Annotated in this window: 110 protein-coding genes, 3 tRNA genes and 2 pseudogenes (2 of these 115 running past the window's edge); 49 read left to right on the plus strand and 66 right to left on the minus strand. The window is 60.3% G+C overall.

The features are described from left to right. The 6 genes from pykF to ACORQT_RS11075 all read right to left on the minus strand — a co-directional run. On the minus strand, positions 1–48 hold the beginning of the coding sequence (gene pykF / locus ACORQT_RS11050) for a pyruvate kinase PykF (RefSeq protein WP_033642909.1). 1,365 nt of this gene lie to the left of the window's left edge; only the first 48 of its 1,413 coding nucleotides appear in the window; the start codon lies at positions 46–48; the stop codon falls past the left edge of the window. 393 nt (positions 49–441) lie between these two features. Then, complete coding sequence (locus ACORQT_RS11055) at positions 442–747, minus strand: cupin (RefSeq protein WP_033652725.1); 306 nt, start codon at positions 745–747, stop codon at positions 442–444. A gap of 121 nt (positions 748–868) precedes the next feature. Further along, positions 869–945 (minus strand) — tRNA-Val (locus ACORQT_RS11060). Between the two features lie 20 nt (positions 946–965). Continuing rightward, a tRNA-Val gene (locus ACORQT_RS11065) sits at positions 966–1,042 on the minus strand. A 20-nt stretch (positions 1,043–1,062) separates the two neighbouring features. Further along, positions 1,063–1,139, minus strand: a tRNA-Val gene (locus ACORQT_RS11070). Between the two features lie 181 nt (positions 1,140–1,320). Then, entirely contained in the window at positions 1,321–2,697 is a 1,377-nt protein-coding gene (locus ACORQT_RS11075; protein ID WP_033652604.1) for an MATE family efflux transporter, read from the minus strand. 239 nt (positions 2,698–2,936) lie between these two features. Between ACORQT_RS11075 and ACORQT_RS11080 the strand changes: the two genes are divergently transcribed. Together ACORQT_RS11080 and ACORQT_RS11085 are read left to right on the plus strand one after the other, a co-directional pair. Next, positions 2,937–3,587 carry a riboflavin synthase gene (locus tag ACORQT_RS11080; RefSeq protein WP_033642912.1) on the plus strand — a complete coding sequence of 217 codons (651 nt, stop codon included), beginning with the start codon at positions 2,937–2,939 and terminating at the stop codon, positions 3,585–3,587. A 54-nt stretch (positions 3,588–3,641) separates the two neighbouring features. After that, the gene (locus tag ACORQT_RS11085) at positions 3,642–3,935 is read left to right on the plus strand and encodes an I78 family peptidase inhibitor (RefSeq protein ID WP_033642913.1); all 294 of its coding nucleotides are present in this window, start codon (positions 3,642–3,644) and stop codon (positions 3,933–3,935) included. 72 nt (positions 3,936–4,007) lie between these two features. Here ACORQT_RS11085 and cfa read toward each other — a convergent pair whose 3' ends face one another. Together cfa and punC are read right to left on the minus strand one after the other, a co-directional pair. Continuing rightward, on the minus strand, positions 4,008–5,159 hold the full coding sequence (gene cfa, locus ACORQT_RS11090) for a cyclopropane fatty acyl phospholipid synthase (RefSeq protein ID WP_033642914.1): 1,152 nt from the start codon (positions 5,157–5,159) through the stop codon (positions 4,008–4,010). Between the two features lie 344 nt (positions 5,160–5,503). Next, a complete protein-coding gene (punC, locus tag ACORQT_RS11095) occupies positions 5,504–6,715 on the minus strand; it encodes a purine nucleoside transporter PunC (protein ID WP_042784368.1) in 1,212 nt (403 codons plus the stop codon). 123 nt (positions 6,716–6,838) lie between these two features. Here punC and punR point away from each other — a divergent pair, with 123 nt between their 5' ends. After that, positions 6,839–7,795 (plus strand): DNA-binding transcriptional activator PunR, encoded by a 957-nt coding sequence (punR, locus tag ACORQT_RS11100; RefSeq protein WP_042784369.1) that lies wholly within the window; start codon positions 6,839–6,841, stop codon positions 7,793–7,795. Here punR and purR read toward each other — a convergent pair. Next, complete coding sequence (gene purR / locus ACORQT_RS11105; RefSeq protein ID WP_004931336.1) at positions 7,783–8,808, minus strand: HTH-type transcriptional repressor PurR; 1,026 nt, start codon at positions 8,806–8,808, stop codon at positions 7,783–7,785. The two genes, punR and purR, sit on opposite strands and share 13 nt — an antisense overlap. 321 nt (positions 8,809–9,129) lie before the next feature. On the opposite strand from purR, the gene cydH reads away from it, so the two are divergent. Further along, a complete protein-coding gene (gene cydH / locus ACORQT_RS11110; protein WP_094143265.1) occupies positions 9,130–9,219 on the plus strand; it encodes a cytochrome bd-I oxidase subunit CydH in 90 nt (29 codons plus the stop codon). Positions 9,220–9,283: 64 nt separating this feature from the next. Here the strand turns inward: cydH and sodB are convergent, their stop codons facing one another. Next, on the minus strand, positions 9,284–9,862 hold the full coding sequence (sodB, locus tag ACORQT_RS11115; RefSeq protein WP_004931333.1) for a superoxide dismutase [Fe]: 579 nt from the start codon (positions 9,860–9,862) through the stop codon (positions 9,284–9,286). 200 nt (positions 9,863–10,062) lie between these two features. Beyond that, positions 10,063–10,881 carry a C40 family peptidase gene (locus ACORQT_RS11120; protein WP_042784370.1) on the minus strand — a complete coding sequence of 273 codons (819 nt, stop codon included), beginning with the start codon at positions 10,879–10,881 and terminating at the stop codon, positions 10,063–10,065. A gap of 416 nt (positions 10,882–11,297) precedes the next feature. Between ACORQT_RS11120 and ACORQT_RS11125 the strand changes: the two genes are divergently transcribed. Further along, positions 11,298–11,645: a Grx4 family monothiol glutaredoxin gene (locus ACORQT_RS11125; protein WP_004931329.1), complete on the plus strand. Its 348-nt coding sequence runs from the start codon at positions 11,298–11,300 to the stop codon at positions 11,643–11,645. A 68-nt stretch (positions 11,646–11,713) separates the two neighbouring features. On the opposite strand, the gene rnt is transcribed toward ACORQT_RS11125, so the two are convergent. The 6 genes from rnt to ACORQT_RS11155 form a co-directional block, all read right to left on the minus strand. Next, complete coding sequence (rnt, locus tag ACORQT_RS11130) at positions 11,714–12,397, minus strand: ribonuclease T (RefSeq protein WP_016927925.1); 684 nt, start codon at positions 12,395–12,397, stop codon at positions 11,714–11,716. Between the two features lie 77 nt (positions 12,398–12,474). Continuing rightward, complete coding sequence (gloA, locus tag ACORQT_RS11135) at positions 12,475–12,882, minus strand: lactoylglutathione lyase (protein WP_033652600.1); 408 nt, start codon at positions 12,880–12,882, stop codon at positions 12,475–12,477. Positions 12,883–13,215: 333 nt separating this feature from the next. Continuing rightward, complete coding sequence (locus ACORQT_RS11140) at positions 13,216–14,319, minus strand: alkene reductase (protein ID WP_033642920.1); 1,104 nt, start codon at positions 14,317–14,319, stop codon at positions 13,216–13,218. Between the two features lie 87 nt (positions 14,320–14,406). Then, positions 14,407–15,027 (minus strand): TetR/AcrR family transcriptional regulator, encoded by a 621-nt coding sequence (locus ACORQT_RS11145; protein WP_033642921.1) that lies wholly within the window; start codon positions 15,025–15,027, stop codon positions 14,407–14,409. A gap of 102 nt (positions 15,028–15,129) precedes the next feature. After that, positions 15,130–16,767, minus strand: a complete 1,638-nt coding sequence (gene eptA / locus ACORQT_RS11150) for a phosphoethanolamine transferase EptA (RefSeq protein WP_046898485.1) — start codon at positions 16,765–16,767, stop codon at positions 15,130–15,132. Positions 16,768–16,903: 136 nt separating this feature from the next. Continuing rightward, positions 16,904–17,545, minus strand: a complete 642-nt coding sequence (locus ACORQT_RS11155) for an NAD(P)-dependent oxidoreductase (RefSeq protein WP_046686966.1) — start codon at positions 17,543–17,545, stop codon at positions 16,904–16,906. A gap of 138 nt (positions 17,546–17,683) precedes the next feature. Between ACORQT_RS11155 and ACORQT_RS11160 the strand changes: the two genes are divergently transcribed. The 3 genes from ACORQT_RS11160 to ACORQT_RS11170 all read left to right on the plus strand — a co-directional run bounded on the left by ACORQT_RS11160 (position 17,684) and on the right by ACORQT_RS11170 (position 19,871). Next, positions 17,684–18,613: a LysR substrate-binding domain-containing protein gene (locus ACORQT_RS11160; protein WP_187048841.1), complete on the plus strand. Its 930-nt coding sequence runs from the start codon at positions 17,684–17,686 to the stop codon at positions 18,611–18,613. Between the two features lie 21 nt (positions 18,614–18,634). After that, the gene (locus ACORQT_RS11165; RefSeq protein WP_164057524.1) at positions 18,635–18,874 is read left to right on the plus strand and encodes a DUF1289 domain-containing protein; all 240 of its coding nucleotides are present in this window, start codon (positions 18,635–18,637) and stop codon (positions 18,872–18,874) included. A gap of 100 nt (positions 18,875–18,974) precedes the next feature. Beyond that, positions 18,975–19,871: an aldo/keto reductase gene (locus ACORQT_RS11170; protein WP_033652596.1), complete on the plus strand. Its 897-nt coding sequence runs from the start codon at positions 18,975–18,977 to the stop codon at positions 19,869–19,871. Between the two features lie 60 nt (positions 19,872–19,931). Here ACORQT_RS11170 and ACORQT_RS11175 read toward each other — a convergent pair whose 3' ends face one another. Beyond that, positions 19,932–21,776 (minus strand): polyurethane esterase, encoded by a 1,845-nt coding sequence (locus ACORQT_RS11175; RefSeq protein WP_033642926.1) that lies wholly within the window; start codon positions 21,774–21,776, stop codon positions 19,932–19,934. A gap of 241 nt (positions 21,777–22,017) precedes the next feature. On the opposite strand from ACORQT_RS11175, the gene sodC reads away from it, so the two are divergent. Beyond that, positions 22,018–22,539: a superoxide dismutase family protein gene (gene sodC / locus ACORQT_RS11180; RefSeq protein WP_089191678.1), complete on the plus strand. Its 522-nt coding sequence runs from the start codon at positions 22,018–22,020 to the stop codon at positions 22,537–22,539. Here sodC and ACORQT_RS11185 read toward each other — a convergent pair whose 3' ends face one another. The 3 genes from ACORQT_RS11185 to ACORQT_RS11195 are packed head-to-tail and all read right to left on the minus strand — an operon-like array spanning position 22,540 to position 25,677. Then, positions 22,540–24,570 (minus strand): FUSC family protein, encoded by a 2,031-nt coding sequence (locus ACORQT_RS11185; protein WP_033642928.1) that lies wholly within the window; start codon positions 24,568–24,570, stop codon positions 22,540–22,542. 3 nt (positions 24,571–24,573) lie between these two features. Beyond that, positions 24,574–25,437, minus strand: coding sequence for an efflux RND transporter periplasmic adaptor subunit (locus ACORQT_RS11190; RefSeq protein WP_015377735.1), 864 nt, complete (start codon positions 25,435–25,437; stop codon positions 24,574–24,576). 3 nt (positions 25,438–25,440) lie between these two features. After that, positions 25,441–25,677: a DUF1656 domain-containing protein gene (locus ACORQT_RS11195; RefSeq protein WP_025159708.1), complete on the minus strand. Its 237-nt coding sequence runs from the start codon at positions 25,675–25,677 to the stop codon at positions 25,441–25,443. A gap of 180 nt (positions 25,678–25,857) precedes the next feature. On the opposite strand from ACORQT_RS11195, the gene slyA reads away from it, so the two are divergent. Next, on the plus strand, positions 25,858–26,289 hold the full coding sequence (gene slyA / locus ACORQT_RS11200; RefSeq protein WP_004931301.1) for a transcriptional regulator SlyA: 432 nt from the start codon (positions 25,858–25,860) through the stop codon (positions 26,287–26,289). A gap of 92 nt (positions 26,290–26,381) precedes the next feature. On the opposite strand, the gene ACORQT_RS11205 is transcribed toward slyA, so the two are convergent. Then, positions 26,382–26,846, minus strand: a complete 465-nt coding sequence (locus ACORQT_RS11205; protein ID WP_025159710.1) for a glycine zipper 2TM domain-containing protein — start codon at positions 26,844–26,846, stop codon at positions 26,382–26,384. Between the two features lie 351 nt (positions 26,847–27,197). Between ACORQT_RS11205 and anmK the strand changes: the two genes are divergently transcribed. From anmK to tyrS, 4 genes are all read left to right on the plus strand, one after another. After that, on the plus strand, positions 27,198–28,319 hold the full coding sequence (gene anmK, locus ACORQT_RS11210) for an anhydro-N-acetylmuramic acid kinase (protein ID WP_444859405.1): 1,122 nt from the start codon (positions 27,198–27,200) through the stop codon (positions 28,317–28,319). A gap of 45 nt (positions 28,320–28,364) precedes the next feature. Beyond that, positions 28,365–28,667 carry an MliC family protein gene (locus tag ACORQT_RS11215; protein ID WP_004931294.1) on the plus strand — a complete coding sequence of 101 codons (303 nt, stop codon included), beginning with the start codon at positions 28,365–28,367 and terminating at the stop codon, positions 28,665–28,667. A gap of 88 nt (positions 28,668–28,755) precedes the next feature. After that, positions 28,756–29,409 (plus strand): pyridoxamine 5'-phosphate oxidase, encoded by a 654-nt coding sequence (gene pdxH / locus ACORQT_RS11220; protein WP_033642930.1) that lies wholly within the window; start codon positions 28,756–28,758, stop codon positions 29,407–29,409. Positions 29,410–29,548: 139 nt separating this feature from the next. After that, on the plus strand, positions 29,549–30,823 hold the full coding sequence (tyrS, locus tag ACORQT_RS11225; protein ID WP_033642931.1) for a tyrosine--tRNA ligase: 1,275 nt from the start codon (positions 29,549–29,551) through the stop codon (positions 30,821–30,823). 70 nt (positions 30,824–30,893) lie between these two features. On the opposite strand, the gene ACORQT_RS11230 is transcribed toward tyrS, so the two are convergent. Continuing rightward, positions 30,894–34,082, minus strand: a complete 3,189-nt coding sequence (locus ACORQT_RS11230) for a hypothetical protein (RefSeq protein ID WP_444859406.1) — start codon at positions 34,080–34,082, stop codon at positions 30,894–30,896. A gap of 298 nt (positions 34,083–34,380) precedes the next feature. On the opposite strand from ACORQT_RS11230, the gene pdxY reads away from it, so the two are divergent. Beyond that, a complete protein-coding gene (gene pdxY / locus ACORQT_RS11235; RefSeq protein ID WP_047575974.1) occupies positions 34,381–35,241 on the plus strand; it encodes a pyridoxal kinase PdxY in 861 nt (286 codons plus the stop codon). A gap of 39 nt (positions 35,242–35,280) precedes the next feature. Here the strand turns inward: pdxY and gstA are convergent, their stop codons facing one another. The 4 genes from gstA to ACORQT_RS11255 form a co-directional block, all read right to left on the minus strand. Next, positions 35,281–35,886, minus strand: a complete 606-nt coding sequence (gene gstA, locus ACORQT_RS11240) for a glutathione transferase GstA (protein WP_025302671.1) — start codon at positions 35,884–35,886, stop codon at positions 35,281–35,283. A 92-nt stretch (positions 35,887–35,978) separates the two neighbouring features. Beyond that, positions 35,979–36,863 carry a 4-hydroxy-tetrahydrodipicolinate synthase gene (gene dapA, locus ACORQT_RS11245; RefSeq protein ID WP_042784387.1) on the minus strand — a complete coding sequence of 295 codons (885 nt, stop codon included), beginning with the start codon at positions 36,861–36,863 and terminating at the stop codon, positions 35,979–35,981. Between the two features lie 362 nt (positions 36,864–37,225). Then, positions 37,226–37,489 carry a DUF3811 domain-containing protein gene (locus ACORQT_RS11250; protein ID WP_033642935.1) on the minus strand — a complete coding sequence of 88 codons (264 nt, stop codon included), beginning with the start codon at positions 37,487–37,489 and terminating at the stop codon, positions 37,226–37,228. 95 nt (positions 37,490–37,584) lie between these two features. Beyond that, a complete protein-coding gene (locus ACORQT_RS11255) occupies positions 37,585–38,280 on the minus strand; it encodes an HD domain-containing protein (protein ID WP_080376477.1) in 696 nt (231 codons plus the stop codon). A gap of 200 nt (positions 38,281–38,480) precedes the next feature. Between ACORQT_RS11255 and ACORQT_RS11260 the strand changes: the two genes are divergently transcribed. Further along, positions 38,481–38,873, plus strand: a complete 393-nt coding sequence (locus ACORQT_RS11260; RefSeq protein WP_033642937.1) for a nuclear transport factor 2 family protein — start codon at positions 38,481–38,483, stop codon at positions 38,871–38,873. On the opposite strand, the gene ACORQT_RS11265 is transcribed toward ACORQT_RS11260, so the two are convergent. After that, complete coding sequence (locus tag ACORQT_RS11265) at positions 38,870–39,139, minus strand: hypothetical protein (protein ID WP_033642938.1); 270 nt, start codon at positions 39,137–39,139, stop codon at positions 38,870–38,872. The genes ACORQT_RS11260 and ACORQT_RS11265 overlap by 4 nt on opposite strands. Before the next feature lie 276 nt (positions 39,140–39,415). On the opposite strand from ACORQT_RS11265, the gene ACORQT_RS11270 reads away from it, so the two are divergent. After that, complete coding sequence (locus ACORQT_RS11270) at positions 39,416–39,796, plus strand: nuclear transport factor 2 family protein (RefSeq protein ID WP_033642939.1); 381 nt, start codon at positions 39,416–39,418, stop codon at positions 39,794–39,796. Positions 39,797–39,803: 7 nt separating this feature from the next. On the opposite strand, the gene ACORQT_RS11275 is transcribed toward ACORQT_RS11270, so the two are convergent. Beyond that, complete coding sequence (locus ACORQT_RS11275; protein ID WP_033644265.1) at positions 39,804–40,184, minus strand: RidA family protein; 381 nt, start codon at positions 40,182–40,184, stop codon at positions 39,804–39,806. Between the two features lie 181 nt (positions 40,185–40,365). Between ACORQT_RS11275 and ACORQT_RS11280 the strand changes: the two genes are divergently transcribed. Next, a complete protein-coding gene (locus ACORQT_RS11280) occupies positions 40,366–41,220 on the plus strand; it encodes an aminoglycoside phosphotransferase family protein (RefSeq protein WP_033642940.1) in 855 nt (284 codons plus the stop codon). On the opposite strand, the gene ACORQT_RS11285 is transcribed toward ACORQT_RS11280, so the two are convergent. Then, positions 41,185–41,688 (minus strand): cupin domain-containing protein, encoded by a 504-nt coding sequence (locus ACORQT_RS11285; protein ID WP_164058012.1) that lies wholly within the window; start codon positions 41,686–41,688, stop codon positions 41,185–41,187. The genes ACORQT_RS11280 and ACORQT_RS11285 overlap by 36 nt on opposite strands. Before the next feature lie 100 nt (positions 41,689–41,788). Next, positions 41,789–42,976: a benzoate/H(+) symporter BenE family transporter gene (locus ACORQT_RS11290; RefSeq protein ID WP_164058011.1), complete on the minus strand. Its 1,188-nt coding sequence runs from the start codon at positions 42,974–42,976 to the stop codon at positions 41,789–41,791. Between the two features lie 115 nt (positions 42,977–43,091). On the opposite strand from ACORQT_RS11290, the gene ACORQT_RS11295 reads away from it, so the two are divergent. Beyond that, positions 43,092–43,655 carry a helix-turn-helix domain-containing protein gene (locus ACORQT_RS11295; protein ID WP_033642943.1) on the plus strand — a complete coding sequence of 188 codons (564 nt, stop codon included), beginning with the start codon at positions 43,092–43,094 and terminating at the stop codon, positions 43,653–43,655. A gap of 194 nt (positions 43,656–43,849) precedes the next feature. Beyond that, entirely contained in the window at positions 43,850–45,943 is a 2,094-nt protein-coding gene (locus ACORQT_RS11300) for a prolyl oligopeptidase family serine peptidase (RefSeq protein ID WP_123061655.1), read from the plus strand. A 75-nt stretch (positions 45,944–46,018) separates the two neighbouring features. Here the strand turns inward: ACORQT_RS11300 and dtpA are convergent, their stop codons facing one another. From dtpA to rsxD, 5 genes are all read right to left on the minus strand, one after another. Beyond that, on the minus strand, positions 46,019–47,533 hold the full coding sequence (gene dtpA, locus ACORQT_RS11305; protein ID WP_033642946.1) for a dipeptide/tripeptide permease DtpA: 1,515 nt from the start codon (positions 47,531–47,533) through the stop codon (positions 46,019–46,021). 604 nt (positions 47,534–48,137) lie between these two features. Further along, complete coding sequence (gene nth / locus ACORQT_RS11310) at positions 48,138–48,779, minus strand: endonuclease III (RefSeq protein WP_019455952.1); 642 nt, start codon at positions 48,777–48,779, stop codon at positions 48,138–48,140. Continuing rightward, the gene (locus ACORQT_RS11315) at positions 48,779–49,477 is read right to left on the minus strand and encodes an electron transport complex subunit E (protein ID WP_033642947.1); all 699 of its coding nucleotides are present in this window, start codon (positions 49,475–49,477) and stop codon (positions 48,779–48,781) included. Before ACORQT_RS11315 ends, nth begins: the two co-directional genes overlap by 1 nt. Continuing rightward, on the minus strand, positions 49,474–50,103 hold the full coding sequence (gene rsxG, locus ACORQT_RS11320) for an electron transport complex subunit RsxG (protein WP_089191686.1): 630 nt from the start codon (positions 50,101–50,103) through the stop codon (positions 49,474–49,476). The genes ACORQT_RS11315 and rsxG overlap by 4 nt, the downstream gene beginning before the upstream one ends. 9 nt (positions 50,104–50,112) lie before the next feature. Beyond that, the gene (rsxD, locus tag ACORQT_RS11325; RefSeq protein WP_033652582.1) at positions 50,113–51,198 is read right to left on the minus strand and encodes an electron transport complex subunit RsxD; all 1,086 of its coding nucleotides are present in this window, start codon (positions 51,196–51,198) and stop codon (positions 50,113–50,115) included. A 365-nt stretch (positions 51,199–51,563) separates the two neighbouring features. On the opposite strand from rsxD, the gene ACORQT_RS11330 reads away from it, so the two are divergent. Further along, positions 51,564–52,457, plus strand: coding sequence for a helix-turn-helix domain-containing protein (locus tag ACORQT_RS11330; RefSeq protein WP_033642950.1), 894 nt, complete (start codon positions 51,564–51,566; stop codon positions 52,455–52,457). A 33-nt stretch (positions 52,458–52,490) separates the two neighbouring features. On the opposite strand, the gene rsxC is transcribed toward ACORQT_RS11330, so the two are convergent. From rsxC to ACORQT_RS11350, 4 genes are all read right to left on the minus strand, one after another. Beyond that, positions 52,491–54,917 (minus strand): electron transport complex subunit RsxC, encoded by a 2,427-nt coding sequence (rsxC, locus tag ACORQT_RS11335; protein WP_197801295.1) that lies wholly within the window; start codon positions 54,915–54,917, stop codon positions 52,491–52,493. Next, positions 54,910–55,482, minus strand: coding sequence for an electron transport complex subunit RsxB (gene rsxB, locus ACORQT_RS11340; protein ID WP_004938428.1), 573 nt, complete (start codon positions 55,480–55,482; stop codon positions 54,910–54,912). The genes rsxC and rsxB overlap by 8 nt, the downstream gene beginning before the upstream one ends. Next, positions 55,482–56,063 (minus strand): electron transport complex subunit RsxA, encoded by a 582-nt coding sequence (rsxA, locus tag ACORQT_RS11345; protein ID WP_004938443.1) that lies wholly within the window; start codon positions 56,061–56,063, stop codon positions 55,482–55,484. Before rsxA ends, rsxB begins: the two co-directional genes overlap by 1 nt. A gap of 134 nt (positions 56,064–56,197) precedes the next feature. Beyond that, a complete protein-coding gene (locus tag ACORQT_RS11350) occupies positions 56,198–56,638 on the minus strand; it encodes a DUF2569 domain-containing protein (protein WP_004938446.1) in 441 nt (146 codons plus the stop codon). Between the two features lie 235 nt (positions 56,639–56,873). Between ACORQT_RS11350 and ACORQT_RS11355 the strand changes: the two genes are divergently transcribed. Both ACORQT_RS11355 and ACORQT_RS11360 read left to right on the plus strand, forming a co-directional pair. Then, positions 56,874–57,914: an oxidoreductase gene (locus ACORQT_RS11355; protein ID WP_042784403.1), complete on the plus strand. Its 1,041-nt coding sequence runs from the start codon at positions 56,874–56,876 to the stop codon at positions 57,912–57,914. A 73-nt stretch (positions 57,915–57,987) separates the two neighbouring features. Continuing rightward, complete coding sequence (locus ACORQT_RS11360) at positions 57,988–58,992, plus strand: bile acid:sodium symporter family protein (protein ID WP_033640474.1); 1,005 nt, start codon at positions 57,988–57,990, stop codon at positions 58,990–58,992. Positions 58,993–59,003: 11 nt separating this feature from the next. Here ACORQT_RS11360 and ACORQT_RS11365 read toward each other — a convergent pair whose 3' ends face one another. The 3 genes from ACORQT_RS11365 to ACORQT_RS11375 all read right to left on the minus strand — a co-directional run bounded on the left by ACORQT_RS11365 (position 59,004) and on the right by ACORQT_RS11375 (position 61,556). Next, on the minus strand, positions 59,004–59,549 hold the full coding sequence (locus ACORQT_RS11365; RefSeq protein ID WP_042784405.1) for an AAA family ATPase: 546 nt from the start codon (positions 59,547–59,549) through the stop codon (positions 59,004–59,006). A 117-nt stretch (positions 59,550–59,666) separates the two neighbouring features. Further along, positions 59,667–60,665, minus strand: coding sequence for an adenosine deaminase (add, locus tag ACORQT_RS11370; protein ID WP_016927887.1), 999 nt, complete (start codon positions 60,663–60,665; stop codon positions 59,667–59,669). Positions 60,666–60,800: 135 nt separating this feature from the next. After that, positions 60,801–61,556 carry a DeoR/GlpR family DNA-binding transcription regulator gene (locus tag ACORQT_RS11375; protein WP_089191689.1) on the minus strand — a complete coding sequence of 252 codons (756 nt, stop codon included), beginning with the start codon at positions 61,554–61,556 and terminating at the stop codon, positions 60,801–60,803. 97 nt (positions 61,557–61,653) lie between these two features. On the opposite strand from ACORQT_RS11375, the gene ACORQT_RS11380 reads away from it, so the two are divergent. Continuing rightward, a complete protein-coding gene (locus ACORQT_RS11380; RefSeq protein WP_089191690.1) occupies positions 61,654–62,250 on the plus strand; it encodes an NUDIX domain-containing protein in 597 nt (198 codons plus the stop codon). Continuing rightward, positions 62,247–62,615 carry a hypothetical protein gene (locus ACORQT_RS11385; protein ID WP_033640470.1) on the plus strand — a complete coding sequence of 123 codons (369 nt, stop codon included), beginning with the start codon at positions 62,247–62,249 and terminating at the stop codon, positions 62,613–62,615. Before ACORQT_RS11380 ends, ACORQT_RS11385 begins: the two co-directional genes overlap by 4 nt. A 32-nt stretch (positions 62,616–62,647) precedes the next feature. Here ACORQT_RS11385 and ACORQT_RS11390 read toward each other — a convergent pair whose 3' ends face one another. Next, positions 62,648–63,829 carry a MalY/PatB family protein gene (locus ACORQT_RS11390; RefSeq protein WP_089191691.1) on the minus strand — a complete coding sequence of 394 codons (1,182 nt, stop codon included), beginning with the start codon at positions 63,827–63,829 and terminating at the stop codon, positions 62,648–62,650. Then, on the minus strand, positions 63,822–65,441 hold the full coding sequence (gene malX / locus ACORQT_RS11395; RefSeq protein WP_089191692.1) for a maltose/glucose-specific PTS transporter subunit IIBC: 1,620 nt from the start codon (positions 65,439–65,441) through the stop codon (positions 63,822–63,824). Before malX ends, ACORQT_RS11390 begins: the two co-directional genes overlap by 8 nt. A gap of 223 nt (positions 65,442–65,664) precedes the next feature. Here malX and ACORQT_RS11400 point away from each other — a divergent pair, with 223 nt between their 5' ends. Beyond that, positions 65,665–66,696: a Mal regulon transcriptional regulator MalI gene (locus ACORQT_RS11400; protein ID WP_089191693.1), complete on the plus strand. Its 1,032-nt coding sequence runs from the start codon at positions 65,665–65,667 to the stop codon at positions 66,694–66,696. On the opposite strand, the pseudogene ACORQT_RS11405 reads toward ACORQT_RS11400, so the two are convergent. Then, positions 66,693–67,575 (minus strand): annotated as a pseudogene (locus tag ACORQT_RS11405) (LysR substrate-binding domain-containing protein). The gene ACORQT_RS11400 and the pseudogene ACORQT_RS11405 overlap by 4 nt on opposite strands. A gap of 206 nt (positions 67,576–67,781) precedes the next feature. Between ACORQT_RS11405 and ACORQT_RS11410 the strand changes: the two are divergent. Continuing rightward, positions 67,782–68,918 carry a class C beta-lactamase SRT-3 gene (locus tag ACORQT_RS11410; RefSeq protein WP_033642964.1) on the plus strand — a complete coding sequence of 379 codons (1,137 nt, stop codon included), beginning with the start codon at positions 67,782–67,784 and terminating at the stop codon, positions 68,916–68,918. Between the two features lie 29 nt (positions 68,919–68,947). Here ACORQT_RS11410 and ACORQT_RS11415 read toward each other — a convergent pair whose 3' ends face one another. After that, positions 68,948–69,853: a LysR family transcriptional regulator gene (locus tag ACORQT_RS11415; RefSeq protein WP_047026184.1), complete on the minus strand. Its 906-nt coding sequence runs from the start codon at positions 69,851–69,853 to the stop codon at positions 68,948–68,950. A 103-nt stretch (positions 69,854–69,956) separates the two neighbouring features. Between ACORQT_RS11415 and ACORQT_RS11420 the strand changes: the two genes are divergently transcribed. Continuing rightward, positions 69,957–71,111, plus strand: a complete 1,155-nt coding sequence (locus ACORQT_RS11420; RefSeq protein ID WP_042784415.1) for a serine hydrolase domain-containing protein — start codon at positions 69,957–69,959, stop codon at positions 71,109–71,111. Between the two features lie 45 nt (positions 71,112–71,156). On the opposite strand, the gene ACORQT_RS11425 is transcribed toward ACORQT_RS11420, so the two are convergent. Continuing rightward, complete coding sequence (locus ACORQT_RS11425) at positions 71,157–72,689, minus strand: YdgA family protein (RefSeq protein WP_042784416.1); 1,533 nt, start codon at positions 72,687–72,689, stop codon at positions 71,157–71,159. A gap of 141 nt (positions 72,690–72,830) precedes the next feature. Beyond that, a complete protein-coding gene (gene manA / locus ACORQT_RS11430) occupies positions 72,831–74,009 on the minus strand; it encodes a mannose-6-phosphate isomerase (protein ID WP_164057983.1) in 1,179 nt (392 codons plus the stop codon). A gap of 176 nt (positions 74,010–74,185) precedes the next feature. Between manA and ACORQT_RS11435 the strand changes: the two genes are divergently transcribed. From ACORQT_RS11435 to ACORQT_RS11455, 5 genes are all read left to right on the plus strand, one after another. Continuing rightward, positions 74,186–74,452 carry a hypothetical protein gene (locus ACORQT_RS11435; protein ID WP_127897192.1) on the plus strand — a complete coding sequence of 89 codons (267 nt, stop codon included), beginning with the start codon at positions 74,186–74,188 and terminating at the stop codon, positions 74,450–74,452. Between the two features lie 33 nt (positions 74,453–74,485). Beyond that, complete coding sequence (locus ACORQT_RS11440; protein WP_042784419.1) at positions 74,486–74,818, plus strand: hypothetical protein; 333 nt, start codon at positions 74,486–74,488, stop codon at positions 74,816–74,818. Positions 74,819–75,047: 229 nt separating this feature from the next. Beyond that, positions 75,048–76,445, plus strand: coding sequence for a class II fumarate hydratase (fumC, locus tag ACORQT_RS11445; protein ID WP_042784421.1), 1,398 nt, complete (start codon positions 75,048–75,050; stop codon positions 76,443–76,445). Between the two features lie 61 nt (positions 76,446–76,506). Further along, positions 76,507–77,196, plus strand: a complete 690-nt coding sequence (locus tag ACORQT_RS11450) for a helix-turn-helix transcriptional regulator (protein ID WP_042784422.1) — start codon at positions 76,507–76,509, stop codon at positions 77,194–77,196. A gap of 90 nt (positions 77,197–77,286) precedes the next feature. After that, positions 77,287–77,655: a VOC family protein gene (locus tag ACORQT_RS11455; RefSeq protein WP_028128189.1), complete on the plus strand. Its 369-nt coding sequence runs from the start codon at positions 77,287–77,289 to the stop codon at positions 77,653–77,655. On the opposite strand, the gene tus is transcribed toward ACORQT_RS11455, so the two are convergent. Continuing rightward, on the minus strand, positions 77,645–78,583 hold the full coding sequence (gene tus, locus ACORQT_RS11460) for a DNA replication terminus site-binding protein (protein ID WP_042784423.1): 939 nt from the start codon (positions 78,581–78,583) through the stop codon (positions 77,645–77,647). The two genes, ACORQT_RS11455 and tus, sit on opposite strands and share 11 nt — an antisense overlap. 377 nt (positions 78,584–78,960) lie before the next feature. Between tus and ACORQT_RS11465 the strand changes: the two genes are divergently transcribed. Further along, a complete protein-coding gene (locus tag ACORQT_RS11465; RefSeq protein ID WP_164057982.1) occupies positions 78,961–80,757 on the plus strand; it encodes a glycoside hydrolase family 3 protein in 1,797 nt (598 codons plus the stop codon). Positions 80,758–80,883: 126 nt separating this feature from the next. Then, positions 80,884–82,170: a glycoside hydrolase family 10 protein gene (locus tag ACORQT_RS11470; protein ID WP_164057981.1), complete on the plus strand. Its 1,287-nt coding sequence runs from the start codon at positions 80,884–80,886 to the stop codon at positions 82,168–82,170. Between the two features lie 59 nt (positions 82,171–82,229). On the opposite strand, the gene ACORQT_RS11475 is transcribed toward ACORQT_RS11470, so the two are convergent. Next, a complete protein-coding gene (locus tag ACORQT_RS11475; protein WP_169539675.1) occupies positions 82,230–83,498 on the minus strand; it encodes an MFS transporter in 1,269 nt (422 codons plus the stop codon). 147 nt (positions 83,499–83,645) lie between these two features. Between ACORQT_RS11475 and ACORQT_RS11480 the strand changes: the two genes are divergently transcribed. The 3 genes from ACORQT_RS11480 (at position 83,646) to bioD (ending at position 86,723) form a co-directional block, all read left to right on the plus strand. Continuing rightward, positions 83,646–84,536 carry a LysR substrate-binding domain-containing protein gene (locus tag ACORQT_RS11480; RefSeq protein ID WP_444859407.1) on the plus strand — a complete coding sequence of 297 codons (891 nt, stop codon included), beginning with the start codon at positions 83,646–83,648 and terminating at the stop codon, positions 84,534–84,536. Positions 84,537–84,695: 159 nt separating this feature from the next. Then, positions 84,696–85,913, plus strand: a complete 1,218-nt coding sequence (mlc, locus tag ACORQT_RS11485; protein WP_033642978.1) for a sugar metabolism global transcriptional regulator Mlc — start codon at positions 84,696–84,698, stop codon at positions 85,911–85,913. Between the two features lie 144 nt (positions 85,914–86,057). Beyond that, positions 86,058–86,723, plus strand: a complete 666-nt coding sequence (gene bioD / locus ACORQT_RS11490) for a dethiobiotin synthase (protein ID WP_444859408.1) — start codon at positions 86,058–86,060, stop codon at positions 86,721–86,723. Between the two features lie 5 nt (positions 86,724–86,728). Here bioD and ACORQT_RS11495 read toward each other — a convergent pair whose 3' ends face one another. Further along, entirely contained in the window at positions 86,729–87,223 is a 495-nt protein-coding gene (locus ACORQT_RS11495) for a DUF2938 family protein (RefSeq protein ID WP_164058048.1), read from the minus strand. Between the two features lie 69 nt (positions 87,224–87,292). Between ACORQT_RS11495 and ACORQT_RS11500 the strand changes: the two genes are divergently transcribed. Next, the gene (locus ACORQT_RS11500; protein ID WP_072627190.1) at positions 87,293–87,685 is read left to right on the plus strand and encodes a helix-turn-helix domain-containing protein; all 393 of its coding nucleotides are present in this window, start codon (positions 87,293–87,295) and stop codon (positions 87,683–87,685) included. Here the strand turns inward: ACORQT_RS11500 and clcB are convergent. The 5 genes from clcB to ACORQT_RS11525 form a co-directional block, all read right to left on the minus strand. Continuing rightward, positions 87,682–88,983 carry a voltage-gated ClC-type chloride channel ClcB gene (gene clcB, locus ACORQT_RS11505; protein ID WP_164058049.1) on the minus strand — a complete coding sequence of 434 codons (1,302 nt, stop codon included), beginning with the start codon at positions 88,981–88,983 and terminating at the stop codon, positions 87,682–87,684. The genes ACORQT_RS11500 and clcB overlap by 4 nt on opposite strands. Before the next feature lie 125 nt (positions 88,984–89,108). Next, on the minus strand, positions 89,109–90,248 hold the full coding sequence (gene osmV, locus ACORQT_RS11510; RefSeq protein WP_033642984.1) for an osmoprotectant ABC transporter ATP-binding protein OsmV: 1,140 nt from the start codon (positions 90,246–90,248) through the stop codon (positions 89,109–89,111). Continuing rightward, positions 90,245–90,895 (minus strand): osmoprotectant ABC transporter permease OsmW, encoded by a 651-nt coding sequence (osmW, locus tag ACORQT_RS11515; RefSeq protein WP_015377782.1) that lies wholly within the window; start codon positions 90,893–90,895, stop codon positions 90,245–90,247. Before osmW ends, osmV begins: the two co-directional genes overlap by 4 nt. Positions 90,896–90,904: 9 nt before the next feature. Next, positions 90,905–91,762 carry a glycine betaine ABC transporter substrate-binding protein gene (locus ACORQT_RS11520; protein ID WP_232091410.1) on the minus strand — a complete coding sequence of 286 codons (858 nt, stop codon included), beginning with the start codon at positions 91,760–91,762 and terminating at the stop codon, positions 90,905–90,907. A 64-nt stretch (positions 91,763–91,826) separates the two neighbouring features. Beyond that, positions 91,827–92,543: an ABC transporter permease gene (locus tag ACORQT_RS11525; RefSeq protein ID WP_033642986.1), complete on the minus strand. Its 717-nt coding sequence runs from the start codon at positions 92,541–92,543 to the stop codon at positions 91,827–91,829. A gap of 509 nt (positions 92,544–93,052) precedes the next feature. On the opposite strand from ACORQT_RS11525, the gene ACORQT_RS11530 reads away from it, so the two are divergent. Next, a complete protein-coding gene (locus ACORQT_RS11530) occupies positions 93,053–94,540 on the plus strand; it encodes an MDR family MFS transporter (protein ID WP_164058051.1) in 1,488 nt (495 codons plus the stop codon). Between the two features lie 50 nt (positions 94,541–94,590). Here the strand turns inward: ACORQT_RS11530 and ACORQT_RS11535 are convergent, their stop codons facing one another. Continuing rightward, positions 94,591–94,890, minus strand: a complete 300-nt coding sequence (locus ACORQT_RS11535) for a DUF1161 domain-containing protein (protein ID WP_033642988.1) — start codon at positions 94,888–94,890, stop codon at positions 94,591–94,593. Positions 94,891–94,979: 89 nt separating this feature from the next. Next, on the minus strand, positions 94,980–95,348 hold the full coding sequence (locus ACORQT_RS11540) for a DUF1283 family protein (protein WP_033633135.1): 369 nt from the start codon (positions 95,346–95,348) through the stop codon (positions 94,980–94,982). Positions 95,349–95,496: 148 nt separating this feature from the next. Here ACORQT_RS11540 and ACORQT_RS11545 point away from each other — a divergent pair, with 148 nt between their 5' ends. Continuing rightward, a complete protein-coding gene (locus tag ACORQT_RS11545; RefSeq protein WP_033650474.1) occupies positions 95,497–95,823 on the plus strand; it encodes a YnfA family protein in 327 nt (108 codons plus the stop codon). 36 nt (positions 95,824–95,859) lie between these two features. Here the strand turns inward: ACORQT_RS11545 and ydfG are convergent, their stop codons facing one another. The 5 genes from ydfG to fecI all read right to left on the minus strand — a co-directional run bounded on the left by ydfG (position 95,860) and on the right by fecI (position 101,399). Beyond that, positions 95,860–96,609, minus strand: coding sequence for a bifunctional NADP-dependent 3-hydroxy acid dehydrogenase/3-hydroxypropionate dehydrogenase YdfG (ydfG, locus tag ACORQT_RS11550; protein ID WP_033642989.1), 750 nt, complete (start codon positions 96,607–96,609; stop codon positions 95,860–95,862). A gap of 125 nt (positions 96,610–96,734) precedes the next feature. Further along, positions 96,735–97,256: a GNAT family N-acetyltransferase gene (locus ACORQT_RS11555; protein WP_047575916.1), complete on the minus strand. Its 522-nt coding sequence runs from the start codon at positions 97,254–97,256 to the stop codon at positions 96,735–96,737. 199 nt (positions 97,257–97,455) lie between these two features. Continuing rightward, complete coding sequence (gene fecA, locus ACORQT_RS11560) at positions 97,456–99,708, minus strand: TonB-dependent Fe(3+) dicitrate receptor FecA (RefSeq protein ID WP_439080368.1); 2,253 nt, start codon at positions 99,706–99,708, stop codon at positions 97,456–97,458. Between the two features lie 213 nt (positions 99,709–99,921). Next, entirely contained in the window at positions 99,922–100,878 is a 957-nt protein-coding gene (fecR, locus tag ACORQT_RS11565; protein WP_164058053.1) for a ferric citrate uptake sigma factor regulator FecR, read from the minus strand. After that, on the minus strand, positions 100,875–101,399 hold the full coding sequence (fecI, locus tag ACORQT_RS11570; protein WP_444859409.1) for a ferric citrate uptake sigma factor FecI: 525 nt from the start codon (positions 101,397–101,399) through the stop codon (positions 100,875–100,877). The genes fecR and fecI overlap by 4 nt, the downstream gene beginning before the upstream one ends. Before the next feature lie 142 nt (positions 101,400–101,541). Between fecI and ACORQT_RS11575 the strand changes: the two genes are divergently transcribed. Further along, positions 101,542–101,826: a hypothetical protein gene (locus ACORQT_RS11575; protein ID WP_164058055.1), complete on the plus strand. Its 285-nt coding sequence runs from the start codon at positions 101,542–101,544 to the stop codon at positions 101,824–101,826. Beyond that, positions 101,826–103,142, plus strand: coding sequence for a guanine deaminase (gene guaD / locus ACORQT_RS11580; protein ID WP_164058056.1), 1,317 nt, complete (start codon positions 101,826–101,828; stop codon positions 103,140–103,142). The genes ACORQT_RS11575 and guaD overlap by 1 nt, the downstream gene beginning before the upstream one ends. On the opposite strand, the gene ACORQT_RS11585 is transcribed toward guaD, so the two are convergent. Then, positions 103,124–104,290 carry an MFS transporter gene (locus ACORQT_RS11585; protein WP_164058057.1) on the minus strand — a complete coding sequence of 389 codons (1,167 nt, stop codon included), beginning with the start codon at positions 104,288–104,290 and terminating at the stop codon, positions 103,124–103,126. The genes guaD and ACORQT_RS11585 overlap by 19 nt on opposite strands. A 103-nt stretch (positions 104,291–104,393) precedes the next feature. Between ACORQT_RS11585 and ACORQT_RS11590 the strand changes: the two genes are divergently transcribed. Continuing rightward, on the plus strand, positions 104,394–105,308 hold the full coding sequence (locus ACORQT_RS11590) for a LysR family transcriptional regulator (RefSeq protein ID WP_164058058.1): 915 nt from the start codon (positions 104,394–104,396) through the stop codon (positions 105,306–105,308). Between the two features lie 106 nt (positions 105,309–105,414). Beyond that, a pseudogene (gene dcp / locus ACORQT_RS11595) lies at positions 105,415–107,617 on the plus strand (peptidyl-dipeptidase Dcp). A gap of 190 nt (positions 107,618–107,807) precedes the next feature. On the opposite strand, the gene ACORQT_RS11600 reads toward dcp, so the two are convergent. Next, a complete protein-coding gene (locus ACORQT_RS11600; RefSeq protein ID WP_164058060.1) occupies positions 107,808–108,689 on the minus strand; it encodes a LysR family transcriptional regulator in 882 nt (293 codons plus the stop codon). Positions 108,690–108,796: 107 nt separating this feature from the next. On the opposite strand from ACORQT_RS11600, the gene ACORQT_RS11605 reads away from it, so the two are divergent. The 4 genes from ACORQT_RS11605 to ACORQT_RS11620 all read left to right on the plus strand — a co-directional run. Beyond that, positions 108,797–109,540, plus strand: coding sequence for a sulfite exporter TauE/SafE family protein (locus tag ACORQT_RS11605; protein WP_164058061.1), 744 nt, complete (start codon positions 108,797–108,799; stop codon positions 109,538–109,540). Positions 109,541–109,810: 270 nt separating this feature from the next. Then, complete coding sequence (locus ACORQT_RS11610) at positions 109,811–110,134, plus strand: hypothetical protein (protein WP_080376486.1); 324 nt, start codon at positions 109,811–109,813, stop codon at positions 110,132–110,134. A gap of 262 nt (positions 110,135–110,396) precedes the next feature. Further along, the gene (locus ACORQT_RS11615; RefSeq protein ID WP_164058258.1) at positions 110,397–111,671 is read left to right on the plus strand and encodes an HlyD family secretion protein; all 1,275 of its coding nucleotides are present in this window, start codon (positions 110,397–110,399) and stop codon (positions 111,669–111,671) included. Then, positions 111,664–112,193, plus strand: partial view of a peptidase domain-containing ABC transporter gene (locus ACORQT_RS11620; protein WP_164058257.1) — the 5' end (the start) only. The gene runs 1,570 nt beyond the window's last position; 530 of the gene's 2,100 nt are visible here — the first part of the coding sequence; it begins with the start codon at positions 111,664–111,666; its stop codon lies beyond the right edge, outside the window. The genes ACORQT_RS11615 and ACORQT_RS11620 overlap by 8 nt, the downstream gene beginning before the upstream one ends.

Genomic DNA, 112,193 nt, shown 5'->3' on the forward strand with positions numbered 1-112,193 from the left:
CGATTCGGTTTTTGGACCGATGGTACAAACAATTTTGGTCTTTTTCATGGCGGAGTTTTCTACAAGTTGTGATGGATAAAAAAACGAATTTGACCGGCGTTGTTTACGCCGATAGGGAATTTGAGCCGTGCCTGGTGGTGAAAAACATAGTTAAGGATAGGTGACGACAGTTGATGTGGGGCGGAAAAATTCAGCCCGCGCGGGGGCGCGGGGATGCTGCGCAACGGGGTGAGATTAAATCGTGTTGTTATTGCGTTTTCGCAGATCAAGGGCTGAAACCATTCAACTGATAGACGTTGCGCATTATAAAGGCTAAGCGGCGGGAAACAAAATAAAAAACCGCGGCGGTGCGGCGGATATGTCAGAACGAGGGCAAATGTGGCGCAAATGCAACGCGTTGCGTACAGCTTGTTGCGCAAATAACCTTGCTGTAAATGCGGCTTAGCGCGTTTGCGGGATTTCCAGCAGCACACCGGCGCTCAGGCAGAAGCAGCCGCTGGCGACGTTGGCCGGCAGGGTCAGGCTCTCGCCGGCCCGCACTGTCCGCGTGTCGCCGCCGAGGGTGAACTCGAATTCACCCGATATCACCCGGGTTTGCAGCGCGTGCGCGGGTTTTTGCAGCTGGCCGAAGGCCCCGGTCTCGAAACGCACTTCCGCTGCCGGCGAACCGTCGCTCATCACGCCTTCACGACGGGCAAGGCCATTGTCGAGCGGTAAAAAGGCGGTGTTGGCGGTGAAAGTGGTCATGTGGCGTTCCTGATGGCTGATGGCGGTAGTTCGGCGCAATCGACATGAAAAATCGAGCGGTCGGGCAGAGACGAAACAGCGAGAATTATAACGCGATAGGGGGAGAGGTGAATCAGCAATATGGTGCGTCCGAGTGGACTCGAACCACCGACCCCCACCATGTCAAGGTGGTGCTCTAACCAACTGAGCTACGGACGCACTGCACTGCTTCTGAAATTTGGTGCGTCCGAGTGGACTCGAACCACCGACCCCCACCATGTCAAGGTGGTGCTCTAACCAACTGAGCTACGGACGCACTGTACTGCTTCTGGAATTTGGTGCGTCCGAGTGGACTCGAACCACCGACCCCCACCATGTCAAGGTGGTGCTCTAACCAACTGAGCTACGGACGCATCTTTTCCTGTCTGTCATGGCTGACAGCGGGGACGAATATTAACGAGCTACCCGCGTGCTGGCAAGGGGAAAAACGCAATTTTATTCGGTATTTCACGCGATTGCTGAGGTTGTGCGCAGACAGGCGTTTTTTTCCGCAACCCGCTGCCCGGCCGGGGAGAAAACCGGCCGGGAACGGACTCAGCGGGTAGAACGCTGCAGGATGACGGTGGTCGGCTGTTTCTGCAGCCAGCGCATGCGCAGCGCCATCATGATGGCGGCGAAGGTCAGGCCGATGATAAAGCCGATCCAGAAACCACTCGGCCCCATCGCCGGCACCACCGCATCGGTCAGCGCCAGCAGATAGCCGCTCGGCAGGCCCAACACCCAGTAAGCGATGAAGGTAATGAAGAAGATCGCGCGAGTATCTTTATAACCGCGCAGCACGCCGCTGCCGATCACCTGGATTGAATCCGAGATTTGATACAGCGCCGCCAGCAGCATCAGCTGCGAGGCCATCGCCACCACCGCCGGGCTGTCGTTGTACAGCAGGGCGATCGGTTCGCGGAAGGTGGCGGTAAACAGCGCAGTGCAGACGGCCATGGTGATGCCCACGCCGATGGCGGAGTATGCGGCGACGCGCGCGCCTTCTACCGACCCTTCTCCCAGACGATAACCGACGCGAATGGTGGCGCCGACGCCCAGCGACAGCGGCAACACGAACATCAGCGCGCTGAAGTTAAGCGCGATCTGGTGGCCGGCGACCGCGACGATCCCGAGCGGCGATACCAGCAGCGCCACCACGGCGAACAGGGTGACTTCGAAGAACAGCGCCAGCGCCACCGGCATGCCGATGCCGATCAGGCGCTTCAGCGCCGCCCAGTCCGGGCCGCCGAGATCGCCTGCCTGGCGCTTGATGTCGCGCTGCGACGGCGCGCGCTTCACGTACCAGCGCATCATCAGGAACATGATCCAGTAGACGCTGCCGGTCGCGACGCCGCAGCCCACGCCGCCCAGCTCCGGCATGCCGAACTTGCCGTAGATGAAGATGTAGTTGATCGGGATATTCACCAGCAGGCCGAGGAAGCCGATCACCATGCCGGGCTTGGTTTTGGACAGCCCTTCGCACTGGTTGCGCATCACCTGGAAGAACAGATAGCCCGGCGCGCCCCACATGATGGCGTGCAGATAACCGACGGCTTTATCCGCCAGCTGCGGATCGATGTTGTGCATCATGTCGATGACGAATTTGCAGTTATACAGCACGACGATCAACAGCACGGAAACGCCGGAGGCCAGCCAGAAGCCCTGACGCACCTGATGGGCGATACGATCGCGACGGCCGGCGCCGTTTAACTGGGCGATCACCGGGGTCAGCGCCAGCAGCAGGCCGTGGCCGAACAGGATGGCCGGCAGCCAGATAGAGGTGCCGACCGCAACCGCCGCCATATCGGTGGCGCTGTAAGCGCCGGCCATGATGGTATCCACCACGCCCATGGCGGTTTGCGAGATTTGCGCGATGATCACCGGGATAGCGAGAGCCAATAAACTACGCGCTTCAATTAAGTACTTCTGCACGCATACACCTTTCTATTTTATATATGTGGGAGGGAGGGCTGCCGCGAGAGGACAACAATTAAAATAGCGGAATTTTGTCAAAAATATTGTACCTGCTCGGCGTCGTTAAGCAAACGCCGCAGATAAATAGTTATTAAATGCGCAGGGACGCGTTTTTTGCCGTCGCGGATTTGGTTTTCAGCGCCAACTGGGGCAAACTGCCGGAAGCGTTTTAATCTATTGAGTAAGAAGAGGCACATATGTTCACCGGTATCGTACAAGGCACCGCGCCGCTGGTCGCCATTGATGAGAAACCCAATTTCCGCACCCATGTGATCGAGATGCCTGCAGAATTGCTGCCGGGGCTGGAGCTGGGCGCGTCGGTGGCCCATAACGGCTGCTGCCTGACCGTCACCGCGGTGGAAGGCAATCGCGTCAGCTTCGATTTGATCAAGGAAACGTTGCGCCTGACCAACCTCGGCGATCTGGCGTTGGGCGACATCGTCAATATCGAGCGCGCGGCGAAATTCAATGATGAAATTGGCGGTCATTTGATGTCCGGCCATATTATCTGCACGGCGGAAGTGGCCAAAATTTATACCTCGGAAAATAACCGTCAGGTATGGCTGCGCATGCCGAATGCGGAATTGATGAAATATGTGCTGCACAAAGGTTTCATCGGCATCGACGGCATTAGCCTGACCATCGGCGAAGTGGTGAATAACCGTTTCTGCGTGCATCTGATCCCGGAAACCCTGGAGCGCACTACGCTGGGTAAAAAACGCCTGGGCGATAAGGTGAACATCGAGATCGATCCGCAGACGCAGGCGGTAGTGGACACCGTCGAACGCGTGCTGGCCAATCGGGAAGCGACGCTGGCGGCGGCGGTGGCGCCGGCGCACAAAGACTGACAGCGATTCGGGCGTTGCCGCCGGAGTCGAATCATAAGCAGAGAGGAGAAACGCGTGAAGTTTTATGGGAAAACGTTGTTGTTAACCGCGTTGCTGGCGCTGAGCGCCTGCAGCAGTTCACCTGAGCAGGGCGGCGGCGCGCAAGTGGCCGATGCGGACGATACCTGCGGCGCTTCGCAGTATCAAAACTACGTCGGCAAGCCGATGACGTCGCTGGAAGGCGTGCGGATCGAATCCAAGGTGCGCGCCATTCCGTACAACTCTGCCGTCACCATGGATTTCAACCTGCGCCGTCTGAACTTCCTCGGCGATAGCAACGATAAAATCATCCGCGTTTACTGCGGCTAAGCCGCCTGGTTCGAAAGAGCAAAAAAAGCCCCGGCGATGAGGTTGCCGGGGCTTTTTTTATTAGGGGAGCGTTCAGCGTGCGACGCGGATGCCGCCTTCAACGCCTTTCGGGCTGAACACCACCTGCCACAGCTGCAGATCGCGCGCCCGAAACGCGCCGGCGCAGGCGTTCAGGTAATAGCTGAACATCCGCTCGAAGCGCTCGGAATAACGTGGAGCAAGCTGCGGCCACGCCTGCTTGAAGCGCTCGAACCAGGCCATCAGCGTGCGATCGTAGTCGGCGCCGATGTTGTGCCAGTCTTCCATCACGAAATGGCCTTCGCTGGCCTCGGCGATATGCCTCACCGAGGGCAGGCAGCCGTTCGGGAAGATATATTTGTTGATCCACGGATCGACGTTCATGTCGGTCTTGTTGGAACCGATGGTGTGCAGCAGGAACAGGCCGTGCGGCGCCAGATTGCGCTCTACCACGTTGAAATAGGTGCGATAGTTTTTCGGCCCGACGTGCTCGAACATGCCGACCGAGACGATGCGATCGAACTGCTGATGCAGATCGCGATAATCCTGCAGCAGGATCTGCACGTCCAGCCCGGCGCAGCGTGCCTGAGCCAGCTTCTGCTGCTCGGCGGAAATGGTCACGCCGACCACCGACACGCCGTAATTTTTCGCCGCATAGGCGGAGAGGCCGCCCCAGCCGCAGCCGATGTCCAGCAAGCGCATGCCCGGCTGCAGCTGCAGTTTTTCGCAGATCATCCGCAGTTTCGCTTCTTGCGCTTCCTCCAGCGTGGCGGCGTCTTTCCAGTAGCCGCAGGAGTACTGCATGTAAGGATCGAGCATCAGCGTAAACAGATCGTTGCCAAGATCGTAATGCTCTTTGCCGACGATCCAGGCGCGCTTTTTCGATTGCAGATTGGTCAGGCGCGCCGCGGCGATACGCAGGGTATCTTTCAGGTGGTGGGGGAGCTTCTTCTCCAGCCCGGCGCTGACCACGCGCTGGAAGAATATATCCAGCCGTTCGCACTCCCACCAACCATCCATATAGCTCTCGCCGAGACCCAGGGAGCCTTGCTGCAAAACGCGTTTAAAGAATTCGGGGTTTTTAACCTGAATATCGAAAGGGCGCGATCCGTTAATTTCGATACCGGCCAGACCGAGCATTTCGTGCGCGATACGGTACCACTGGTTATCCTGGATGCTCAGATCTTCTATACACGATGAACTCATAGCTTCTCCATCACCTTCTTCTGACTGATGACCCGTTAGGAAACAGCTTAGACAATTTCTGCGGGTGCATACGTATACCGACGGGAAATAAGCCCGCGGCGTCTGATATCCGACTATGAACAGAGGAAATTTAAAGAAGCGACCCGACGCAAACGGCGCGGGATAAACGCGTCTTCAAAAAAAGAGTGTGACGCAAGACGCGTACACAACAGCTAATTGAGATATAGAGATTATAAGGTGTTACTTTACAAGGTTGTTTTTGAGTATAGGCGCGCCGAGGCATTGACTCAACTGTAAATCGCACTCGGCACGCATATTCTTTAAGTGATTATTTAGCTTGGCAATTATGACGCTGAGTTAGCATGTTCGCGCGGCGTTTCTTGCGGCGCCTTGGCCGCTTTTCCCCGCTGCAGGAAATACCCCAGCGCGGCCAGTATCACCGTGGACACCATCACCGTCACCGTCGCCAACAGCGGCTGCGCAATAAACGTCGATACCAGCATGCTCGCCACGAAACACAGCCCCAGCTGCAGCGTATTTTGCAGCGCGGCGGCTTTGCCGCTGCTGTCCGGGAACGGCATCAGCGCGTTGGCCACCATGATCGGATAGCCGGCGCCGTTGACCAGCGCCATCACGCAGAACGGGATCAGGAGCGTGGTGAGCGTCGGGTTGGTCAGGGTCGCCACCAGATACAGAGCCACCATGCTGACAGCATAAGCTACCAGCAGCCACGGCAGCAGGGTTTTGCCATTGATGCGCTTGAGCGCGGCGCGGCACCCGTAACCGCCCAGCAGGAAGGCCAGCGTCTGCGGCACATAGCTCAGGCCGATGTCGCTCGGGCCGTAGCCCATATCACCGAGGATAAACGGCGAGCCGGTCAGCCAGGCGAAGAAACCGGCCGAACAGGCGGCGTACATGGCGACATTGCCGCTGAATACCGGGGATTTCAATAATTGCCAAAAACTGACGCTGCTTTTTGGCGCGTCGACGGCGGGTTTTGGCCTGGCGTTCTCTTTGAGCAGCAGCGTCGGCAGCAGCAACAAGGCGGTGATGGCCAGCAGCACGGCGAAGATCGCGCGCCAGCTGGCGTGGTTCAGCAGCCAGGCGCCCAGCAGCGGCGCCAGCGCCGGCGATAGCGCCACCAGCGGCATGATGGTGGCGAATACGCGGTTGGCCTGGCCTTCACGATAGCGGTCGACCACCAGCGCTTGCCAGATGGCGGCGGCGGAACAGACGCCTACGGCCTGAATAAAGCGCAGTATCCAGAGCTGCGCGGCATTTTCCACCCACAGCATGCCCAGGCAGCCGAGCGCGAACAGCGTCAGGCCAATCAACAATACCGGTTTGCGCCCCAGACGGTCGGAGAGCGGCCCCCACAGCAGCTGCGCGAAGGCGAAGCCGGCCAAAAAGATGCTCAGGCTGGCGCTGACCGCGCCGGCGGAAATTTGCAGTTCCTCCCGCATGGCGCCGAAGGCGGGCAGGTACATATCGGTCGCCAGATAACCCAGCATGCTCAGGCCGGCGAGGTAGAACATAAAACCAAAGGAATTTCGCATGGTATTTCTCGTTAATATTTTAGTGTCGCAGGTTTTTAGCGCTGGCCAGTGTATCCGGCTGGATCTCTGCTTGTGAAACGGTAATATTTGCAAAGTGCTGTTAAAAAAATTGAAGGCAAAGCGATGTGGTCTGAATATTCTCTCGAGGTCGTTGATGCGGTGGCGCGCACCGGCAGTTTCAGCGCGGCGGCGCAGGAGCTGCACCGGGTGCCGTCGGCGGTAAGTTATACCGTGCGGCAGCTGGAGCAATGGCTGGCGGTGCCGCTGTTTGAGCGGCGTCACCGAGATGTGGAACTGACGCCGGCCGGCGCGCTGTTTATCAAGGATGCGCGAGCTGTTATCAAAAAAATGCTCGACACCCGCCGCCACTGTCAACAGGTGGCCAACGGCTGGCGCGGTCAGCTGAATATCGCGGTGGACATCATCGTCAAACCGCAGCGCAGCCGCCAGCTGGTGCTGGATTTCTACCGTCATTTCCCCGACGTCGAGTTGATGCTGCAACCCGAGGTGTTTAACGGCGTGTGGGATGCGTTGGTGGACGGCAGGGTGGACATGGCGATCGGCGCCACCCGCGCGGTGCCGGTCGGCGGCGGCTTCGCTTTCCGCGACATGGGGGATATGAACTGGCTGTGCGTAGTCAGCCCACAGCATCCGCTGGCGCAGCTGGCAGGGCCGTTGAATGACGATCGGTTGAGGCCGTACCCTGCGCTTTGTCTGGAAGACACCTCGCGCAATCTGCCCAAGCGCGTCACCTGGACGCTGGATAACCAGCGGCGGCTGGTGGTGCCGGACTGGACCTCGGCGCTCGACTGTTTGTGCGCCGGATTGTGCGTCGGCATGATGCCGGCGCATCTGGCGCTGCCGCGGGTGCAGCGCGGTGAGCTGAAGGCGTTGCAGTTGCAGCAGCCGTTTCCCGCCAGCCCCTGCTGCCTGACCTGGCAACAGGATAAACCGTCACCGGCGATGAGTTGGCTGCTGGCGTATTTGGGCGATGGCGAGACGCTGAATCAGGAGTGGCTGAGTGAGGCGGCACCGGAAGCCGCGCCGGCTTCCGGTAGGGAGGACGATCAGCGGCGGTAGTCGATGAACGGACCGTCGGCGACCGAACGGCGTTCGACCAGCTTCGGATGCACTTCGATCACCTGCGATTCTTCGCGCTTGCTGATGATGCGATCCAGCAGCATGGTGAAGGCCATTTCGCCCAGACGTTCTTTCGGCTGATGAATGGTGGTCAGCGCCGGGGTGAAGTAGCGGGCGTTGCGCACGTTGTCGTAGCCGATCACGGAAATATCCTGCGGCACCCGCAGCCCCAGTTCGTCGGCGGCGCAGATGGCGCCCATCGCCATGATGTCGCCGCCGCAGAATACCGCGGTCGGTCGCTGTTTCTGTGACAGAATTTGATGCATCGCCTTGTAACCGGACTCCGGCTCGAAGTCACCCTGGACTATCCACTCTTCGCGAATATCGATATGCGCTTCCTGCAGCGCCTTCATAAAGCCCTGATGACGGCCGCCGCCGGTGTTGCGCGACAGCTGGCCCGGGATAGCGCCGATATCGCGGTGGCCGCGCTCGATCAGGTAACGGCCGGCCAGATAGCCGCCTTCGAACGCGTTATCGATGATGGTGTCGGTGAAGTCGCCGCGCGCGGCGCCCCAGTCCATTACCACCATCGGGATGTTGCGGTAGTCTTCCAGCATGCCCAGCAGCTGATCCGGGTATTCGGAACACATGACCAGCAGGCCGTCGACGCGCTTTTGCGCCAGCATCGCTAGGTAGGCGCGCTGTTTGTCCAGATTGTTGTGCGAGTTGCACAGGATCAGGGTATAGCCTTTGCTGTAGCAGCTGTTTTCCACCGCCTCGATCACTTCGGCAAAGTAGGGCGCTTCGCTCGAGGTGGCCAGCAGACCGATAGACTTGGTGTGATTGACTTTCAGGCTGCGCGCCACGGCGCTCGGCGAGTAGTGCAGCTCTTTGATGGCGGCCCACACGGCCGCTTTGGTCTCTTCGGCGACGAAACGAGTCTTATTGATGACGTGCGAAACGGTGGTGGTGGAAACGCCCGCGCGTTTGGCCACATCTTTAATCGTTGCCATGTAAGGAATGACTCCTGAACTCACATGTTTACAGCATGTAAGTGTGATGTTAATCGTTTGCCTACGTAGATCCTTCTCCAGAGAAGCGAAAACTGAGTTTTTAGTGTTGAAGTCGTCAGCGCTAATCAGGAGGGGCATGAATGCCGGTACGCAGTTGTGAACTGCGAATTTTGTCGCATATTGAACAAAAGTGGAAGAGGTAATCGAGATTATAAACCGGGAAATGATAACAAGATTTTATCGGCGAACTGTGGGAAAATGATTTGACGTACTAATTGTGCGCCTTTTATCCTTAGGAAAGCCCATTTTAAAGGAGTTGTCATGGATACCGATCTGAAGATGTCGCTGTTCACCACCGTTTGCGCATTGGCGATGATCATCGCTTTCAGCTTTGTCGCCGCGTTGAACTGATTTCCCGCCAGTTTTAAAAAAGGCGCAGCCAAGCTGCGCCTCATCACTTAGGCAAGGCCTGCGCTTACGCCAGGTTTTCCGCCGCGAAGGTCCAGTTGACCAACGCCCAGAAGTTTTCCAGGTATTTTGGACGCGCATTGCGGTAATCGATGTAATACGCGTGTTCCCACACGTCAACGGTCAGCAGCGGTTTGTCTTCGCCGGTCAGCGGGGTTGCCGCGTTGGAAGTGTTGACGATCGCCAGCGCGCCGTCCGGTTTTTTCACCAGCCAGGTCCAGCCGGCACCGAAGTTTTTCACGGCGGCATCGGTGAACTGCTCTTTGAACGCAGCGAAAGAGCCGAAGGATTTGACGATCGCCGCCGCCAGTTCGCCCTGCGGTTCACCGCCGCCCTGTGGCGACAGGCAGTGCCAGTAGAAGGTGTGGTTCCACACCTGCGCGGCGTTGTTGAACACGCCGCCGTTAGAGGTCTTGATGATCTCTTCGAGCGATTTGCCTTCGAACTCGCTGCCTTTCACCAGGTTGTTCAGGTTAACCACGTAGGTGTTGTGGTGTTTGCCGTAGTGGTATTCCAGGGTCTCGGCGGAGATGTGCGGCTCGAGCGCGTTTTTCTCATACGGTAATGCAGGTAATTCAAACGACATTGCTTCCTCCTTTACAGCGCCATTCAGCTTCTCGCCGGGGCGAACGCCGGATGGGCCGTTTTTTATTGTGGTCATTCAATCTTAACAATTTTCATCATAAAAAACAGGAGGAAAAGCGAGAAATGCGCGTGGGGGAGTGCGATGGGCGATAGCTTGAGCAGGCGGTTGCGGCCGAGGCCGCAACCGCGAAGAGCAGGGAATTAACGGATGGTTTTCGGCGTCACTACGCGGCGAGCGCCGATGTAGTGGTTCTGCCAATAGTCGTTATCAAGCTGGCTGATGCGGATCTCTTCGCCGGTGCGCGGCGACTGGATGAATTTGCCGTTGCCGAGGTAGACGCCGACATGATCCGCCACGCCGCGGTTGTTAATGCGGAAGAACACCAGATCGCCGCTTTCCAGTTCGCTTTTCTTGATCGGCGCCGCGTCGCGCAGGTGATACATTTCGTTGGCGGTGCGCGGCATCTTGATTTTCACCACGTCTTTATAGGCGTAATAGATGAGGCCGCTGCAGTCGAAGCCGGTGCGCGGCGAGCTGCCACCCCAGCGGTAAGGCTTGCCCATCTGATCCATCAACTTGGCCATCGCGGTCTGCTTGGCGTGCTGGTAACGCTTTTTGTGCGCCGGGCTGAGTTTCAACGGTTTTTCATCACGCGCCAGCTTGGCGGTGGCCATACCGGCTTCGCGGTGGCGGCCATAGCCTTTTTTGTAGCCCTTTTTCGGCGGGGTGACTTTAATTTTGGCGGTTTTCTGCGCTTTGGCCTTGGGTTTGGCGCTGACGATCTTTTTCGCGCTTTTCTCGCTTTTGACCTTGGCGGTCTTGGTTTTTTTCTCGGGGGCCGTCACTTTGGCTTTTTTGGCGGCTTTATCCGCTTTCTTTTTTCTGCGGTCATCGGGCCGCGCTTCATTGGCATGGCTTTTACGCTGCTCGGCGGCAACACGCGCCTGTGGCGCAGCGTGCGCCAAATTGAAGAAGAGCTGCGTAAACAGCAGCGCAAAGAGCGTAAGAATTAAACGCATGTCGACGTCACCAACCTTGGCCCCGAAACGGATATCGAAAGAGTTACAGTATTCCCGAATTTCGCCATATAAAACAGCGAAGAACTCATAAATAATAATCCATATTGTGAGAAAACGTTAATGACATTTTTTTTGGTTTAAAATCAGCCTGTTGATGTATAAAAAAGCGCCAGGCGGCGGTAGCGGATATAATTAAGCCGCGCCGTCATCGCGGCGCAATATATTAGTGAAATGGTCGGATTAAAAATGTTATTCTCAACGTATGTTTTGACCGGAATGACGTGGCCGGTGAAACGCGATCGGCGGCGGGCGAATATCCTTGCAAAAGATGGCGTTTTCTTGCGACTGTTCCAGCCGCTACAATAGCCCGCGTGATGCATGTTGTAGCCATGAAATGTGGTTTGAGGAAGCAATAAATGACGACGACACTTGAAAAAATTCAGCACCAGATCGCTGAAAACCCGATTCTGCTGTACATGAAGGGTTCGCCAAAGCTGCCGAGCTGCGGCTTCTCTGCGCAGGCTGTGCAAGCGCTGTCCGCCTGCGGCGAGCGTTTCGCCTATGTGGATATTCTGCAAAACCCGGACATCCGCGCCGAGTTGCCAAAATACGCCAACTGGCCGACTTTCCCGCAGCTGTGGGTAGACGGTGAGCTGGTCGGCGGTTGCGATATCATCATCGAAATGTATCAGCGCGGCGAATTGCAGCAGCTGATCAAAGAAACGGCAGAAAAGTATAAAGCGCAGGAAGACCAGCAGTCTTAATCGACAGACTTGCGGTTATCGCGTAACGGGCGGCGCCAGTGCAAACTGGGCCGCCTTTTTTATTGGGCTTATTCGGCGAGATCGCCGGCGGGCAGCGGCCAGCCGCCGAGACGCTTCCAGCGGTTAACCAGCTCACAAAACAGCAGGGCGGTTTGTTCGGTGTCGTACAGCGCGGAGTGCGCCTGGCTGCTGTCGAACGGCATGCCGGCAGCGATGCAGGCTTTGGCCAGCACCGTTTGCCCCAGCACCAGGCCGCTCAGCGCAGCGGTGTCGAAGGTGGCGAACGGATGGAACGGATTACGCTTCAAACCGGCACGTTCGGCCGCGGCCATCAGGAAGCTGTGATCGAAGTTGGCGTTGTGCGCGACGATAATGGCCCGGTTGCAACCGCGATCCTTGAGCCCTTTGCGCACCGCTTTGAAAATGGCGTGCAGCGCGTCGTATTCGCTGACCGCACCGCGCAGCGGGTTGTGCGGATCGATGCCGTTAAACGCCAGCGCTTCCGGTTGCAGGTTGGCGCCCTCGAAAGGCTCCACGTGGAAGTGCAGGGTTTCGTCGCGCTGCAGCCAGCCGTCTTCATCCATTTTCAGCGTCACGGCGGCGATTTCCAGCAGCGCATCGGTATTGGCGTTGAAGCCGGCGGTTTCAACATCTATTACTACGGGATAAAACCCACGAAAACGACCACTCAGGGCGTTAAGATCACTTTTTTCGGCCATCAGTTTCTTATCTTCATCGAATGCAGCGCGCATTATGGCAAATTTTGCGCCCGGTTGCAGGCGCTATCGCGCGGAGAATCAGCGGGGCGCAGGCGCGCCCCGAGAGAGGCTTAGTGGCCGAGGCCTTGGCCGGCGTGTTTGTTTTCGATCAGCTCGATTTTATAACCGTCCGGATCTTCGACGAACGCGATCACCGTGGTGCCGCCTTTCACTGGGCCGGCCTCACGGGTGACGTTGCCGCCGGCGCGGCGGATGTTGTCGCAGGTGGCGGCGACGTCGTCCACGCCCAGCGCCAGGTGGCCGAAGGCGGTGCCCATGTCGTAGCTGTCGGTGCCCCAGTTATAGGTCAGTTCGATAACCGCGCCTTCGCTCTCTTCCGTATAGCCGACAAAAGCCAGCGAGTATTTGTACTCCGGGTTTTCGCTGGTGCGCAGCAGGCGCATGCCTAATACCTTGGTGTAGAAGTCGATGGAGCGTTGCAGATCACCGACGCGGATCATGGTATGGAGTAAGCGCATAATTCCTCTGAATTGACTGTGCCGTGGCAGACGGCGGGTGGATTGAAGCACAAGCGAGTATAGCCTTGTCCCGCAAGGGAATTCAACGTGACTAGTTGGTGACGATGTCACTTTTTGCCCCCTCGCCATGGGTGTTTAAATATTGATCGAGTGTACCGATCGATACGAAGTAATTGATCTGCACAATCAATTATCAATTCCGCGCGTAACCGTGTAGAAATTGACCTGTAGCAGATAACAACACCAGGGAACGTCGGCCCGCCTTGTGCGGGCCTTTTTGCGTGCATAAAAAAACGGCCAGGCGGTTGCGTGGCCGTTTAGGGTCAGGACGGGTTACTTCGTCAGAAACGGATAGTCGGTATAACCTTCGGCGCCACCGCCGTAGAAGGTTTCCGGCTTAGGTTCGTTGAGCGGGGCGTGTTGACGGAAACGCTCGACCAAATCCGGATTGGCGATGTAGCTACGGCCAAAGGCCACCGCGTCGATGAAGCCTTTTTCGATCAACGCTTCGGCTTTTTCAGCGGTGTAGGCGCCGGCGCCGACGATCACCCCTTTAAAGTGGGCGCGCACCGAGTCACGGAAGGCGTCGGAATACGGTTTGCCGCCGGCCCAGTCCGGTTCGGAGATGTGCAGATAGGCGATGTTGCGTTTGTTCAGCTCTTCCACCAGGTACAGCGCCGCTTCTTCCTGATCTTCACCGTTGTCCAGGCCGTTGAACGGCCCCAGCGGCGAGATGCGGATGCCGATGTGCTCGGAGCCCCATTCTGCGATGGCGGCGTCGACCACTTCCAGCGTCAGGCGGGTGCGATTCTCGATGCTGCCGCCGTATTGATCGGTACGCTGGTTAGACGCCGGAGACATGAACTGGTGCAGCAGATAGCCGTGAGCCGCATGCAGCTCGATAAAGTCGAAGCCGGCTTCACGCGCGTTGGCGGTCGCCTGGCGGAAATCGTTGACGATGCCCGGGATCTCGCTGGTTTCCAGCGCGCGCGGCGTAGAGGTCGGTACGCGCACCCAGGCGCCGGTTTCGTCACGCACGGTGGTGCGGGTGTCTGCGTTGATCGCCGAAGGGGCGACCGGCGCTTGTCCGCCCGGCTGGAGGCTGGTGTGGGAGATGCGGCCTACGTGCCACAGCTGTACGGCGATGTGGCCGTTTTTGTCGTGTACCGCCTGCGTGATGTGTTTCCAAGCGGCGATCTGCTCCGGGGTATGCAGGCCCGGCGCACCGGCGTAGCCTTTCGCCTGGAAGGAAATCTGCGTCGCTTCGGTCACGATCAGACCGGCGCCGGCGCGCTGCGCATAATACTCCGCCATCAGCGGCGTGGGAATGTCGCCCGGTTCGATGCTGCGCAGACGCGTCAGCGGAGCCATAAACACGCGGTTGGGCAGGGTGACTGCGCCAACTTTCAGCGGAGAGAGCAATTTTTCAGTCTTCATAGTGCATCCTGTATTTAATAGACCGGTCGTCTAGTTATGGGCAATAAAAAAACACGAACTGCATTTTCACGAAAAAAGACGGTGGTGTTACGGCTGCGGCGGGCGCAGCAGCAACTCGATGCTTTCCAGCGCGCTGGTCAACGGGGCCAACGATCGCCGGATCTTGGCGCGCAGCGAGGCGCCGAGCCACAGGGCATACAGCGTCTCTGCAGTTGCCGCCGGGCTCATGGCTACCGACAGCGATCCCTCGGCGATGCCGCGCTCAATGGCCGCCTGCAGGTGGCCGATCACCCGGGCGGTCCCGGTTTCCAGCGCATGGCGCATCGGCTCCGACAGGTCGCTCACCTCGGCGGAGAGTTTCACCGCCAGACAGGCGTTATGACATTCGCTGCGGCAGTGGTAACTGATGGCCTGGGCGTAATACCCCAAGAGCTGGTGGCGGGCATCGGTGTGCTCGTCGGCAAACAGCTTTTGCATTTGCGCATCATAGTGCGCGAAATAGCGTTGCAGCATCGCTTCGCCGAAGGCTTCCTTCGAGCGGAAATAGTGGTAGAACGATCCTTTCGGCACGCCCGCCGTGGCCAGCAGTTCGCTCAGCCCCATGCCGGTAAAGCCCAGGCGCAGGCTGAGGGTTTCGCCGGTGGCGAGCAGATGTTCACGTGTATCCACGTTGCAATGCGTTGATTTGGTCATCATGGCGCCGAGCATAATAGACCGATTGGTCTAGGTCAATGGGAATAAAAAAACCGGCGCACAAAACGCCGGTTGGTCTCAGGCATTGTGCCTCAGCGGCACGCGTAAGTTAAGCGCTTACGCCGCGTTGCGGCAGCGTTGCAGAATATCCAACTGGGATTGATATTCACGCGTCTGCACATTCAGCATGCCCAGCAGGGTGTGGAACAGATTGTCCTGCGACACGTCGTCCTTTTCCGCCAGCGCGCTCAGGCACTGGCGATCGATGCCGAAATTGCGCTGATAGTCGGCCGACATCCACATCAGGAATGGCACGTGAGTTTGCTGGCTCGGCGCGAAGACATAAGGCGTGCCGTGCAGATACATGCCGTTTTCTCCCAGCGATTCGCCGTGATCGGACAGGTAGACCAGCGCGGTATTGAACCGGTCGTCATACTGCTGCAGCAGCTTGATGGTGGCATCGAGCATCGCGTCGGTATACAGGATCGAGTTGTCGTAGGTGTTCACCAGCTGTTCATGGCTGCAATCCTGGATCTGATTGCTGTTGCAGGTCGGCGAAAACGTCTGGAACTGCGGCGTGCTGCGGCGGTAATAAGCCGGGCCGTGGCTGCCCATCTGGTGCAACACGATCACGCCGTCGTCTTTCAGGCTATTGATGTAGTCGTTCAGTTTGTACAACAGCACATTGTCCATGCAAACTTCGCCGTCACAGTCCTGCGGCAGTTTCAGTTTGGTCATGTCGATGTGCGGCACCCGATCGCAGGCGCCTTTGCAGCCGCCGTCGTTATCACGCCACAGCACGTTGACGCCGGCATGCGCCAGCACGTCGAGCATGCCTTCCTGGTGCGTCGCCTGAGTTGCGTCGTACGCTTTGCGCGGCATATTGGAGAACATGCAGGGGACGGAGATCGCCGTTTCGGTGCCGCAAGAGCTGGCGTTCTTGAAATAGACCACGTTGTCCTGCTTGAGGCGCGGGTTGGTCTCGCGATCGTAGCCCCCGAGAGAGAAGTTTTCGGCGCGGGCGGTTTCGCCTACCACCAGGATCACCAGCGTTTTCTTGGCCTGTCCGGCGATCAGCGGCCCTTTGCGCGCGTCTTCACCGATCTTCACCAGCGGCAGATTGCGCGTGAAGTAGCGCTGCTCGGTAAACTTGATGGTGCCGGCGACGAAGTTGGAAGGCGTCAACATCTTCACCACGCTTTTATTGTTGCGGATCAGCGAAGCGTAGTCTTTGTAGAACAGCGCGGCGATGATCAGGATCACCACCAATGACAGCATGACGTTGGCGGCGCGCAGCCCAACCATGTACCACCAGGGGCGGGTCTGGCGAATATGGGTGAAGCAAACCGCCGCCGCCGGCAGGACGCCGAGCAGCGCCAGCCACAGCCCCATGCGCGGCGTCAGCAACGCCGTCGCTTCGTGGGTGTTGGTTTCAAAGGCGTTTTGCATCATGTTGCCGTCGATCACCACGCCATAGCTGTACATGAAATAGTTGGCTGCGGCGCTGCCGAGCAAGAAAAAGACGATCAGCGGTTTGCGCAGGTAGGGCACGGTCAACACGCTGAAGATAATATTCAGCGCACAGAAGATCACCACCGGCATGCTGGCGGCGAATATCACGCTGTGGACGCTATCGAAGGTGATATACGACCAGGCGCGATGCAGGAATAACGCGTTTTGGAACAGAGTGAAGAACAGGGCGGTGGCGAGGATAAAACCGAGGCTGTTGCACTGTAAGCGTTGACGTAACCACATTGCCAAATCTGGATCCTGAGAGTAGATAATGCCTTGAAATCTACCGGATGAAACTTAAGAAAACCTTAGAAATTCAGAATACTGGCGGCGGCGAACGCGGGAAAACGCCAGGCCGGTGGCCTGGCGGTGAGGGGAATTAGTAGGCGGCGGTGAATTGGGCGCGAATAAACTGAGGTTTTTCAATCTCATCGACGATAGCCACCGCCAGATCTTCCACCGAAATGCTGGCCGGCGCGTCGCCGTTCATCAGCAGCTGCGTGGTGCCGAGGCGGAACTGGCCGGTGCGTTTGCCCGGTTCCAGCAGGGCGGCCGGAGAGAGATAGGTCCAGTCGAGCGCTGATTCGTTCCGCAGTTTATTGCGCAGATCGCGCACCGCCTGCGCGCCGGGGCGGATATTTTCCGGGAATTGCGGCGTATCCACCAGTTCAACGCCCGGCGCCACTTCCAGGCTGCCTGCGCCGCCCACCACCAACAGGCGCTTGACGCCTGCCTGCTCGACCGCGGTAAGGATCTGCTGGGCGCCGCGCGTAGTCTTCTCATACAGGTTGTCTTCGCCCCAGCCGGGATTGTAGGCGCTGATCACCGCATCCTGACCGTGCAACTGTCCCGCCAGCCAGGCGGTATCGGCGACGTCGCCCAGCGCGACGGTCAGATTGGCGTGGTCCGGCAAATCTTTTTTCTGACGGGCGATCGCCGTTACCTGAATGCCGCGAGCCAGCGCTTCATCCACCACACGGCGGCCAACAAAACCGGTTGCTCCAATAATGGCTACTTTCATCTGTATGCTCCTTCAGGGATGGGTCAGTATCGTAAGGCAGGCCGATGTGCCTGCTGCGTGGGATCTACTCTAGTCCTTAACAATAGCCGTGATTAGTGCCATATTCATGCTTTCTTGATTAAGTAAAACTTCATAATCGTGGATAAACTCAATCGAATGGCGGTGTTCGCCACCGTGGTGGCGGAGGGATCGTTGGTCGGTGCGGCGCGGCGGCTGGGCATGACGCCGTCGGCGGTCAGTCAGCATATGCGCTCGCTGGAGAAGGCGCTCGGGGTGCCGCTGTTGCACCGCTCCACCCGCCGTCTGGCGTTGACCGAGGCGGGGGCGGCGTTTTATCCCGGCTGCGAGGCGATGTTGCAACAGGCGCAGCAGGCGGAGCAGCGGCTGGCGGAACTGCGGGACACGCTGGTGGGTGAGCTGCGCATCGCCACTCCGGTCGGCATCGGCGGCCGCTCGTTGGCGGAGGCGCTGGCGCCGCTGTTGCAGGCGCATCCCAAGCTGACGCTGCGGGTGCTGGCGGACGATCGCATCGTCGACATGATAGAACAGCGGGTCGACATTGCGCTGCGCGCCAATCGTCAACTGGCGGACGCCAATATGATCGCTCACCCGCTGACGGCGTGGCCGATGGTGCTGTGCGCGGCGCCGCGTTACCTCAGCCAGCATGGGGTGCCGGAAAAGCCGCAGGATTTGGTGCAGCACCGCTGGATCTCCAGCGGCTATAGTGGGGCCCATCTGGATTTGCTGCATCAATCCGGCCAGCAGGTCAAGCTGCGGCTGGCGGAGGGGCAGATCGTCAGCGAGAGCATGAACGTGATGCGCGCCTTTACCCGCGCCGGTCTGGGCATTTCCGTTCAGCCGCTGTATGAAATTGGCGACGAGCTGCAGCGCGGCGAGCTGTTGCTGCTGTTGCCGGAGTGGCGGCCGGCGCCGCTGCGGCTGCACGCGCTGACGCTGGAACGCACTATGCCGGAGAAAAGCCGCCAGGCGCTGCGCTATTTGCGCGACTATTTTCGCCGCAATGGCGAAAAGGGACTTGCCAGCGGCGGCGATGACGTCTTCAATTAGCAGGAGAATGCAGGAGGGCCCGTGGCACAGCAGCTTGAATTTTTCGACATCCCCAGCCCGTGTCGCGGCATTTGCCAGGCCGACGATCGCGGTTTCTGCCGTGGCTGCCTGCGCAGCCGCGAGGAGCGGTTCGGCTGGATGAGCATGAGCGACGCGCAAAAGCGCGAAGTGCTGCGTCTGTGTCGCCAACGTTTCCTGCGCCTGCAGCGCGCCAACAAAGCCCCCGACGAGCCGCTGCCGGAACAGCCTCCGCTGTTTTGACCCTTTCCTGATCTGCCGCACGTTCATGCGCCTTTGCGCTTCCCTGCGCCTCACCGGCTTGTGTATGCTGGCTGACAACTAATGTCATGAGGTTTTCGCAATGGTAGAACGCATTCGTCTCGCGCCGCAGGGGCCTGAATTTTCCCGCATGATTTGCGGTTACTGGCGGTTGATGGAGTGGGGCATGTCGCCGCAGCAGCTGCTGACGTTTATCGAACAGCATGTCGAACTGGGCGTCACCACCGTCGATCACGCAGATATCTATGGTGGTTATGCCTGCGAGCAGGCATTCGGCGACGCGCTGCGCCTGAAGCCCGCGTTGCGGCAGTCGCTGGAGCTGGTGAGCAAGTGCGGCATCGCCACCACCGCCAAGCCCGGCAACCCGATCGGCCACTACATCACCGATCGCGATCATATCGTACAGAGCGCGGAACACTCGCTGCGCCATCTGCATACCGACTACCTCGACCTGTTGCTGATCCACCGCCCGGATCCGTTGATGGACGCTGACGACGTGGCCGAAGCCTTTGTCGCGTTGCACAAAAGCGGCAAGGTGCGCCATTTCGGCGTCTCTAACTTTACGCCCGCGCAGTTCCAACTGTTGCAGTCGCGTCTGCCGTTCTCTCTGGTCACCAATCAGGTGGAAATTTCGCCGATTCACCAACCGGCGATCCTGGACGGCACGCTCGACCAGTGCCAGCAGCTGCGCATCAAACCGATGGCCTGGTCCTGCCTGGGCGGCGGCCGCTTGTTCAACGACGCCGAGTTCCAGCCGCTGCGCGACGAGCTGCAGCGGGTGGCGCAAGAGATCGGCGCCGAGACCATTGAACAGGTGGTTTACGCCTGGGTGATGCGCCTGCCGTCTTCGCCGCTGCCGATTATCGGCTCCGGCAAGATCGAGCGGGTGCGTTCGGCGTTGAAGGCGCAGAAACTGGCGCTGAACCGCCAGCAGTGGTTCCGCATTCGCAAGGCGGCGTTGGGGTATGACGTGCCCTGAGACGGGGTAGAAAGAGGAAAGCCGGGCGGCGAAAGCGCCCGGCTTTTTTTACGTTGGTCTTTAGGCCAACACCACCTGATCGGGGTTGAAATGATCGAGCGAGACGCCGATCAGCGTGACCTGGCTGTGGCCGAAGGCCAGCACCAGATCGTCGTTTTGCTGCGTGGCATAGTCGCGGATATTCCCGCTGGCGCCCTCGGTGCCGATAAATACCAGTTTGTCGGTGGCGTTGAAGCCATACAGCTGGTCGCGGCCGAAATCGCCGCTGAACAGGAAGGTATTGCCGTTGCCGACCCCCTTCAGGATGTCATCGCCGCTGCCGCCGACGAAGGTCAGGTTGCCGCCGGCATGGCCGATCAGCGTGTCGTTGCCGGCGTTGCCGAACAGCCAGGCGTCGTGGCTGCGAGCCTGCAGGACGTCATCGCCGTCGCCGCCGGTGGTGGCGGCTGCATAGGCTTTGAGGCCCGAATCCGATTTCAATCCGGCGGCGGTCACCTGATGATCCACCTCTTTGCTGAAAATCAGCCAGGAGGTTTCTTTGCTGCGCAGGGTGCTGATGTCGTCCGCCAGCGTAATGCCGCCTTTGGCGTCGCGCAGGTAAAGCGTATTGCCGTCGTAGGCGACCTCGGTGTTTTTCAACGCCTGCTGGGTATCGAAGATATTGTGGCCTTTGCCGCCGGCGATCAGGTTATAGCCGCCGGCGTCGCGGAAGATATCGTCACCGTCGCGGCCCTCGAGATAGTCGTTGCCTTTGCCGCCCCTGATCAAATCATTGCCGTCGCTGCCGATGATAAACGTCGGCCCGCTGTGCGTTTCCGCGTTGCGGTTCAGATCTTCCACCCAGGTACTGCCGCGCGTGACGTTCGACAAGTTGGAGACGATGATGGTCGAGTCTTTGTCGGTCAGCGAATAAAACTCGGAGTTCAGCACCCGCATCAGACCATCCTGATAGAAGAACGGCAGGTGGGATAGCCAGGTCGGAATGTTGAGAATGGAGAACGGCAACAGATTCCAGGCGTCCGACGCGTAGTGGTCGTTGAAGTTGACGATATTGTTGGTGGCGGAGGTATGCGGCGCATCGTGAACGCCCAATGACGGCAGGGTCAGCGAGGTGCCGTCGAGCGCGCGAAACACCGGATCGTTCTCATAGCCGATGTTGATCACCTTGCCGCCGGCTTCGTACTGGGTCGGCGAGGCGAAGGCGACATAGTTGGACTGCGCGTAGAAGCCGCCCCAGTTGGCGTCGCTCTGCGCCGCCATGCTGTTGACCGCCAGCCCGCCGAGGCTGTGGCCGCTGATCACCACGTCTTCGCCGCTCAGCCCGTGGGCCTGCGCGAATTTCGCCACGTCCCCCAGCAAATTGCCGAAGGCCTTCAGCGTATAGCCGTCGGCATAGCCTTTCGGCCCGAACCCGGCCAACAGATCGTTAATCACATCGCCGATGGTATCGCCGATCAGCGACTCGCGCGGGCCGCTGGTACCGCGAAATGAGATGCCAATGGCGGTGAGATTGCCTTCGCTGTCATATTTGCCCAGCACCTCGGCCTGAGCGGTGGTGTAACCGGCGGTTTCGCCGTAGTAGGTGCCGCGCGCATCGGTTTTGCCGGCGTAACCCAACTGCGCGGCGTCGATCACTGACCAGCCGGCATTGTTCACCGCGTCCTGCGCGGCCTGTTCGGAATCGGGGTTCCAGGGAAGACCGGGCAGGCCGCCCTGCGACTGGGTGCTGCCGATGAGCGCCGTGATCAGCGTCAGCGGCAGACCGAGGCCGAAACCGGTCTGGTGATAGCCTTCATCGAAGCCGTTATCGATATTGTGGTAAGCGTAGGTAGAGATGGCCAAGGCGTCGGAAAACAGCGCCTTTGACGCGTTTTCGTCCAGATCCTTATAGCTAAAGATGCCCATATCAGTTCCTTATGAAGTATGCCGCCTGGCCGGGAAGTGAACTCTCGCGCGTCGGCGGTGGAAACAGGGAAACAACGTTAGCCGAACGACAGCTGGTCAGAGGACCAACATCGGTAGAATTATTATTGGTGCTAAATATTAGGCCCGCGAATCAAATTGGCGAGATTGTGCGTTGGTTAACAGTGCTGGCGCTGGCTCTCCTATACTGATAACTCGATATAGTCATTAAGGAGACTGATTGATGAAACGTTATTGGTATGCGGCGCTTGGCCTGATGGTCTGCGGGGCCGCTCAGGCGGCGACGGTCGACGTTGAGATGAACTTGGTGACCGGGCAGGGCATCGGTCAGGATATCGGCAAAGTGGCCATCAGCGAAACGCCTTACGGCTTACTGTTCACGCCGAGCCTGAAAGCCTTGCCGGCCGGGGTGCACGGTTTCCATGTGCATGAGAAAGGCAGCTGCGAGCCGGGCATGAAGGACGGTAAGGCGGTGGCGGCGCTGGCGGCCGGCGGGCATTTTGATCCGCAAAAAACCGGGAAACACCTCGGGCCGTATGCCGACGGGCATCTGGGCGATTTGCCGGCCATCTATGTGACCGCCGACGGCATGGCGAACGACCCGGTGTTGGCGCCGCGGCTGAAAAAAATCAGTGAAATTGAGGGCAAGGCGCTGATGGTGCACGCCGGCGGCGATAATCACTCGGATCATCCGCTGCCGCTCGGCGGCGGCGGTGAGCGCTTCGCCTGCGGCGTGATCAAGTGATCATCCGCCGCTGACGGCCGCAGTGGCGGCGGGCTGGCCAATGGCCTGTTGCAGTTGCTGCAGCGAGCAGTAGAGCCGCCAAATCAGGCCGGCCAGATCGCGCGCCGCCTGTTCCGGGTGGTGCGCCAGGGCGTTGCTCATGCGCAACAGTTCTTGCAGCGTGGCGTCCAGCGAACTGTGCTGCACGCCTTTCTCCGTCATGATGCCGCGCAGGCAGTGGATACAGACGTTGCGCACCGCCGACAGCGGATCTGAGCGGGTTTGCCAGTCGCGCAGCTGCCAGACGATATGGCTGCAGTTGAGCAGCACCACGCCCCAGCGCAGCAACCAGGTGCGCGCCTCCTGATCCTGACTTTGATTGAGCTGGCTGATGCGATGGTAGATCAGCGATTCAAACTGGCTTTCGCTCTGCTGCGGCTTTTTGCTCAACTGATCGATAAAGTCGCGGCGCAGCGCGCGGATAATACGGCGGCTCTTTCGCTTGTCCGAGCTGGGGCGCAGGATCTGAAACGCCAGCCCGGCCAGCAGCACACCGACAATTTTACCGATGTTGTCATTGATAAAGGACTGGTAGTCATAGCTCGGCGGATTGCTGACGGTCAGAAATGAGCCCATAAAGACGATCAGCTGCCCCCAAAGCGCGGCATAAGGCGGATTCTGCAGTTTGAGCATCTGCATGGTCACCAGGATCGGGAACAGGAAGGCGCAGAACACCCAGAAATCATCAATCTGGATCATCAAACCGAATTTCACCACGAAGCAGGCGACCGAGAGCAGCAGCACCGCCTTGAGCAAGGTGCTGACGCTGTTGATCGGCGAAGGCGTGGAGGAGTAGAGCACGCAGCTGATGGCGGTGAGCGTCAGCGCCGCGCTGCCGGCGTCCCACTGCGTGTTGATCCAGTAGGCGCAGCCGATCACGATGCATAAAAAGGTGCGCAGGCCGTTATAGGCGGCTTCGTAGCTGTCGGTATGGCGCGCCAGCGAGGTGACGCGCGGCGGCTGGAGATCGCTGACCGCCGTGGCGCTTTCCAATCGCTGCAGCCAGCGGTTGCAGCGCAGGTAAAGCCAGCAGAAATCACGCAAACGCAGCCAGAAGGCGCGATGGCGGTAGTCCGCTGCATCTTGCGGGGCGATCTGCTGGAGCAGGCGCGCCAAGCGATATTTATCGGTGGCGGGATCGCGCAATTCATCCAGCAGTTGCGTCAGCACCGGCATCAGATTGGCGGGACGATCCGGCCAGTTCAGCAGCATGCGGCGCAGGCTGGAAATGACGCTGGTAATGCGCAGCTGCTGGTGCAGCAGATAGTTGAGCAGGTTATTTTGCCGCCGCAGGCGGTAGTGGCTCCAAAACGCCTGAATGCGCAGCAGGTTCATGGTCAGGATCTGGCCGATGACCCCTTCGTGCGAGGTGCGCATCTGCGCGGTGACCTCCGGCTGCCACAGCATGGCGGCGTGCTCCAGCAGCCGCTGCTGCATGCGCCGCAGCGAAGTCAGCAAGGCTTCGCCGTCGGAGGTGCTGGGCAGGATCATCATCATCAGCCCGCCGCACAGAATGCCGGTGATCACTTCGCAAACCCGCGCCTGGGCGATATCGAAGATCTGCTGGGTATCGGTGACGTTGACCGTACCGAAGGCGATGATGGCGGCGGTATAGCCCGCCAGCGCGAACGCGTAGGAAACGTTGTTTTGATAATGGTTGGAGATATAGGTGCATAGCCCGATCCAGGCGGCGATGAACAGCGTGAACAGCCAGGGATCGTTCAGGCAGTGGCCGGCGATCGCCACCGAGGCGGCGGCGCCCACCAGGCTGCCGAAGATGCGGCCGATGCTTTTGCTGATCACGCCGCCGATGGTGGGGAAGCTGACCACCGCGGCGGAGGTGAGCGCCCAATAGGGTTCGTCGAGCTCGAGCACGAACGCCACCCACAGCGCCAGACACATCGCCAGCGAGTTGCGCAGCGCATAGCGCCATTGGCCGCCGGTCGCCTTACCCCAGGGGGTACGGCTCCACTCCAGAAAGGGCAGGTTCACACTTTAGTTCCGCTGATGAATCGAAATGGTGCAGGTGGTGCCGGCAACCAGCGTCAAATCGGCGGGCACGTTGAGCAATTTTATCCGCACCGGCACGCGCTGAGCCAAACGCACCCAGGGAACATTGGGCTTAACATCCATTAATAGATCGTTGTTGCTGTCAACGCTCTGATCGTAAATGGCGCGGCCGATACTCTCTACTTCCCCCTGCAGCGGGGTGTTGCCGTTATATAAGACAATATCGGCTTTATTGCCTTCTTTTATATGTTTCAGCTTGGTTTCTTCGAAATAACCGAGTACATAAAACGAATGGACATCCACCAGTGCGACCAAAGGCGTGCCGGCGTTGGCGTAGTTCCCGACCCGCGCCTGCAGATTGGTGATATAACCGTCGGTCGGCGCGTAAATTTTAGTTTTGCTCAAATTCCATTTGGCCTGTTCCAGGTTGGCCAGGGCGGCTTTATAGGCGGCCTTCATTGCCTGAGCGGCTAAATTGGACTCATCCAAATCTTCAGCGGAAATAACGTTGCGCGGCAACCCGCGGCGTCGGGCGGCTTCATGGTCCGCCTTGGCCAGATCCGATTGCGCTTTTGCCACCGCGGCCTCGGCATTGTCCAGCGCGATCTGATAAGGCACCGGGTCGAGGGTAAAAATCAGACTTCCCGCAGGTACGAATTGATTGTCATTCGCACTTATTTTCTCTAATCTTCCAGAAACCTCAGGGGTGATATTGACGAGTTCTGCGCGCACTTTTCCGTCACGGGTCCATGGGGATTGCATATAATAATTCCAGAGCCACCAACCGGCGCAGACGGCAATGGCGCAGACGATCACCGTAGAAAAGTATTTTAATGTTTTATGCTGCATGGGTTACCAACTCGCTAAAATCCATAAGGAACCGCTGACGGTCAGGACGAAAATGGACAGGTCCATCAACATGGGGTGCCAGATTTCACCGGAATACATCCAGTCCCTGAGCAGCTGATGAATCAGCAACCATAAGACCAGTCCTAGCAAAAAAGCTTTAAATATGGGTGGAAAATAAAGCGATGCCCCCAGGACCAAATCGGGTAAGGGCGATGAGGCGTGTAACCATGATGTATTCACATTAACAATCCCTACGGGTGAATATGTTGAATATTTGCATAACGATTAAACAATAGCGGCTAAAAATAGTGGTTATTTCCACAATATACATTATATACATTTGTGTTTTTAATGTGAGTTACCCAAAATAGTCTAAGCTCTGGGAGGTAATGTTAGCATGCTAATTATAAGGAGGGGTAAGTGGAGTCAACATTAGGTTCAGATTTAGCACGATTGGTTCGTGTTTGGCGAGCGCTCATCGATCATCGGCTCAAGCCGTTGGAGCTGACCCAAACGCATTGGGTTACGTTGCACAATATCAATCGCTTGCCGCCGGAGCAGTCGCAAATCCAGCTGGCCAAGGCGATCGGTATCGAGCAACCGTCACTGGTTCGCACGCTGGACCAACTGGAGGAGAAGGGGCTTATCACGCGTCACACCTGTGCCAACGATCGCCGCGCGAAGCGCATCAAGCTGACCGAAGCGGCCGATCCGATCATCAGGGAAGTCGACAGTGTGATCACATCTACGCGCAGTGAGATTTTAAGCGGCATTACCGCCGACGAAGTGCATCTGTTGGTAGGGCTGATTGGCAAGTTAGAACAAAATATCACCGAACTGCAGAACAAATAATAATATTCTTATTTTCTACGATTACAGTTTCACAGCATCAGAAATAAAACCGGAGGCGATTGCCTCCGGTTTGCCGTGTGCCGCCTGCTGACTTACAGCGGAGAGACGGTGATGGTGTCGCCCATGCGCGCCATGCGCACGCGCTGACCCGGGCTGAACTTGGTGTCGCCTGCTTTCTGCACCACGACGATGTTCTCTTTCTGGTCGGTTTTGATTTCCAGCTCGTAGCCTGAGGTACGACCGGCCACTTCACCGATGCTGTTGCCCGCCGCGCCGCCGGCGATAGCGCCCGCCGCGGTAGCCAGCGTACGGCCGGTGCCGCCGCCAACGGTGTTGCCCAACAGCCCACCAATTACCGCGCCGCCGATCATCCCCAAGGCGTTGGAGCCTTCGCCGCCCTGAATTTTAACCGGACGCACGGAAACCAGCGTCCCGTAAGTGACGTTCTGCACCTGCTTGGCCTGCGAGGACGAGTAGACATCGCCGGACATGGATTCATTGGCACACCCAGCCAACGTAACGGCGGCGACGGCAACGACGAGAAGACGCTTGATCATATAAAACTCCTGATGGTAGTAGTCCATAACCTGGCAATGCTCACCAGGCAAGATTCAGTGAAAATGATAGACAAAGTATGGCTGAAAGTTGATACAGCGCCATGCCTCATCGCTGCACGCAGCTTAACTTTTCTCTGTTCAACCAATAATAAACCGCGGTTTACCTTTATGACAGCCTCACCGACATTCCGTTGCCGGTTAACGCACGGTTTAACACATAAAATGTGCCACAGCGACGCACCTGGCTCACGGCGCGTAAAAAAAGCATCATAATTCATGGCGTTAATTCGTCAATTCTGGTTTATTTGTCAGGATAAAATTTGCTTACCGTGCGGGTTAGAGGATGTTGCTATGAAGTCAGGCCGCTATATAGGCGTCATGTCCGGCACCAGTCTGGACGGAATCGATGTGGTATTGGCCGCGATTGACGATCGCATGGTGGCGCAGCAGGCCAGCTATAGCCATCCGATGCCGATCGCGCTGAAAAAAGAGATCCTGGGGATGTGCCAGGGGCAGCAAACCACGCTGGCCGCCGTCGGCCGGTTGGACGCACAGCTGGGCACGCTGTTTGGCGAGGCGGTGCTCGGCCTGCTGAAGCAAACCGGCATCGACGCGGATCATATCACCGCCATCGGCTGCCACGGCCAGACGGTATGGCACGAACCGGAAGGTGATGCGCGTTTCTCCATGCAGCTCGGCGACAATAACCGCATCGCCGCACTGACCAATATCACCACCGTCGGCGATTTCCGCCGGCGCGACATGGCTTACGGCGGGCAGGGCGCGCCGCTGGTGCCGGCGTTTCATCAGGCGCTGCTGGGGCATCCCGTCGAGCGGCGTATGGTGCTGAACATCGGCGGCATCGCCAACCTCTCTCTGCTGTTGCCCGGTGCGCCGGTGCGCGGTTTCGACACCGGGCCGGGCAACATGCTGATGGACGCCTGGATCTGGCGCCACCGCGCGCAACCTTACGATCAGGACGGCGGCTGGGCCATGCAGGGGCGCGTCTGTTTGCCGCTGTTGCAGCAGATGCTGGCGGACACTTACTTCGCGCTGCCTGCGCCGAAAAGCACCGGCCGCGAGTATTTCAACATCGCCTGGCTGGAGCGTCAGTTGGCCGGATTACCGGCGATTGCGCCGGTCGACGTGCAGGCCACGTTGACGGAGCTGACCGCCGTCAGCATCAGCGAACAGGTGCAGCTGGCCGGCGGGTGTGAGCGCCTGCTGGTCTGCGGCGGCGGGGCGCGCAACACGCTGCTGATGGCGCGCCTGTCGGCGCTGCTGCCGGGCACCGAGGTCGGCCTGACCGACGAGTGCGGCGTCAGCGGCGACGACATGGAGGCGTTGGCCTTCGCCTGGCTGGCGTTTCGCACGCTGTCCGGCCAGGCCGGCAACCTGCCTTCGGTGACCGGCGCCAGCCGTGAAACGGTGCTGGGTGGGATTTATCCGGTTTTGCCATTCGGGGGGCGCTAGCTCTGTTAGGATAGCCTGTGAAGGATTTTTCTAAGGAGCAACAGCATGAAAAAAGTCATTTTCGTCGCCGGCGCGCTGGCGCTGTCCGGCTGCAGCTACATCCTGCCGCAGAGCAGCCAGACAATGCACTACCAGTGCGGCACCACGCCGTTGACGGTGGCGCTCGACGGCAAGGCGAGCGAAGTCAGCCTGCTGATGGATGGCGAACAGCTGCATCTCAAGCAGGTGTTGGCGTTGACCGGCGCCAAATACAGCGACGGCAAATACACTTTTTGGTCGAAAGACCGCAATGCCTATCTTGAGCGCAACGGCAAGGTAGTCATGAGCGACTGCGTGTTGACGGAGTGACGGTCAGCGGCGGCGTCGGAGCGATTGAGTTCCTGGCGCCGCAGGCGCAGAATGTAACGACGGATTTTTCAGTTGGTCGATAACCCAGATGATTGAAAAGAATGAGTTTGATGTTGCGGACCTGCGCCGTGAATATACCCGAGGCGGCCTGCGCCGCAACGATCTGACCGCCAATCCGCTCGAGCTGTTCGAGCGTTGGCTGAAACAGGCCTGCGACGCGCGCCTGGCCGATCCGACCGCCATGTGCGTCGCCACCGTCGACGAACGCGGCCAGCCGTATCAGCGCATCGTGCTGCTCAAGCATTTCGATGAGCAGGGGTTGGTGTTTTACACCAACCTCGGCAGCCGCAAGGCGCAGCAGTTGGCGCAAAACCCGCATATCAGCCTGCTGTTCCCCTGGCACATGCTCGATCGTCAGGTGATTTTCCTCGGTCAGGCGGAGCGCCTGTCGACCCTCGAAGTGCTGAAGTATTTCCATAGCCGGCCGAAGGACAGCCAAATTGGCGCCTGGGTGTCGCAGCAGTCGTCACGCATTTCCGCGCGCGGCGTGCTGGAAAGCAAATTCCTCGAGCTGAAGCAGAAGTTCCAGCAGGGCGAGGTGCCGTTGCCGAGTTTCTGGGGCGGATTCCGCGTGAAATTTGACTCCGTCGAGTTCTGGCAGGGCGGCGCCCACCGCCTGCATGACCGTTTCCTGTATCAGCGGGACGGGAATGACTGGAAAATTGACCGACTGGCACCTTGAAGACGTAAAATCCCCCTCTAAGCGCTGGTGCTGACGCCGCCGGCGCTTTATTCTATGCGCTACCCTGAATTTTTATTTCGCCACTGGGCGAAAGGCCGTGTACCGGCAAAGGTGCATTCGTTTATACATGGAGTCATTGATGGCAAGCAGCAACTTGATTAAACAACTGCAAGAGCGGGGCCTCGTTGCCCAGGTTACGGATGAGGAAGCGTTAGCGGAGCGACTGGCGCAAGGGCCAATTGCACTGTATTGCGGTTTCGATCCGACCGCTGACAGCTTGCATTTGGGCCATCTGGTTCCTCTGTTGTGCCTGAAGCGCTTCCAGCTGGCCGGCCACAAACCGGTAGCGCTGGTGGGCGGCGCCACCGGCCTGATCGGCGATCCGAGCTTCAAAGCGGCGGAGCGCAAGCTGAACACCACCGATACGGTGAACGAGTGGGTGGAGAAGATCCGCAAACAGGTTTCCCCGTTCCTCGATTTCGACTGCGGCAGCAACAGCGCTATCGCGGCCAACAACTACGACTGGTTCGGCGGCATGAACGTGCTGACCTTCCTGCGTGATATCGGCAAGCACTTCTCCGTCAACCAGATGATCAACAAGGAAGCGGTCAAGCAGCGCCTGAATCGCGACGACTCCGGCATCTCCTTCACCGAGTTCTCCTACAACCTGCTGCAGGGCTTCGATTTCTCCGAGCTGTACAACCGCCACCAGGTGGAGCTGCAGATCGGCGGTTCCGATCAGTGGGGCAACATCACCTCGGGTATCGATCTGACGCGTCGTCAGCATCAGAAGCAGGTGTTCGGCCTGACCGTGCCATTGATCACCAAGGCAGACGGCACCAAGTTCGGTAAAACCGAAGGCGGCGCGGTCTGGCTGGCGCCGGAAAAAACCAGCCCGTACAAGTTCTACCAGTTCTGGATCAACACCGCCGATGCCGACGTTTACCGCTTCCTGAAGTTCTTCACCTTCATGAGCCTGGAAGAGATCAACGCGCTGGAAGAAGAAGACAAGAACAGCGGCAAGGCGCCGCGCGCCCAGTACGTGCTGGCGGAAGAAGTGACCGGCATGGTGCACGGTGCGGAAGGCCTGGCGGCCGCCAAGCGCATCACCCAGAGCCTGTTCTCCGGCGCGCTGCATGACATGACCGAAGCGGACTTCGCCCAGCTGGCGCAGGACGGCATGCCGACCATCAAACTTGAGCGCGACGCCGATCTGCAGCAGGCGCTGGTGAATGCCGAACTGGTGCCGTCACGTGGCCAGGCGCGCACCATGATCGGTTCCAACGCGGTGACCATCAACGGCGAGAAACAGTCGGATGCCGAATACCGCTTCAGCGATGCGGACCGTCTGTTTGGCCGTTACACGCTGCTGCGCCGCGGCAAGAAACACTACTGCCTGGTGGACTGGCAGTAAGCGTCAGGCTACATGACATGAAAAGCCCGGGGATCTCCCCGGGCTTTTTTTCGCATGGCGCGGATGAAGATTAGGCAAACGCCTCCGACGGCGAATTTTCGGCCGCAAGACCGTTCACGGTGACGGCCGGCGCATGGTAGTGCAGAGAGACGGCGGCCAGATAGGGATCCTGATTGCCGATCGAGAACACCACATGATAATGAAGATGGGTCGTGATATCGTGGATGTCTTTATTGCCTAGCGAGAAAATAATATCCTGAGAATCAAGTTTTTGGTTGTTATTATTGTCAATAATAATATAAGCATTATTACCTAGCTTAACCACACCGACGCTTTGCAATAGGGCTTCACCGTTGCCATGCGTTATTTTCGTCAGGGCCTGGTTAAATATGTCCTGCGCGGAATCGCTGGGGCTGACAGCCAGTGAGTCAAACAACGCGTTGACCTGTTCCGTTTGGCTCAGTTCACCGTAAATGACGATCTCGCCTGATGACTTGGCGTTGAATACCCAAGGATGATTCGGATCGCCGACGGTGAGGGTATCCGTAGGGGTGAGGGTATTGATGGTGACCATGTCCTCGATGGTACTGCGCTCAAAGTTGATTTTGCTGTCGTGCGCAAACTCATTGGTCATGACCAATGGATCCAGCGTGGTGTTACCTTTAAGCGTTAACGTCTGGCTGTTGGTATAGGCGATGGTGAGTTGTTCACCGGCTAATGCCTCAATGACGCTGTCGAAGGCGCTGTGATGCTTCAGCGAAGTGAGTAGCTTATAGAACTCACCGCCGCCGCTACCGCCTTTTTCCATTATCAAATCCGTTTCGACGCGTGGAATGACTTCATTGCCGGGATTGAATGTCGGTTCGATAACAATACTTTTTAGGCTATTGCCAAAGTCTGCTTTTACCGTCACCTGCAATTTGCTTATGCCGCCTATGCGTATCGTTTCAATCGCGTTTTCGCCTGCCAGAGAGACTGAAGCGAATTTCGAACCGTTGGCATATAATCGGAGCTCTTCCGGCAATTGCCGCCCGAGGAAATGGCTGGTGAAGCTCAATGTCCCGGCATCCAGGTGCTCGATGGCGCGGTTGCCGATACTGACGCCCCAAGGCCCGAAGATATCGTTCGGTGGTGCGGCAAGCGGCGCCAATTCCAGATGAAGTTTGCTTTGTGCCCCTGCATTGCCGTTAATGGTGAGAAAAGGCAGCGTGTTGAAGACGGGCAGGTTGATAACATGCACATTATCAGCGAAACCGGAAAGTGTTAATCCCTGGCTACCCGTCCAGTAATACCCGTCGCCGCTTTTCTGGGCATGGGGTGCCTGTTGTAAATGGGCCACAGTTGGGACGCTGTTGTTGTAAATACTGGCTGTTTGATTGATTACACCATAATCGAAAATGTTTGCGCCTTCTGTCGCGATCCATTTTCCATCAAGATAAATATTTCCCGTGCCGCGATAACCCGCAAGATCGATCTGAGGAAAGAATTGAAACTGGTTGATATTCGTTTTGATTACGCCTTCAGTGTCGCCGCTTGCCGTCGAGGTCAGATAAATATCCTTCAAGATCAGGTTGGCGGAAACGACGCCATCCGCATCAAAAGCGTTCTGTGCGGTGAAGGCCGTGCTTACCCTGTTGGCTCCGTGGTTTACGCCATTGCCATTCCAGAGCAGGCTGGCACCCCCTGCGCCGAAAAGAAGATCCATTTTGGCATTAGCGAGATCGAATTTATCGGAAATCATTACCGCATCACGTTCAGTACCAAATGCAATCTTGTCAGTCATTTTGAAGTAAGGGTTATCGTCCAGATTGAGCCGCAAGGCGAATCCCTTATTTTTTAATGAGTTGAGGGCAGTGGCGTCAGTGGGCATATTCCCCTGCAAGGTCACTTCTTGCAATTTGGTTGACTGGCTGAAATCAACGGCGACCGAGGCATTCACATTAAGAAAGACATGCGTCAGAACGGCCAGCTCCACCGGGCTTAACGAATGTTGATTGCCGGTGTTCACCGCGCCGCTTAATACGCCGTCGGTGGAGAGCGATAATTCGGCGAAGGGTTTGTAATTCAGCGCTTGGGCGATGCTGAGTTGATAGGCGGCGACATCTGCCGGATGAGGTTCATGCGCGCCGTCGACTGGGGAAATCCCCTGGCGGAATGACTCGATAATCAACGCGCTGGCTTGATATCTATCGTTGCCGGCCTTCTGCAACAAGGCTTGGGACAGCGTCGGGCTCAGATTTTCGTGATACAGCGAAGCGTAGATTTGCTCGTAGTTGTCCGCTCCCTGGAATTGGTGGGCGTTGGCCAGCATTTTCAACAGCTCGGCGGAAGACATCCCGCTGGCGAGCGAACGGCTAAAGGTATCGAGTGCGGTCGCGTCTGCGGAAACGCCGGCCACCGTCAGGTAAAAGGACATCACGGTTTCACCATAGTGCAAATCGGGGCGCTCGCCGGGTGCATAGACATGGGTGGCGGCCAGAAAATGACTTTTGGCCGTTTCATGCTGAGTGTCGGTGTCTGCTCGAATATCCGTTATCACACGCATAATGACTTCGCCACGGGTTTCACTGCCGACGTTCAAGCCCGCTGCGTACTTCTGCACCTCGTCTGCGCCGGCCTGGTTGCCGAACGCTTCAAAAAATATTTTCTTCACGAAGTCTTCATTGCCAAGCGACTTGATATCGGTTTTGACGGTGGTGAAATAGGTCGCTATCTGTGCGGCGGTTTGGTGGCCGGCGGCGAGGACACTGCCCCAGTAATTTACCGCTGTGGCATTAATCACGCTGCCGAGTACGTAATAAATACCCTGAATGTCCGCTGCCGCCGGTGCATGTTCTGCTGCCAGCACAAAAGCGGGATAGAGTGTGGTCGCTATGGTGTTCTCAACGTGTTGCTGTTGCGTCAGGATTGTTTGATCCGACCCGGCATAATCGCTGAGCTGGGTGATGAGTTCTTGCGTCAACTGACCGAGCGATTTGCCGGCATCGAGCTGTTTTACCCACTGCGCCACAGTGTCTGGGCCGGGGGAAATGCCGCTGGCGTTGTGATAGAGGTACTTCACCTGGTCGGCGGTGCTCAGGTTATCATAGCGATGCCGGCCATCCGCAGAGAGAATGAAGAGATTCGCAAGTTCGCTTTGGTTATAAGTGCCTTTTTCAAGTTGTTTAGCGAAATAGATCAGGGCGTTATCGTCGGCTTTTTTGCCCAGCGTGGCGTAGAATAGAATGGCAACGTCTTGCTGTAGTTTTAATAAACTCATGGCATTCTCCATGGCGTCGTGAAAAAGCAACATTGGCAAGTAAGTAAAGTCTATCGTCGTCGAAATGCAATTCAGCGGCCGTGGGAAGATCCCGGATTTTCAGGTCGCAGAGGCCTTGCATGGCGGTTCTCGGCTTTTTTTGAATCGGACTTTTCGCTACAATACGCCGCCGTCGAAAGCATAAAAATTCCTCTCATTTCTTGTTTTTAACAGCGCCGGCATGACGTTTTCGCGTTATGCACCCATTTTCATTTCGCCGCGGGCTGATGCACACGGCATGGCGAGGTCAGTTGTTCCGATGAAAAACATTCTTTCTATCCAGTCGCACGTGGTGTTTGGTCACGCCGGCAACAGTGCGGCGGAGTTTCCGATGCGCCGCATGGGCGTCAACGTCTGGCCGCTGAACACGGTGCAGTTCTCCAACCATACGCAATACGGTCAGTGGACCGGCTGCGTCATGCCGGCCAGCCACCTGACCGAGATCGCGCAGGGCATCGCCAATATCGATCAACTGAAGCGCTGTGATGCGGTGCTGAGCGGTTATATCGGTTCGCCGGAGCAGGGCGACCATATTCTGGCGATCGTGCGTCAGGTTAAGCAGGCGAATCCGAATGCCTGGTATTTCTGCGATCCGGTGATGGGACATCCGGAAAAGGGCTGCATCGTGGCGCCGGGGGTGGCCGAGTTTCACTGCCGTCAGGCGTTGCCGTGCAGCGACATGGTGGCGCCGAACCTGCTGGAGCTGGAAATGCTGAGCCAGATGGCCGTCGCCAACGTGGACGACGCGGTGCAGGCCGCTCGTTCGCTGATCGCCAAGGGGCCGCGATTGGTGCTGGTCAAGCACCTGGCCCGTGCCGGCTATCACACCGACTGTTTCGAAATGCTGCTGGTGACGGCGGACGAAGCCTGGCACATCAGCCGGCCGCTGGTGGACTTCGGGGCGCGTCAGCCGGTCGGCGTCGGCGATTTGACCAGTGGTCTGCTGCTGGTGGATCTGCTGAAGGGCGAGGCGCTGGATAAAGCGCTGGAGCACGTGACCGCCGCCGTGTATGAGGTGATGCTGACCACGCAGGCGATGGGCGAGTATGAATTGCAGGTGGTGGCGGCGCAGGATCGGATCGTGCAGCCGCGCAGCGAGTTCAGAGCGGTAAAACTGTAAGCGGCATCGGGCCCCGGCGAGAGCCGCCGGGGCTGAACCTTACTTCAATCCTTCGGCGTTCAGCGCCGCATCTACCGCCGGGCGCGCCGCAACGCGATCGAACCAGGCCGCCAGATGGGCGTGCTTGCGCACATCGAACTGCAGGGCGAATGCCCAGCGCAGCACGGTGAACAGGTAGGCGTCGGCCACGCTGAAACGGCTTCCCAACAGGAAGTGCTGCTTCGCCAGCACCGAATCCAGATAGCTGAACTGCTGCTCCAGCCTGGCGCGCGCGATGGTTTTATATTCCTCGGGCGTCTTCGGGTTGAACAGCGGGCTGAACCCTTTGTGCAGCTCGGTGGCGATGTAGTTCAGCCATTCGATCGCGTGGTAGCGCGACAGGGTGCCCGCCGCCGGGATCAGGTTGCGGTCCGGCACGCGGTCCGCCAGGTATTGCACGATCGCCACGCCTTCAGTCAGCAGGCTGCCGTCATCCAGCAGCAGCGCCGGTACCTGTCCCTTGGGGTTGATGGCGAGGTAATCGGCGCCGCTCTCGGTTTTCTTCTGCGCCAGATCGACCTTCTCCGCCGTAAAATCCAGCCCTGCCTCACGCAGCACGATATGCGGGGACAGCGAACAGGCGCCGGCTTTATAGAACAGTTTCATCGGAAGCTCCTTGTTGATGACGAATGACGGGCATGCTTAACCTCTCATCGTAGTCCCACAGCGCCAAAATTACAGCGGCTTAGCTAACAAATTTAACCGACGATCGCCTCGGCGGGCTGCAGCTGCGCCAGCGTCGCGGCGATCTGCTGCTGCAGCGCCTGCGGCGCCACCTGCATCGGCGAGCGCAGTTCGTTGGCGATCAGCCCCTGTTGGGCCAGCACGGTCTTGACCGGCGCCGGATTCGGGAAGCTGAACATCTGGTGGATCATCGGCAACAGCTCATAGAAGTTGCTGCGCGCCGCGGCCAGATCGCCGGCGGCGACTTGCTGCACCAGCTGGACGAAACGTTCCGGGTGAACATGCGCGGCGGCGGAGATGGCGCCGGTGCCGCCGAGGCACAGCGTGGTGAGGATCAGATTGTCTTCCCCGGTCATCACATCGATTTCGCCGTCGGCGATCAGCGCCATGGTGGCGTCAGGGTTGCCGCCGCAATCCTTGATGGCGGTGATGCGCGGGTGACGTGCGAGCCGGCGCAGCGTGGCCAGCTCCATGGCGATGCCGGTGCGCTGCGGAATGTTGTACAGGATCACCGGCACGGTGGAGGCGTCGGCCAACTGGGTGAAATAGTCTATCAGGCCGCATTGCGAAGGGCGGATGTAGTAAGGCGCCGGGATCAGCACGCCGGCGATGTCGCGCAGCTGAATGGCCTGCTGCATCTGCAGCGTGGCGGCCATGTTATTGCCGGAAAGGCCCATCACCACCTGATGGGCGGGCGCCACCTCCAGCACGGCGTCGAGCACCGCCAGCTGTTCTTCCTTGCTTAGCGCGGCGGCTTCACCGGTAGAGCCGCAGACCACCAGACCGTCGATGCCGGCGTCGAGCAGGTGCCGCGCCAGGCGTTTAACCGCCGGCAGATCGACGGCATCTTGATTGAAAGGGGTAACCATCGCTACCCAAATACCCGAAAATGAGGCCATAAAATATTCCTTCTGTGTGAACGACAGAGAAGCCAGATGAGAAAATTGAAGGCGGGGCATTGCAGGCCATCCAGTCAGCTCATCTGACGGGACAGCTCGCCCCGGTCAAATGAGCGTCTGTTTCTTTGATGTAACCGCCGCCAAACCGCCAACGGGCAACGCCGGGAGAATCGGTGTATTAACGTTGCGCGGATAGGCCATGGCAGTCTCGTGAAAAGAGGATGTGGGGGTGATAATGAATATTCTTCATCAGGCTGTCAATTTACAACAGATTGATAACATTGTTATTCATGATGGGTGAGGGCAGATGAGTTTGGCTAATAAACGACAATCCCCGCGGCGGCGGGGATTGTTTGGCTGATTCAGCGCGGCGGGCGGGTACCGATGGTGGCGGACCAGCTGAAGGTGTCGCCGCTTGGCCGGTAGCGGTTGGCCTTGCGTTCCGCGCGCTCTGCCTTGGCGAGCTTCGCTCTGGCGGCCATGATGCGCGCCACCACTTCATCTTTGACCTTGTGCTGTTCGGCGTTGGTCAGCGGCCGGCCGTGGCTTTTACGCGCTTTGTCCAGCTCGGTTTTGACTTCCCGTTGCTCGCTTTCCGTCATCTCTTTCAACGTCAACTTTTTCATCTTTGCCGCCCATTCGGTGAAGTTGGCTTTCAGTTTAACGGCGTTATGTGACCGAAAATGTTATGGGCATAACGAAAATGCCCCGTAAGCCCAGGTTACACCTCTTCCAGCAGATCGTCGACAAAGCGCCGCATGCGTTCGGTGCGCTGCTCGGCCATCTGTCGCCCGGCGGCGGTCTGGAAGCCGTCTTGCAGCTTGAAGAGCTTGGTTTCGAAGTGATCCAGGCTGAAACGCTTGTCATCGTATTGACGATGTTCGGCCCGCGGATCCGCAGCGTCATACAGCGCGCTGCGCATGCGGCCGCCGATATAGAAGCAGCGGGCTACGCCAATCAGGCCAATGGCGTCGAGACGATCGGCGTCCTGCAGGATCTTCGCTTCCAGCGTTTGCGGAGGGATGCCGGCGGAAAAACTGTGTGCTTCGATAGCGTGGGCCACCGCCGCGATGTCCGCCGGCGACCATTCAAGCCGGGTCAGCGTCAGCGTGGCTTGCTGCGCCGCCATGCGCGAAGCCAGGTGACGCTGCGGCGAATTCTTTTCCACCGCCACGGCGTCATGTAGCAGCACCGCCGCGCAGAGAATGCGCCGGTCGCCGCCTTCCAGCTTGCTGATGCGGCGGCAGTTCTTCCAGACTCGGTGTAGGTGCGCCACATCGTGCGAGCCATCGTCCGATTCGAGGGTGAGCGGCAGCAGCGTTTGCGCCAGCGTCTGGTAGGGGGAAAACGGCTGTAACAGCTCTTGCGTTAGCGAGGGTAAAGACACGTTCAGCTCCTGTTGGGGGAAATCGGGCAATCAGCATAGCCGCGTCGGAGGTCGAGAGAATGACAGAAGACGACTATTGTTTACTAAAGTGCAACCTACTATTGTCACAACTGCGGTTTTTGCAGCGAAACAAGCAACCTAGAATAGCCGCATTCCGCCGTCTCCGCCTGGTGAGAGCCTGTGTCCGCGGAGATGGTCGGAATATCCTTATCAGCCATGGGAGAAGAGACATGCCAACCCCTCTTGAGATAGTGCGCGCGACTTACGAAGGCAGTTCCGAAGAAAACGGCCGTAATCTGCTGGCGGCGCTGGCCCCCGATGCCGAGTGGACCGAAGCCGCCGGTTTCCCTTACGCCGGTACCTATATCGGCCCGGAGAATATCATCAAGAACGTGCATCAGCGTTTGGGCAGCGAATGGCAAGGTTACCGCGCCGATGTCGATCACTTTTACGACGCCGGCGACAACGTGATTGCTCAGGGTTTTTATCACGGCACTTACCGGGCCACCGGCAAAGCCTTCAGCGCCTCCTTTGCGCATATTTATACGGTGCGCGCCGGCAAGATCGTGAAGTTCGTGCAGATTGTCGACAGCGCTAAAGTGCTGGAAGCGATGCAGCCTTAATCGCCGCTGTGCTTGCCGAATTTGCGATCAAACTCGCGCCGGTAACCCCGAGCCTTGTTGCGATCGCGGATCCACAAATAGCCGCACACCAGCGCAACCGCTCCCGAGAAGGTGACGTTGCGCATATCCCGGTCATACCAAAACACCAACAGCGCATCCAGCGCAGCAATCAGCGCGATCCATTTGTACATATGGGATTGGCGCCGCGTGGCGGCGTTGAGTCGTTTTAACTGTCTGGCTTCGTCCAACACCGGTTTTTGCTGCATAGCGTTTCGTTATCATCAGGCTGTTCACGCTAAATTAGCAGAATCCTGCCAACTGCCGCAAAGATTAACGCACGCCGTCAGGCGGTTTTCAGCGTTCCCCGTGGCACGCTGAAAATTTATGCGCAGACGCTGGTATTGTTTATCGGGTGTGATAGGTTATTTATTCGCTATTTATGGGTTTTTATTCAATCAGCGCTGTGTCATCAAGCCGTAGCACTGGGCGGTTAACGTGATGGGTTCGACGCATGCGGCGGTTAACTTCGGCAGGAGAACATGATGAACGATAAGACGGCACGCCCGCAGGATGTGGTTCAACAACAGCTTGACGCCTATAACGCCCGCGATATCGAGGCCTTTATGGCCTGTTGGGCGGATGACGCGCAGTATTACGAACACCCCGACACGCTGCTGGCCAGCGGCAAGGCGGCGATCCGCGAACGGCATCTGGCGCGCTTTCGCGAGCCGAGCCTGTACGGCGAACGAATAAAACGCATGGCGGTGGGGAATATGGTGGTCGATCAGGAGGTGGTGACGCGCAACTTCCCGCAGGGGCGCGGCAAAATGGATGTCATCGCCATTTACGAAGTGGAACAGGGGCGGATCGCCAAAGCCTGGTTCAAGATCGGCCCCTGCGTGCCGGACGAAGGCGCGCTCTAGCCGCGCATTATTGCAACGCCATCACCGCCTCAATTTCCACGCACACTGCGGGTGAGAACAACGCGCTGACCGCCATCAAAGAACAGGCCGGCAGCGCGCCGTCGAAATAGTCAAACAGCACCGGGCGCACGCTCGCCAGATCGGCGATGTCGGTCAGGAACACGCTGATTTTAATTAAGGCTTTGAGATTGACGCCTTCGCTGGCGGCGATGGTCGCCAATTGCTCGAGGATCTCCTGCGTTTGCTGCGGCGCGCTTAAGCCCTGAGCGTCGGTGGCGAAGGCCGTCAAGCCCGATACGTACAGGCGGTCGCCGTGGCGCACGGCGTGCACATAAGGGCCACCCGGCGTAGGCAATTGCGGATAATTAATGCGTTTTAATGATGTCATGGTCAAACCCCGCGCAAGACCGGTTAATAAAATCGACAAACTTGGTTAGGATACTGGAGAAAACGCGGCAAAGCGCCGCACGCCGATGATATCTGAGAGAATCATCCCCCTTTATGTTATACGCCGTCTCTCACGCGAATGTGACAGTGCGGCGCAGATCGGCAACAAGGACGCAGAGACGATGAACCCGCTTTTTACGCCTTACCTGCAGCGCTGGCGGCTGGAGCAGGACGGCAAAGCCTTCGAAACCCACAGCAGTCTGTTGATGCCGGTGCGTTACCGGGGCGCGGCGGCCATGCTGAAGATCGCCCGCGAGCAGGAGGAGCGCTTCGGCGGGCAGCTGATGTGCTGGTGGCGTGGAGAAGGCGCCGCGCAGGTGCTGGCGTGGCACGACGACGGCATTTTGCTGGAGCGCGCGCAGGGCGAAGGGTCGTTGGCGCAGCTGGTGCGTGACGGCGACGATGAACAAGCCACGCAGATCCTGTGCCGGGCGATCGCCGCCTTGCATGCGCCGAGGGCGGCGCCGTTGCCTGAGCTTATCCCGTTGCAGGAGTGGTTCAGCTCGCTGTGGCCGGCGGCCCAGGCGCACGGCGGCATGCTGCGTCTCAGCGCCACGGCGGCGGCGGAGCTGTTGAGCAGCCCGCGAGAAGAAAGCGTGTTGCACGGGGATATCCACCATGACAATGTGCTGGACTTTGGCGCACGCGGTTGGCTGGCGATCGATCCCAAGCGTTTGTACGGTGAACGAGGCTTCGATTACGCCAACATCTTCTGCAATCCTAACTACGGCGTCGCCACCGATCCGGCCATTTTCCATCGCCGCGTGGAACAGGTGTGCCGGTTGGCCGGGCTGGATCGCCGGCGTTTGCTGCAATGGATCCTGGCCTGGTCGGGGCTTTCCGCCGCCTGGTTCATGGAAGACGGGCAGGCGGCGGACATCGATTTTCGCGTCGCTGAACTGGCGGCGCGCGCGCTGGATCTCACATTGCCGGACGGCGATTCAGGGTTCATCCTGCCAGTAATCGAGCGAGGCTGAAGGGCGCTGCAGATAACGCACCTGCTCGCCGTCATTGCCGCGCGCCATCGCCTGGTATTTGCCTGAATCCGGATAGATCACCACTTCCGGCTGTTCGCGCGTGCTGACGGACAGATACTTCAGCGGCGCATCGGAGGTGTTGATGATCTGGTGCGGGTATTCCGGGCCAGGCGGAATGAAAATGACATCTCCGCTGACGATCGGCAGCATTTCTCCGGCTACCCGCAGCGTTCCGCTGCCTTCCAGAATGATGAACATTTCCTCCTGAGCGTAGTGAAAATGATAGGGGCAGGAACGCATGCCCGGCGCCACACAATCGAAGGAGGCGCCCAGCTTGTCGGCGGCGGTGCCGGTGCCGAGACGAGCGCCGACGCTGTCATACAGCGGCGGCCGCCGGTCATGCTTCATCTCTACCTGTTCGACATTGCGTATCAAGCGCTGGGCCAACAGCGCGGCTTTCTCGGTCATAAGGTTCCTTGGTGACGGCGTCACTTATTATGTGAATTGACATTCAGACGACAGAGAAAGTGAAGGCGCCACGGCGCCGCTTGTCAATGTAGACCGCCCCTTACGTCACGGTGTTTCGCCGCGGCAGCGACAGCAGCAGATGCGCGATGGCGCCGCCGACAATGCCCCAGAATGCCGAACCGATGCCGAGCAACGTGACGCCGGAGGCGGTGATGAGGAAGGCGATCAGCGCCGCGTCGCGCTGTTTTTCATCATGCAGCGCGCGTTGCAGGCTGCCGCCGATGGTGCCGAGCAGCGCCAGCCCGGCGATGGTGTGGATCAAGGCGACCGGCAACGCGCTGAACAGCAGGCCGATGGCGCCGCCGAACAACCCGGCCAACAAATAGAAGCCGCCGGCGGCCACCGCGCCCATATAGCGCCGCTGTGGATCGGGATGCACGTCCGGCCCCATGCAAATCGCGGCGGTAATGGCGGCGATGCATACCGAGAAACCGCCGAATGGCGCCAGCAGCAGCGCGGTCAGCGCCGTCCAGGCGATCAGCGGTGAGGTGGGAACACGGTAGCCCGCCGCCTGCAGCGTAGCGATCCCGGGGGCGTTCTGTGAAGCCATGGTGACCACGAAGAAGGGCACGCCGATGCCGAGCAGCGTCGGCCAGCTGAAATGCGGCGCGATAAATTCCGGCACGGCGACCGCCGGCGCCTGTTGCGCCAGATGGATATCGCCCTGTAGCGCGGCGATCGCCAGCCCAATCACCAGTGTCAGTACGATGGCGTAGCGCGGCAGGTAACGGCGGCTGAGCAGATAGGCCAGCCCCATACCGGCGCTGAGGAGGAAATTGAGCTGCAGCGAAGCGAAGGCGTCCAGCCCGAAACGCAGCAGGATCCCCGCCAACATCGCGGCAGAAATCGCCTGCGGAATATAATCCATCAGGCGGGCGAACAGCCCGGTGACGCCGCAAAGCAGGATCAGGCCCGACGCGAAGATGAACACCCCGATCGCCTCATTGATCGGCGTGCCGGGCAGGCTGGTGACCAGCAGCGCCGCTCCTGGCGTCGACCACGCGGTAAGGATCGGGGTGCGATAGTACAGCGAAAGCCCCAGCGAGGTGACGCCCATCGCGATCCCAAGCGTGCTCAGCCAGCCGCCGATCTGCGCCGGCGTGGCGCCAGCAGCGGCGGCGGCCTGGAAAATGATGGCGGCAGAGCTGGTGTAGCCGACCAGAACGGCGACAAAGCCGGCCATGACGGCAGGCAGAGTCAGGTGACGCAGGGTGACGGCAGGGCGCATGAGCAGCTCCAATCGATAATTGTGCGTTATAACGCACGGTAAGAAATCAGCATAGCACCGTGCGCTATAGCGCACAAGCGAGTATAATCGAGCGCGATAAGCAGAGGAGAACAGGATGCAGGAACTTGCCGGCCATTTGGCGCACACCCTTCGCACGCTGCGCGCGCAGCGCGGCTGGAGCCTGACGCAGGCGGCGGAATACACCGGCGTCAGCAAAGCGATGCTCGGGCAGATTGAGCGCGGCGAATCCAGCCCGACGGTGGCGACGCTGTGGAAGATCGCCACCGGTTTCAACGTGGCGTTCTCCGCCTTTCTTGAGGCGTCGCCCGCGCAGCAGCAGGCGACGCTGCACCGCTACGGCGAACTGCCGGTGTACGATCAGGACAACGCCGATATGCGCGTGGTGCCGCTGTTTCCCTACGATCGCCAGCTGGGTTTCGACATGTTCGTCATCGATCTCGCGCCGGGCGCGCTCAGCGAATCGTCGCCGCATGAGCCGGGCGTGATTGAGCATGTGATCGTGATCAGCGGCCGGTTGGAATTGGCGATAGACGGCGAGTGGCACAGCCTGGCGGCCGGCGAGGCGATGCGCTTTCAGGCCGATCGGCCGCATGCCTACCGCAACGCCGGTTCACACACGGTGCGCATTCACGATCTGATCCACTATCCTCAATCCTGACTCAACGCGGCGGCCGCGGGCTTTGACTCCGCGCCGCCAAACGCCTACCTTGTTGAAAATGACTCTTATTCCACAGGCTGTCGCCCATGACGAGGCGGCGTTGCAGCCGACTCAAAAGGAGCTTGATTTTGCCGGTCACCAATCGACGTCAGTTTATTAAACTCAGTGCGCAAACCGCAGGAGCCGTATTCGCGATGACTTCATTACCCAACAGTATCCGCCTGGCGATGGCGGCGGAGGGCGGCGCGGCCGCCGGCGATGAATTCCTGTGGCTGGAAGAGCTGCAGGGTAAAAAAGCGCTGCAATGGGTGCAGCAGGAAAATCAGCGTACCGTGGCGCGTTTCGGCCAGGGCGAAGACTTTCAGCGCATTGAGCGCGAAGTCCTGGATATCCTCAATAAAGACACCCAGATCCCGTGGGTGAGCAAACGCGGCGAGTACTATTACAACTTCTGGCAGGATCAGGCCAACCCGCGTGGCCTGCTGCGACGCGCCACGCTGGATGAGTACCGCAAGGCCAAACCGGCCTGGGAGACGGTGCTGGATATCGATGCGCTGGGCAAGGCGGAGGGCAAAGATTGGGTTTATCAGGGCTCTCAACCGCTGGCGCCGGAATACCGTTATTGCCTGATGCAGCTGTCGCCGGACGGCGGAGACGCCACCGAAATCCGCGAATTCGATCTGGTGGCCAAACGCTTCGTCAAAGACGGCTTTAACGTACCGGTGGCGAAAAGCCGGGTTTCCTGGGTCGATCGGGACACGCTGTTCATCGCCACCGATTTCGGCCCCGGCTCGATGACCCAGTCCGGCTACGCGCGCATCGCCAAACGCTGGCGGCGCGGCACGCCGCTGAGCGCCGCCGAAACGCTGTACGAAGCGCAGCCCGAGGACATGGCGGTCTTCGCCTATCACGACCGCACGCCGGGCTTTGAGCGCGATTTCGTCGGCCGCAGCCTGGACTTCTACCGCCGCGACTATTTCTTGCTGACTCAGGACGGCCGGCAGAAAAAAATCGACATCCCCGCCGACGCCGAGCTGGATACGCATCGGGAATGGCTGCTGATCAAGCCGAGCAGCGATTGGGACGTGGGCGGCAAGCGCTATCCGTCCGGCTCGCTGTTGGCGGCCAATTTCGACGACTATCTGGCGGGCAAGCGCGAGCTGCAGCCGCTGTTTACCCCGACGGCGGAGCAGGCGCTGAGCGGCTACAGCGGCACGCGCGATCACCTGATCCTCAGCATCATGGATAACGTGGTCAACCGACTGGAAGTGCTGACGCCGCAGGGCGGCAGCTGGCAACGTCGCCCGCTGGGCAACCCCGGCGCCATCAGCACCCTTTCCGCCGGCGGCATCGACGACGAGAGCAACGCCTATTTCCTGACGGTCAGCGGGTTCCTGCAGCCGACCTCGCTGTATATGGGCAACCTCGACGGCGGGGAAGCGACGCTGCTGAAACAGGCGCCGCAGGACTTTGACGCCGCCGGCTATCAGGTCAGCCAGCATTTCGCGCGCTCCAAGGACGGCACCCGCGTGCCGTATTTCCAGATCGCCGCCAAAGATCTCAAGCTGGACGGCAGCACGCCGACGCTGCTGTACGGCTACGGCGGGTTTGAAGTGCCGCTGCTGCCGGGCTATCTGGGCGGCAAGGCGCCGGCCTGGCTGGAGCGCGGCGGGGTATACGTGGTGGCCAACATTCGGGGCGGCGGTGAATATGGTCCGGCCTGGCATCAGGCGGCGCTCAAGCAGAATCGTCATCGCGCCTATGAGGATTTCGCCGCCGTGGCCGAAGACCTGTTCGCGCGCAAGGTGACTTCCGCGCCGCATCTCGGCGCGCGCGGCGGCAGCAATGGCGGCCTGCTGGTAGGCAATATGCTGACGCTGTATCCGCAGCTGTTCGGCTGCATCGTCTGCGAAGTGCCGCTGTTGGACATGCAGCGCTATACCCAACTCTCCGCCGGCGCGTCGTGGATCGCGGAATACGGCGATCCGAGCAAGCCGGAGCAGTGGGCCTATATCAAAACCTTCTCGCCGTACCACAATATTCAGGCGAAAACGGCCTATCCGCCGGTGTTGTTCTATACCGCCACCAGCGACGATCGGGTCAACCCGGCCCACGCGCGCAAAATGGCGGCGCGCATGCAGGCGATGGGGTATCAGCAGGCTTACTTCTACGAAAATACCGAGGGTGGGCACAGCGCCGCCGCCGACAAGCAACAGGCGGCGTTCCACAGCGCGCTGGTGAGCGAATTCATGTGGGCCAACCTGAGCGGCAAGCGCAAGCCAGCGTAAACACGTTTCTTGCGGGCATAAAAAAACGCCGGGGGTTAACCCCGGCGTTTCTATTTACGCTCAATCCGTCGGCGATCAGTGAGCCGCCGTGGCTTCCTGCGCTTTCTGATTCAGGTCTTCGCTGGTGTCCAGCGTCATGCGGTACAGTTTCGGCGCGGTCAGCATCATCAGGATGGCGATGACGGCGGTGGCGATGCCGATTTGCATAAACACATGGCTGTAGATGGCCAGCGAAGCGTGCGCGTCGTTGATGTCGCTGGGGACGGCGGTCAGACCGGCGACTTTACCGGCGATCAGCGCCGCGGCGGCGGTGGTCAGGAACCAGGAACCCATGATGAAGCCCATCAGACGCTGCGGCACCAGCTGCGCCACCATCGCCAGACCCAGACCGGAAATCATCAGCTCGCCGATGCTCTGCAGCGCGTAGCTCAGGATCAGCCAGTTGACCGACACGATACCCTGTTCGTTGGCGAAGCTGGCGCCCCATGGCAGCACCAGGAAGGCGCAGGAACACAGGATCATGCCGAAAGCGAACTTGTGCGGCATCGGCAGGCGATCGCCCATCTTGTTATACAACGCGGCCAGAATCGGGCTGGCGAGCATGATCCAGAACGGGTTCAGCGCCTGGTACTGCTCCGGCTCGAAGGCGACGCCGAAGATGCTGTGCTCCACGTTGTGGATGGCGAAGAAGTTCAGCGACGTCGGCATCTGGCTGTACAGCACGAAGAACACCACCGCTTCCAGCATCAGCAGGAAGGCGACGATCATTTTACGGCGTGCGGCGCCATGCAGGGCGAAGGCTTCCTTGGCGAACACGATCACGATCCCGGCGGAGATGAAGGCCAGCGCCCAGCGCGCGATCACCTGGTTGTGCAGCAGCCAGCTGGACACGGCGACCAGCGCCACGATGCCGACCAGCACCATCAGCAGTTTCGGCAGATGCAGCGGCTTGAAGTCAGGCCTGGAGCCGTTTTTCTTCACCCACTTGTGGCACATCATAAAGTTGACCAGGGTGATCAGCATGCCGACCACGCTCAGGGAGAACGCCACGCTCCAGCCGTACTTCGCCGCCAGCCACGGGGTAGCCAGCATGGAGAAGAAGGAACCGATGTTCACCGACATGTAGTACATGGTGAAGGCGCCGTCGATACGCGGGTCGTCTTTCTCATAGCAGGTGGAGAGCAGGGAGGACGGGTTAGCCTTGAACAGGCCGCTGCCCACGGCGATGGTCGCCATGCCCAGGTAGACCCAGAAGATATCGTGGCCGGAGTAGGCCACCATGGCGTAACCGGCGGCCAGCACCAGCGCGCCGAGCACGATCACGCGTTTGGCGCCCAGCACCTTGTCGCCCAGCCAGCCGCCAATGGCGACGAAGCCGTATACCAGGGCGCTGAAAGAAGAGAACAGGGTGATGGAGTCGGCTTCGCTCAGACCGAGCATCTTGACCAGATAAACCGCCATGATGCCTTGCAGGCCGTAATAGCCGAAGCGCTCCCACAGTTCGATCGAGAAGATCAGATAGAATGCTTTCGGTTGTTTGAACGCGTTAAGGCTCACGCTCTCCTGGTGTTGGTTGTTTGCTGTTGACACTGGTACCTCTGTTTTTTCGCAGCCCGTCTTTAGGGGACGGGAAAGTACAAAAGTTGATGCGGAACGGCATCCTTTTGCGTTGTTATAGGATGGGGACGGCGGTTAATGTTCACTATCTTTGTCAACGTGGCAAGCAGTTTGTCATATTCGGTTACATTTAACGCCGGCAGGATTATGCCGCGATGTTGCAAATGTTATGCAGTATTAACTTTGGGCTTTTAGTGGTTTATCGATTTTTTGTTTTGATTAAAAGCTATACGAATTTTAAACAGGGATATATTCTGCTGAATTGCTATTTTTTAGCGCATCAGTGTACGTGAGGTTATGAATCCGTTGGAATGTTGTGTATATGGCGCGATTTGTAAAATTATAGAAATTCAGGAAAACGGGGCTGGCATTTGTGAACGCTTTGTGATCCTGAAAGCGTGACGTTCACCGCAATTTTCGACTAATTTTTTGCTTGAAAATAACGCAGCGATGGGTTTCTTACTGAAAACCGCGATAACGCCGGGGTTACTGCTGCGCGATATCACATTTTTGATAAAAAAGCGGCGTTGGCGAGGGAAGAGGACGCGGCGGGTGCGGTTTGCCGCACCCAACTGACTCAGGATTCCGGATAAACCTTTTCTTTATATTCGCACAGGTCTTCGATGATGCAGGAGCCGCAGCGCGGTTTGCGCGCGATACAGGTGTAGCGTCCGTGCAGGATCAGCCAGTGATGGCAATCGACCTTGAATTCGGCGGGCACCACCTTCAACAGTTTCTCCTCCACCTGATCGACGTTCTTGCCCGGCGCAAAGTGGGTGCGGTTGCACACCCGGAAGATATGGGTGTCCACGGCGATGGTCGCCCAGCCGAAGGCGGTGTTGAGCACCACGTTGGCGGTTTTGCGGCCAACGCCCGGCAGCGCCTCCAGCGCGGCGCGATCTTCCGGCACTTCGCCGCCGTGCAGCTCCAGCAGCATGCGGCAGGTCTTGATCACGTTTTCGGCCTTGCTGTTGAACAGACCGATGGTCTTGATGTACTCCTTGACGCCATCAACCCCCAGCGCCAGCATGGCGGCGGGGGTGTTGGCGACCGGATAGAGTTTGGCGGTCGCCTTGTTGACGCTCACGTCGGTGGCCTGCGCAGACAGCAATACCGCGATCAGCAGCTCAAACGGCGTGGTGTACACCAGCTCGGTGGTCGGATGCGGGTTGTTGTCGCGCAGCCGGGTCAGAATTTCCAGTCGCTTCTGCTTGTTCATCAGGCCTTCTCAGCACGTCCTTGTTCCAGCAGCGGTTCCGCCGCCACGGCGCGGGCTTTGCGCGCCTTCATTCTTTCGTCGATCAGATACTTGACCGCCAACAGCAGGCCCAGGCCGATAAAGGCGCCTGGCGGCAGCATGGCCAGCAGGAACGGGCTGTCGAAGTGCACCACTTCGATGCGCAGCGATTTGGCCCAGCCGCCCAGCAGTTGATCGGCGCCGTCGAACAGCGTGCCGTTGCCCAGCAGCTCGCGCATTGAACCCAGCGTCACCATGACGCCGGTGGCGCCGAGGCCGATGGCCATGCCGTCCAGCGCCGAGAGGCCGACCGGTTTCTTGGCGGCCACCGCTTCGGCGCGGCCCACGACGATGCAGTTGGTCACGATCAACGGAATAAAAATGCCGAGCGACTGATACAGACCGAAGGCATAGGCGTTGATCAGCATCTGCACGATGCTCACCACCGCGGCGATGATCATGACGTAGATCGGAATACGCACTTCGCTTGGCACCCAGCGGCGCACCGCGGAGATGGAGGCGTTGGTGAGCGTCAGCACCAGCGTGGTGGCCAGCCCCAGCCCCAGCGCGTTGGTGACGGTGGAGGTCACCGCCAGCAGCGGGCACATGCCCAGCAGCTGCACCAGGGCGGAGTTGTTCTTCCACAACCCCTGGACGATCAATTCTTTGGCTTCACTCATTCGCTGGCTCCACACGCAGGTAAGCTTTCAAGTTTAGGCGGCAGCGTTTCCATATACAACGCCGTGCGGCGCACCGCATTGACCACCGCACGCGGGGTGATGGTGGCGCCGGTGAATTGGTCGAACATGCCGCCGTCTTTCTTCACCGCCCAGCGTTTGTCGTCCGGGCCTTCGATTTTCTTGCCGCTGAAGAAGGAAATCCAGTCGGAAATGCGCAGTTCGATCTTGTCGCCCAGCCCCGGGGTTTCATGGTGTTCAATCACCCGGGTGCCGAGTACCGTGCCGTTGAAATTGGCGCCGACCAGCAGCTTGATGGCGCCGGAGTAGCCGTCAGGCGCGGTGGTTTCCAGCGCGGCGGCGGTCGGTTGCCCGTTTTTGCGCGCCAGGTATAAACGGTGTGGCGCGCCGTCGCCCAGCGCCGGATCGCTGACCAGGAAGCATTCGTTCTGCATGACGTTGTCGTAATTTTCCGGCGGCACCACCTGATCGAGCAGGGCTTTTTGCTGCAGCGCCGCCTGATGCGCGATGGTGGTTTTCGTCAGGGCGTAGACCACGGCGGTGAGGCCGGTGGTGACCGCCGCAAACACCGCCAGCGTGGTGCCGTGCTTTCTCATGGAATTCAGCATGGCGGCTCCTTAGCGATGGCCGTACACGCGCGGCTGCGTGTAGTGGTCGATTAACGGGACGGTGATGTTGGCGAGCAGCACGGCAAAGGCCACGCCGTCAGGGTAGCCGCCATAAACGCGGATCAGCCAGACCAGCACGCCGATCAGCGCGCCGTAGATTAAACGGCCCTTCGGCGTGGTGGAGGCGCTGACAGGGTCGGTGGCGATAAAGAACGCGCCCAGCATGCTGGCGCCGGAGAACAGGTGGATCAGCGGCGAAGCCTGATGCGCCGGATCGAGCCACCAGGCCAGACCGGAGCAGAAGGCGATAGCGGCCAACATGCTGAAGGGGATCTGCCAGTGGATCAGGCGGCGCGCCAGCATAAACAGGCCGCCGGCCAGAAAGCCGAGGTTGACCCACTGCCAGCCGATGCCCGCCAGCGCGCCGCCGAACAGCGGCTGCTGCAACACCTGTTCAACGCTGTGGCCGCTGCGCAAACCGGTTTTGAAGCCGTCGAGCGGCGTAGCCTGGCTGATGCCGTCAACGCCCATCTGCAATTCGTGCAGCGTCGCGCCCTGAGCGGTATGGCCGCTGAAAATGGCCAGCAGCGTGTCGTGGAACGACAGCGCGGTGGCGCGCAGCTCATCCGGCGGCAACCAGCTGGTCATCTGCACCGGGAAGGAGATCAGCAGCACCACGTAACCGACCATCGCCGGATTGAACGGGTTCTGCCCAAGGCCGCCGTACAGCTGTTTGGCGATGACGATGGCGAAGAAGGTGCCGATGACGATCATCCACCACGGGGCCAGCGGCGGCAGGCTGATGCCGAGCAGCAGCGCGGTCAGCAGGGCGGAGTTGTCCGCCAGCCGGCTGCGCACCGGCAGCTTGCGCAGCCTGAGGATCGCGCCTTCTGCGGCCAGCGCGACGATCGCCGCCAGCGCCACCTGAATCAGCACGCCATAACCGAAGAACCAAATCTGTGCTGCGATGCCGGGAATGCAGGCCAACATCACCCACAGCATAATGCGGCTGGTGCTTTGCTGGTTGTGGGTGAACGGCGAGCTGGCGATGTGTAAGCCTTTGGCGGCTGTGGGTGATACCGGCCTGAACTTCATAGAGTAACGATACCTTCTGCGCCGCGCCTGCGGCAGTTTCGATGCGCCGAATTGCAGGCGCGGCAAAAATAATAGCCGAGCATTCTACCTGATTCGATGCGAGGGTAATACGCCTTAATGATAGGGGTATTCGGCTTTTCGCACCCGTTGAGATCGGCGTGGCGCGATTTGATTTTTTTTTGGCCGGAAAATGGGCTAACGTGAGGAATTGTCTGTGGAACTTGTGCCGCCATCGCCCCTGAGAAATGGGGTAACCGTATGAATGAAATATCATTTTTGTCCAGATTTCCGCACAAAATAACAACTTTCACATAATACGTGTAGGTTACTATCGCGAACATTATTGAGTCAGTGAATCCATAATAATGACAAATGAAGACATTTTTTTTATTGAAGAGCTAATTGAGTGGGTGGAGATACATCTGGAGAAACGGCCAAACCTGGATGAAGTTGCGCGTATTTCGGGCTACTCCAAGTGGCATCTGCAGCGTAAATTCAAGCGTATTACCGGCATTCAACTCGCCACCTATATCCGCTCGCGCATCTTGACGCGCGCCGCGGTGGCGCTGCGCATCACCCGTCGCTCCATCATCGACATCTCCGATGAGCTGGGCTTCGACTCGCAGCAGACCTTTACTCGCATGTTCAAGCAGCGCTTCGGCACCACGCCCAATCGCTACCGCTCGATGGAGCACTGGGACGTGAAAAACCTGATGCCGCGCTTTAACTTCGAAGCCAGCTACGGCGCGGGATATTATCCGGAAGTGAAGCGGCTGACGCTGCCCGAGATGCAGCTGGTCGGCTTCTCGCGCCGGCTGGATTTCGCCTCCGAACAAGAGCTGGAGTACGCGTCCTGCATGGCGATGAAGGACGAGATTTTCAATGACTTCTTCAAGGGGTTGCACGTCGACTGCCGGCGAATTTACAGCATTTATTGCCCGCAGGCCGGGGAAGGCGACGAGCTGTCGTCCACGCTGGTGATGGCGGTCGATCCTGAACATAAAAAGGACATTCTTTCCAATCATCAGATAGACACCATCCATCTGCCGAGCCGCGAGTTTATCTCCATCAACCATAAGGGCACGGCGAAGGAGTGTCTGCAGTTTTTCGGTTATCTGGTGTCGCATGTGATGCCGGGGCTGAAGGATAAGGTGCGCGGCAGTATGGAAATGGAGATCATTCAAACCAAAGAGTGGAACCCGGAGTCCAAACTGCGTCAGATTGAAGTGGACTATACCTATCTGATCTCTATCGATTAAACGGCGCCCGGCGTAGGCCAGGCGCCGCCGTCATCATTTGTCTTCCGTTTCCGCCGCCAGTGATTCTCTGGCGGCTTTTTTGGCTTTGGCGCGGGCGATAGCCGCCGCAACCGCCGCCTTGCGCGGATCTTCTTCGGCGGCAGCTGGAGCCGGTTCTGTCTCGGCAGGAACGTCCGCCTGCTGCGCCGCTTTCTTGGCTTTGGCGCGGGCGATAGCCGCCGCGACCGCCGCTTTGCGCGGATCTTCTTCGGCGGTAGCCGGAGCCGGTTCTGTCTCGGCCGGAGCGTCCGCCTGCTGCGCCGCTTTCTTGGCTTTGGCGCGGGCGATAGCCGCCGCGACCGCCGCTTTGCGCGGATCTTCTTCGGCGGCAGCCGGAGCCGGTTCTGTCTCGGCCGGAGTGTCCGCCTGCTGCGCCGCTTTCTTGGCCTTCACGCGAGCCAGGGCGGCGACGACTGCCGCTTTACGCGGATCTTCTTCGGCGGTAGCCGGAGCCGGTTCTGTCTCGGCCGGAGCGTCCGCCTGCTGCGCCGCTTTCTTGGCCTTCACGCGAGCCAGGGCGGCGGCGACTGCCGCTTTACGCGGATCTTCTTCGGCGGTAGCCGGAGCCGGTTCTGTCTCAGCGGGAGCGTCCGCCTGCTGCGCCGTTTTCTTGGCCTTCACGCGCGCCAGGGCGGCGGCGACTGCCGCTTTACGCGGATCGTCCTCTGTCGCGGCAGGGGCGGTGATGTCTGCGGCCGGTGCCTCTTTGCGCGCCTTCACGCGGGCCAGCGCCGCGGCCACGGCGGCCTTACGCGCGTCGTCGCCTGAGGTTGCCGGCGAGGCTTGTTCCGCTTCGGCCGCCAACTGGGCGCGCCGTTCACGCGCCTGCGCTTTACGCGCTTCGCGGGCGGCGATCATCTCGCTGTTGTCCGGCTGCTGGCCGTCGACCGGCGTAACCGCCGCTTCGGCATTCTTGCTGCGTACGCGCGCCAGTGCGGCCTGTACCGCCCCCTGATCGTCGTCGGTCAGTTTGACGGCGGCCTTTTTGTGCCGCTCTTCGCGCGCCAGTTTCTCGCGCTCCAGACGCGCCAGCTTGGCCTCGTAACGCGCCTTGGCCTCGGCGGTGCGCGCCGCTTCCAAATCGATAGCCTTGATTTCGGCCTTTTCCTGCCGGTAGTACTGCACCAGCGGAATGTTGCTGGGGCAGACGAACGCGCAGGCGCCGCATTCGATGCAATCGAACAGGTTGTGGTTGCGCGCCTTGTCGTGCTCCTGCCCGCGGCTGAACCAGTACAGCTGTTGCGGCAACAGCCCGGCAGGGCAAGCGTCCACGCACAGGCCGCAGCGGATGCAGGATTGCTCGGGTTCCTGCGGCGTCATTTCATCCACCGTCGGCGCCAGAATGCAGTTGCTGATCTTGACGATCGGCACGTTCAGCGCGGGCAGGGTAAAGCCCATCAGCGGGCCGCCCATCACCACCATCTGCTGCGCCTGCGGACGGAAACCGACGAAATCAAGCAGGTGCTGCACCGGCGTGCCGATGCGTGCCCACAGGTTGCCAGGGCGCTCGACCGCCTCGCCGGTCAGGGTCACCACGCGCTCAATCAACGGTTCGCCGTCGACGATCGCCCGCTTGATGGCGAAGGCGGTGCCGACGTTTTGCATCAGCACGCCGATAGCGGAGGAGTGCTTGCCGTGCGGCACTTCCTTGCCGGTCAAAATCTTGGTCAGTTGCTTGGCGCCGCCGGACGGGTATTTGGTGGGGATGACGCGCAGGGCAATGCCGGTCTGGCCGCGCAACGCCTGTTTCAGCGCCGCGATCGCCTCTGGCTTGTTGTCTTCGATCCCGATCAGCGTGACCTTGGGCTGCAGAATGTGTTGCAGGATCTGCGTGCCTTCAACGATCTGATCGGCATGTTCCTGCATCAGGCGATCGTCGGCGGTGATGTAAGGCTCGCACTCGGCGGCGTTGAGGATCAGCGTTTCCACGCCGCTCATGCCGCCTTGCAGTTTACTGGCGGTCGGGAAACCTGCGCCGCCCAGACCGGCGATGCCGGCCTGATGAATACGTTGAATCAGCTCCGCGGCGGGCGATTGGCGGTAATCCGCTACCGGCTCGCGCTCGCACCAGCGGTCTTCGCCGTCTGCCTCGATAATCACGCACAGCTCCGACAGCCCGGAAGGGTGAGCGGTGATGTGCGGCGTGATGGCGCTAACGGTGCCCGAGGTCGGGGCGTGCACCGGCACGGTGCGCCCGCGGCCGACGGTCAGCGGCTGGCCTTTCAACACCCGATCGCCGGCGTTGACGCACAGTTCGCCTTCCGGCCCCAGATGCTGCTGCAGCGGAATGATAAAGGTCTTGGGCAGAGGGGCGACACGCAGCGGCGCGCCGCTCGACTGAGTCTTCATTTCCGGTGGATGGATCCCGCCGTCGAAATCCCAGATCCGGTCTTTTTTAAAGGCGGCGAACAGATTAAGCATGTTGCTCCACGTGGATCACTTGCACCGGGATCGTCTTCATGTCCCACTTCCAGTTGGCGGTGGTGGTGGCGACCGGTCTCATTTCAATACAGTCGGTAGGGCAAGGGGCGACGCACAGATCGCAGCCGGTACAGAGGTCGGTAATGACGGTATGCATGGCGCGGGTGGCGCCGACGATGGCGTCAACCGGGCAAGCCTGAATGCACTTGGTGCAGCCGATGCAGTTGGCCTCGTCGATATAGGCCACTTTACGCTCCGGCTCGGCGGCGGCTTCGCTGCCCAGCGGCTGCGGCTCCACGTTGAGCAGCTCCGCCAGTTTCAGCATCACCTGTTCGCCGCCCGGCGCGCATTTATTGATCATCTCGCCGTTGGCCACCGCCTCGGCATAGGGGCGACAGCCGGGGTAGCCGCACTGGCCGCACTGGCTCTGTGGCAAGATCGCGTCGACCTGCTCGGCGACCGGATCCTCTTCCACCTCAAAACGGCGCGCGGCGTAGCCCAGCACCAGTCCGAACAGCAGCCCGAGCGCGCTCAAAGCCGCGATAGCTATCCACAACGCAGTCATTAGAATTTCACCAGCCCGGTAAAGCCCATAAAGGCCAGCGACATCAGCCCGGCGGTGATCAGTGCGATCGAGGAGCCGCGGAACGGCGCCGGCACGTCGGCCACCGCCAGACGTTCGCGAATGGCGGCGAACAGCACCATCACCAGCGAGAAACCGGCGGCGGCGCTGAAACCGTAAACGGCGGACTGCAGGAAGTTATAACCGAGGTTGACGTTAAGCAACGCCACGCCCAGCACCGCGCAGTTGGTGGTGATCAGCGGCAGGAAGATGCCCAGCAGGCGATAGAGCGCCGGGCTGGTCTTGCGCACCACCATCTCGGTGAACTGCACCACCACGGCGATCACCAGAATGAAGGAGAGCGTGCGCAGATACACCAGATCCAGCGGAACCAGAATAAAGGTGTTGATCACCCAGGCGCTGACGGAGGCCAGCGTCATGACGAAGGTGGTGGCCATTCCCATGCCGATGGCGCTTTCCAGCTTCTTGGAAACGCCGAGGAACGGGCACAGGCCAAGAAACTTCACCAGAACGAAGTTGTTCACCAGTACGGTGCCGACAAACAGGAGCAGGTATTCGGTCATTGCGATGCCTAAAAAATAAAAGCCGCCTATTATCGGGAATCGGCGGCCGGACGACAACATATGAATCGCAGGGGTATTGCCTTTTTTGGTGAAAATTTACACAAATTACCCAATAAAATGTGCTGCAATCGCCTTTAACGTTCGGTAAAGGTCCCTTTGACCCGCTGCGAACGCTTGATGTAAGGCACCAGCAGCGCCGCCATCAGCAGCGGCCAGCCGAGGCTGCGCACCGCCACTTCATCTGGCACCGGCGCGAAGGCGAAGGCTTTCACCGCCAGGATCACCGTGATCAGCAGCCATAACAAGAACAGTTTAGGGAAGCGCTGCGACCGCTGGCAAAACAGAAATACCAGCCACAGGGTGAAGCCCCACATCAAGAGCGTGGTCAACACCGAAAAGTACCACTGCAGGGTAAACGCCTGGGCGTTGGTCAACAGATAGTCGCGCGACTCGGGCATGAAGATCGCCATGGCGTACAGGAGCAGCATCAGGCTGGCGCTGAGCAGGGTGACGATCAGATAGGCCAGCGGGGCCAGCAACCAACCGCCGATACGAGAGTATTCAGCTTGAGACATAAAACGGCTTCCTGATTGAAACGGGGATCACAGGCGGCATAGCTTAGCGGGTAATACCGGCTTCGTCATCCCTATCAACCGGATAGCTCGGCATCGCGGGACCGGGCCGCACGTTTGGCTACTCCGGCGCCGTGCCGACCCCGCTTCGAATTAACATCTCATTTACTTCTTGTTCCAGCCGTCCGCATGGTGTCAAATCGAAAGGGTCTGTCGTGAGCCTGCAAGAGGAAATCCCATGGCTGAGAAAATTCGTGTCGGGCTGGTCGGTTACGGCTACGCCGGCAAAACCTTTCATGCGCCGCTGATCGCCGGTACGCCCGGGCTGGAGCTGGCCGCCGTTTCCAGCAGCGATGCCGGCAAAGTGCGCGCGGACTGGCCGTCGATGACGGTGGTGGGCGATGCGCAGGCGCTGTTCGCCGATCCGGCCCTCGATCTGATCGTGATTCCTACCCCCAACGATACCCATTTCCCGCTGGCGCAACAGGCGCTGGCCGCCGGCAAGCACGTGGTCGTGGACAAACCGTTTACCGTGACATTGTCACAAGCTCAGACGCTGCAGCAACAGGCGCAGCAGAGCGGTTTGCTGTTGTCGGTGTTCCACAACCGTCGCTGGGACAGCGATTTCCTGACACTCAAAGCGCTGCTGAACGACGGTTCGCTGGGCGAGGTGGTGTACTTCGAGTCGCACTTCGATCGTTACCGGCCACAGGTGCGTCAGCGCTGGCGCGAACAGGGCGGCGTCGGCAGCGGCATCTGGTTCGATTTGGGGCCGCATCTGCTCGATCAGGCGCTCCAACTCTTCGGCAAACCCGAGCGGCTGTTTGTCGATCTGGGTGAGCTGCGGCCGGGGGCGCAGGCGGTGGATTATTTCCACGCGCTGCTGAGCTATGGCGATCGCCGTGTGGTGCTGCACGCCAGCATGCTGGCGGCGGCGGAGAGCCCGCGCTATGTGGTGCACGGCACCCGCGGCAGCTATGTCAAATACGGCCTGGATCCGCAGGAAGACCGGCTGAAGGCAGGCGAACGCTTGCCGCAGGCCGACTGGGGTTATGACATGCGCGAGGGTGTAGTGACGCTGTCACGTGGTGACCTGCTGGCGGAACAGCCGCTGCTCAATATTCCCGGCAACTACCCGGCTTATTACGCGGCGGTGCGCGACGCGATTGCCGGCATAAGCGAAAATCCGGTGCCGGCCGCCGACGCCATCGCGGTGATGGCATTGATCGAACTGGGGCTGGAATCGGCCCGGCTGCAGCAGGCGCTGCCGGTGGTCTGATCCCGCCCACTTTTCTGTGGCCCGGCGCAACGTCGGGCCTTTTTACGACTCTACGTGCAAGGAAATCCGTTTCATGTCCTGGTTGCAGCGTTTGCGCATTGATAAATTTTTGCTGGTTCTGATTTTGGTGGTGATCGTCGCCTCGCTGTTCCCCTGCGAAGGCATCTGGAAAACCTTCTTTGAACACCTGACCACCGCCGCCATCGCGCTGCTGTTCTTTATGCACGGCGCCAAGCTGTCGCGCGAGGCGATCATCGCCGGCATGAGTCACTGGAAGCTGCATCTGCTGGTGTTCCTCAGCACCTTTGCGCTGTTCCCGCTGCTCGGGCTGGCGATGAACCTGTTGGTGCCGGGCATCATGACGCCGACGGTCTATCTCGGCTTCCTCTATCTGTGCGCGCTACCGGCCACGGTGCAGTCGGCCATCGCCTTTACGTCGGCGGCAGGCGGTAACGTGGCGGCGGCGATCTGCAGCGCCTCGGCGTCGAGCATTCTCGGCGTGTTCCTGTCGCCGCTGCTGGTGGGGGCGTTGATGCATACTCAGGGCGGTAATACCGACGTGCTGCACGCCATCGGTTCGATCATTTTGCAATTGATGGTGCCGTTCGTGATCGGCCACCTGGCGCGGCCATTGATCGGCAAGTGGATCGATCGCCATCGCAAACTGATCAACCTGACCGACCGTTCGTCGATCCTGCTGGTGGTGTATACCGCGTTCAGCGCGGCGGTGGTGGAAGGGATTTGGCATCGCATCGACGGCTGGTCGCTGCTGACCATCCTGGTGATGTCGCTGGTGCTGCTGACGGTGGTGCTGGTGATCAACACCTACGCGGCGCGCTGGCTGGGCTTTAACACCGCCGATGAAATCACCATCGTCTTCTGCGGCTCGAAAAAGAGCCTGGCGAACGGCATCCCGATGGCCAACGTGCTGTTCCCGGCCGCGGCGGTGGGCGCCATGGTGCTGCCGCTGATGATTTTCCACCAGGTGCAACTGATGGTGTGCGCGGTGCTGGCGCAGCGCTATGCGCGTAAAACCGCTAAACAGCGGGCCGAGGCGGAGGCGCTGGCGGCCAAATAGGCCGCAGGCCGCTAACGGCGGCCCAGCGCGTCGAGCAGAAAGTCGGCGCGCTCGTCCGGTGAGGCGTGCGGCAGTTCTTGCAGCTGATAGTCATAGCGTCGATAGACGGCCACCATCGCCCGATAGGTTTGCTCGGCTTCGGCGAAAGACTGTTTTCTCTCGCTGTCCTGCACGTAGATCGCTTGCCACGGCGGGGCGATGAACACAGTATCGGCATAGCGAAAGACGTCGATCGCCGCCGTTAAGGGGGCGGGGATCGATAATCCGCACAGCGTGAGGTAACCGGCGATATCCGGCAGGCCGCGATCGAAGAACCAGCATGTTTCCCCCGTCGCTTCGCGCCATGAGCGCAGTTCCCAATCGAGCATCCGCTCGGCGAAGGCCTGGCGATCGCCCCACGGCAGCGCATGGCCGCCGATACTCACCTGATCCTGAATAATCGCCCGGCCGGCCTCCTGCGAGTGCGGAAAGCCGCGGCGATGAAGAACGTCGATGAGCGTGCTTTTGCCCGAGCCGGGGCCGCCGGTCAGCACGATGCGGCGTGTTTTGTCAGACATGCGAAATTCCTCTTTTGCGGCAGAGTCATGGGGTAACACAGCGATAAAGACGAGCAGTCGGAAGAAGACGGCGGGGAGAGGGATGAGAAGAAGGCGCCGTTTGGCGCCTGGGGGGATTTAGCCCTGAACTTTGGCGCGCAGCGCCTGTTTTTCCTGCTCGCTGAGGAAGGCCAGCTTCAGGCCGTTTTCCTGCGCGGTGCGGATTTCTTCCGGCGTCAGCCCGGCCTGCGGCGCGGCGACGCGGTATTCATGCTCGATCTCGATGCCCTGAACCGCCGGATCGTCGGTGTTGATCGACGCCAGCACGCCGTGGCGCAGGAAGGTGGCCAGCGGATGCTGCGCCAGCGACGGCACGGTGCTGGTTTGTATGTTGGAGGTCAGGCAGGATTCGATACCGATGCCGTGTTCCGCCAGGAAGTCCATCAGCGCCGGATCTTCGACCGCTTTCACACCGTGGCCGATACGTTCGGCGCCCAGCTCGCGGATCGCCTGCCAGATGCTTTCCGGGCCGGCGGCTTCGCCTGCGTGCACGGTGATGCGCAGGCCGGCGTCGCGGGCGCGGTTGAAGTGGCTGAGGAACAGGCTGCCGGGGAAGCCCAGCTCATCGCCCGCCAAATCCAGCGCGGTAATGCCGTCGCGGTGCGCCAGCAATCCTTCCAGTTCCTGCAGACAGGCGGCCTCGCCGAAGGTGCGGCTCATGATGCCGATCAGGCGAATGTCGATGTCACGATCGCGGCAGCCCGAACGGATCCCGTCGATCACCGCTTCCACCACGCCGGCGACCGGCAGTTGATGCTTCATCGCCATGTAGTAAGGGGAGAAACGCAGCTCGGCATAATGCAGGCCGGCGTTGGCGGCGTCCTCGACGTTTTCGTATGCCACCCGGCGGCAGGCGTCCAGATCGCCCAGCACCGCCACGCCCCAGTCCAGTTTCTGCAGGAAGCTGACCAGATCCGGTTCGGCATGGGTGATCTGCACGTGCGGGCGCAGGCTCTCCAAATCGTTGGCCGGCAGGGCGAGATTGAACTGGCGGCCGAGGTCGAGAATGGTCTGCGCGCGGATGTTGCCGTCGAGATGGCGGTGAATATCGGTAAGCGGTAGGCGGGGATCGATCATGCTGGGCACTCGCTAATTATCGTAGGTAAAGTGCAGAACAGTATAAAAACAAATGGATGAAACTTGCCATTGCGTTGCATAAAAAAGTGACGTGAGTCACAAATAATGCGCGATATATCGCATTATCGTCGTGAATCAGGCTTTCAACACGCTGACCCCCGCCTGCTGCAACGGCGCGATCAGCGCGTCATCGGTAGCCCGCTCAACGATGATGGTGTGCGCCAGCGTAATATCGCCGATCGCATACTGCGAGGCGGCATTAAGCTTGGCGGCAGAAGCCAGCACCACGGTTTCCGCCGCACGGGCCGCCAGCGCGCGCTTGATGTAGGCTTCTTCCAGATCGCCGGTGCTCAGCCCCGCGGTGGGGTGCACGCCGGTCACGCCCATGAAATAAATATCGGCGCGGATATGCGACATCGCTTCTACGGCGGCGGCGCCGACGCTGACGATCGAATGCTTATACAGTCGGCCGCCGATCAGGATCACCTCGACCGTGGGGTGATCGACCAGGCCCACGGCGACGCTGGGGCTGTGGGTGACGATGGTGGCGTTGAGGTTGGCCGGCAGTTGCCTGACCAGCTCTGCGGAGGTGGTGCCGCCGTCGATGATCACCACCTGGCCGGGGGCGATCAGCGCCGCCGCCGCTTTGGCGATCGCGCGTTTGGCGCCGGATTCCAACTGATTGCGTTCGGCGAAGCTGGCAATGGCGGAAGAAACCGGCAGGGCGCCGCCATGCACCCGCTGCAGCAACCCCTCGGCGTCCAATTCGCGCAAATCGCGCCGGACAGTATCTTCCGACAGCCCGAACATTTCGCTGAGCTGCTTGGCCAATACCTGGCCGTCCTGAGCCAGTTTTTCCAGGATGATTTTCTTGCGCTGGCTGGTCAACATGGCCATTTTCCTCTCAAATTTTGATTGCACGAAATATCTTGATCATACACGAAACTGCACGATAGTATCAATTTCCTTCCTCTGGCGGAGTAAACCGATGATAGCCACCAAAGACAGGGTTCGCATTGTCGAAACCCGGGTGTTGTCCGATGACTGGTACCTGCTGAAAAAAACCACCTTTGATTTTCTGCGGCGCGACGGCGTCTGGCAGCGGCAAAGCCGTGAGACTTACGATCGCGGTGACGGCGCGGTGATTTTGCTGTTCAACCGGCGGGCGCAAACGGTGATCCTGACACGCCAGTTCCGCTTTCCGGTCTTCGTCAACGGCCATGACGGCATGTTGATTGAGGCCGCCGCCGGGCTGCTGGACAACGCGTCGCCGGAGGCGCGTATCCGCGCCGAAGCGGAAGAGGAAACCGGCTATTTCGTGCAGAACGTGGAGAAGGTGTTCGAAGCTTACATGAGCCCTGGCTCGGTCACCGAGAAGCTGCACTTTTTCGTCGGCGAATATCAGGCGGGCGACCGCCTCAACGAGGGCGGCGGGCTGGCGGCGGAGGGGGAAGATCTGGAGGTGATCGAGCTGCCGCTGGCGCAGGCCCTGCAGGCGGTTCGTCAGGGTACGATCGTTGACGCCAAAACTATCATGCTGCTGCAGTTTGTCGCCTTGAATCGGACGTTGGAGGAACAACGATGAAAGCCCAACAAATCTTGATCGCCGGCCCTTATCGCAGCGGCACCGATGGCGATCCGCAGCGTATCGCCGCCAATCTGGCGCGCCTCGAACAGGCGGCGCTGGCGGTCTACCAACGGGGGCACGTGCCGGTGATCGGCGAATGGCTGGCGCTGCCTTTGGCGGCCGCGGCCGGTTCCACTCAGGTTGGCGATGCGGTCAGCGAGGCGTTTCTTTACCCGGTGGCTCACCGACTGATTGCGCAGTGTCAGGCGGTGTATCGCATCGAAGGGGCGTCTGCGGGGGCCGATAACGACGTGCGGTTGGCTAACGAATGGGGATTGACGGTCTATCGTCATCTGGAGGAAATTCCGTCTGTTCAGGCGTAACCGAGGGGCGGGCAGAGGCTCGCCCCCTCGCGTTATTTCTCGTCCAGCACAAACTTCAACCCGGCGAGCAGTTTGTCCATGCCGGCTTCCAGCTTGCTGCGCGGGCAGCCGACGTTGAGGCGCAGGAACCCGCGGCCTTCTTCGCCGTAGGTAAAGCCCGGCATGATCGCCACCTTTTCACGCTCGATAAGCACCTGCTGCAGCGCCCGATCGTCCACGGCCAGCGGCCGCAGATCGATCCAGGCCAGATAGGTGGCCTGCGGCGGGCGCCAGCCCAGCGCGGGAAACGCCTCCGCCAGCCGTTCGGCGACGTAGGTCAGGTTATCCTGCAGATAGTCGCGCAGGGCGTCCAGCCAGGGTTCACCGCGCCGATAGGCGGCTACGTGCGCCACCACCGCCAGCACTGCCGGCGAGGAGAGGCCGTCACGGGATTTGAGCTGCTGGAAATAGGCTTCGCGGCTGGCGTCGTCGCTGATAAAGCCGTAGGCGCCGGTTAACGCCGGAATGTTAAAACTCTTGGAGCCGGAGGTCAGTAAGGCCCAGGGGCCGGTCGCCACCTGGCTCCAGGGCGTATGGCGGTGTGCGCCCCAGACCATGTCCATGTGGATTTCATCGCTGATCACGCGCACGTCGTGGCGTTCGCACAGTTCGGCCATCTGCTGCAGCTCTTCGCGGCGCCACACTTTGCCAGTGGGATTATGCGGGCTGCACAGTAGCAGGATCTTGGTCTGCGGCCGCGCCAGCAGCGCTTCGAGGTGCGCCATGTCGCAGCGCCAGTCATCTGCGGCCTTGTGCAGCGGGCAGGCCAGCAGCTGGCGCTGGTTGGCGAGGATCACCTTATAGAAGGCGTCGTAGGCCGGGGTATGGGTCACCACGTAGTCGCCCGGCACGGACCATTGGCGGATCAGCTGCGCCGCCATGTAGATAACGGAAGGGCCGTACACCGCCGTTGTGGTGTCGATAGCGGTGTTGAAACGTTGTTGATACCAGTGGCGCAGCGCGCCGAGAAAATCCTCATGCTGCCAACGGCTGTAGCCCAGCACGCCGTGCTGCAGGCGCTGTTGCAGCGCCTCGAGAATGCACGGTGCGGTGGCGAAATCCATATCGGAGATGGTGAACGGCAGCAGGTCGGCGCTGCCGAAGCGATCGGCGATGTAATCCCACTGGGTGCACCAGGTGCCGTGGCGGTCGATCGGGGTAGAGAAATCAAACATGGGTGGCTCCCTGCAGCGCCGCGGCAGGGTGCGCCGTGGCTATCAGTGAGTCTAATTCATCCTTCACCGATTGCACCTGCGGGCCGATCACTACCTGCAGATTATGATCGTTGAGATGCACTACGCCGATGGCGCGGTTGGCCTTCAGCGCCGCGTCGTCCACCTGGCTCATGTCGTTGACCGACAGGCGCAGGCGGGTGATGCAGTTGTCCAGCGTAATGATGTTGTCCGGGCCGCCGAGCGCCGCCAAAATCGCCGGCACATTGTAGCCGGATTTGCCCGCCGCGCCGCTCGGCGCGTTTGGGGTGACGGCGCCGTCGCTCTCACGGCCCGGCGTTTTGATGTTAAAGCGCCGGATGGCGAAGCGGAAAATGGCGTAATAGCCGACGAACCAGACGGCGGCCACCACCGGCACCAGATACCACTTGGTGGCGGTGCCGTGCAGAATGCCGAACACCACGAAGTCGATAATGTTGCCGTCGGTATTGCCGATGGTCACGCCCAGCAGCGCCATGACGGTAAAGCCCAACCCGGTGAGCAGCGCATGGATCAGATAAAGGAACGGCGCGACGAACAGAAACAGAAACTCGATCGGCTCGGTGGTGCCGCCGACGACGCAGGCCACCACGCCGGAAATCAACAGCCCCTTGATTTTATGGCGGTTCTCCGGTTTGGCGCAGTGGTACATCGCCAGCGCCGCGCCCGGCAGGCCGCCGAGGAACGCCGGCATTTTACCCTGCGACAGGAAGCGGGTGGCGCTTTCGGCGAAACCGGTGGTGGTCGGGCAGGAGAGCTGCGCCTGGAAGATGGTCAGGGCGCCGCTGACGCTGTGGCCGCACACCTCCATCGTGCCGCCCGCCTCGGTAAAGCGGATCAGCGCCACCAGTATGTGATGCAGTCCGAACGGCAACAGCAGGCGTTCGCCGGTGCCGAAAATCATCGGCCCGAAAATGCCGGCGCCATTGATCATGCGCCCCAGGCCATTGATGCCGGCGGCGAACCATGGCCAGATCAGGGGGATGAGCAGGCCGCACAGGCCCAGCGTCACGGTGGTGACAATCGGCACGAAACGGGTGCCGCCGAAGAAGGCCAGCGCATCCGGCAGCCGGATGGTGTGGAAACGTTCATGCAGCAGATACACGATGATGCCGACGATCACCGCGCCGAGGATGCCGGTATCGATCGACTGAATGCCGAGGATGTTCTGGATATTGTTGGCTTTCAGCACCAGCGGATCGCTGGTGGGCAGCACGCCGGCGGCGGTCAGGTAGAAGTTGGTGGCCAGATTCAGCACGGCGAAGCCGACGAAGCCGGAGAAGGCGGCGACGCCCTTGTTGTCGCGCGCCATGCCCAGCGGAATGGCGATGGCGAACATCACCGGCAGGAAGCTGAAGGCGAAGGAGCCTATCTTGCTCATCCAGGTGAAGATCAGCTGGAAGATCGGATGGCCGATAAACGGCATCAGGGTGATCACGTCGCGGCTGCTCAGCGAGCTGCCGATCCCCAGCATGATGCCGCAGAAAGAGAGTAAGGCGACGGGCAACATGAATGTTTTGCCCAGGCTCTGGAAGAACTCCCAGAGGGTGATTTTGGGTTTATTGGCTGCTGACATAACCGACTTCTCCTGGCGAAAAGACGAGCAAAAAGAGGACTTCTGATTAGGTAAAAAGAAGATAAAACGTTTTACCTAGCAAAAATGCGCCGCCAATCACAAATCTGTCGCCCGGTTTTTGGCGACAATGCGGCGGGCAGTAAAACGTTTTACTGCATTGACGGATTCGGTATACCCTTGATCACTACGGCGCGGGTTGCCCAGGAACGGGTTCGCAGAGACTATGAGCATCAAAAAGATCACCATTACCGATGTGGCGCAACAGGCGGGCGTTTCGGTCACCACGGTTTCTCTGGTATTGAGCGGCAAGGGGCGGATTTCGCCGACCACCGTCGAGAAGGTCAATCAGGCGATAGAGCAGTTGGGCTACGTGCGCAATCGCCAGGCGGCGACGCTGCGCGGCGGCGAATCCGGGGTAATCGGCCTGATCCTGCGCGACATTTGCGAACCTTTCTATGCCGAAATGACCGCCGGGCTGAGTGAAGCGCTGGAGGCGCACGACAAACTGCTGTTTTTAACCCAGAGCGGGCGCGATGGTCAGGGGCTGCAGCGGGCGTTTGACGCGCTGCTGGCGCAGGGCGTCGACGGCATCGTGCTGGCGGGCGGCATCCGCGCGGCGGCCGGGCTGAAGGAAAAGGCGGCCGAGCAGGGCGTGCCGCTGGTATGCGTGGCGCGCTCCAGCGGTCTCGAGGGCGTGGACGTGGTACGGCCGGACAATATGCAGGCCGCCAAGCTGGCCACCGAATTTTTGATCAAACGCGGCCACAGCCAGATTGCTTATCTCGGCGGCCAGAGCGACTCGTTGACGCGCGCCGAAAGGTTGGGCGGATTTTGCGCCACGCTGTTGCAGTACGGCCTGCCGTTTCGCAGCGAATGGATCGTCGAGTGCGATTGCCAGCAGCGTGAGGCGGCGGAAGCGGCGGAACAGCTGCTGCGCCACTACCCGAATATCACCGCTGTCGTTTGCCACAAGGCGTCGGTGGCGCTTGGCGCCTATTTTGGCCTGACGCGCAGCGGCCGCAGCATCGGTTCGGACGGGGTCGACGCCTACTACGGCCGGCAGGTGGCGCTGATCGGTTTCGGCGACGTGCCGGAGGCCGAGCTGACCGAACCGCCGCTGACCTTTGTCTCCAGCTCGGCGCGGGAAGTGGGGCGCAGCGCCGCCGCGCGCCTGCTGCAGCGCATCGGTGACGCCGACCTGCCGGCGCAGAACGTCATTCTGCCGCCGACGCTGATCCGGCGCGGTTCCGCCTAGCCCTGCCGCTGTTCCTCTTCCGCCTCCCGGCAAATCCAGCCGATAAAGGTTTTCATCGCCGGCGTCAGATCCCGCGATTTCAAATGGGTCAGCCAATAGGCGCCGAGCGCGGCCTCGGCGGCGAACGGCCGCTGCAGCGCGCCGGCGGCCAGTTCGCGGCGGAACATGCTGACCGGCGCCAGCGCCACGCCGTCGCACTGGAGCGCGCCTTCCACCATCAGCCTCGATGAGTCGAACACCGGGCCGTTGATTCGCCACGGCGTTACCTGCGCAGCCGTGAACCAGCGTTCCCATTCATCCTGGCGGTAAGTGCGCATCAGCAGTTCGTGCTGCAGATCCTGCGGCGTATGCAGCCGCGCGGCGACCGCCGGCGAGCAGAGCACCGTCAGCGGCGCGTCGAACAGCTTAATATTGCGGGTGGCGGGCCATAAACCTTCGCCGAAACGGATGGCGAAATCCATGCCGTCGGCCGACAGATTGACCTGGTTGTTGTGGGTCAGCACCCGCAGATCGATGAACGGATGCGCCGCGCGGAACGCCGCCAGCCGCGGCATCAGCCAGCCGACCGCGAAGGTGCCGACCACCGCCACCGTCAGCACTTCGTGGAAATGCCCGCCTTCGAACTGCTGCAACACCGCCTCGATGCGATCGAAAGCGTCGCTCAACACCGGCAGCAGTGCCTGGCCCTCTTCGGTCAGATCCAACCCGCGCGGCAGGCGGCGGAACAGCTGAATGCCCAGCTGTTCTTCCAGCATGCGCACCTGCTGGCTGACGGCGGCCTGAGTGACGCGCAGCTCCAGACCGGCGCGGGTGAAGTTCAGGTGGCGGGCGGAGGATTCTGAACGCCCGCAGGGCGTTGAGGGGAAGTCGGTTGCGCATTGTTGATAGCCATAAGTTTTTCTTTATGCTGGCTGAAATTATTATCGCTTGTCAACCCGGCGGCAAAAACCGATATTTGGCGCGGCTGCCGCAAGATTGGCGGAGCCCGTAAAGGAATGACATCATCCATCAGGGAGTGCGCCGTGCGCAACGCCAATAAAAACTTTTGGCCGCGGCCGATGCCCTGCAACCGAAGAGCCTCTATCATGACGAAAATGAACCGCCTGGCGGCCGCGCTGATCGCCGCACTGATCTTGCCGACCGCGCACGCCGCACAGCAGCAGGATATCGACGCCGTTATTCAGCCGCTGATGAAAAAATACGGCGTGCCGGGCATGGCGATCGCCGTATCGGTCGATGGCAAACAGCAGATTTACCCGTATGGCGTCGCCTCGAAACAGACCGGCAAACCGATCACCGAGCAGACGCTGTTCGAAGTGGGGTCGCTGAGCAAAACCTTCACCGCGACGCTGGCGGTCTATGCGCAGCAGCAGGGCAAGCTGTCGTTCAGCGATCCGGCCAGCCATTATCTGCCTGAGCTGCGCGGCAGCGCCTTCGACGGAGTCAGCCTGCTGAATCTGGCGACCCACACATCCGGCCTGCCGCTGTTCGTGCCGGACGACGTGACCGACAACGCCCAACTGATGGCTTACTACCGGGCCTGGCAGCCGAAGCACCCGGCCGGCAGCTACCGCGTCTATTCCAACCTCGGCATCGGCATGCTGGGCATGATCGCCGCCAAGAGCCTCGATCGGCCGTTTATCCAGGCCATGGAGCAGGGCATGCTGCCGGCGCTGGGCATGAGCCACACCTACATTCAGGTGCCGGCGGCGCAGATGGCCAACTATGCCCAGGGTTACAACAAGGACGATAAGCCGGTGCGCGTCAATCCCGGCCCGCTGGACGCCGAATCTTACGGCATCAAATCCAACGCCCGCGATCTGATTCGTTACCTGGACGCCAACCTGCAGCAGGCGAAGGTCGCGCAGCCGTGGCGCGAGGCGCTGGCCGCCACGCACGTCGGCTATTACAAAGCGGGCGTGTTCACGCAGGATCTGATGTGGGAGAACTACCCGTACCCGGTGAAACTGTCGCGGCTGATAGAGGGCAACAACGCCGGGATGATCATGAACGGCACGCCGGCCACCGCCATCACGCCGCCGCAGCCGGAGCTGCGCGCCGGTTGGTATAACAAAACCGGTTCGACCGGCGGTTTCTCCACCTACGCGGTGTTTATCCCGGCGAAAAATATCGCCGTGGTGATGCTGGCCAACAAATGGTTCCCGAACGACGATCGGGTCGAGGCGGCTTACCGCATCGTGCAAGCGCTGGATAAGCGCTGATCGTGGGGGGCGCCGTCGGGGCGCCCCTGTTACCGGTGCTGTCGCTCTCGCCGCTCGCGCATGAAATCGATAAAGGCGCGCAGCTTGAGCGGCAGATGCCTGCCGGCGGGAAAGTAGATGAAAAATCCCGATGCCTCGCTGGCATACTCCGGCAGCACTTCCACCAGATCGCCCTGCGCCAGTTCCTGCACCACTGTGCCCTGAAAACGTTGCGCGATCCCCAGGCCCGCCAACGCCGCATCCTTGATCAGCCGATCTTCGTTAAAGATCAAACTGCCGCTGACGTCCAGCGCCCGCTCATCGCCGTGCCGACTGAAATGCCAGGGCTCCAATTTGCCGCTGCCGGGAAAACGGTAGCGCAGGCAATGGTGCGCGAGCAGATCGTCCGGCGTGGCCGGCGCGCCGCAACGCGTCAGATAATCGGGTGAGGCGACCAGCACCCGGCGCTGGCCGTTGTCGATCGGCACGGCGATCATGTCCTTTTGCAGCATGGCGTGCATGCGAATGCCGGCATCGAAACTGCCCAGCACCAGATCGGAAAAGCGGTCTTCGGTAAACAGCTCCAGCTGCACTTCGGGATAGCGCCGCTGAAACTCCGCCAGGTGCGGCATCACCAGCAGCGAAGCGGCCAGTTGCGGCAGCGTGATGCGCAGCAGGCCCGCCGGCTGCGCGCCCAGGGCGCGCACGTCGTCCGCCGCCACGTCGATCTGGTTCATCGCCGGCGAGACCTTCTGGTAAAACAGTCGGCCCTCGTCGCTGAGACGTACCGAGCGGCTGGTGCGGTGGAATAAGCGCACCCCCAGCTGATTCTCCAGCGCCTGAATGTTTTGCGACACCGCCGGCGGCGTGACGCCCAGTTGGTTGGCCGCGCGGGTGAAGTTGCCCAGCCGCGCGACGGCTTCGAAATAGGGCAGCAGCTGCAGGAGTGAACTCATCTATCAATAACCTGTGCTTAATGATTCATTAAATTATGCCTTATTTTAATTTATGACGAACGTTTTAGACTGATTTTTACTTTCCCTCAGCGAGATAAAAATCATGTCGGCAGAACAACGGGCGTTAACAGAACGGATCGCGGCGATCGATCAACAGGCGATGGCCGAAGGGCGCATCGTGGGCAGCGTGGTGCTGGTGGCGCGGCGGGGTGAAATTTGCTACGCCGGTGCGGCCGGTTATGCCGATCGCGAAGCGCGGCAACCGATGCGGCGAGAAACGCAGTTTCGGCTGTCGTCGGTTTCCAAACCCTATACCACGCTGGCGGCGCTGCGCCTGATTGAACGAGGCAAGCTGAGCCTGGACGATGCGGTCAGCGATTGGCTGCCGTGGTTTACCCCGGCGCTGGCCGACGGCCGGCGCCCGACGATCAAGATTCGTCATTTGCTGAGTCATACCGCCGGGCTCGACTATCGGCTGAACCAACCGCCGGCAGGCGTTTACCATCAGTTGGGGATCCAGGACGGCGTGGAGCTGTCGACGCTGACGCTGGAGCAAAACCTGGGGCTGTTGGCGCAGGCGCCGTTGCTATCGGAACCGGGCGCGCGCTTCAACTATTCGCTGGCGATCGACGTGCTCGGCGCGGTGCTGGAGCGAGTGACGGGCATGCCGCTGCCGCAGCTGTTTGTCGAATGGGTGGCGCGGCCGCTGGGGCTCGGCAATACCGCGTTCCATGCGACCCATGCCGCTAACCTGGCGACGCCTTATTACAATACGCCGCAGGGGCCGCGGCGCATGCCGGAAGGCGTGCGGATCGCCTTGCCGGAAGGCATGGCGGGGGGAGAAGTGACGTTCTCGCCGGCGCGCGCGCTTAACGTCGGAGCCTATCCCTCCGGCGGCGCGGGCATGGTCGGTGATGCCGACGACGTGCTGCGGCTGGTGGAGGCGCTGCGCAGCGGCGGGCAGGGCATTTTGCAACCGGATACGGTGGCGTTGCTGCGTCACCCGCACGTCGGCGCCGAGGCGCAAACGCAAGGGCCGGGCTGGGGCTTCGGCTTTGGCGGCGCGCTGCTGGTGGATCCAGACGCTGCGCAGACGCCGCAGCATGCCGGTACCCTGACCTGGGGCGGCGTTTACGGCCACAGCTGGTTCTTTGATCCAGAGGCGCAGCTGAGCGTAGTCGTCTTGACCAATACCGCATTTGAGGGCATGTGCGGCCGCTACCCGCAGCAGATCCGCGATGCGGTTTATGCGGCGTAAATAAAAAGGGCCCCACAGGGGGCCCTTGTTCAGGCTTTCAGGCGATTACTGCGCCGGTGCCGGAGCGGGTTCCGCTTCCTGCGCCGGTTCAGCGTCTTCCGCCGGGGCGCCCAGCATGGCGAACTGGCCGATGAACTCCTGCAGCGACATTTTGTTGCCGTTCAGGTCAACCTGATTGTCAGCGTAGTGGAACTTGCTCGCGATCACGCCGTCTTTCTGGGTGGTCAGCTTGAACATTTGACCCATGGCCGCCAGACCCTGCACTTGCTGCTGCGCCAGTTTCTGCGCGTCTTCCTCATTGTAACCCTGCAACAAGGCGGTCTTCGCAGTCACTTCGGTGGCCATCGCTTCCGGAATGGTCAGGCTGAGATCCAGCTTTTTAACCGCCTGAGCGATCACTTGATCCGGCGACTGTGCCGGGGAGGCGGCCTTGCTCGGATCGGTCATCGCCAGATCCAGCGTGAAGATGCTCTCACCCTTGCTGTTTTTCCAGCTCAGAGGGGCGATGCTGAGGCTTGGGTTGCCTTTCAGCAGCAGCGGCAGGTTCTTTTGCAGCATCTCGGAGGTCTGCTGTTCGTAGACGTCCGGATCCAGGTTCTCGCCCTGCTGCAGCAGCGCCATGGTTTGGCGGTTGTAGCTGTCGGAGAAGTCTTTCAGCGCCTTGCCGTCGACGTTGTCGATTTTCAGCGTCAGTTTACCGGCGCCGAAGTCGTTGCCCTGCACCTTGAGCGCGTCCATGGTGTAATCGATCTGGCCGCCGATATTGCTGCTGCCTTGCTCGCCGAACTTGCTCACCAGATTGAAACCGTCCAACGCCACGGTGTCTTTACCGTCGATCGTCAGTTTGAACTGCTTCAGGGTCATCGTCTGATCGCCGAGCTTCACGCCGAACTTGCTTTCGTTGCTGTTGCCTTTCAGGTTGAAGCCCTGGAAGGTGATCTGCTCGTTTTGGCCGAATTCGTTCGGGCTGGCGAACACGATAGTGTCGCTATTGGCGTCCAGCGCGAATTTTTTCAGATCGCGGGACACGTCGGCGTCAATGGTGGCGCCGCTGAATTTCAGCGAAGACTTATCCTTCTGGTAGTCCAGTGGGATAAAGTCGATGGTGGACGCGGTATCGCCGCTGTACGAGATGCGCGAATCGGCGGTAAACAGCGATTTGCCTTTGGTGGTTTCAAACAGGCCTTTCACCGCCGGGGTGTTTTCCAGCTCGGTATGCACCGACGCCATGCTCGGCAGCAGGTTGAATTTTTTCAGCTGCGCGAACGGGAACGGACCGTGATCGATGGTTTCCAGGAACGCCACTTCTTCACCGGCTTTCAGCGCCGCGTTTTCGCTGGTATCCGTGCCGTCGGAGCGCAGCACATAACGCACTTTGCTGCTGAACAGGCCGCGCTGGTAATTTTCATAGCTCAGCTTGACGCCGGCTTTCGGCAGATAGGCTTTCAGTTGGCCGTTGGCGTTGTCGACGACTTCGCCCATGTGCTGCTCGATCTGTTTCCCGGTGTACCAGGATGCCCCGGTCCATGCTGCGCCAAGAACGACAATGACGCTGACAGCGACTAACGATTTTTTCATAGCTCTGTTTCATCCTTTTTTCTTATAACCCTCCGTTGCGAGGGAGGGGGCAAATGTGGGCCGACAAAAAACGCCCGCAGGCGTTTAATTGTGGGGGCAGCTCTCGCTTTCAGCAAGCAATTTGCTGAAATTTATCAACGGTTAGGCCAGTTGGTTATAAACCCTGGCGATACGGCCGCGGCCGCTGACGTTGACCGGCGATTCGAAGGCGCCGATAAAGCAGGATTCACCCGGTTTGAGCGTCAGGCGCTGCCCGGATTTTTCCAGCGTCGCTTCGCCGCTGACGCAGAACACGATAGCCGCGCTCCGTTGCGCGAGCGCCTGCGGCGCGGCGGTCAAATCGTGCAGCGAGAAGGCGAAATCTTCCACCGGGATCGGGAAGAACAGTTCGTTGCCGCGCCGCTCCGGTTGGGTCAGCAGGCCGGACGCCGGCTGCGGGCGGAACTGCAGGTTGGCCAGCAGCTCGGGCACGTCGATAAATTTCGGCGTCAGGCCGGCGCGCAGCACGTTGTCCGAGTTGGCCATCACCTCCAGCGCCACGCCTTTCAGATAGGCGTGCGGCGTTTCGGCATACAGGAACATCGCCTCGCCCGGCGCGAGCTGCACCACGTTCAGCAGCAGCGGTGAGAACAGACCGCTGTCGTCCGGATAGAAACCGGCGATGAAGCGCACGGTATCCCAGGGTTCACCCTGCTGGTTGTTGAGCGCGGCTTTCAGCACGCCGAGCGCCAGCGACTTTTGCTCGCCGCTCATCGTCAACAGGCTGGCGAACAGGGTAGACAGATGGGCGGTGTCCGGCTGCTGCAGGAAGGTGGCGATATCGTGGTGCGCGCCGGCGATCGGTTGCAGCAGGGAGACGATATCGGCCAGTTCGCGAAAGCCGTTCATCGCCAGGAACGGCGTCAGGGCGAAGACCAGCTCGGGCTTGTGATTGGGATCTTTATAGTTGCGTTCGGCGGCGCTCAGCGGGATGCCGGCGGCGTTCTCTTTCGCGAAGCCGATCTCGGCCGCCGCTTTGCTCGGGTGGACCTGGATCGACAGCGGTTGATCGGCGCAGAGCACTTTAAACAGGAACGGCAACTCGCCAAAGCGGCTGGCGACGTCAGCGCCCAGCTGCTTTGGCTGGTCTTCATCGATAAGACAGCGCAGCGAACGCAGTGCGCCATCGGCGCCGGGCACGCGGGAAGGGCTCTTGGGATGCGCGCCCATCCACAGTTCGGCCATCGGCTGATTATCCGGGTTGGCGATGCCGTAAAGACGGGTCAGCGCATCGTGGCTGCCCCAGGCGTAATTCTGTACCGCGTTGGTCATTTTTTGCATGTCGATAAACGTCCTTTGCGTCATTGCCGCACTAATGGCAATAACTTACTGATTTTATAAGATTCGCTTCATCTGTGCCGACAACCATCATACGCCCGCGTCGGCAGGAACCCTCATGGGCGCGATCAAAACAACGCCGGATAAGGTTGCGTCCGGCCACGCGGCCAGAGTATAGCGTGATAACGATCGGCGTCTCAAATGGCTCACCGGCCTCAAGAGGGCCCGGCAAATCCGCCAATCGATCGTTGATGGGAGGGAAAGAAATTATTGCCGACAGCGCAGGCTTTCTACGTCATTATTTATTTATCGGCATGTCAAAGTATGTCGGCGGAATTTATTTTTTACCTTCTGAGCCATTCCCTTATTATTATTTTTGCGCCAAGTCGGGCGATCACACGCCGAGCTTAAACCTGAACGACAGACCGCTTTACCGTAGCCGTTAACGAGTCGATTTAACGAAATGAGAGGTCTGTTGCATGAAAAAATGGTTGCTGTTGTTGGGGCTTTGCACCGGGGCGGCTCAGGGGGCGGTGATCGTCACCTATCCCTACGCGGCCCCGCGCGCCGTGGTGATAACGCCGGCGCCGATCGTCGTTGCGCCCGCACCGGTCGCGCTTCCCGCCGTGACTGCACCCGTGGCGCATCCGCTGGCGCTCACCGCCGGCGCGGTGGCGACCGGGGCGTATCGCCATAATGAACGGCAGGATGCCTACGATGAGATCAATCATTTGCAACAGCAGCGGATCGATGAACTCAATCACTTACAGGCGCAGCGCATCAATAATTTTAATTCGCGTCACGCGCGTTAATTTTCATCTCCGCGTTTATTATCCCGGTTCTTTCTTCGTCTTTATTTCGGCACGGGTTAACCGACGGCAAATAACCGCGTCATGAATGGGTAAAAGAGATGAATCGTGCTGTGAGATAACTCTCTTAATGCGAATAGTTATTATGTCACTATACTGGGAATGCGTGCCGACGGGGGGTAGCGCGTCGGCCTAACCCTACAATTTTAGGAATTATGCTAAGGAGACAATGATGGCAGGCGTTCGTATCGAAAAAGACTCCATGGGCCCCATCGAAGTACCGGCCGACAAGCTGTGGGGCGCACAGACCCAGCGCTCATTGGCGCATTTCCGCATTTCCTCCGAAAAGATGCCGACCGCGCTGATCCATGCGCTGGCGTTGACCAAACGCGCCGCCGCGCAGGTGAACGTGGACCTGGGGCTGCTGCCGGCCGAGCGGGGCGCCGCCATCATCAACGCTGCCGACGAAGTGCTGGCGGGCAGCCATGCCGACCAGTTCCCGCTGTCCATCTGGCAAACCGGCTCCGGCACTCAGACCAACATGAACATGAATGAAGTGTTGGCCAACCGCGCCAGCGAGCTGCTGGGCGGCGTGCGCGGTGAAGAGCGCAAGGTGCATCCGAACGACGACGTCAATAAAAGCCAGAGCTCCAACGACGTGTTTCCCACCGCGATGCACGTGGCGGCGGTGATTGCGCTGCGCGAGCACCTGATCCCCGAGCTGAAAGTGCTGCACAAGACGCTGAGCGACAAGGCCGAAGCCTACCGCGACATCGTCAAAATCGGCCGCACCCACCTGCAGGACGCCACGCCGCTGACCCTGGGCCAGGAAATCTCCGGCTGGGCGGCGATGCTGGCGCACAATCTGAAACACATCGAAGACAGCATCCCGCACATCGCCGAGCTGGCGCTGGGCGGCACGGCGGTCGGCACCGGCCTGAACACCCATCCGGAGTACGCCGTACGCGTCGCTAAAGCGCTGGCGGAGTTGACCCATCAGCCGTTCGTCACCGCGCCGAACAAGTTCGAAGCGTTGGCGACCTGCGATGCGCTGGTGCAGGGGCACGGCGCGCTGAAAGGGTTGGCGGCTTCGCTGATGAAGATCGCCAACGACGTGCGCTGGCTGTCGTCCGGCCCGCGCTGTGGCATCGGCGAGATTTCTATCCCGGAGAACGAGCCGGGCAGCTCCATTATGCCGGGCAAGGTCAACCCGACCCAGTGCGAAGCGATGACCATGCTGTGCGCGCAGGTGCTGGGCAACGACGTGGCGGTGAATATCGGCGGCGCTTCCGGTAACTTCGAGCTGAACGTGTTCCGCCCGATGGTGATCCACAACTACCTGCAGTCGATCCGCCTGCTGGCCGACGGTATGCAGGGCTTCAACGAGCACTGCGCGGTGGGCATCGAACCGAACCGCGATCGCATTACCCAGTTGCTGAATGAATCGCTGATGCTGGTGACGGCGCTCAACACCCATATCGGTTATGACAAAGCGGCGGAAATCGCCAAGAAAGCGCACAAGGAAGGGCTGACGTTGAAAGCCGCGGCGCTGAAGCTCGGCTATCTGACCGAAGCGCAGTTCGATGAATGGGTGCGCCCGGAGGCGATGGTCGGCAGCATGCAGAAATAATTGATCTGTGAGGCAACCGGGGGCTTACTGAGGTAAGCCCCTTTTTTATGGAGAAATTAAGATGTCGCGCGCACAACGTTTACTCGATCTGATGCAGCTGTTGCGCAGCCACCGCTATCCGGTGGCGGGCCATGCGTTGGCGCAGACGCTGGGCATCAGCATGCGCACGCTTTACCGCGATATCGCCACGCTGCAGCAGCAGGGAGCGGAGATCGTCGGCGAAGCGGGGCTCGGCTATGTGCTGCGCCCCGGTTTTATGCTGCCGCCGCTGATGTTCTCGCAAGCGGAAATAGAAGCGCTGGTGCTGGGCATGCGCTGGGTCAGCCGCCGCGGCGACAGCCAGTTGGCGAGCGCCGCGGGCCAGGCGCTCGCCAAGATCGCCGACGTGCTGCCGACGGCGCTGCGGGAGGAGCTGGAGGCCAACACGCTGCTTATCGCACCGGCTCAGTCGCCGCCGGTGGCGGATGAGATGCGGGTGTTAATCCGTGACAGCATCCGCCGCGAGCGCAAGCTGCATATCGACTATCTCGACCTGGCGGGGCAGCGCAGCGAACGCCTGCTGTGGCCCTTTGCGCTGGGCTTTTTCGACCAGTTCCAGATGCTGGTTGCCTGGTGTGAGTTGCGTCAGGCCTTTCGTCATTTTCGCCTCGATCGCATTCAGGCCGCCACGCCGCTTGAACAGCGTTATCCGCATGGCCGGCGGCGACTGTTGAAAGAGTGGCGGTTGAGCGAAGGCATTGCGGAACAATAACGACACGCTGCTGCCATAAACTGTCAGTCGCCTCCTTTAGTCTGTGCCTATCGGGAACCAACCGGTTCCCATCACCCAGAGGACAGACCGATGACCCTTCCCAGCATGACCCTGCTTTACGTCGATAACCCGCTCAACAGCGCCGCCTTTTATCAACGCCTGCTGGGGCAGGCGCCGGTAGAGCTTTCTCCCGGCTTTGCCCTGTTCGTGCTCAACAACGGCTTCAAGCTCGGGATGTGGGCCAAACAGGGGGTAAAACCCGCCGCCACGCTGACCGGCGGCGGCGGTGAACTGGGCTTTTTATGCCAGGATCCGCAAGAGGTGGAGGCGCGCTATAACCAGTGGCGCGAGCTCGGGCTGCCTATCGAGCAAACGCCAACCGAAATGGAATTCGGCTACACCTTTGTGGCGCGGGATCCGGACGGCCATCGCCTGCGGGTATATGCCCTCAGCGAGTAGTGCCGTCGGTATACAGATGCAGACGCGGCACCAGCAGCCGCAGCGGCCTGGCGTCGGGTTTGTAGCGATGCTTCACTGCGTCGGCGTCGTAGTTGAGCAGTTCGCCGATCTTCGGCACCGCAGCGCCGCTTTCAACCTGACACAGGGCGATCAGCGGCAGCGGGCAGGGATGTTGCACTTGTTTTTGCTGCTGCTGATACCACACGCGGGCGATCGGCTGCACTTTTACCGGCCGCTTGATTTTCAACGTCGCATGCTGCGGCAGGCGGCTGACATCGTCTATCTCGCGGCTAACCAGGGCGGCCCACTGTTCACGGCTGTGCGGCGGCACCGCGCGGCCGGCTTTCAGGCTTTTCTCCAGCTGCGCCAGGATGTCGTCCCGTTTGACGTTTTTGATGATGTGCTTGTTGGCCCAGCCGAAGCGCACCGAGTCGGGATTGGTCAGGGCGGTGAGGGTGCGGTAGGCGCTGAGGGTAATCAGCCCGTGCAAATGGGTGTGCACGAATTCGAAACGCTGCTCCGGCGCCAGGCCGGAATCGACGGTGATAATCTGCTCCAGTTCGCCCTTCAGGCGGTTGATCAGCGCCAGCTGCGCCTGCAGCGCCTGATACTCCGCTTGCTCCACCGCCAGACAGATGACGCCGGGCAGGCGCACGGCGGCCTTGCTGCTGACATTCTCACGGTTATGGTGGATGAAGAGCCGCTGATAGTGTTCCAGCGCCAGATCGCGCGCCGCTTGCCCCACATGCTGCTCGACCGCGATATGCGAAATGGCCTGATGTTCCTGGCCTTTTTCTACCTCCGGCAGGCTAAACACCCGCGCCGCCAGCAGCCGCAGCGGGGTTATCTGCTGCTGCAATGCGCCGAGGGCTTGCTCCAGTTCGGCAAAGCAGGCGTTCATCCGGCCAATCACATCGTATTTGCTCATCATATGCCCCTTTTTTAGTTACAACATACTATAGGAGAGTAACAGGCTGGGGGCAACATCGGCAATGGGGCAATACTCGGCTTAACTGCCCGCCCGGCTTACCAGGGGGAAACCAGGGGGAAATAGGGCGGGCAGCAGGGGGAATTCTCTCGCTCGTCTGCTACGCATGCGGGCAAGTGTGATTGTCGAAAATAAACCTGCTCTTCTTATGGTTTTGATTCATTGATGGATTTTTTCCTGTTCGTTTGTCTTCTGTTTAATCCATTTCCCGTTTGCCGTTGTCCAAACGCTGGAACAAACAGAATGGCAGGACGCTATGAGCCCTTGGGGTTATCTTTTCTTCTGTCATTAACGGGTGCTTTAACAGGAGGTTTACTGTGGATATTAAACAGAAAGTCAAAAACATGACGCTGGAAGAGAAGATCGGGCAAAAAATCATGCTGGATTTTCGCTACTGGGATCGGAACGGTAGCAGCAATCAGGATATGACCGTTCCCGATGAAGCCATTGGCAAGCTGATCACCGATAACCATGTGGGCGGGGTGATCCTGTTTGCCAATAATCTGAAAGATAAGCAGCAGATCAATACGTTAACGGCCTGGTATGCCGCGATGAAAACCCACGCCGGCATCCGCCTGTTCATTGGCACGGATAACGAGGGCGGTAACGTTTTCCGGCTGCCGCGCGGCGACTATGCCTCATTCCCCGGCAATATGGCGCTCGCCGCGGCGATTGAGGGCGGCGCGGATAAACAGCTCGCCGTTGAACAGGGCAAACTGATGGCCGAGGATATGCGCGCGTTGCATATCAATACCAACTTTGCACCGGTTGTGGACGTCAACACCAACCCGTTCAACCCGGTGATTAACGTTCGTGCCTTCAGCGATGATAAGAACGCCGTTTCCCGCCTGGCCGAGAAAATGGTGGCGGGGATGAAGCAGCAAGGGCTTATCACCGCTTACAAACACTTCCCTGGCCATGGCAGCACCTCCACCGACTCGCATACCGGTCTGCCGCGCGTCGATCGTACGCGGGAAGAGGCGTTTGCCATCGATATCGCGCCTTACAAACAGGCCATTGACCGCTGTGCGGCGCCGGACATGGTCATGACCGCGCATATTCAGTATCCTGCGCTGGATAACCGCCAGATCGACACCCGCAGCGGCGAAAAAATCACGGTGCCGGCCACCATGTCGCATGAAATTCAGACCCGCATCCTGCGCGATGAGCTGGGTTATGCCGGCGTAACGATTTCAGATGCGCTGGATATGGGTGCGATTGCCGAGCATTTCAGCCAGCAAGGGGCGGCTGAAAACGTCTTTGCCGCCGGGGTGGATATCGCCCTGATGCCTGTCAGCATCGCTTCGCCGGCCCAGGCTAACCTGCTGCCGGACCTGATTCGTTACCTTGCGGACCGGGTGAAAACAGGGCATCTCAGCGAGGCCGATATCGATGCTTCGGTCGAGCGCATTTTGCGCCTCAAATTACGCCATCACCTGATGGGGCATCGCGAAGCCCCTTGTTCCAGCAGCGTTTCGTCCTCAGCGCATAAGCTGGAAAAACGCATCGCCGATCGCTCTATTACCGTGGTCATTAACCGCCACAGCCTGCTGCCGTTGAAAGACAAGGCGCTGCGCTATTTTATCCTGACCCCGTGGGGTGAGCAGGCCAAAGGCATCGCTAACGTGATGGCGCAGGAGGGCTACCAGAACGTCGTTGCCGCGAAGGAAACGGAACTGAGCGATGCCCAAATCAGGGCGCATATTGCCGATTGCGACGTGTTCCTGCTCGGCACGCTTTCGACCCGCTTTACGCCTGCCGAGCAGGATGGCGTCGTTACCGCTGCCACCGGATCGGGTAATGACAGCAGCCCTTACCCGGGCTGGTTGAAATACGCCACCGAGCAGGGGAAAAAACGCGTTCACCTCTCATTGCGCGCGCCTTACGATATCGTGAACTATGCCGCAGACGTGGATGCAGCCGTCGCCACCTATTCTTACTACGGGTATGACAGCGGCGTATGGCGTGGCCCTTCGATGATCGCTTTGGCACAGGTGCTGACGGGGAAAATCACACCGCACGGAAAACTGCCGGTCAACACCTGGCATGACTACGATGAGGAAACCAATACGGGCAAGGTGGCGTTCCCTCGCGGGACGGGGCTGAGCTGGTAATGGGACAAGTACCGGCGTCGTCAGAAAGGGCGACGCCAGTCGCGGGATAGCGTTGATAAAGCGGGCGGTTTCTTGCTCTGCACGATACGACATGGGATAACCGTCACTCACGGAAGGAGAACATTTATGCCGACAGGCGCAACAAAACTAGGCGGATGGCTGTTGATGGCCGCCATGCTGGGCGTGAGCGGATGCGCCAAACCCCCTGAGCCGGAAAAGCCTCCGCAGCCTGCGCCGCCGGTCACACCGATGCGGGGCATCTGGCTGGCCACCGTCATGGGGCTGGACTGGCCGCCGGCGGCCTCCCTGAAAGCGGAAACCGCGCCAGAGCGAATTCGCCTGCAGCAGCAGGCGCTGACGGACGCACTGGACGACATGGTGAAAACCGGGATTAACACGGTGTATTTTCAGGTTAAACCGGACGGAACGGCCCTGTGGCGTTCTGACATCTTGCCCTGGTCGGAGGTCTTGACCGGCACCGTGGGCCAGGATCCGGGTTACGATCCGCTGGCCTTTATGCTGAAAGAAGCGCACCGGCGCGGCATCAAAGTACATGCCTGGCTGAATCCTTATCGGGTTTCCATGAATACCCGACAGCAAACGATTGATGCGCTTAATCAAACGCTGCAGTCCCCGCCGGCCAGCGTCTATGCGCTGCATCCCGACTGGATACGTACGGCCAACGACCGCTTTGCGCTCGATCCTGGCTTACCCGACGTGCGCAACTGGATCACTGGCGTGGTGGCTGAAGTCGTCAAAAACTATGACGTCGACGGCATTCAATTTGACGATTATTTCTATTATGAGACGCCGCAATCGCCGCTGGATGATGAAAAGACGTATCGCGAATACGGCAAAGGGTTTGCAGACAAGGCCAGTTGGCGAAGAGACAATACGCTGCAATTGATAAAACAGGTTTCAGCCACCGTCAGGGCGCTAAAGCCCGCTGTCGCGTTTGGCGTCAGCCCGGCGGGCGTCTGGCGAAACAAAGCGGACGATCCCGCCGGCTCGGCGACTCAGGCCGGCGCGCCATCGTACGATGCGGCCTATGCCGATACGCGCCAGTGGGTCAAACTGGGGCTGCTCGACTACATCGCACCGCAGCTGTACTGGCCTTTCGATCGTGAAATAGTTCGCTACGACGTGCTGGCCAACTGGTGGGCCGAGGTGGTGAAAGACACGCCGGTTCGGCTTTATGCCGGGGTGGCGCTGTATAAAGTGGGCACGCCATCGGCGAGCGAACCGGCATGGACCGTCGACGGCGGCGTTCCCGAGCTGAAAAGGCAGTTGGATCTCAACGAGAGCTTGCCGGGGATGGGGGGAACCATCCTGTTCCGGCAACGTTATCTGACCGAGCCGCAAACGGATAAGGCCGTGGAGTACCTGCGTAGCCGCTGGAAAACCGGTCAATAATCACCGGCATTGGCATAGCGAGCCGCGGTATTCCACCGCGGCTTTTTTATTCACAGTATTCACAGGCGCGCCGCTTCCGGCAGGCGCTTCAGGTAATGCACCACCAGCAGCGCCAGCAACAGCATCAGGCTGATGAACGCCGCCACGCCATTCCAGCCGAAACTGTGCCAGAACACGCCGCCGAGGGTCCCGGCCACGCTCGAGCCGACGTAATAACAGAACAGATACAGCGACGACGCCTGGCCTTTGGCGCGGCGCGCACGGCGGCCGATCCAGCTGCTGGCCACCGAGTGGGCGGCGAAGAAACCGGCGGTGAACAGCATCATGCCGATAAAGATCGCCGGCACCTGCGGCAACGCGGTAATCAGAATCCCGATCAGCATAATCACGATCGACGCCAGCAGCACCGGGCCGCGCCCGAAGCGCGAGGTGAGCGCGCCGGCCTTGGGCGAGCTGTAGGAACCGGTGAGGTAGACCACCGACAGCAGGCCGACGATCGCCTGGCTCAGGTGATAAGGATCCGCCAGCAGGCGATAACCGATGTAGTTGAACAGGGTGACGAAGCTGCCCATCAGCAGAAAGCCTTCCGCGAACAGCAGCGGCAGCCCCTTATCGTGCCAATGCAGTTTGAAGTTGATCAGCAGGGTGCGCGGGCGCAGTGAGCTGGCGCGAAAATGCCGCGAAGCGGGCAGGATGCGCCAGAACATGAAGGCGGCGGCGAGGGCGAACAGACCGATGACCCCGAGCGAGACGCGCCAGGAGAAGAAGTCGGTCAACACCCCGGTCACCAGGCGGCCGCTCATGCCGCCGATCGAATTGCCGCTGATGTACAACCCCATCGAGAAGGCGACGAAGCTGGGATGGATCTCTTCGCTGAGATAGGTCATGCCGACCGCCGCCACGCCGCTCAGCGACAGGCCGATCAGCGCGCGCATCAGCAAAATGCCGTGCCAGCTGGTCATAAAGGCGCAAATCAGCGTGCAGACTGCCGCCAGCAACAGCGCCACCACCATCACCGACTTGCGGCCGATGGCGTCGGACAGCGGCCCGGTGAACATCAGGCCGATCGCCAGCAGGCCGGTAGAGACCGAGAGCGACAGGCTGCTTTCGGCCGGCGAGACGCCGAAATCTTGCGACAGTACCGGCAGGATCGGCTGCACGCAGTAAAGCAACGCGAAGGTCGCCAGCCCGGCGGAAAACAGCGCCAGCGTTACGCGCATAAACTGCGGCGTGCCGCGTTCGATATAGGGGAGTTTGTTGTTGAGGGTGGAGCGTTTTACTTTTGGCGCAGCGGCCGCGTCATCGTTGGCGGCCAGCGTCGACGGCATCACGGCCGCAGAACGCACAGGGGTTGTCACAGCGTTTCCTTACCGAACTTCGGGGAGATAAACAGACACTTTGCAGATAACAAAATGATAGGGAGCGGCGATTTTTTTGTCTAATATATTAATAATTACAATTAAGACTTTTTAAATATGAATATCGAGTTAAGACACCTGCGTTACTTTATCGCCGTGGCGGAGGAGCTGCATTTTGGCCGCGCCGCGGAGCGGCTGCGTATCTCCCAGCCGCCGCTCAGCCAGCAAATCCAGGCGCTGGAGGATATGGTCGGCGCACGGCTGTTGGCGCGCAACAACCGCAACGTCAGCTTGACGCAGGCCGGGGAGATGTTCCTCAAAGAAGCCTATCAGGTGCTCGATCAGGTCGGCCGCGCGGCGGAAAAGGCGGCGCGCCTGGATCGCGGCGAACTGGGGGAAATGACCATCGGCTTTACCTCTTCCGCACCGTTTATCGGCGTGGTGGCGCGCAGCCTGCGCGCTTTCCGTCAGCATTCTCCGCAGGTGCATATCAAGATGCGCGAAATCAACACCAAACAGCAGATCGAACCGCTGCTGAACGGTGAGCTGGATCTGGGGGTGATGCGCAACACGCGGCTGCCGGAAGCGCTGCACTATCAGCTGCTGCTGCGCGAACCGCTGCTGGCGGTGGTGCCGGAGGGGCATCCGCTGGCGGAAACGCCCGGCGGCGCGCTGCGTTTTCAACACCTGGCGCAGGAGCCGTTCGTGTTCTTCTCGCGCGAAGTGGGCACGGCGCTGTATGACGAAATTCTGCTGCTGCTCGGCAAGGCCGGCATTACCCCGTATATCACTCAGGAAGTGGGGGAAGCGATGACCATCATCGGTTTGGTCTCCGCCGGATTGGGGGTTTCGATTCTGCCGGCATCTTTCGCCCGGGTGCGGGTGGACGGCGTGCGTTATTTGCCGCTGGCGGAGCCGGACGCCACGACCGAAGTGTGGCTGGTGCATCACCGCCGACGGCCGCTGACCGCCGCGGCACAGGCGCTGATGGTGTTGATGCTGAAATGACGTTGAGATTGGGCAAATAAAAATCAATTCGCGCTGAAATTGCGAGGAATTTGTGCAGCAAATCACATAACGAATCAAATAGTTGACGCTGTATGACAAAAGCCCCACCATAACCCCTAGTCTTTATTTAGAAGCGCGAAAAATAGTAGGAGCCGGTTTGTGATTGCGGTTGGGCAGCCTGGGCATATTGATCAAATCAAACAGACCAATGCGGGGGCGGTTTATCGGCTAATCGATCAACTGGGCCCGATTTCGCGCATCGAACTGTCAAAACGCGCACAGCTGGCGCCCGCCAGCATCACCAAGATCGTGCGCGAACTGCTGGAAGCCCATCTGGTCAAGGAAACCGAGTACCAGGAAATCGGCAGCCGGGGCCGCCCGGCGGTGGGGCTGGTGCTGGACACCGAGGCCTGGCACTACCTGTCCGCCCGCATCAGCCGCGGCAGCATCACGCTGGCGCTGCGCGATCTGAGCAGCAAACTGGTGGTGGAAGAGCTGCTGCCGCTGGCGGCCGAAGATCCCGAACCGCTGCTGAAACGCATCCTGACCGAAGTCGATCAATTCTTTATTCGCCATCAAAGCAAGCTGGAACGGTTGACGGCGATCGCCATTACGCTGCCGGGTATTATCGACGTGCAGTCCGGCGTGGTGCACCGCATGCCGTTTTACGACGTGCTGGAGATGCCGCTCGGCCCGGCGCTGGAAACCCGGACCGGTCTGCCCGTCTATTTGCAACACGACATCAGCGCCTGGACCATGGCCGAGGCGTTGTACGGCGCCTCGCGCGGCAGCCAGAACGTGATTCAGGTGGTGATCGACCACAACGTCGGCGCCGGCGTGATCACCGGCGGCCACGTGCTGCATGCCGGCAGCCACAGCGTGGTGGAGATCGGCCACACCCAGGTCGATCCTTACGGCAAACGCTGCTACTGCGGCAACCACGGCTGCCTCGAGACCGTGGCCAGCATCGAGAACATGCTGGAGATCGCCCAGCAGCGGCTGAGCGGCTCAATGAGCTCCAGCCTGCACGGCGCGCCGCTGACCGTTGAATCGCTGTGCGACGCCGCGCTGGCGGGCGATCAACTGGCGCGGGACATCATCCTCGGCGTCGGCCACAGCGTGGGGCGCATTCTGGCTATCATGGTCAACCTGTTCAATCCGGAGAAGATCCTGGTGGGTTCGCCGCTCAACCGCGCGGCGGAGATCCTGCACCCGGCCATCGCCTCCTGCATTCGCCAGCAGGCGCTGCCGGCCTACAGCGAGCAGGTCAAGGTTGAATCCACGCAGTTCTTCAATCAGGGCACCATGCCCGGCGCGGCGCTGGTGAAAGAGGCGCTGTATAACGGTTCATTGCTGGTGCAGCTGCTGCAAGGCTAACATCAGAACTTCTTATTAATCCCGCAAAAGATTGAGCTACCTCAAGCCCCTACGTGACGGCATCCCCTAGAATTTTTCCGCAAGACTTCTTCGCCGCCGGTGCGGCGATACATTGTTAACGGGGCATTCTGGGGCATTTTATTCATGTTGAAGCGTTTATTTGTGACAGGCACGGATACCGACGTCGGTAAAACCGTGGTTTCCCGCGGGTTGATGCAGGCGCTGGCCGCCGATGGCCGCTCGGTCGCGGGCTACAAGCCGATCGCCGCGCGCTGCCAGGAAACCAGCGAGGGCATCCGCAATAAAGACGCTTTGGTGTTGCAGGCATCTTCCACCTTGCCGCTGTGCTATGAGGAGATCAATCCCATCACCTGTCTGGATGAGGTGTTTCATGCGCATACCACCGAGGACATCAACTACGGCCTGATGAGCAGCGGCCTGCGCGATCTGTCCGCCAAAGCCGATACGGTGGTGGTGGAGGGCAGCGGCGGCTGGCGCGTGCTGATGAACGATCTGCGGCCGTACGCCGAATGGGTGGTGCAGGAGCAGCTGCCGGTGGTGTTGGTGGTGGGCATCAAGCTGGGCTGCGTCAGCCACGCGCTGCTGACCGCGCAGTCGATCATCAACGACGGCCTGCCGCTGTTAGGCTGGGTGGCCAACCGCATCAATCCGGGGTTGGCGCACTATGCCGAAACCATCACGGCGCTGCAGCAGCGCATTTCCGCGCCGCTGCTGGGTGAAATTCCGTATCTGCCGCGCGCGGAGCAGCGCGAACTGGCGCACTACCTCGATATTTCCACGTTGCTGTAGCCCATTCAGGCGCAGAACGTCGCCAACAACCGGGCGGCGATCAGCAGGCCCAGCCCATACACCGTGTGGGTGAGCAGGCTGAGGAGCCGCGCTCTGCGCGGATTGGCGGTTTTCGCCGCCGCCACGCCAAAGCCCAGCGCGGGCTGCATCACCAGAAACGGCGCCGCCAGGCTCAACCAGCCGCTCAACAGCGCGATGCGCGGTTCCGGCGCCGCATACCACCCAATGCCCGCCAAACCGAGCGGGATAAAGGCGAACGCCAAGCCGATGGCGTAGTGCAGTATCCAGCCGATTTTTCTCTCACCCTGGCGCGGCGGCGCCGTGACGATGGTGGCGTGAAACCAGCGGCCGTCGAACATGCCGAGAAACCAGCGGCCCACCAGCGCGTAATCGAGGGAAGGGATGCCGAAGCGCCGCTTCAACAGCAACGCCCACAAATCCATGCAGAGGGTGGCGCCGGCGCCGGTTAACAGAATGCGTAATAACAAATCGGGGGTCATAGGGGTGTCCTTGGCTCAGTGACGTGATAAGGTGCGCACAGTGTGCAACTTAAAGTCGGCTTCAAGTCAATGGCGAAAGAGCTGGATATCGGCGCGGTGGCGCGCCTGAGCGGAGTCGCGCCTTCTGCGCTGCGGCATTACGAGAAAAAGGGGCTGATCGCGTCGATAGGCCGCCACGGTTTGCGCCGTCAATACGCCGCCGGAGTGCTCGATCAACTGCGGTTGATCGCCCTCGCGCGCCTGGCCGGTTTTACGTTGGATGAGATGAGCGCCTTGTTTGACGAACGGGGCAAAATCGCGCTCGATCGCGTGTTGCTGGCGGCGCGGGCGGATGAGTTGGATCGCCATATCCAGCGCCTGATGCAGGTGCGCGACGGGCTGCGGCACATGGTCGATTGCCCTGAACCCGAGCACCTGCAGTGCCCGCAGTTCAGGAAAATATTGCAGCAGGGTGAGTTCTAAACCTCGCGTTTGGGCAGCGGCGCCGTGTGGTACACCGAGATCGGCCGCAGGCCGCGCGACACGGTGGTGGCGATCACGCAGGCGAGCAGAATGCCGGGCAGCAGCGCGTATTCGCCGGTCATTTCAAATACCATCAGCGCCGCCATGATCGGCGCATGGGTGGTGGCGGCCAGCAGGGTAGCCATGCCGGTCAGCGCCAGCAGCAGCGGCACCGCCGCATCCATGCCCGGCCACAGGCCAAACAGCTGGCCGATCATCGAACCGAGCGCGGCGCCGACGAACAGCGTCGGGGTGAAGACCCCGCCGGGCGCGCCCGACCCGCTGCTGGCGAGGATCGCCAACAGCTTGCATACCAGGATCGCCCCCAGCAGCAACACCCCCGGCGGCGCGATCAGCAGCGCCTGCACCACGCTGTAGCCATTGCCCCACACCTGCGGGAACAGCAGCGAAAGCAGCCCGACGATCAGGCCGCCCAACGCCAGCTGCAACGGCGGCTTCAGGCGCAGCGATCGGCAGGCGCGGCCGCTGGCGGTCATCAACCACAAAAACAGCGGCCCGCCGGCGCCGGCCACCACGCCGACCAGTGCCATCAGCAGGTATTGCGTCGGCAAGGGGGCGGCGAGCGGCGTCACCAGGTAGAGCGGCGCCTGGCCGCCGTTGAGCAGGTTGGTCATCAGCAGGGCGCTCACTGCGGCGATCACCACCGGGCCGAGCGAGGCCAGCATCAGGGTGCCGAACAGGATCTCGGCGATAAACAGGCTGCCCGCCAACGGCGCATGGTAGGCGCTGGCCATCCCGGCGGCGGCGGCGCAGGCCACCCACAGTTTCCATTCTTTCTCGTGCGTAAAACGCTGGGCGAAGAGCGATCCCACCAGCGCCGCCAGCAGGATCATCGCGCCTTCACGGCCGATGGCGCTGCCGCTCGACACCACCAGCAGCGACGCCAGACACTTCACCAGGCTGGCGCCGGTATCCAGCTTGCCGTTGCCGGTCTCAATCGCTTCCATATAGTCGGTGGGCGCCGCCGGGCGCTGGTGGCGGTAGCGCTGGTGAATGTACAGCAGCAGGCCCGCCGCCAGACCGCCCAGCGCGGGCGTCAGCGCGCGTCGCCAGCCGGGCAGCGCGGCGGCGGCGGCCACCAGGCTGCCGTCGGCATTGCCGAGCAGCAGCCACTCGAGGCCAATCATCGAACGGTGAAACAGCCACACCGCCAGGGCGGCGGCGACGCCGATAAACACGGCGATAAACAGGCTGCGCAGCAGGGCGCGATAGTGGTGCAGGTGGACCAATCTTTTCATGCGTGGGCGGCGTCGTGAGAAAAATCAAAGGGTCATCAGCGCATTGTGCTTGGCGCTCCGGCCGATGACCAGTGAATCTTTAGCAAACTGCGGCATGGGCGGGGCGGCGAGCGCCCCGGCGTGGGTTATTGCGGCGTCAACACCCGGCGCGTGCGGCCGGAACTGAGGTAGTCGGCGATATAATCCTGCGAGATTTCGCCGCTGTAGCGGCCGTCTTCATCGACGATCGGCATCCAGGAAGTGTTGTGTTCGTACAGCTTCGACAGCACCACGCGCAGGTTCTCTTCCGCGCGGGCGGTGACGCGGAAACGGTGCAGGCTGTCGGCGCACACCCCCGGCGCGCCGCGCGCCTCACGGCGTTTGACGTAGCCCAGCGGCTTGCCGTCGGCGTCCACTACCGTCACTGAACGGGCGTCGATATCGTCCATCAGCCCGAACGCCTCCACCAGCGGCGTTTCCCGGCGCACCGTCACCGTCTCTTGTTGGCCTGCCACGTCGCCGGCCTGCACCAGCAGCAGGCGCTTCAGCGTGCGATCCTGGCCGACAAAGGAGGCGACGAACTCGTTCGCCGGCCGTGCCAGCAGCTCATCGGCACTGGCGTTCTGCACGATTTTGCCCTGGCGGAACACCGCGATGCGATCGCCGAGCTTCAGCGCTTCGTCGATGTCGTGGCTGACCAGCATCACGGTCTTTTTCAGCTGGCGCTGCATGTCGAGAAACTCGTTCTGGATGGTTTCGCGGTTGATCGGATCCACCGCGCCGAAGGGTTCATCCATCAGCAGCACCGGCGGATCGGCCGCCAGCGCGCGGATCACGCCGATGCGCTGTTGCTGCCCGCCCGACATCTCTTTCGGGTAGCGGTGCAAAAAGCGTTTGGGATCCAGCGCCACCATGCTCATCAGCTCCTCGGCGCGGGCGTGGCAGCGTTTTTTGTCCCAGCCCAGCATGCGCGGCACCACGGTGATGTTCTCCTCGATGGTCATGTTGGGGAACAGACCAATCTGTTGGATGACGTAGCCGATTTTACGGCGCAGGCTGACGGTATCCAGCGCGCTGGTGTCTTCGCCGTTGATCAGAATGGTGCCGCCGGTGGGTTCGATCAGGCGGTTGATCATCTTCAGCGTGGTGGTTTTGCCGCAGCCGGAAGGGCCGAGCAGCACGCAGATTTCACCTTCCGGCACGTCCAGATTGATGTTGTCGACGGCGTTGAACGGCGTGCCGTTCTTTTGCATGAACTGTTTGGTCAGATTTTCCAGTTTAATCATGAGCGGATCCCCTTGGGCGTTAGCGCAATTTGCAAGCGGTGCAATAACCAATCGAGGACGATCGCCAGCAGGCTGATCATCACGGCGCCGGTAATCAACTGGCGAATGTCACTGCTGCTGATGCCGTTGAGCAGCAGCAGGCCGAGGCCGCCGGCGCCGATCACCGCGGCGATCGCCATCACGCCGATATTCATCACCACGGCGGTGCGGATGCCGCCGAAAATCACCGGCAGCGCCACCGGGATCTCCACCCAGCGCAGCCGTTGCCAGAAGGTCATGCCGATGCCGCGGCCGGCTTCGCGCAGCCCGCCGGGCAGGTTGTCGAGCGCGGTGTGGGTATTGCGCACGATCGGCAGCAGCGAGTAGAGGAACACCGCGGTGATCGCCGGCACGTAGCCGATGCCGTGGCCAATCAATGAAAACAGCGGGATCATCAGCCCGAACAGGGCGATGGAGGGCACGGTCAGCACCAGCGTGGCCAGGCTCAGCACCGGCGTCGCCAGCCATTTGTGGCGGACGATCAGCACGCCAAGCGGCACGCCGATCAGGATCGCCAGACCCACGGCGACGCCGACCAGCAGCAGGTGTTCCAGCGTCAACCCGGCGATATAGGCCCAGTTTTGCCAGGCGTAGAGTAAGGTATTCATCATGCCTCCTTAAATCAGGCCGCGCTGCTTGAGAAACGCGTCGGCGACCTGTTGCGGCGTCTGGTAGTCGATATCCACCCTGGCGTTAAGCTCGGTGATCACCTGATTGTTGAACTGTTTCGACAGCGTGTTCAGCGCCGCTTCCAGCCCCGGCGTGTTTTGCAATACGTCGGCGCGCACTACCGGCGTGACCGCGTAGCTCGGGAAATAGCCCTTGTCGTCTTCCAGCACCTGCAGATCGAACCCTTTTACCCGGCCGTCGGTGGTGTACACCAGCCCGGCGTCGACGAAGCCGTCGCGGATGGCGTTGTAGACCAGGCCGGGATCCATCTGGCGAATTTGCGGGCGATCGAGCGGCATGTCGTACAGCGCCTGCATCGGTTTCAGGCCGTCCGAGCGGCCGGCAAACTCCAGATCCAACCCCAGCAGCCAGTTGTGTTTCGGGTCGGTTTTACGCACCTGTTCCACTTTGGCCACCAACTGCGACATCGTGCGAATCTGCTCTTTTTCCGCGCGCCGGCGCTGCATGGCGAAGGCGTAGGTGTTGTTCATATCCGCCGGCTGCAGCCACACCAGGCCGAGTTTGGCGTCGAGCTTTTTCACCGTGTCGTAGGTTTCCTGCGGCGTCATGCGCTTATTGATGTGGTTAAAGATGATCAGCGAGGTGCCGGTGTATTCCCAGGTCATGTCGATCTGCTTGTTGATCATGGCGTTGCGGGTGATCACCGTGGCCAGGTTGGTCTTGGGTTCGACCTGAAAACCTTTGGCCCGCAGGTATTGCACGGTGATCGCCGACAGAATGCGCTGTTCGGTAAAGTTCTTGCTCGCCAGCGTCAGCGGGGCGGCCCAGGCGGCCGCGCCGGTCATCAGCAAGGAGAACAGCAGCGCGTGGCGGAGGCGTTGTAACCATCGAGTCATCGCGTTTCTCCCATCAGGATGCGGTGTGCGGGCTGAGCCGGCGGCCGAGACCGGCCAGCGCCAGATCGAGCAGCAGGGCGATCAGCGCGGTGGCGGCGGCGCCGAGGATCAGCGTCGGGAAGTCGTTCAGGTAGATGCCGGGGAAAATCAGCTCGCCGTAGCTGCTGGCGCCAATCAAAAACGCCAGCGGCGCGGTGCCGACGTTAATCGCCATCGCGATGCGTATCCCGGCAAAGATCACCGGCAGCGCGTTAGGGAGTTCGACCTGGCGCAGCCGCTGCCCGGCGGTCATGCCAATACCGTTGGCGGCCTCGACCAGCGCCGGCGGCACCGAACGCAGGCCGGCATAGGTATTGCGCACGATGGGCAGCAGCGAGGCGAGGAACAGCGCCACCACCGCCGGCCGATCGCCGATGCCGATGATCACCATCGCCAGCGCCAGCACCGCCAGCGGCGGCAGGGTGTTGCCGACGTTGAAGATTTGCATCACGTGTTCCGCCCAGCGGCGGGCGAAAGGGCGGCTCAGCAAGATACCGCTGGGAATGCCGACCAGCAGCGACAGCAGCATGGAGCAGGCCACCAGGAACATGTGTTGCTGGCCGAGGTAGATCAAATCTTCCCGGCGCGACTTGAGGGTGTCCCAACCGATGCCGTAAACCAGCAGTGCGATGACGGCGATAAACAACAGGCTCCCGAGGAGCAGGCGCCGGTATGGCGCTGACTTGTGCATGATGTTGCGTCCTCCGTTGCGCGGAGCGGCCGACGAGACGGCGCATTCCGCTCTGATTGTTACCCACGGCCCGGCGGGCGTGGCGGTACAAAACGGGCGTTTCGCATGAGGTTAGCGACATTGAGCGAAGGGTGCGTTCGGCACAGCGTGCTGAACGTAGGCTCAATACGTGAGTTAATCAGCATAAGATACTGATATTTAAACCCGAGAAAGCACGAAGCCCAACGACCCCGGCTAGGGAAGGTATAGCACTCTGTCGTTGGCCGTGCCAAGTTTTATGAACAAAATCAGGTGATTGAGTTTGCGCCAATCGGCGTCTCAGCCCGCGTCAGCGCTGGGATGGGGGGAAAGTGAAAAAAATCCGCCGCATAACGTTACGCCGTAACAACAAGTCCAAATGGTGCGATCCGCCGTCGGCGAAGACGGGATGTGAGGGCGGATAGACTCGGCGCAGGCGCTTGCTGATATACTCAGGGAAAACAAAAACGCCAGGAAACCTGCATAACGCCATGACAAATAACGTTTCACCCGCACCCATCGCTCACCGCCCGCTGATTTTGATCGCCTGCATGCTGGCGATGTTCATGTCGGCGATCGAAGCCACCATCGTCGCCACCGCCATGCCGACCATCATCGGCGATCTCGGCGGTTTCTCGCTGCTGGGCTGGGTGTTCGCGGTCTATTTGCTGTCGCAGGCGATCACCATTCCCATCTACGGGCGGCTGGCGGATCTCTACGGCCGCAAACGGGTGTTCTTCTTCGGCGCCACGCTGTTCCTGTTGGGATCGGTACTGTGCGGTTTCGCCCCCGACATGTATTGGCTGATCGCCTTTCGTCTGCTGCAGGGGCTGGGCGCCGGCGCCATCATGCCGATCGCCTCCACCATCATCGGCGATATCTACAGCGCCACCGAACGGCCGAAGGTGATGGGATACCTGTCGAGCGTGTGGGGCGTGTCGGCGATCATCGGCCCGCTGTTGGGGGCGTTTATCGTGCAGCATTTGCCGTGGGCGTTGGTGTTCTGGGTCAACCTGCCGATCGGCCTGTTGGCGATGTTCTTCCTCTGGCGCTATCTGCCGGCGCATCAGCCATTGCGCCAGCACGCGCTGGATCTGGCCGGCACCGCCTGGCTGACGCTGTTCGTTTCGGCGCTGCTGCTGGCGCTGTTGCAGATGGAAAGCCTGGGCTGGTGGGTGGTGCCGCTGTTTGCGCTGGCGGCAGCGGCGCTGGCGCTGCTTGTCCGCCAGGAGCGGCGCGCGGTCGAACCGCTGTTCCCGTTGGCGCTGTGGCAAAGCCGGGTGATCGTCGCCGGTAACATCGGCGGGCTGGTGATCGGCGCGGCGATGATGGGCATCAGCGCCTTTCTGCCGACCTTCATTCAGGGCGTGATGGGGGGCTCGCCGCTGGAGGCGGGCACCACGCTGGCGCTGATGTCGATCGGGTGGCCGCTGGCCAGCACGCTGAGCGGCCGCTTGATGCTGATGACCTCGTACCGCGCCACGGCGCTGCTGGGCGCGCTGTTGTTGGTGGCGGGCGGCCTGATCTTGCTGCTGCTGCAGCCGGAGGGCGGCTTGCTGTGGGGCCGGGTGGCGGCGTTTATGGTCGGCGCCGGCATGGGGCTGTGCAACACCACGTTTTTAGTGTCGGTGCAGAACGCGGCGCATTACAGCATTCGCGGCATCGCCACCGCCTGTACGGTATTTACCCGCATGGTGGGGTCGGCCATCGGCACCGCCATTCTGGGCGCCACGCTGAACCTCAACCTGCAGTGGCGTTTGCCGGAAATCGACGATCCGGTGCAACGGCTGATGGAGCCGGCGGTGCGGCAGAGCATGGGGAGCGAAGCGCTGGCGCAGCTGATCCAGCAGGTGGCGGCTTCGTTGCATTGGGTGTTCCTGGTGTCGGCGTTGGTGTCGTTGCTGGCGCTGGCGGCGGCGATGCTGATCCCGGCGCGTTGTCGACCGCAGGGCGAAGAGGAAGAGGCGGAGCAGGCTTAAGGGAAAAGGAAAGGGCGCGGCTGTTGCGCGCCCTGGGTAGCCGAAGCGGCTTACTGTGTGTTGGAGGTGTCCTGGCTGGTGCCGGTCTGCGCCGCGTCACCGCGATCGTCGCCGTTGTTCAGGCGGGTATAGACGATCTTCTGGGTGTCGTTTTCGCAGTGGCCGACCACCTGGCCGCCCGCTTGATCGGCCTGATCGTTGGGCACGATCTCCAGTTTGAAGCCGGACTCCGGCACGCCGTTATTGACGATTTTTTGCGAAATGTCCGCTTTCACGCTTTCGCAGGAGGCCAGGGCCGCTATCGGCGCGCCGGCCAGCAACACAGCGGTTAATATCAGCGTTTTTTTCATCACGTCATCCTTTTAGACAATGGACTTCCTGTAACAGGATAGCAGCAACGGCGGCCGGGTTTCACGCTTGCCCGCCCGCCGCAGGCGGATTAAGGATTAATCCGACGCCCGGTCTGGCGATCCAGACATTTACGGGTGTCCGGCTCCCAGTAGGCGTTGACGTTGTTGCTGTCGTTGCAGCGATCTTCGTCATCCGCCGCGCGATCGATCTTGTCGAATTCTTTCTCGACGCGGGTGTTAACCTTGTGGCGCAGGGATTTGGTATCATTCCACTGCTCTTTGCTCTGGCGCGCTTCTTCGGTGCTCATCGCGCCGCTGCCTTTGCCATCGACGGTGACGCAGGTACTGCCCTGAGTGCAGGTGGCAGCCAGCGCCGGCGCCTGCCAGGCGCCCATTACGGCCAGCATGGCGACCGGCAGCATCCCGCGCAGCAGTCGTTGGGTCGAAAATGTTTTCATCGTTTCATCCTTATGAGTGAGTGCGCCTGATGAAGGCGGCACTGGCGTTACCTCGCCCGCAGGCGTGGTGACAAATATACCACTGCGCTCCTGGAATTCACCAGCCAAGCGCCGATTCGTTTACTTTATCGAGAGAAAACTGCGACCGATGTTAAAAACTACGCTGTTGTTTTTCGCCACTGCGCTCGCTGAAATTATCGGCTGTTTCCTGCCTTACCTGTGGCTCAAGAAGCAGGGCAGCGCCTGGCTGCTGCTGCCGGCGGCCTTGAGCCTGATGCTGTTCGTCTGGCTGTTGACGCTGCATCCTGCGGCCAGCGGGCGGGTCTACGCGGCCTATGGCGGCGTGTATGTGGCGACGGCGCTGCTGTGGCTGCGAGTGGTGGACGGCGTGAAGCTGTCTACGCTGGATTGGGTCGGCGCCGGGGTGGCGCTGGCGGGCATGCTGATTATTGTTTCCGGCTGGCGCGCGGCCTGAGGAAACACGGCGGGAGTCGCCTCCCGCCGACAGGGCTCAGGCGCCGCGGTGGATGTTCAGCCCGGCGAAGGACTGGCTGACCGGCATCATTTCCAGCGTGTTGATGTTGACGCGCGCCGGCAACGTGGCGACCCAGAATACCGACTCGGCGATGTCTTCCGGCGTCAGCGCATCGGCGCCTTCGTAGGTTTTATTGACCTTGCCGTCATCGCCCTTGAAGCGCACGTTGGAGAATTCGGTGCCGCCCACCAGGCCCGGCTCGATATCGGTCACGCGGATGCGCGTGCCGTGCAGATCGGCGCGCAGGCCCAGACTGAACTGCTTGACGAACGCCTTGGTGGCGCCGTACACGTTGCCGCCGGCATAGGGCCAGTTGGCGGCAGTGGAACCGATGTTGATCACGTGGCCGACGTTGCGCTCGACCATGGCGGGCAGCAGCGCGCGGGTCATGTTCACCAGCCCTTTGGCGTTGGTGTCGATCATGGTTTCCCAGTCATCGGCGTTGGCCTTGTGCGCCGGCTCCAGCCCCAGCGCCAGCCCGGCGTTGTTCACCAGCACGTCGATCTGGCGCAGCTCGGCCGGCAGCGCTTCTATCACCTGCTGAATGGCGGCGCGGTTGCGCACGTCGAGCCGCACGATGTGCAGCGCTTCCCCCAATTCTTCCTGCAGCGCTTCGAGACGCTCAAGGCGGCGCCCGGCGGCGATCACCTGGTGGCCTTCACGGATAAAACGGCGCGCAATGGCCTCGCCGAAACCGGAGGTGGCGCCGGTAACAAAAATAATCATGTTGCTGTTCCTCAACTGTTTTTACCCTACATGCCTCTATCATTAGCACAAACCCGCAGGCAGTGGCAGCGGTTATCACGGCGGAAAGGAAAAAAGGTCACACCGGGCCAGCGGCCCGATGCTGATTAGCGCTGAGGCGGCAGGTGGTAGACCACGGCGTCATACTTGATGCGTTCGCAACGGCCTGCCAGCACGCCGCCCAGCGACTCGACGAGACGGCGGCTGGCGGTATTCTGCTCGGCCACCGGGTAGAGAAAGTGCGGCGGCTGAAAGCGCTCGCTGGCCCAGCGCGCGATGCCCTGCACGATTTCGCGGCCGTAGCCCTGGCTATGCAGGCTCTCTTTCACCCAGATGCCCAGCTCCGGGGTGGGACTGCGCAGGTTGTGCGCGCCGCCGACGCCGACGAACTGCCGGTCTTCGCGCCGGCGGGCGACGAAGATCACTTCTTCGCCTTCGCGCATCAGCGGCAGCCAGCTTTGCCAAACGTTGGCGAAATCTTCCGGCGACGCCTCCGGCTCAAAGGTCATAAAGCGCGTCAGCGTGGGGGTGATCGCCTGGTAAACATCGTCGGCGTCTGCTGCGGTAAAGGGGGCAATCAACAAACGGTCGGTGTCAACGCGGCACTGAGAAAGGTCATTGTGATTCATTTTATTTCCTCGCTTTTCAGGCCATAACGGCAAAAAATCCGCGCACATAAATCGGGGCGGATCGTCGATATTACGCGTATTGGCGTCAGAAGCGACTTATTTTTCGCCGCTGCGGCGACGCGGAGGAACGGTTTTATGTGACGTCGTCACGTCGACGGGAAAGGCGGCGGGCACGGTTAACCGCGCCCGCCGTTGAGGATCAGAACTTCACCGAGCCTTGCAGATAGAAGGTGCGCGGCTGGCCGACGTACAGACCTTTGTTATTGTCGTCATAGGCGCGGGTGAAATACTCGTGGTTAAACAGATTTTTCACGCCGACGCCCAGATTCAGACCGGCCATTTCCGGGCCAAAATCATAGGCGGCGCGCACGCCCCACAGCATATAGCCGGGAATGCGGCCGGTGCTGCCGTCGGCGCTTTCCGCCACGGTGTTGGCGTTGTCGGCGAACTGGCTGGATTGGAACTCGCCGTTAAGGTTAAACGCCCAGTTGCCCGGCGTGTAGTCCAGCCCCAGCGTGCCTTTATGCTTCGGCGAGAACGGCACCTGATTGCCCTTGTAGCCGCCGTCTTCACGGATGGTGGCGTTGACGTAGGCGTAGCTGGCGTAGGCGGTCAGGTCGTCCAGTTTCGGCGTCAGCTGCGACAGATCGTAACGCAGGCTGCCTTCCAGCCCGGCGTGGCGGGTTTTGCCGCGCGCGGTCACGCTGTCGGTCACCTGGTTGGAGTCGTACTGGTTGTTGAAGTTGATCAGGAACAGCCCGAGCTCACCGGTCAGCGCATCGCCGGCGTAGCGGGTGCCCAGCTCCCAGGTGCGCGCCTTCTCGGGTTCAATCTTGCCGCTGTCGACTGCCTTGCCCATCTGGCTGTATTGCACGGTGCCGAAGGAGCCTTCAGTGTTGGCGTACAGGTTCCAGTATTCGTTCAGGTGATACATCACGTTCAACGCTGGCAGCGGCGCGTTATAGCTGACGTCGAGGCGGTTGTTCTTGATGTAGTTGTTCTGATACGACTTGATGTACTCGTAGCGCATGCCCGGCGTGATGGTCCAGTCGCCGATGTCGATGCGATCGTCGAGATAGAAGGCGTGCGCCTCGGTGCCGGACTGGGTGTCGCGATCGTACGGGCTGGCGGTGGACGGCAGCCTGCCGGTGCTGGCCTTGCTGGTGTAGCGCAGCTCATGGGTGGATTCACTGACGTAACGGTAGCCGACGCCGACCTCATGGGCAGAATCTCCCCAGCGGAAACTCTGGCTGTAGCGCGGTTCTACGCCGCGCACCCAGTATTCGCGCGGCGACAGCGTCAGGTTCTTGCCCTGATCCAGATAGCCGCTGCGCAGGGTGTAGGTGTAGAAGCTCTGCACGTCGAACTTGTGCTGCTGATCAGGCTGATATTGGTAGCCGAAGTTCGCCAACTGGCGGCGGCCCCAGAACTTGTCGTACGGGCGCGTAGACTGGAACGGGTTGGCGTTGTAGTCCGCCCGGCTCAGGCCGCCCGGCATGTTCGCTTCGCCTTCGTAGTATTGCAGCAGGCTGTTGAAGGTGTGCACCTCGTTCGGGGCGTAGCGGCTTTTCAGCATCACGTCGTCTATCTTGGTTGCGCTGTGCTCGCGCCAGTCGCTGCCGCGGGTGCCGGAGTAAAGCAGCGCCGCGCCGAAGCCGTTGTCGGCGGTGCCGCCGATCATCAGGTTGCCGGTGCCTTTCGGGTGATCCTGGCGCGAGGTCGGGCTGAGCTGCCCCTGCATGCCGGCCTCCAGGCCGAAGGTTTTCGGGATGGCGCGGGTAACGAAGTTGACGACGCCGCCGACGCTCTGCGGCCCATAGCGCACCGCGCCGCCGCCGCGCACCACGTCAATCGCATCCATATTGCCGAGCGAGACCGGCGCCAGCGACAGCTGCGGCTGGCCGTAAGGGGCGAAGGGCACCGGAATGCCGTCCATCAGCACGGTAGAGCGGCTGGCGAGGCGCGGGTTGAGGCCGCGTATGCCGAAGTTCAGCGCCATATCGTGGCTGCCGGTGCCGTTGTTCTCCGGCGCCACCACGCCCGGCACGCGGTTCAACGCTTCACGCACGGTGGTGGTGCCGGTTTTAACGAAGTCTTCGCGGCGCACTACGTCGCGCGCGCCGGGGTGTTCGAACACGTCTGCCTGACGGCCTTCCGCCAGCCAGTCGCCGACCACGGTGATGTCTTCTTCTTTCTGCGGCTCCGGCAGTTTGGCCAGCGTGTAGCCGTTGTTGCCGAGCGCTTTAGCCTGCAGGCCGCTGCCCGCCAGCAGGGCGTTCAGGCCGTCATCGACGCCGTAGCTGCCGCTCAGGCCCGGCGAACGTTTACCGGCGGTTAGTGCGCCGTCCACCGAGAGCGCGATGCCGGCGCGCGCGGCGAAAGCGTTCAGCGCGCCGTCCAGCTCACCGGCCGGAATGTGATAGGCGGCAGCGGCGCTGGCGGCGCTCGCCATCTGCGGTGCAGCGAAGACCAGGCCAATGGCCACGGCCAGCGGCGTGGCACGTTTTCCCCAAAGCGAAGCCGGAGCGACCTTTCCCCAAGCGTTGTTCATACCTTCTCCTGAATCATTTTTTATTTATTGCTGCAGTGTTTTCCTGGGAGTCGGATGAGCAAAGCAAAAGGGACAATCAAGAATGCGATTTTTTATCATTTTCATTTAAAAAATTCAGGCGGGGACGATTTGCAACCAATAGCGGGTAAAGCTTTGCAGGCGTACCGGCAGCGTCTGGCTGAGCAGGGCGAGGGCGCGATCGGTATCGTTGAGCGGGAAACTGCCGCTGACGCGCAGGCCGGCAACGGCCGGATCGCAGCTCAGGTGGCCGCGCCGATAGCGCGCCAGTTCGGCGATCACCCGGTCCAGCCGCCACTGGCTGACGCTCAGCACCCCGTGTAGCCAGCCGTCTTCCGCCGCAGCCGGTTGTTTGTCGCTGAAGGCCGCGGCGCTGAAGCTTATCTGTTCTCCGGCTTCCACCCGGCGAGTTTGCCGCGCGTCCTGCGCCAGCTGCGCTTCGACCGCATGCTCCAGCACCGTCAGGCGCGTCTCGCCGCCGTTCTCACGCACCAAAAAGCGGGTGCCGAGCGCGCGCATCGCTCCCTGCGGGCTTTGCACCCACAGCGGCCGGGGGTCGCGTCCGGTAACCAGGCTGATCTCCCCGGCGTGCAGGCGGATCAGCCGTTGGCGATCGTCGTAATGCACGTCCACCGCGCTGGCGGTGTTCAGCACCAGCTGGGTACCGTCGCTTAACACTATGGGTTTGATCTCGCCGGTGGCGGTGCGGTAGTCGGCGCGCAGCTCCCGGCCGAGCGGCGACTGGTAAAGGAAGCCGCCGCCGCCCACGCCGAGCAACAGCAGCAGGCTCTTCAGCAGGGTGCGGCGATCGATCGCCGATTGGCGGCCGGCGCGATCGAGCGCACGGTAGCTGAACTTGCCCGGTACGCCCTGCAGCTGGCTCTGCAACGCTTCGACGCGCTGCCAGGCCCAGCGGTGATCGTCATGCTGCTGATGCCAGGCTTGCCACTGTTGGCGCTGGCGGTCGGTGACGTGTTCATCGCACAGCAGGGCATACCAGTGTGCGGCCATTTTCAGCGCCTGGCGCTGCTCGGGGGTGATGGCGTTGCTCATGAATAAACGTCGTTTTCCAGGCTGAACAGCAGGCAATGCTCGGTGGCTTTGGCCATGTATTTTTTAACCGAACTGACCGACACGCCGAGGCGCGCGGCGATGTCCGCATAGCCCAGGCCTTCGAGCTGCGACAGCAGGAAGGCCTGTTTCACCTTCGGCCCCAGGCCGTCGAGCATGGCGTCGATCTGCTGCAGGCTTTCCAGCAGGCTCTGGCGCTGCTCCGGCGACGGGGCATAGCCGTCCGGGATCAGCGCCAGCATCTCAAGATAGGCGCGCTCCAGCGTTCTGCGGCGAAACAGATCGACCATCACCCGCTTGGCGACGGTGACCAGAAAATCTTTCGGCTCGCGCAGGGTCGCCGCGGCGTCGCTTTTCAGCAGGCGCATAAAGGTGTCCTGCGCCACATCGTCCGCGTCGAAAGTGCAGCCCAGCCGCCGACGCAACCATCCCTGCAACCAGGCGTGGTGGGTGGCGTAAAGGCGCGACAGCGCGGCGTGCGGGGCAGAGGCGGTGGCGGACATGGTTTTCGCATTGCTGGTCAAAAAGATGCGCGGATGATAATTGAGAATAGTTATCGTTTCAAGTTTAGCCGTTGCCTCCAGGCTGGGGTTCCGCCCCCGGACGCGGCGTTGAAATAAAGCGGACGGTCGTAAAGAGCGTCGTTTGCCCATTAAAGGTGCAGCGGCGCGGTGTTATTTCGACAAGCAAACGGTTGCTATTTATCCGCCGTCGAAGACTGAGCGTGGGTCTTATTCTCTTTCGCCGGCTTATGCTTTTAGGTTAATTACCAATCAATTGTTTTTATTTAAAAATGTATTTTATCGCCGCCTGTTGGCATACGGCTTGCTATGCTTAAGCCGGTCTTTGCGTTTGGGCAAAAAGCCTTGTTTCATCGGCGCAGGTTATTTCGCGGGTGAGCTTGGTCGGTCGTCACAAGGAAGAAAATAATGGCACTGCAATTCACCACGGCTATTCGTGGCAATTTTTTTGATATCGCAGCCTGTGTGGAGTCGCCGCAACAGCTCGAAGAACGCCTGCGGCATGTTCCCGACGGTTTGCTGCTGCTGAACGACGGCGTCATCGTCTGGTTCGGCAGCTGGCGGCAGGGCGAGGCGCTGCTGCCGCCGGGCTTCGCGGTCACGGAGTATCGCGACAAGCTGATCGTGCCGGGTTTTATCGATACCCATATCCACTATCCGCAAACCGAAATGATTGGCGCCTATGGCGATCAACTGCTGGACTGGTTAAACAATTACACCTTCCCGACCGAAAGCCGTTACGACTGTGAGCAGCACACCGACGCGATGTCGGCTTTCTTTCTGCAGCAGTTGTTGAGTAACGGCACCACCACCGCGCTGGTGTTCGGCACCGTGCATCCACAGTCGGTCGATGCGCTGTTCAGCCAGGCGGCAGCGCTGAACATGCGCCTGATCGCCGGCAAGGTCATGATGGATCGCCATGCGCCGGAGGCGCTGCTGGAAACGCCGGAGCAGAGTTATCGCCAGACGCGCGAACTGATCGAACGCTGGCACGGCAAAGGCCGCCTCGGTTACGCCATTACGCCGCGCTTTGCGCCCACCAGTACGCCGGCGCTGCTGGCGCAGGTGCAGCGGCTACGTGAAGAATATCCCGACGTTTGGCTGCAGACGCACCTGAGCGAGAACCCGCAGGAAGTGGCCTGGGTAAAAGCGCTGTTCCCGCAACACCGCAGCTATCTGGATGTTTACCACCGCTACGGCATGACCGGCGATAAAAGCGTATTCGCCCATTGCCTGCATCTGGAGGAGCAGGAGTGGGACTGCTTGTGCGATACCCGCTCGGCGATCGCCTTTTGTCCCACCTCCAACCTGTTTCTCGGCAGCGGGCTGTTTGACCTGCAGCAGGCCTGGCGCAAGCGGGTGAAGCTCGGTATCGGCACCGACGTGGGGGCCGGCACCACCTTCAATATGCTGCGCACGTTAGGCGAGGCGTACAAGGTCGGCCAGCTGCAGCATTACCGGCTCTCCGCCGTAGAAGCGTTCTATCATGCCACCCTGGGCGGCGCCCGCGCGCTGGCGCTGGACGACAAAATCGGCAACTTCAACGTCGGCAAAGAGGCGGATTTCGTGGTGCTCGATCCGGCGGTCACGCCGCTGCAGCAGCTGCGTCACGCCAACAGCGCCACGCTGATGGAGCAAGGGTTTATGCTGATGACCCTGGGGGACGATCGCAACATTTATCGCACCTATGTGGACGGTAAGGTGGTTTATCGGGCGTCGCGCTGACGCAGCCGCGCCTGCAGCCAAACGCTGAGCGGCGCGACGGCGACGGCGCTCAGTGCGCACAACCACAGCAGGCGTTGCAAACTGCGCGGGGTGAGGCCGCCGCTCAGCAGCGCGGAAGAGAGCAAGAAGGCCACCGTGGCGCTCAGGTGTATCAGGGCGGTTTGCAGCGTGCCGAAGGCGGCGCGTTGCCGATTGTCCGGCCAGCGCATGCTCAGGGAAGAGATCGCCACCAGCCGCGCGTAGGCCGCCGCGAGAAACGTCACCATAAACAGTTCAGCGCGATCGCCACCGCGCGCCGCCAGCCACAGGCTGCCCAGCAGCAACAGCGTGGCGCCCAGCGTCAGCGTCACGGCGCCAACGCGTTGCAACCAGCGGCCCGCCAGCACGGTCGCCAGATAGCCGGCCACGCCGCCGAGCAGAAACAACCAGGACAAATGCGCGTCTGCCACCTGTAACCGCTGGGTGAGCAGCGGCGCCAGCACCGGGATCAGCAGCATCGGGCTGAACTGCGTCAGACCGGCGGCGGAGGCGAACAGCAACAGCCGGCGATCGAGCGTGACGGGCGCGGCAGCCTGTGGCTGCGGCGCATCCCTGGGAACGAACAGCGCCACCAACACCGCCGCCAGCAGACACAGCCCGCCGATAGTCACCAGCGCGGCGCGCCAGTTCGCCACCTCGCACAGGTACAGCATGCCCGGCATGCCGACGATGCTCACCAGCGAAAAAGACGCGATCACCGTCGCCAACATTCGGCCGTGCAGCGCGGCCGGCGCGGCGTTGAGCAGCAAGCCGAACCCCACGCCCATCGTGGTGCCGCCCAGCAGACCGGCCAGCAGCCGCAGCGCCAACAGCCAATAAAACTGCTGGGTTGCGGCGATCAGTAAGGTCGTCACCCCCAGCAGCGCGACGTTGAGCAGCAGAAAACGCCGCTTTTCAACGCCGCCGATCCAATAGAACGCGCCGATGCCGGAAATCACCGCCGCCAGCGTATAGGCCGCGCTGACATAACCGGCGTAACTGACGGGCACGGAAAAGTCGGCGGCCATATAGAGAAATATCGGGTTGAACACCATGTATTCCAGGGCATTGGTGAATTGAATAAAGGCGATGACCAGCGCTATCGCCGTCAGCTTTCTCGTGGGTGTCATAAGCATCCATCGGTTGCAGAGTCAGGCCGGCAGTGTAGCGCGTGGCGTTGCGCGGGATTAGGTGGTAGAAATGGCATGGTTTGTTATCAAATGTGGGATAATCATGCGCGCCAAATTGGATTTAAACCTGTTACGCATTTTCGTGGCGGTGGTGGAGCAAGGCAGCTTCGTCGGGGCCGCTCGGGCGCTGGCGATGCCTACCTCCAACGTCAGCCGCGCTATCTCGCAGCTGGAGCGCCAACTCGACCAGCGCTTAATCGAGCGCAGCACCCGCTCAATGCGGCTGACGCCGAACGGCCAACTGTTGCATGAGCGGGCTCAGCCGTTGCTGGTGTCGCTCGATCACACCGCGCAAACGCTCAGCGAACGGCAGCAACAGCTGCGCGGGCCGCTGCGCCTGTGCGTGCCGAATGAAGTGGGGCCATATCTGTTGGGCGATCCGTTGGCGGCCTTCGCCCTGCAGCATCCGCAGATCGAAATCAGCTGCGTCACCAATCTGGCGGGCATGGCGTCGCTGCTTGACGATGTCGATCTGGCGGTCATGGTCAGCCGGGGCCTGTTGGACGACAGCGACTATGTCGCGCAGCCGCTGGCGACCTTTCCCTGCATTGTGGTGGCTGCGCCGGCGCTGGTGGCGCAGTGGCCGCCGACGTCGGAGATTGAGCAATTCACGCAATTGCCCTGTATCAGTACGGTGGATGCGCTGAAGGGCATGCCGTGGCAATTCGTCCGTCCGGACGGCAAGTTCGTTACCGTCCCGGTCAATGCGCGCTATCGCGTCAATAGCGGGGAGATGGCGCTGAAGGCGGCCTTGGCCGGCGTGGGGTTCGCCATACTCTCCGAGCTCGGCTGCCGGCCGTTTCTGGCCGACGGACGTTTGGTTGAGATACCGCTGGCCTTGCCGCCGGCGCCGCTGCAGCTGTATGCCGTTTATCCCGGCCGCCGCTATCTGCCGGCCAAAACGCGCGCGCTGCTGACCTTTCTGATACAGCAGATCGGCGAGGCGGCTCACTTCTAATCACTTGTTTTTGCTCAAACTGCCAACTGCGCCTAAGCTAGGAGGTGACTCAGAGGGAGCCATTCCCCGAGACCTTATTCCGTGAACATGGAGGAGTTTCGATTTGATGCGTTTATCCACATTGGTGCTGGCGATCGGCATGGCGCTGGGCTCGCAGGCACAGGCAGCAGAAACCCAACCTCACGCCGACCATAGCGCGCTGCCCAGCGGCCAGGCGAAGGAGGCTACCGTGACCGGTGAAGCCAATCAGCACGACAAGCAAAAGACCCAAAATCCGTTCTTCTATCAAAGCCGTCTGCCGTTCCAGGCGCCGCCGTTCAACCTGATCAAGGAAAGCGACTACGCGCCGGCGATCGAAGCGGGCATCAAGCAAAAGCGGGAAGAGGTGGAGAAGATCGCCAACAACCCGGCCAAGCCTAACTTTAAAAAATACCTTCGTGGCGCTGGAGCAGGCCGGTTCGCTGCTGACGCGGGTGATGAACGTGTTCGGCGCCATGACCTCGGCCAATACCAGCGATGCGCTGCAGAAGCTGGATGAAGAAACCTCGCCGAAGCTGGCGGCGCTGAACGACGACATCATGCTCAACGGCAAGCTGTTCGCGCGCATCAAGGCCATCTATCAAGATCGCGATGCGCTGAAGCTGGATCCGGAGTCGCGTCGGCTGGTGGAAGTCACCTATAAGAACTTCGAGCTGGCGGGCGCCAACCTGTCGGACGCCGACAAGGCCAAGCTGAAAGCGCTGAACCAGGAAGCGGCGACGCTGAGCACCCAGTTCACCAACAAACTGCTGGCGGCGAGCAAAAACGGCGCGCTGGCGATAACCGACCAGGCGAAGCTGGACGGTCTGTCCGAAGGTGAGTTGGCCGCGGCAGCGCAGGCGGCCGCCGAGCGCAAGCTGGAGAAACAGTGGCTGTTGGTGCTGCAGAACACCACCCAGCAGCCGCTGCTGCAGAGCCTGAAAGATCGCGATACCCGCAAAGCGCTGTTCGACGCCTCCTGGACGCGTGCGGAGAAGGGCGACGGCAACGATACCCGCCAGACCATTTCCCGACTGGCCAAGGTGCGCGCCGAGCAGGCCAAGCTGTTGGGTTACCCGAACTACGCCGCCTGGAAACTGCAAAACCAGATGGCCAAGACGCCGGATGCCGCGCTGAGCTTTATGCGCAACATCGTGCCGGCGGCCACCGCGCGCGCCGAACGTGAAGCCAAAGACATTCAGGCGGTGATCGACCAGCAGAAAGGCGACTTCAAGGTGCAGGCCTGGGACTGGCAGTTCTACGCCGAACAGGTGCGCAAGGCCAAGTACGATCTGGACGAGTCGCAGATCAAACCTTACTTCGAGCTGAACAACGTGCTGAACAACGGCGTGTTCTACGCCGCCAACCTGCTGTACGGCATCAGCTTCAAAGAGCGCAAGGACATTCCGGTCTACCAGCCGGACGTTAAGGTGTATGAAGTGTTCGACAAGGACGGCAAATCGCTGGCGCTGTTCTATACCGACTACTTCAAGCGCGACAACAAGGGCGGCGGCGCCTGGATGAGCAATTTCGTCGATCAGTCGAAGCTCAATGGCACCAAGCCAGTGATCTACAACGTCGCCAACTTCACCAAACCGGCGCCGGGGCAGCCGGCGCTGCTGTCGTATGACGACGTGATCACCATGTTCCACGAGTTCGGCCACGCGCTGCACGGCATGTTCGCCGATCAGGAATACCCGAGCCTGTCGGGTACCAACACCGCGCGCGACTTCGTCGAGTTCCCGTCGCAGTTCAACGAGCACTGGGTCAGCGATCCGAAAGTGTTCAGCCACTTCGCCAAGCACTACCAGACCGGCGAGGCGATGCCGCAGGAACTGGTCGACAAGATCAAGAAGGCCGACAAGTTCAACAAGGGCTACAGCATGACCGAGCTGCTGTCCGCCGCGCTGCTGGATATGCACTGGCACATGCTGACCGCCGATCAGCCGCAGCAGGACGTGGACAAGTTCGAGGCCGAGTCGCTGCAAAAAGACAAGGTGGATCTCAGCTACGTGCCGCCGCGTTACCGTTCCAGCTACTTCCAGCACATCTGGGGTAACGGCTACGCCGCGGGCTACTATGCCTATCTGTGGACGGAAATGCTGGCGGACGACGCCTTCCAGTGGTTCACCGAACACGGTGGCCTGACCGCCGAGAACGGCCAGCGCTTCCGCGACATGATCCTGTCGCGCGGCAACAGCCAGGATCTGGAGAAGCTGTACATCGACTGGCGCGGCAAAGAGCCGAGCATCGAGCCGATGCTGATCAACCGCGGGCTGAAGGACGAGTAAGTTCGGCCATTCCCGGTAAGCAAACAGAAGGGCGCATTATGCGCCCTTCGTCTTTTGAGGCTTGGCCGACGCTCAGCGGTTCACCACCAGCTCGGAGAAGTTGGGCAGCGATGTGATGTCGCTGAGCGTCACGACAACGCTGAATATGAAACCGCAGGCACAAGATGGCGCGACTGCGCACTGAGCCGCCTCAGGCTTGGCGCAGGAACGCCACCAGCCGCTGCGCCGGCAGCGGCAGCTGCGCCAGGTCACGCACCGCGATCGACAGGCGCCGGGTCGTCCATTCGTCCGTCAACGTCAGTGCGCTGTGCCGAATTTGCGGATGGCGTTGGGCGCTCTCTTCCGGCACCACTGCCAGCCCGGCGCCGCGCAGCACCATGCGGCAGATGGCGTCGAAATGAGCCGCGCGCGCCCGCAATCGCATCGGGCCGCCGCTGCGTATCGCCAGCTGTTCCAGATGCTGTTGCAGCGCACTCTCTTCCGGCAGGCCGATAAACTCGAAAGGCAGGGCGTCCGCAAAGCTGAGCGTGCGGCGACCGCTGAGCGCATGCCCCGGCGGCAGCGCCAGCACCAGGCGATCCTGGCGAAAAGGGTAGCTTGTCAGCCCGCGCAGATCGGCGTGATCCGCCACGATGCCGATATCCGCCGCCCGTTCAGCGACCGCCTGCGCGATGGCCGGGCTGGGCAGCTCCTCCAGTACGATATCGGTATGCGGGTGCAGCACCAGAAAATCCGCCAACAGCTCCGGCAGAAAAGCGTCGGCGGCGACGGTATTGGCGACGATGCGCAGCCGGCTGCGCTGGCCCGGCGCGAACTCGGCCAGGTCGCCGCGCAACCGCTCACGCTGCTGTAAGAGCACTCGCGCGTGATGCAACAGGCGCTCACCGGCAGGCGTCGCCTGGACGCCGCGCGGATTGCGCGTCAGCAGCGCTACGCCGGCCTGTTGCTCCAGCCCGCGCATGCGAGCGCTGGCGGCGGCCAGCGATAGCCCGACGCGCTCGGCGCCGGCGGTGATGCTGCCGGTCTCGAGCACCGCCGCCAACAGCCGCAGATCGATAAAGTCAAAATGCATGCGTTTTCCCTCTGTCTTTGCCGCAGGCAGGCTCTGCCATTGCCGCATTGTGCCGCGCTATACCGCCGGCCACAATCGAGCCGTTGATTCGCCATAAGGATAGACGCATGTCGCTGACGCTACTTGAGATTATCGCCCTGACGGGCATTTTTACGCTGGCCGGCACGGTCAAAGGAGCGATCGGTCTGGGGCTGCCGACCGTGTCGATGGGGCTGCTCAGCCTGATGATGCCGCCGGGTCAGGCCGCCGCGTTACTGTTGCTGCCTTCGCTGATCACCAACCTGTGGCAGTTGGTGCGCGGGGCGCGGCTGGGGACGCTGTGCCGCCGGCTCTGGCCGATGATGCTGTGCGTCACGCTGGGCACGTTGTTGAGCGCGGGGGCGCTCACTGCCGGCGACGGCCGCCTGGCGCCGCTGGCGCTGGGCGTGTGTCTGATCGGTTATGCGCTGCTGGGTTTTACCCGTTTCGACTGGCGCGTTTCCGCTGCGGCGGAACCCTGGTTGGGGCCGCTGTGCGGCCTGGTGACCGGTGCGCTGACCGGCGCCACCGGAGTGTTCGTCATTCCGGCGGTGCCTTACCTGAATGCGTTGGGCCTGGCGCGCGACGATCTGGTGCAGGCGCTGGGGCTGTCGTTCACCGTCTCGACGCTGGCGCTGGCCGCCGGTTTAGCCTGGCATCAGGCGCTGCCCGCCACGCTGCTCGGCGGTTCGCTGTTGGCGCTGTTGCCGGCGTTGGGCGGCATGTGGCTGGGGGAGAGGGTGCGCCGTCATTGTCGCCCGCAGCTGTTCCGCCGCCTCTTCTTTATTGGGCTATTAATCTTGGGCGTTGAGATTATTTGGCGATTCAATTAATTGAATCGATAGTACCTACGTGTAATCAGGTTCGATATATTATTCTGGGGTTTATTTTAATATGATGAGTTGCAATGTTTAGAACACACTTTTCTTATTGGTTTTTTTCATGAAATACAGGGTGGTTATGGATTGTTATTAGTGTGTTTTACTTTTTCAACTATAACCCTTTTAAAATGGGATAACCCCAGTGAATGCATAGGGGAACATTGATGAAGGAAATTTTAAGCAGCCAATTCTATGCGATGTCGGGTGGATGGCAGGATCGAGATGGGAGTGGAAAAAGAGCGTCTGATAACGGAGATGGGGTATATGATGAATAGATATGTTGTTTTTATAAAGAGTGATGAATCAAAAGTGCTAAGAAAGGAAGTGGTTACGCGAGAAATAATTAAAGACATGAAGCAGAAGGGGTTCAGAAAGCATTATGTTGAAGTAGAGGCTGAGAACGAAAGCGATGCCATTAAAAAATTAAATAAGAACAGCAATGATTATTTGGATTCATTGAGAAATTTTTCAGGTGATTTATTGTTCTGTTCTATTTTTGTTATTATTATGACGATAGTCTATTTTGCCACGATGAAAATGAGTTAGAAGTAGATACTGTAGGATTTAAAAAATAAAAAAGGCTTGTCGAACTGGATCTCTCTGATTTTTCTCTGGATATGATACCGCCATTGGGTGAAACATACGTTCATAAAAATTTATTGGCGCCAGGATCACTCAGAAGATTTAAAGGTGTTTATTTTAATGGTTTCATATCCTCTCACCAAAATTAACTGACCTTCAGCTTATTTTATTGTCAATACAGTAGTCTGTGAATTTGAATGTTAGCTATCACTAAGGGACGCTGCTCATGTTTCGCCAGGAAGCGATCGAGAATCAGAAAATGAAATGGCGTGGCAGGGCGCTTCTGCTACCCGGTATTCCCGTTTGGGGCACGACAGGGTTCTGCCTGTTTTTCTTCATCGCCTTTCTCACCTTCGCGATCGCCGGTACCTATACCCGGCGGGTCAACGTGACCGGCGAGATCAGCACTTATCCGCGCGCCGCCAACGTTTATTCCGCCGTCCAGGGGATAGTGGTCAAGCAATTCGTCACCGAAGGGCAGGTGATTGCCGCTGGTGCCCCCATTTACCAGATCGACGTCAGCAAGAGTACCCGTAGCGGTGTGATCAGCGACAACCAGCGCCGGGATATCGATGGCCAGCTGGCACGCATTGCGCAAATCATCAACCGACTGGAAAGCAGCAAGCAGGCCACGCTTATCATGCTGGAACAACAGAAGGCGCAATACACCGCCGCATTCACCCGTTCCACCGATATCCTCAAACGCGCCCAGGAAGGGATTCGCATCATGAAGGAAAACATGGAGAACTACCGGCACTATCAGACCAAAGGGCTGATCAATAAGGATCAGCTCACCAACCAGGTGGCGCTGTATTACCAGCAGCAGAACAACCTGCTGGGCCTGTCCGGCCAGAACGAACAGAATGCGCTGCAGATCACCGCGCTGGAAAGCCAGATCCATATCCAGGCCGCCGAATTCGACAACCAGATTTACCAGATGGAGCTGCAGCGCTACGAGCTGCAAAAGGAGCGGCAAAACATAGATGCCACTGGCGATATTATCGTTCGCGCGCTGGCCGGCGGCCGTATCGATTCGCTGAGCGTCACGGTTGGCCAAATGGTCAACGTCGGCGACAGTCTGCTGCAGATTATCCCGCAAAACATCGATCGCTATGCCCTGGTACTGTGGGTGCCCAACGACGCTATCCCCTACATCGTCGCCGGCGATAAGGTCAATGTGCGCTATGACGCTTTTCCGGCGGAGAAATTTGGCCAGTTTGCCGGTACGGTGGCCGTCATCTCCAAAGCCCCGGCCTCGCCGCAGGAAATGCTGACCTATCAGGGAGCGCCCAAAGCGGCGCTGACCGCCGCCGTGCCGTACTACAAAGTGATCGTCATGCCGGAGAAACAGGCCATTGCCTATGACGGTAAACGTCTGAGCCTGGAAAACGGCATGAAAGCGCAAAGCACCCTGTTTCTGGAAAAAAGGAAGATTTATCAATGGATGCTGTCGCCGTTCTACGACATGAAACACAGCGCGGCGGGGCCAGTCAATGAGTAGGACCTCATTCAAACAACGGGTCAGCCAACTGGATCTGCGGTTGCGCCACCGGGTTTCGATGGTGCACCAGACCGAGTCGTCGGAATGCGGGCTGGCCTGTCTGGCGATGATCTGCGGTTATTACGGCAAAAATATCGACATGATCGCGCTGCGCCGGCAGTTCAACCTGTCAACCCGCGGTGCAACGCTGGTTGGACTGACCGGTATCGCCGAGCAATTGGGGGTGAGCACCCGTCCCCTGTCTCTGGATCTGGACGAACTCGGCGCGCTAAAACTGCCCTGCATTCTGCACTGGGAATTCAACCATTTTGTGGTGCTGGTCAGCGTCAAAGGCCACCGCGCAGTGCTGCATGATCCGGCGCGCGGGCGCCGGGCCGTCAGCCTGACGGAACTGTCGCACAGTTTCACCGGCGTAGCGCTTGAGGCCTGGCCCGGCAGCGAATTCACCGCCGACAGCGTCCGCCATCGCATTCATCTTCGCACGCTGATCGGCAGCGTGCATGGCCTCAAGGGGGCGCTCGG

Origin of the sequence: Serratia sp. (in: enterobacteria), from assembly GCF_052400455.1 — a bacterium.
Classification (GTDB): domain Bacteria; phylum Pseudomonadota; class Gammaproteobacteria; order Enterobacterales; family Enterobacteriaceae; genus Serratia; species Serratia ureilytica.

Bases quoted from the DNA above. Each gene is read 5' to 3' on its own strand.
- ACORQT_RS11455 (WP_028128189.1), top strand. From the start codon at position 77,287: ATGACCCTTCCCAGCATGACCCTGCTTTACGTCGATAACCCGCTCAAC.
- fecA (WP_439080368.1), bottom strand. From the start codon at position 99,708: ATGGCGAGCGCCGCCAGCGCCGCTGCCGCCTATCACATTCCGGCCGGT.
- fumC (WP_042784421.1), top strand. From the start codon at position 75,048: ATGGCAGGCGTTCGTATCGAAAAAGACTCCATGGGCCCCATCGAAGTA.
- ACORQT_RS11385 (WP_033640470.1), top strand. From the start codon at position 62,247: ATGAAAGCCCAACAAATCTTGATCGCCGGCCCTTATCGCAGCGGCACC.
- ACORQT_RS11375 (WP_089191689.1), bottom strand. From the start codon at position 61,556: ATGTTGACCAGCCAGCGCAAGAAAATCATCCTGGAAAAACTGGCTCAG.
- ACORQT_RS11420 (WP_042784415.1), top strand. From the start codon at position 69,957: ATGTCGGCAGAACAACGGGCGTTAACAGAACGGATCGCGGCGATCGAT.
- ACORQT_RS11360 (WP_033640474.1), top strand. From the start codon at position 57,988: ATGTCCTGGTTGCAGCGTTTGCGCATTGATAAATTTTTGCTGGTTCTG.
- ACORQT_RS11280 (WP_033642940.1), top strand. From the start codon at position 40,366: ATGAACCCGCTTTTTACGCCTTACCTGCAGCGCTGGCGGCTGGAGCAG.
- ACORQT_RS11475 (WP_169539675.1), bottom strand. From the start codon at position 83,498: ATGCCGTCGACGCTGGCCGCCAACGATGACGCGGCCGCTGCGCCAAAA.
- cfa (WP_033642914.1), bottom strand. From the start codon at position 5,159: ATGAGTTCATCGTGTATAGAAGATCTGAGCATCCAGGATAACCAGTGG.
- ACORQT_RS11495 (WP_164058048.1), bottom strand. From the start codon at position 87,223: ATGACCCCCGATTTGTTATTACGCATTCTGTTAACCGGCGCCGGCGCC.
- dapA (WP_042784387.1), bottom strand. From the start codon at position 36,863: ATGGCCTCATTTTCGGGTATTTGGGTAGCGATGGTTACCCCTTTCAAT.
- ydfG (WP_033642989.1), bottom strand. From the start codon at position 96,609: ATGATTATTTTTGTTACCGGCGCCACCTCCGGTTTCGGCGAGGCCATT.
- ACORQT_RS11440 (WP_042784419.1), top strand. From the start codon at position 74,486: ATGAAAAAATGGTTGCTGTTGTTGGGGCTTTGCACCGGGGCGGCTCAG.
- gstA (WP_025302671.1), bottom strand. From the start codon at position 35,886: ATGAAACTGTTCTATAAAGCCGGCGCCTGTTCGCTGTCCCCGCATATC.
- ACORQT_RS11355 (WP_042784403.1), top strand. From the start codon at position 56,874: ATGGCTGAGAAAATTCGTGTCGGGCTGGTCGGTTACGGCTACGCCGGC.
- rsxG (WP_089191686.1), bottom strand. From the start codon at position 50,103: ATGCTGAATTCCATGAGAAAGCACGGCACCACGCTGGCGGTGTTTGCG.
- bioD (WP_444859408.1), top strand. From the start codon at position 86,058: ATGTTGAAGCGTTTATTTGTGACAGGCACGGATACCGACGTCGGTAAA.
- pdxH (WP_033642930.1), top strand. From the start codon at position 28,756: ATGATTGAAAAGAATGAGTTTGATGTTGCGGACCTGCGCCGTGAATAT.
- osmV (WP_033642984.1), bottom strand. From the start codon at position 90,248: ATGATTAAACTGGAAAATCTGACCAAACAGTTCATGCAAAAGAACGGC.
- punR (WP_042784369.1), top strand. From the start codon at position 6,839: ATGTGGTCTGAATATTCTCTCGAGGTCGTTGATGCGGTGGCGCGCACC.
- fecR (WP_164058053.1), bottom strand. From the start codon at position 100,878: ATGAGCAACGCCATCACCCCCGAGCAGCGCCAGGCGCTGAAAATGGCC.
- ACORQT_RS11170 (WP_033652596.1), top strand. From the start codon at position 18,975: ATGGTAGAACGCATTCGTCTCGCGCCGCAGGGGCCTGAATTTTCCCGC.
- ACORQT_RS11590 (WP_164058058.1), top strand. From the start codon at position 104,394: ATGCGCGCCAAATTGGATTTAAACCTGTTACGCATTTTCGTGGCGGTG.
- ACORQT_RS11535 (WP_033642988.1), bottom strand. From the start codon at position 94,890: ATGAAAAAAACGCTGATATTAACCGCTGTGTTGCTGGCCGGCGCGCCG.
- ACORQT_RS11415 (WP_047026184.1), bottom strand. From the start codon at position 69,853: ATGAGTTCACTCCTGCAGCTGCTGCCCTATTTCGAAGCCGTCGCGCGG.
- eptA (WP_046898485.1), bottom strand. From the start codon at position 16,767: ATGTGGTTACGTCAACGCTTACAGTGCAACAGCCTCGGTTTTATCCTC.
- anmK (WP_444859405.1), top strand. From the start codon at position 27,198: ATGAAGTCAGGCCGCTATATAGGCGTCATGTCCGGCACCAGTCTGGAC.
- ACORQT_RS11520 (WP_232091410.1), bottom strand. From the start codon at position 91,762: ATGACCGGCGCGGCCGCCTGGGCCGCCCCGCTGACGCTGGCGAGCAAG.
- osmW (WP_015377782.1), bottom strand. From the start codon at position 90,895: ATGAATACCTTACTCTACGCCTGGCAAAACTGGGCCTATATCGCCGGG.
- ACORQT_RS11600 (WP_164058060.1), bottom strand. From the start codon at position 108,689: ATGCATTTTGACTTTATCGATCTGCGGCTGTTGGCGGCGGTGCTCGAG.
- rsxA (WP_004938443.1), bottom strand. From the start codon at position 56,063: ATGACCGAATACCTGCTCCTGTTTGTCGGCACCGTACTGGTGAACAAC.
- ACORQT_RS11350 (WP_004938446.1), bottom strand. From the start codon at position 56,638: ATGTCTCAAGCTGAATACTCTCGTATCGGCGGTTGGTTGCTGGCCCCG.
- malX (WP_089191692.1), bottom strand. From the start codon at position 65,441: ATGTCAGCAGCCAATAAACCCAAAATCACCCTCTGGGAGTTCTTCCAG.
- ACORQT_RS11205 (WP_025159710.1), bottom strand. From the start codon at position 26,846: ATGATCAAGCGTCTTCTCGTCGTTGCCGTCGCCGCCGTTACGTTGGCT.
- punC (WP_042784368.1), bottom strand. From the start codon at position 6,715: ATGCGAAATTCCTTTGGTTTTATGTTCTACCTCGCCGGCCTGAGCATG.
- ACORQT_RS11215 (WP_004931294.1), top strand. From the start codon at position 28,365: ATGAAAAAAGTCATTTTCGTCGCCGGCGCGCTGGCGCTGTCCGGCTGC.
- ACORQT_RS11330 (WP_033642950.1), top strand. From the start codon at position 51,564: ATGACAAATGAAGACATTTTTTTTATTGAAGAGCTAATTGAGTGGGTG.
- ACORQT_RS11140 (WP_033642920.1), bottom strand. From the start codon at position 14,319: ATGAAGACTGAAAAATTGCTCTCTCCGCTGAAAGTTGGCGCAGTCACC.
- ACORQT_RS11080 (WP_033642912.1), top strand. From the start codon at position 2,937: ATGTTCACCGGTATCGTACAAGGCACCGCGCCGCTGGTCGCCATTGAT.
- gloA (WP_033652600.1), bottom strand. From the start codon at position 12,882: ATGCGCTTACTCCATACCATGATCCGCGTCGGTGATCTGCAACGCTCC.
- ACORQT_RS11585 (WP_164058057.1), bottom strand. From the start codon at position 104,290: ATGACACCCACGAGAAAGCTGACGGCGATAGCGCTGGTCATCGCCTTT.
- ACORQT_RS11610 (WP_080376486.1), top strand. From the start codon at position 109,811: ATGGGAGTGGAAAAAGAGCGTCTGATAACGGAGATGGGGTATATGATG.
- nth (WP_019455952.1), bottom strand. From the start codon at position 48,779: ATGAACAAGCAGAAGCGACTGGAAATTCTGACCCGGCTGCGCGACAAC.
- rsxC (WP_197801295.1), bottom strand. From the start codon at position 54,917: ATGCTTAATCTGTTCGCCGCCTTTAAAAAAGACCGGATCTGGGATTTC.
- ACORQT_RS11190 (WP_015377735.1), bottom strand. From the start codon at position 25,437: ATGCAGCATAAAACATTAAAATACTTTTCTACGGTGATCGTCTGCGCC.
- tyrS (WP_033642931.1), top strand. From the start codon at position 29,549: ATGGCAAGCAGCAACTTGATTAAACAACTGCAAGAGCGGGGCCTCGTT.
- ACORQT_RS11285 (WP_164058012.1), bottom strand. From the start codon at position 41,688: ATGACCGAGAAAGCCGCGCTGTTGGCCCAGCGCTTGATACGCAATGTC.
- rnt (WP_016927925.1), bottom strand. From the start codon at position 12,397: ATGCGCGCTGCATTCGATGAAGATAAGAAACTGATGGCCGAAAAAAGT.
- manA (WP_164057983.1), bottom strand. From the start codon at position 74,009: ATGCAAAAAATGACCAACGCGGTACAGAATTACGCCTGGGGCAGCCAC.
- ACORQT_RS11400 (WP_089191693.1), top strand. From the start codon at position 65,665: ATGAGCATCAAAAAGATCACCATTACCGATGTGGCGCAACAGGCGGGC.
- purR (WP_004931336.1), bottom strand. From the start codon at position 8,808: ATGGCAACGATTAAAGATGTGGCCAAACGCGCGGGCGTTTCCACCACC.
- add (WP_016927887.1), bottom strand. From the start codon at position 60,665: ATGATCGATCCCCGCCTACCGCTTACCGATATTCACCGCCATCTCGAC.
- ACORQT_RS11500 (WP_072627190.1), top strand. From the start codon at position 87,293: ATGGCGAAAGAGCTGGATATCGGCGCGGTGGCGCGCCTGAGCGGAGTC.
- fecI (WP_444859409.1), bottom strand. From the start codon at position 101,399: ATGTCCGCCACCGCCTCTGCCCCGCACGCCGCGCTGTCGCGCCTTTAC.
- ACORQT_RS11615 (WP_164058258.1), top strand. From the start codon at position 110,397: ATGTTTCGCCAGGAAGCGATCGAGAATCAGAAAATGAAATGGCGTGGC.
- ACORQT_RS11530 (WP_164058051.1), top strand. From the start codon at position 93,053: ATGACAAATAACGTTTCACCCGCACCCATCGCTCACCGCCCGCTGATT.
- guaD (WP_164058056.1), top strand. From the start codon at position 101,826: ATGGCACTGCAATTCACCACGGCTATTCGTGGCAATTTTTTTGATATC.
- ACORQT_RS11605 (WP_164058061.1), top strand. From the start codon at position 108,797: ATGTCGCTGACGCTACTTGAGATTATCGCCCTGACGGGCATTTTTACG.
- ACORQT_RS11555 (WP_047575916.1), bottom strand. From the start codon at position 97,256: ATGAATCACAATGACCTTTCTCAGTGCCGCGTTGACACCGACCGTTTG.
- ACORQT_RS11145 (WP_033642921.1), bottom strand. From the start codon at position 15,027: ATGCTCGGCGCCATGATGACCAAATCAACGCATTGCAACGTGGATACA.
- ACORQT_RS11540 (WP_033633135.1), bottom strand. From the start codon at position 95,348: ATGAAAACATTTTCGACCCAACGACTGCTGCGCGGGATGCTGCCGGTC.
- ACORQT_RS11545 (WP_033650474.1), top strand. From the start codon at position 95,497: ATGTTAAAAACTACGCTGTTGTTTTTCGCCACTGCGCTCGCTGAAATT.
- ACORQT_RS11425 (WP_042784416.1), bottom strand. From the start codon at position 72,689: ATGAAAAAATCGTTAGTCGCTGTCAGCGTCATTGTCGTTCTTGGCGCA.
- ACORQT_RS11055 (WP_033652725.1), bottom strand. From the start codon at position 747: ATGACCACTTTCACCGCCAACACCGCCTTTTTACCGCTCGACAATGGC.
- ACORQT_RS11275 (WP_033644265.1), bottom strand. From the start codon at position 40,184: ATGACATCATTAAAACGCATTAATTATCCGCAATTGCCTACGCCGGGT.
- ACORQT_RS11525 (WP_033642986.1), bottom strand. From the start codon at position 92,543: ATGCACAAGTCAGCGCCATACCGGCGCCTGCTCCTCGGGAGCCTGTTG.
- sodC (WP_089191678.1), top strand. From the start codon at position 22,018: ATGAAACGTTATTGGTATGCGGCGCTTGGCCTGATGGTCTGCGGGGCC.
- ACORQT_RS11380 (WP_089191690.1), top strand. From the start codon at position 61,654: ATGATAGCCACCAAAGACAGGGTTCGCATTGTCGAAACCCGGGTGTTG.
- pdxY (WP_047575974.1), top strand. From the start codon at position 34,381: ATGAAAAACATTCTTTCTATCCAGTCGCACGTGGTGTTTGGTCACGCC.
- ACORQT_RS11470 (WP_164057981.1), top strand. From the start codon at position 80,884: ATGCCGACAGGCGCAACAAAACTAGGCGGATGGCTGTTGATGGCCGCC.
- ACORQT_RS11125 (WP_004931329.1), top strand. From the start codon at position 11,298: ATGACGACGACACTTGAAAAAATTCAGCACCAGATCGCTGAAAACCCG.
- ACORQT_RS11265 (WP_033642938.1), bottom strand. From the start codon at position 39,139: ATGCAGCAAAAACCGGTGTTGGACGAAGCCAGACAGTTAAAACGACTC.
- ACORQT_RS11300 (WP_123061655.1), top strand. From the start codon at position 43,850: ATGACTTCATTACCCAACAGTATCCGCCTGGCGATGGCGGCGGAGGGC.
- ACORQT_RS11270 (WP_033642939.1), top strand. From the start codon at position 39,416: ATGAACGATAAGACGGCACGCCCGCAGGATGTGGTTCAACAACAGCTT.
- sodB (WP_004931333.1), bottom strand. From the start codon at position 9,862: ATGTCGTTTGAATTACCTGCATTACCGTATGAGAAAAACGCGCTCGAG.
- ACORQT_RS11390 (WP_089191691.1), bottom strand. From the start codon at position 63,829: ATGTTTGATTTCTCTACCCCGATCGACCGCCACGGCACCTGGTGCACC.
- clcB (WP_164058049.1), bottom strand. From the start codon at position 88,983: ATGAAAAGATTGGTCCACCTGCACCACTATCGCGCCCTGCTGCGCAGC.
- ACORQT_RS11410 (WP_033642964.1), top strand. From the start codon at position 67,782: ATGACGAAAATGAACCGCCTGGCGGCCGCGCTGATCGCCGCACTGATC.
- ACORQT_RS11450 (WP_042784422.1), top strand. From the start codon at position 76,507: ATGTCGCGCGCACAACGTTTACTCGATCTGATGCAGCTGTTGCGCAGC.
- ACORQT_RS11315 (WP_033642947.1), bottom strand. From the start codon at position 49,477: ATGAGTGAAGCCAAAGAATTGATCGTCCAGGGGTTGTGGAAGAACAAC.
- ACORQT_RS11175 (WP_033642926.1), bottom strand. From the start codon at position 21,776: ATGGGCATCTTTAGCTATAAGGATCTGGACGAAAACGCGTCAAAGGCG.
- ACORQT_RS11480 (WP_444859407.1), top strand. From the start codon at position 83,646: ATGAATATCGAGTTAAGACACCTGCGTTACTTTATCGCCGTGGCGGAG.
- ACORQT_RS11295 (WP_033642943.1), top strand. From the start codon at position 43,092: ATGCAGGAACTTGCCGGCCATTTGGCGCACACCCTTCGCACGCTGCGC.
- cydH (WP_094143265.1), top strand. From the start codon at position 9,130: ATGGATACCGATCTGAAGATGTCGCTGTTCACCACCGTTTGCGCATTG.
- ACORQT_RS11155 (WP_046686966.1), bottom strand. From the start codon at position 17,545: ATGAAAGTAGCCATTATTGGAGCAACCGGTTTTGTTGGCCGCCGTGTG.
- ACORQT_RS11230 (WP_444859406.1), bottom strand. From the start codon at position 34,082: ATGAGTTTATTAAAACTACAGCAAGACGTTGCCATTCTATTCTACGCC.
- ACORQT_RS11365 (WP_042784405.1), bottom strand. From the start codon at position 59,549: ATGTCTGACAAAACACGCCGCATCGTGCTGACCGGCGGCCCCGGCTCG.
- rsxB (WP_004938428.1), bottom strand. From the start codon at position 55,482: ATGACTGCGTTGTGGATAGCTATCGCGGCTTTGAGCGCGCTCGGGCTG.
- ACORQT_RS11250 (WP_033642935.1), bottom strand. From the start codon at position 37,489: ATGAAAAAGTTGACGTTGAAAGAGATGACGGAAAGCGAGCAACGGGAA.
- ACORQT_RS11260 (WP_033642937.1), top strand. From the start codon at position 38,481: ATGCCAACCCCTCTTGAGATAGTGCGCGCGACTTACGAAGGCAGTTCC.
- rsxD (WP_033652582.1), bottom strand. From the start codon at position 51,198: ATGAAGTTCAGGCCGGTATCACCCACAGCCGCCAAAGGCTTACACATC.
- ACORQT_RS11290 (WP_164058011.1), bottom strand. From the start codon at position 42,976: ATGCGCCCTGCCGTCACCCTGCGTCACCTGACTCTGCCTGCCGTCATG.
- ACORQT_RS11120 (WP_042784370.1), bottom strand. From the start codon at position 10,881: ATGCGTTTAATTCTTACGCTCTTTGCGCTGCTGTTTACGCAGCTCTTC.
- tus (WP_042784423.1), bottom strand. From the start codon at position 78,583: ATGAGCAAATACGATGTGATTGGCCGGATGAACGCCTGCTTTGCCGAA.